At 40.3% G+C, this 115,343-nt stretch carries 100 protein-coding genes (1 of these 100 cut by a window edge); 59 read left to right on the forward strand and 41 right to left on the reverse strand.

From position 1 onward, the window contains the following. Positions 1–32, reverse strand: the 5' end (the start) of a protein-coding gene (pckA, locus tag U3A58_RS02450; RefSeq protein ID WP_323821796.1) for a phosphoenolpyruvate carboxykinase (ATP). It extends 1,573 nt beyond the left edge of the window; the window shows 32 of its 1,605 coding nt (coding positions 1–32); the start codon lies at positions 30–32; the stop codon falls past the left edge of the window. A 345-nt stretch (positions 33–377) separates the two neighbouring features. Here pckA and U3A58_RS02455 point away from each other — a divergent pair, with 345 nt between their 5' ends. Next, the gene (locus tag U3A58_RS02455) at positions 378–1,877 is read left to right on the forward strand and encodes a peptide MFS transporter (RefSeq protein ID WP_416377275.1); all 1,500 of its coding nucleotides are present in this window, start codon (positions 378–380) and stop codon (positions 1,875–1,877) included. A 61-nt stretch (positions 1,878–1,938) separates the two neighbouring features. On the opposite strand, the gene U3A58_RS02460 is transcribed toward U3A58_RS02455, so the two are convergent. From U3A58_RS02460 to U3A58_RS02475, 4 genes are all read right to left on the reverse strand, one after another. Then, positions 1,939–2,640 (reverse strand): TetR/AcrR family transcriptional regulator, encoded by a 702-nt coding sequence (locus tag U3A58_RS02460; RefSeq protein WP_323821798.1) that lies wholly within the window; start codon positions 2,638–2,640, stop codon positions 1,939–1,941. A 145-nt stretch (positions 2,641–2,785) separates the two neighbouring features. Further along, positions 2,786–4,078, reverse strand: coding sequence for a tyrosine--tRNA ligase (gene tyrS, locus U3A58_RS02465; protein WP_323821799.1), 1,293 nt, complete (start codon positions 4,076–4,078; stop codon positions 2,786–2,788). A gap of 221 nt (positions 4,079–4,299) precedes the next feature. Further along, positions 4,300–4,629: a BlaI/MecI/CopY family transcriptional regulator gene (locus U3A58_RS02470; protein WP_323821800.1), complete on the reverse strand. Its 330-nt coding sequence runs from the start codon at positions 4,627–4,629 to the stop codon at positions 4,300–4,302. A 163-nt stretch (positions 4,630–4,792) separates the two neighbouring features. Beyond that, a complete protein-coding gene (locus tag U3A58_RS02475) occupies positions 4,793–5,542 on the reverse strand; it encodes an acyl-CoA desaturase (protein WP_323821801.1) in 750 nt (249 codons plus the stop codon). Between the two features lie 142 nt (positions 5,543–5,684). Between U3A58_RS02475 and U3A58_RS02480 the strand changes: the two genes are divergently transcribed. From U3A58_RS02480 to U3A58_RS02510, 7 genes are all read left to right on the forward strand, one after another. Beyond that, positions 5,685–6,050 (forward strand): phage holin family protein, encoded by a 366-nt coding sequence (locus U3A58_RS02480; RefSeq protein WP_323821802.1) that lies wholly within the window; start codon positions 5,685–5,687, stop codon positions 6,048–6,050. Between the two features lie 371 nt (positions 6,051–6,421). Further along, positions 6,422–6,991: a hypothetical protein gene (locus U3A58_RS02485; RefSeq protein WP_323821803.1), complete on the forward strand. Its 570-nt coding sequence runs from the start codon at positions 6,422–6,424 to the stop codon at positions 6,989–6,991. Between the two features lie 127 nt (positions 6,992–7,118). Further along, a complete protein-coding gene (locus tag U3A58_RS02490; protein WP_323821804.1) occupies positions 7,119–7,376 on the forward strand; it encodes a hypothetical protein in 258 nt (85 codons plus the stop codon). Between the two features lie 42 nt (positions 7,377–7,418). Beyond that, complete coding sequence (locus U3A58_RS02495) at positions 7,419–7,622, forward strand: hypothetical protein (RefSeq protein ID WP_323821805.1); 204 nt, start codon at positions 7,419–7,421, stop codon at positions 7,620–7,622. Between the two features lie 89 nt (positions 7,623–7,711). Further along, complete coding sequence (locus U3A58_RS02500) at positions 7,712–8,320, forward strand: OmpH/Skp family outer membrane protein (protein WP_323821806.1); 609 nt, start codon at positions 7,712–7,714, stop codon at positions 8,318–8,320. Between the two features lie 98 nt (positions 8,321–8,418). After that, positions 8,419–9,390, forward strand: coding sequence for a deoxyhypusine synthase family protein (locus tag U3A58_RS02505; RefSeq protein ID WP_323821807.1), 972 nt, complete (start codon positions 8,419–8,421; stop codon positions 9,388–9,390). A gap of 3 nt (positions 9,391–9,393) precedes the next feature. Further along, on the forward strand, positions 9,394–11,019 hold the full coding sequence (locus U3A58_RS02510; protein WP_323821808.1) for an OmpA family protein: 1,626 nt from the start codon (positions 9,394–9,396) through the stop codon (positions 11,017–11,019). Positions 11,020–11,069: 50 nt separating this feature from the next. Here the strand turns inward: U3A58_RS02510 and U3A58_RS02515 are convergent, their stop codons facing one another. After that, positions 11,070–12,527 (reverse strand): Gfo/Idh/MocA family protein, encoded by a 1,458-nt coding sequence (locus U3A58_RS02515; RefSeq protein ID WP_323821809.1) that lies wholly within the window; start codon positions 12,525–12,527, stop codon positions 11,070–11,072. A 267-nt stretch (positions 12,528–12,794) separates the two neighbouring features. On the opposite strand from U3A58_RS02515, the gene U3A58_RS02520 reads away from it, so the two are divergent. The 3 genes from U3A58_RS02520 (at position 12,795) to U3A58_RS02530 (ending at position 17,176) form a co-directional block, all read left to right on the forward strand. Further along, the gene (locus tag U3A58_RS02520; RefSeq protein ID WP_323821810.1) at positions 12,795–14,393 is read left to right on the forward strand and encodes a family 20 glycosylhydrolase; all 1,599 of its coding nucleotides are present in this window, start codon (positions 12,795–12,797) and stop codon (positions 14,391–14,393) included. A 324-nt stretch (positions 14,394–14,717) separates the two neighbouring features. Continuing rightward, the gene (locus tag U3A58_RS02525; RefSeq protein WP_323821811.1) at positions 14,718–16,067 is read left to right on the forward strand and encodes an alanine/glycine:cation symporter family protein; all 1,350 of its coding nucleotides are present in this window, start codon (positions 14,718–14,720) and stop codon (positions 16,065–16,067) included. A 5-nt stretch (positions 16,068–16,072) separates the two neighbouring features. Next, a complete protein-coding gene (locus tag U3A58_RS02530; protein WP_323821812.1) occupies positions 16,073–17,176 on the forward strand; it encodes a glycerate kinase family protein in 1,104 nt (367 codons plus the stop codon). 1 nt (position 17,177) lies between these two features. Here U3A58_RS02530 and U3A58_RS02535 read toward each other — a convergent pair whose 3' ends face one another. The 5 genes from U3A58_RS02535 to U3A58_RS02555 all read right to left on the reverse strand — a co-directional run bounded on the left by U3A58_RS02535 (position 17,178) and on the right by U3A58_RS02555 (position 19,517). Then, a complete protein-coding gene (locus U3A58_RS02535) occupies positions 17,178–17,630 on the reverse strand; it encodes a DUF6526 family protein (RefSeq protein ID WP_323821813.1) in 453 nt (150 codons plus the stop codon). Positions 17,631–17,674: 44 nt separating this feature from the next. Beyond that, positions 17,675–17,824: a hypothetical protein gene (locus U3A58_RS02540; protein ID WP_283411818.1), complete on the reverse strand. Its 150-nt coding sequence runs from the start codon at positions 17,822–17,824 to the stop codon at positions 17,675–17,677. Between the two features lie 71 nt (positions 17,825–17,895). Then, the gene (locus U3A58_RS02545) at positions 17,896–18,081 is read right to left on the reverse strand and encodes a hypothetical protein (protein WP_323821814.1); all 186 of its coding nucleotides are present in this window, start codon (positions 18,079–18,081) and stop codon (positions 17,896–17,898) included. A gap of 285 nt (positions 18,082–18,366) precedes the next feature. Continuing rightward, positions 18,367–18,723 (reverse strand): response regulator, encoded by a 357-nt coding sequence (locus U3A58_RS02550; RefSeq protein ID WP_323821815.1) that lies wholly within the window; start codon positions 18,721–18,723, stop codon positions 18,367–18,369. A 212-nt stretch (positions 18,724–18,935) separates the two neighbouring features. Next, entirely contained in the window at positions 18,936–19,517 is a 582-nt protein-coding gene (locus U3A58_RS02555; protein WP_323821816.1) for a DUF4136 domain-containing protein, read from the reverse strand. 139 nt (positions 19,518–19,656) lie between these two features. Here U3A58_RS02555 and U3A58_RS02560 point away from each other — a divergent pair, with 139 nt between their 5' ends. Continuing rightward, positions 19,657–20,139: a deoxycytidylate deaminase gene (locus U3A58_RS02560; RefSeq protein WP_323821817.1), complete on the forward strand. Its 483-nt coding sequence runs from the start codon at positions 19,657–19,659 to the stop codon at positions 20,137–20,139. Here U3A58_RS02560 and murB read toward each other — a convergent pair. After that, positions 20,136–21,149: a UDP-N-acetylmuramate dehydrogenase gene (murB, locus tag U3A58_RS02565; protein ID WP_323821818.1), complete on the reverse strand. Its 1,014-nt coding sequence runs from the start codon at positions 21,147–21,149 to the stop codon at positions 20,136–20,138. The two genes, U3A58_RS02560 and murB, sit on opposite strands and share 4 nt — an antisense overlap. A gap of 78 nt (positions 21,150–21,227) precedes the next feature. On the opposite strand from murB, the gene U3A58_RS02570 reads away from it, so the two are divergent. The 4 genes from U3A58_RS02570 to U3A58_RS02585 are packed head-to-tail and all read left to right on the forward strand — an operon-like array spanning position 21,228 to position 24,476. Next, on the forward strand, positions 21,228–21,380 hold the full coding sequence (locus tag U3A58_RS02570) for a hypothetical protein (RefSeq protein WP_323821819.1): 153 nt from the start codon (positions 21,228–21,230) through the stop codon (positions 21,378–21,380). Next, entirely contained in the window at positions 21,377–22,321 is a 945-nt protein-coding gene (locus U3A58_RS02575; protein ID WP_323821820.1) for a succinylglutamate desuccinylase/aspartoacylase family protein, read from the forward strand. The genes U3A58_RS02570 and U3A58_RS02575 overlap by 4 nt, the downstream gene beginning before the upstream one ends. Positions 22,322–22,362: 41 nt before the next feature. Continuing rightward, complete coding sequence (gene egtB, locus U3A58_RS02580) at positions 22,363–23,508, forward strand: ergothioneine biosynthesis protein EgtB (protein WP_323821821.1); 1,146 nt, start codon at positions 22,363–22,365, stop codon at positions 23,506–23,508. A gap of 2 nt (positions 23,509–23,510) precedes the next feature. Then, the gene (locus U3A58_RS02585; RefSeq protein WP_323821822.1) at positions 23,511–24,476 is read left to right on the forward strand and encodes an L-histidine N(alpha)-methyltransferase; all 966 of its coding nucleotides are present in this window, start codon (positions 23,511–23,513) and stop codon (positions 24,474–24,476) included. Positions 24,477–24,495: 19 nt separating this feature from the next. Here the strand turns inward: U3A58_RS02585 and U3A58_RS02590 are convergent, their stop codons facing one another. Both U3A58_RS02590 and U3A58_RS02595 read right to left on the reverse strand, forming a co-directional pair. After that, positions 24,496–25,590, reverse strand: a complete 1,095-nt coding sequence (locus U3A58_RS02590) for a 6-bladed beta-propeller (protein ID WP_323821823.1) — start codon at positions 25,588–25,590, stop codon at positions 24,496–24,498. A 175-nt stretch (positions 25,591–25,765) separates the two neighbouring features. After that, complete coding sequence (locus U3A58_RS02595) at positions 25,766–27,496, reverse strand: phospho-sugar mutase (RefSeq protein WP_323821824.1); 1,731 nt, start codon at positions 27,494–27,496, stop codon at positions 25,766–25,768. 204 nt (positions 27,497–27,700) lie between these two features. On the opposite strand from U3A58_RS02595, the gene U3A58_RS02600 reads away from it, so the two are divergent. Then, positions 27,701–30,490, forward strand: a complete 2,790-nt coding sequence (locus tag U3A58_RS02600; RefSeq protein WP_323821825.1) for a glycoside hydrolase family 2 protein — start codon at positions 27,701–27,703, stop codon at positions 30,488–30,490. 70 nt (positions 30,491–30,560) lie between these two features. Here U3A58_RS02600 and U3A58_RS02605 read toward each other — a convergent pair whose 3' ends face one another. The 8 genes from U3A58_RS02605 to U3A58_RS02640 form a co-directional block, all read right to left on the reverse strand. Then, on the reverse strand, positions 30,561–31,565 hold the full coding sequence (locus U3A58_RS02605; protein WP_323821826.1) for a YihY/virulence factor BrkB family protein: 1,005 nt from the start codon (positions 31,563–31,565) through the stop codon (positions 30,561–30,563). Further along, positions 31,565–32,521 carry a mechanosensitive ion channel family protein gene (locus U3A58_RS02610; protein WP_323821827.1) on the reverse strand — a complete coding sequence of 319 codons (957 nt, stop codon included), beginning with the start codon at positions 32,519–32,521 and terminating at the stop codon, positions 31,565–31,567. Before U3A58_RS02610 ends, U3A58_RS02605 begins: the two co-directional genes overlap by 1 nt. Positions 32,522–32,589: 68 nt before the next feature. Beyond that, a complete protein-coding gene (locus U3A58_RS02615; protein ID WP_323821828.1) occupies positions 32,590–33,612 on the reverse strand; it encodes a DNA topoisomerase IB in 1,023 nt (340 codons plus the stop codon). 180 nt (positions 33,613–33,792) lie between these two features. Then, entirely contained in the window at positions 33,793–34,887 is a 1,095-nt protein-coding gene (hppD, locus tag U3A58_RS02620) for a 4-hydroxyphenylpyruvate dioxygenase (protein ID WP_323821829.1), read from the reverse strand. A gap of 75 nt (positions 34,888–34,962) precedes the next feature. Continuing rightward, positions 34,963–35,964 carry a 1-acyl-sn-glycerol-3-phosphate acyltransferase gene (locus U3A58_RS02625; protein WP_323821830.1) on the reverse strand — a complete coding sequence of 334 codons (1,002 nt, stop codon included), beginning with the start codon at positions 35,962–35,964 and terminating at the stop codon, positions 34,963–34,965. Positions 35,965–35,997: 33 nt separating this feature from the next. After that, positions 35,998–36,900, reverse strand: a complete 903-nt coding sequence (locus tag U3A58_RS02630; RefSeq protein WP_323821831.1) for a bile acid:sodium symporter family protein — start codon at positions 36,898–36,900, stop codon at positions 35,998–36,000. After that, positions 36,901–37,611, reverse strand: coding sequence for a DUF3307 domain-containing protein (locus U3A58_RS02635; RefSeq protein ID WP_323821832.1), 711 nt, complete (start codon positions 37,609–37,611; stop codon positions 36,901–36,903). Next, positions 37,611–38,252 (reverse strand): hypothetical protein, encoded by a 642-nt coding sequence (locus U3A58_RS02640; RefSeq protein ID WP_323821833.1) that lies wholly within the window; start codon positions 38,250–38,252, stop codon positions 37,611–37,613. The genes U3A58_RS02635 and U3A58_RS02640 overlap by 1 nt, the downstream gene beginning before the upstream one ends. Before the next feature lie 300 nt (positions 38,253–38,552). On the opposite strand from U3A58_RS02640, the gene U3A58_RS02645 reads away from it, so the two are divergent. The 5 genes from U3A58_RS02645 to U3A58_RS02665 all read left to right on the forward strand — a co-directional run bounded on the left by U3A58_RS02645 (position 38,553) and on the right by U3A58_RS02665 (position 43,726). Continuing rightward, complete coding sequence (locus tag U3A58_RS02645; RefSeq protein WP_323821834.1) at positions 38,553–39,923, forward strand: Gfo/Idh/MocA family protein; 1,371 nt, start codon at positions 38,553–38,555, stop codon at positions 39,921–39,923. A gap of 4 nt (positions 39,924–39,927) precedes the next feature. Then, positions 39,928–40,803, forward strand: coding sequence for a sugar phosphate isomerase/epimerase family protein (locus U3A58_RS02650; protein ID WP_323821835.1), 876 nt, complete (start codon positions 39,928–39,930; stop codon positions 40,801–40,803). 66 nt (positions 40,804–40,869) lie between these two features. Continuing rightward, complete coding sequence (locus tag U3A58_RS02655) at positions 40,870–41,955, forward strand: DUF6807 domain-containing protein (RefSeq protein ID WP_323821836.1); 1,086 nt, start codon at positions 40,870–40,872, stop codon at positions 41,953–41,955. Between the two features lie 24 nt (positions 41,956–41,979). Continuing rightward, positions 41,980–42,867, forward strand: coding sequence for a LamG-like jellyroll fold domain-containing protein (locus U3A58_RS02660; protein ID WP_323821837.1), 888 nt, complete (start codon positions 41,980–41,982; stop codon positions 42,865–42,867). A gap of 214 nt (positions 42,868–43,081) precedes the next feature. Beyond that, complete coding sequence (locus U3A58_RS02665) at positions 43,082–43,726, forward strand: NAD(P)-dependent oxidoreductase (protein WP_323821838.1); 645 nt, start codon at positions 43,082–43,084, stop codon at positions 43,724–43,726. Between the two features lie 46 nt (positions 43,727–43,772). Here U3A58_RS02665 and U3A58_RS02670 read toward each other — a convergent pair whose 3' ends face one another. Beyond that, positions 43,773–44,747 (reverse strand): aldose 1-epimerase family protein, encoded by a 975-nt coding sequence (locus U3A58_RS02670; RefSeq protein WP_323821839.1) that lies wholly within the window; start codon positions 44,745–44,747, stop codon positions 43,773–43,775. 174 nt (positions 44,748–44,921) lie between these two features. Here U3A58_RS02670 and U3A58_RS02675 point away from each other — a divergent pair, with 174 nt between their 5' ends. Further along, positions 44,922–45,941, forward strand: a complete 1,020-nt coding sequence (locus U3A58_RS02675; RefSeq protein ID WP_323821840.1) for an aldo/keto reductase — start codon at positions 44,922–44,924, stop codon at positions 45,939–45,941. Between the two features lie 109 nt (positions 45,942–46,050). Here U3A58_RS02675 and U3A58_RS02680 read toward each other — a convergent pair whose 3' ends face one another. Then, on the reverse strand, positions 46,051–46,665 hold the full coding sequence (locus tag U3A58_RS02680) for a DUF4230 domain-containing protein (RefSeq protein ID WP_323821841.1): 615 nt from the start codon (positions 46,663–46,665) through the stop codon (positions 46,051–46,053). 781 nt (positions 46,666–47,446) lie between these two features. Between U3A58_RS02680 and U3A58_RS02685 the strand changes: the two genes are divergently transcribed. The 5 genes from U3A58_RS02685 (at position 47,447) to U3A58_RS02705 (ending at position 59,829) form a co-directional block, all read left to right on the forward strand. Beyond that, positions 47,447–52,363, forward strand: coding sequence for a PAS domain S-box protein (locus tag U3A58_RS02685; RefSeq protein WP_323821842.1), 4,917 nt, complete (start codon positions 47,447–47,449; stop codon positions 52,361–52,363). Between the two features lie 90 nt (positions 52,364–52,453). Next, complete coding sequence (locus tag U3A58_RS02690; protein ID WP_323821843.1) at positions 52,454–52,882, forward strand: response regulator; 429 nt, start codon at positions 52,454–52,456, stop codon at positions 52,880–52,882. A gap of 686 nt (positions 52,883–53,568) precedes the next feature. Further along, positions 53,569–54,150 carry a Crp/Fnr family transcriptional regulator gene (locus U3A58_RS02695; RefSeq protein WP_323821844.1) on the forward strand — a complete coding sequence of 194 codons (582 nt, stop codon included), beginning with the start codon at positions 53,569–53,571 and terminating at the stop codon, positions 54,148–54,150. 210 nt (positions 54,151–54,360) lie between these two features. Continuing rightward, positions 54,361–55,554 (forward strand): MFS transporter, encoded by a 1,194-nt coding sequence (locus U3A58_RS02700; protein WP_323821845.1) that lies wholly within the window; start codon positions 54,361–54,363, stop codon positions 55,552–55,554. Between the two features lie 948 nt (positions 55,555–56,502). Then, on the forward strand, positions 56,503–59,829 hold the full coding sequence (locus U3A58_RS02705; RefSeq protein ID WP_323821846.1) for a ligand-binding sensor domain-containing protein: 3,327 nt from the start codon (positions 56,503–56,505) through the stop codon (positions 59,827–59,829). 183 nt (positions 59,830–60,012) lie between these two features. Here the strand turns inward: U3A58_RS02705 and U3A58_RS02710 are convergent, their stop codons facing one another. The 3 genes from U3A58_RS02710 to U3A58_RS02720 are packed head-to-tail and all read right to left on the reverse strand — an operon-like array spanning position 60,013 to position 62,332. Next, positions 60,013–60,858 carry a glycosyltransferase family 2 protein gene (locus U3A58_RS02710; RefSeq protein WP_323821847.1) on the reverse strand — a complete coding sequence of 282 codons (846 nt, stop codon included), beginning with the start codon at positions 60,856–60,858 and terminating at the stop codon, positions 60,013–60,015. Continuing rightward, positions 60,855–61,502, reverse strand: coding sequence for an acetyltransferase (locus U3A58_RS02715; RefSeq protein ID WP_323821848.1), 648 nt, complete (start codon positions 61,500–61,502; stop codon positions 60,855–60,857). The genes U3A58_RS02710 and U3A58_RS02715 overlap by 4 nt, the downstream gene beginning before the upstream one ends. After that, entirely contained in the window at positions 61,499–62,332 is an 834-nt protein-coding gene (locus U3A58_RS02720; RefSeq protein WP_323821849.1) for a beta-keto acid cleavage family enzyme, read from the reverse strand. The genes U3A58_RS02715 and U3A58_RS02720 overlap by 4 nt, the downstream gene beginning before the upstream one ends. Positions 62,333–62,785: 453 nt before the next feature. Here U3A58_RS02720 and U3A58_RS02725 point away from each other — a divergent pair, with 453 nt between their 5' ends. The 3 genes from U3A58_RS02725 (at position 62,786) to U3A58_RS02735 (ending at position 65,361) form a co-directional block, all read left to right on the forward strand. Next, complete coding sequence (locus tag U3A58_RS02725; RefSeq protein WP_323821850.1) at positions 62,786–64,402, forward strand: M28 family metallopeptidase; 1,617 nt, start codon at positions 62,786–62,788, stop codon at positions 64,400–64,402. 369 nt (positions 64,403–64,771) lie between these two features. Further along, on the forward strand, positions 64,772–64,993 hold the full coding sequence (locus U3A58_RS02730) for a hypothetical protein (RefSeq protein ID WP_323821851.1): 222 nt from the start codon (positions 64,772–64,774) through the stop codon (positions 64,991–64,993). Beyond that, positions 64,987–65,361: a P-type ATPase actuator domain-containing protein gene (locus U3A58_RS02735; protein WP_323821852.1), complete on the forward strand. Its 375-nt coding sequence runs from the start codon at positions 64,987–64,989 to the stop codon at positions 65,359–65,361. Before U3A58_RS02730 ends, U3A58_RS02735 begins: the two co-directional genes overlap by 7 nt. A 123-nt stretch (positions 65,362–65,484) precedes the next feature. Here U3A58_RS02735 and U3A58_RS02740 read toward each other — a convergent pair whose 3' ends face one another. The 4 genes from U3A58_RS02740 to U3A58_RS02755 form a co-directional block, all read right to left on the reverse strand. Further along, positions 65,485–67,584 carry an outer membrane protein assembly factor BamB family protein gene (locus U3A58_RS02740; protein WP_323821853.1) on the reverse strand — a complete coding sequence of 700 codons (2,100 nt, stop codon included), beginning with the start codon at positions 67,582–67,584 and terminating at the stop codon, positions 65,485–65,487. 241 nt (positions 67,585–67,825) lie between these two features. Continuing rightward, positions 67,826–68,335: a DUF2911 domain-containing protein gene (locus tag U3A58_RS02745; RefSeq protein WP_323821854.1), complete on the reverse strand. Its 510-nt coding sequence runs from the start codon at positions 68,333–68,335 to the stop codon at positions 67,826–67,828. 222 nt (positions 68,336–68,557) lie between these two features. Beyond that, positions 68,558–69,706, reverse strand: a complete 1,149-nt coding sequence (locus tag U3A58_RS02750; RefSeq protein ID WP_323821855.1) for a Gfo/Idh/MocA family protein — start codon at positions 69,704–69,706, stop codon at positions 68,558–68,560. 145 nt (positions 69,707–69,851) lie between these two features. After that, the gene (locus tag U3A58_RS02755) at positions 69,852–70,988 is read right to left on the reverse strand and encodes an MBL fold metallo-hydrolase (protein WP_323821856.1); all 1,137 of its coding nucleotides are present in this window, start codon (positions 70,986–70,988) and stop codon (positions 69,852–69,854) included. A 502-nt stretch (positions 70,989–71,490) separates the two neighbouring features. Here U3A58_RS02755 and U3A58_RS02760 point away from each other — a divergent pair. Both U3A58_RS02760 and U3A58_RS02765 read left to right on the forward strand, forming a co-directional pair. Further along, positions 71,491–71,949, forward strand: a complete 459-nt coding sequence (locus U3A58_RS02760; RefSeq protein WP_323821857.1) for a (2Fe-2S)-binding protein — start codon at positions 71,491–71,493, stop codon at positions 71,947–71,949. A gap of 2 nt (positions 71,950–71,951) precedes the next feature. Beyond that, on the forward strand, positions 71,952–74,117 hold the full coding sequence (locus U3A58_RS02765; protein WP_323821858.1) for a xanthine dehydrogenase family protein molybdopterin-binding subunit: 2,166 nt from the start codon (positions 71,952–71,954) through the stop codon (positions 74,115–74,117). A gap of 260 nt (positions 74,118–74,377) precedes the next feature. On the opposite strand, the gene U3A58_RS02770 is transcribed toward U3A58_RS02765, so the two are convergent. Further along, positions 74,378–74,722 (reverse strand): hypothetical protein, encoded by a 345-nt coding sequence (locus U3A58_RS02770; protein ID WP_323821859.1) that lies wholly within the window; start codon positions 74,720–74,722, stop codon positions 74,378–74,380. Positions 74,723–74,852: 130 nt separating this feature from the next. On the opposite strand from U3A58_RS02770, the gene U3A58_RS02775 reads away from it, so the two are divergent. Further along, complete coding sequence (locus tag U3A58_RS02775) at positions 74,853–75,992, forward strand: cysteine desulfurase family protein (protein WP_323821860.1); 1,140 nt, start codon at positions 74,853–74,855, stop codon at positions 75,990–75,992. 193 nt (positions 75,993–76,185) lie between these two features. Here U3A58_RS02775 and U3A58_RS02780 read toward each other — a convergent pair whose 3' ends face one another. The 3 genes from U3A58_RS02780 to U3A58_RS02790 all read right to left on the reverse strand — a co-directional run bounded on the left by U3A58_RS02780 (position 76,186) and on the right by U3A58_RS02790 (position 79,005). Continuing rightward, positions 76,186–76,716: a PRC-barrel domain-containing protein gene (locus U3A58_RS02780; protein WP_323821861.1), complete on the reverse strand. Its 531-nt coding sequence runs from the start codon at positions 76,714–76,716 to the stop codon at positions 76,186–76,188. Positions 76,717–77,216: 500 nt separating this feature from the next. After that, complete coding sequence (locus tag U3A58_RS02785; RefSeq protein WP_323821862.1) at positions 77,217–77,798, reverse strand: nucleotidyltransferase family protein; 582 nt, start codon at positions 77,796–77,798, stop codon at positions 77,217–77,219. Between the two features lie 88 nt (positions 77,799–77,886). Further along, complete coding sequence (locus U3A58_RS02790) at positions 77,887–79,005, reverse strand: XdhC family protein (RefSeq protein ID WP_323821863.1); 1,119 nt, start codon at positions 79,003–79,005, stop codon at positions 77,887–77,889. A gap of 107 nt (positions 79,006–79,112) precedes the next feature. Here U3A58_RS02790 and U3A58_RS02795 point away from each other — a divergent pair, with 107 nt between their 5' ends. From U3A58_RS02795 to U3A58_RS02810, 4 genes are all read left to right on the forward strand, one after another. Continuing rightward, the gene (locus tag U3A58_RS02795) at positions 79,113–79,586 is read left to right on the forward strand and encodes a hypothetical protein (protein ID WP_323821864.1); all 474 of its coding nucleotides are present in this window, start codon (positions 79,113–79,115) and stop codon (positions 79,584–79,586) included. A 181-nt stretch (positions 79,587–79,767) separates the two neighbouring features. Next, on the forward strand, positions 79,768–80,574 hold the full coding sequence (locus tag U3A58_RS02800) for a polysaccharide deacetylase family protein (protein WP_323821865.1): 807 nt from the start codon (positions 79,768–79,770) through the stop codon (positions 80,572–80,574). A gap of 146 nt (positions 80,575–80,720) precedes the next feature. Continuing rightward, positions 80,721–82,346: a glucuronyl esterase domain-containing protein gene (locus U3A58_RS02805; protein ID WP_323821866.1), complete on the forward strand. Its 1,626-nt coding sequence runs from the start codon at positions 80,721–80,723 to the stop codon at positions 82,344–82,346. An 89-nt stretch (positions 82,347–82,435) separates the two neighbouring features. Beyond that, on the forward strand, positions 82,436–83,293 hold the full coding sequence (locus U3A58_RS02810) for a sugar phosphate isomerase/epimerase family protein (RefSeq protein ID WP_323821867.1): 858 nt from the start codon (positions 82,436–82,438) through the stop codon (positions 83,291–83,293). Between the two features lie 5 nt (positions 83,294–83,298). On the opposite strand, the gene U3A58_RS02815 is transcribed toward U3A58_RS02810, so the two are convergent. Further along, on the reverse strand, positions 83,299–84,210 hold the full coding sequence (locus U3A58_RS02815; protein ID WP_323821868.1) for an oxidoreductase: 912 nt from the start codon (positions 84,208–84,210) through the stop codon (positions 83,299–83,301). Between the two features lie 166 nt (positions 84,211–84,376). Between U3A58_RS02815 and U3A58_RS02820 the strand changes: the two genes are divergently transcribed. The 6 genes from U3A58_RS02820 to U3A58_RS02845 all read left to right on the forward strand — a co-directional run bounded on the left by U3A58_RS02820 (position 84,377) and on the right by U3A58_RS02845 (position 88,626). Further along, positions 84,377–84,676: a M13-type metalloendopeptidase gene (locus U3A58_RS02820; RefSeq protein WP_323821869.1), complete on the forward strand. Its 300-nt coding sequence runs from the start codon at positions 84,377–84,379 to the stop codon at positions 84,674–84,676. A 278-nt stretch (positions 84,677–84,954) separates the two neighbouring features. Further along, on the forward strand, positions 84,955–85,971 hold the full coding sequence (locus U3A58_RS02825; RefSeq protein ID WP_323821870.1) for a phosphotriesterase family protein: 1,017 nt from the start codon (positions 84,955–84,957) through the stop codon (positions 85,969–85,971). Between the two features lie 274 nt (positions 85,972–86,245). Beyond that, complete coding sequence (locus U3A58_RS02830; protein ID WP_323821871.1) at positions 86,246–86,512, forward strand: hypothetical protein; 267 nt, start codon at positions 86,246–86,248, stop codon at positions 86,510–86,512. 499 nt (positions 86,513–87,011) lie between these two features. Next, the gene (locus U3A58_RS02835; protein WP_323821872.1) at positions 87,012–87,281 is read left to right on the forward strand and encodes a hypothetical protein; all 270 of its coding nucleotides are present in this window, start codon (positions 87,012–87,014) and stop codon (positions 87,279–87,281) included. A gap of 26 nt (positions 87,282–87,307) precedes the next feature. Further along, entirely contained in the window at positions 87,308–88,072 is a 765-nt protein-coding gene (locus tag U3A58_RS02840) for a tetratricopeptide repeat protein (protein ID WP_323821873.1), read from the forward strand. A 29-nt stretch (positions 88,073–88,101) separates the two neighbouring features. Then, complete coding sequence (locus U3A58_RS02845; RefSeq protein ID WP_323821874.1) at positions 88,102–88,626, forward strand: nuclear transport factor 2-like protein; 525 nt, start codon at positions 88,102–88,104, stop codon at positions 88,624–88,626. Between the two features lie 176 nt (positions 88,627–88,802). Here U3A58_RS02845 and U3A58_RS02850 read toward each other — a convergent pair whose 3' ends face one another. Continuing rightward, entirely contained in the window at positions 88,803–97,496 is an 8,694-nt protein-coding gene (locus tag U3A58_RS02850) for a GH36-type glycosyl hydrolase domain-containing protein (protein WP_323821875.1), read from the reverse strand. Between the two features lie 679 nt (positions 97,497–98,175). Between U3A58_RS02850 and U3A58_RS02855 the strand changes: the two genes are divergently transcribed. Beyond that, complete coding sequence (locus U3A58_RS02855) at positions 98,176–98,364, forward strand: hypothetical protein (RefSeq protein WP_323821876.1); 189 nt, start codon at positions 98,176–98,178, stop codon at positions 98,362–98,364. A 177-nt stretch (positions 98,365–98,541) separates the two neighbouring features. On the opposite strand, the gene serA is transcribed toward U3A58_RS02855, so the two are convergent. Next, on the reverse strand, positions 98,542–100,434 hold the full coding sequence (gene serA / locus U3A58_RS02860) for a phosphoglycerate dehydrogenase (protein WP_323821877.1): 1,893 nt from the start codon (positions 100,432–100,434) through the stop codon (positions 98,542–98,544). Between the two features lie 317 nt (positions 100,435–100,751). Between serA and U3A58_RS02865 the strand changes: the two genes are divergently transcribed. The 4 genes from U3A58_RS02865 (at position 100,752) to U3A58_RS02880 (ending at position 102,056) form a co-directional block, all read left to right on the forward strand. Continuing rightward, positions 100,752–100,874: a hypothetical protein gene (locus U3A58_RS02865; RefSeq protein ID WP_323821878.1), complete on the forward strand. Its 123-nt coding sequence runs from the start codon at positions 100,752–100,754 to the stop codon at positions 100,872–100,874. After that, a complete protein-coding gene (locus U3A58_RS02870; RefSeq protein ID WP_323821879.1) occupies positions 100,871–101,389 on the forward strand; it encodes a DUF4920 domain-containing protein in 519 nt (172 codons plus the stop codon). The genes U3A58_RS02865 and U3A58_RS02870 overlap by 4 nt, the downstream gene beginning before the upstream one ends. A 1-nt stretch (position 101,390) precedes the next feature. Continuing rightward, positions 101,391–101,597 carry a hypothetical protein gene (locus U3A58_RS02875; RefSeq protein ID WP_323821880.1) on the forward strand — a complete coding sequence of 69 codons (207 nt, stop codon included), beginning with the start codon at positions 101,391–101,393 and terminating at the stop codon, positions 101,595–101,597. 84 nt (positions 101,598–101,681) lie between these two features. Continuing rightward, the gene (locus U3A58_RS02880) at positions 101,682–102,056 is read left to right on the forward strand and encodes a DUF983 domain-containing protein (protein ID WP_323821881.1); all 375 of its coding nucleotides are present in this window, start codon (positions 101,682–101,684) and stop codon (positions 102,054–102,056) included. Here U3A58_RS02880 and U3A58_RS02885 read toward each other — a convergent pair. Beyond that, positions 102,050–103,588, reverse strand: coding sequence for a BCCT family transporter (locus tag U3A58_RS02885; RefSeq protein ID WP_323821882.1), 1,539 nt, complete (start codon positions 103,586–103,588; stop codon positions 102,050–102,052). The two genes, U3A58_RS02880 and U3A58_RS02885, sit on opposite strands and share 7 nt — an antisense overlap. A 53-nt stretch (positions 103,589–103,641) precedes the next feature. On the opposite strand from U3A58_RS02885, the gene U3A58_RS02890 reads away from it, so the two are divergent. The 6 genes from U3A58_RS02890 (at position 103,642) to U3A58_RS02915 (ending at position 109,603) form a co-directional block, all read left to right on the forward strand. Further along, positions 103,642–104,022, forward strand: a complete 381-nt coding sequence (locus tag U3A58_RS02890; protein ID WP_323821883.1) for a DoxX family protein — start codon at positions 103,642–103,644, stop codon at positions 104,020–104,022. 126 nt (positions 104,023–104,148) lie between these two features. After that, positions 104,149–104,826 (forward strand): TetR/AcrR family transcriptional regulator, encoded by a 678-nt coding sequence (locus U3A58_RS02895; RefSeq protein ID WP_323821884.1) that lies wholly within the window; start codon positions 104,149–104,151, stop codon positions 104,824–104,826. Beyond that, complete coding sequence (locus tag U3A58_RS02900; RefSeq protein ID WP_323821885.1) at positions 104,819–106,528, forward strand: peptidase domain-containing ABC transporter; 1,710 nt, start codon at positions 104,819–104,821, stop codon at positions 106,526–106,528. The genes U3A58_RS02895 and U3A58_RS02900 overlap by 8 nt, the downstream gene beginning before the upstream one ends. Positions 106,529–106,532: 4 nt before the next feature. Next, the gene (locus U3A58_RS02905) at positions 106,533–107,888 is read left to right on the forward strand and encodes an HlyD family secretion protein (protein ID WP_323821886.1); all 1,356 of its coding nucleotides are present in this window, start codon (positions 106,533–106,535) and stop codon (positions 107,886–107,888) included. Continuing rightward, positions 107,885–109,273, forward strand: coding sequence for a TolC family protein (locus tag U3A58_RS02910; RefSeq protein ID WP_323821887.1), 1,389 nt, complete (start codon positions 107,885–107,887; stop codon positions 109,271–109,273). The genes U3A58_RS02905 and U3A58_RS02910 overlap by 4 nt, the downstream gene beginning before the upstream one ends. A gap of 45 nt (positions 109,274–109,318) precedes the next feature. Further along, entirely contained in the window at positions 109,319–109,603 is a 285-nt protein-coding gene (locus U3A58_RS02915) for a DUF1330 domain-containing protein (protein WP_323821888.1), read from the forward strand. A gap of 67 nt (positions 109,604–109,670) precedes the next feature. On the opposite strand, the gene U3A58_RS02920 is transcribed toward U3A58_RS02915, so the two are convergent. Continuing rightward, a complete protein-coding gene (locus U3A58_RS02920) occupies positions 109,671–110,306 on the reverse strand; it encodes a peroxiredoxin (protein WP_323821889.1) in 636 nt (211 codons plus the stop codon). A 629-nt stretch (positions 110,307–110,935) separates the two neighbouring features. Here U3A58_RS02920 and U3A58_RS02925 point away from each other — a divergent pair. The 4 genes from U3A58_RS02925 (at position 110,936) to U3A58_RS02940 (ending at position 114,043) form a co-directional block, all read left to right on the forward strand. Further along, entirely contained in the window at positions 110,936–111,529 is a 594-nt protein-coding gene (locus tag U3A58_RS02925) for a TIGR04282 family arsenosugar biosynthesis glycosyltransferase (protein ID WP_323821890.1), read from the forward strand. 110 nt (positions 111,530–111,639) lie between these two features. Continuing rightward, a complete protein-coding gene (locus U3A58_RS02930) occupies positions 111,640–112,263 on the forward strand; it encodes a DUF6134 family protein (RefSeq protein ID WP_323821891.1) in 624 nt (207 codons plus the stop codon). Beyond that, the gene (locus tag U3A58_RS02935; RefSeq protein ID WP_323821892.1) at positions 112,256–112,981 is read left to right on the forward strand and encodes a TIGR04283 family arsenosugar biosynthesis glycosyltransferase; all 726 of its coding nucleotides are present in this window, start codon (positions 112,256–112,258) and stop codon (positions 112,979–112,981) included. The genes U3A58_RS02930 and U3A58_RS02935 overlap by 8 nt, the downstream gene beginning before the upstream one ends. Further along, positions 112,982–114,043 carry a VOC family protein gene (locus tag U3A58_RS02940; RefSeq protein WP_323821893.1) on the forward strand — a complete coding sequence of 354 codons (1,062 nt, stop codon included), beginning with the start codon at positions 112,982–112,984 and terminating at the stop codon, positions 114,041–114,043. It begins immediately after the preceding gene. A 124-nt stretch (positions 114,044–114,167) separates the two neighbouring features. Here the strand turns inward: U3A58_RS02940 and gap are convergent, their stop codons facing one another. Beyond that, positions 114,168–115,172: a type I glyceraldehyde-3-phosphate dehydrogenase gene (gap, locus tag U3A58_RS02945; protein ID WP_323821894.1), complete on the reverse strand. Its 1,005-nt coding sequence runs from the start codon at positions 115,170–115,172 to the stop codon at positions 114,168–114,170. Positions 115,173–115,343 lie beyond the last annotated feature (171 nt).

A 115,343-nucleotide genomic window follows, 5' to 3' on the forward strand; every position in this document is an offset into this window, starting at 1 on the left:
GAAGTCTGGCCTGCCAGATCTAGTGGCTGCATAAATATTTGGGGTTACAATCTGAAAATTGTCTTCACAAAACTAGTAAAATCCGTTTTATAAAAACTATTAAAAGTGCTTTATTTTTGATTACAATCGATTGCATTTAGAAAACAGATGTTTATTTGGGCGTACTTTTCTGTCTAATGTGAGCTGCTTTAAGCGTACGATTCCAATGGTGTAATACTTAGCCACGAGCCTATAATTCAGCTGCTTTAACTTTGGAAACAAGCACTAAAAAGGTTTATCATTGTAAAATTGATTTCACCCAAATAAAACTATCCTTGGAAAAACAACTTATTCCTGAATTTATAGGTCCTACTATTTTTGGTCATCCCAAAGGTCTGATGACATTATTTTTCACAGAAATGTGGGAACGTTTTAGTTATTATGGAATGCGGGCATTGCTCATACTGTTTATGACAATGTCTATCGCCGAAGGAGGCCTGGGGTTTGATGATCAGACTTCCGGGGCTATTTATGGTCTGTACACTATGGGAGTCTATTTGTTGGCTTTGCCAGGTGGCTGGCTTGCAGATAGACTTTTTGGTCTGAAAAAGTCCGTTTGGTATGGTGGGATTATCATCGCTATAGGCCATTTTACCATGGCAGTCCCGGGAGTCATTGCGTTAATTACGGGCGATTATTCGATCAAACCTGAATTAAGCACACTTGATACTAGCTCCTTCTTTCTAGGATTGATTTTAATTGTATTAGGTACTGGTCTTTTAAAACCAAATATTAGCTCGATTGTAGGTCAACTTTATCCAAAAGGAAGTACGAAGCGTGATGCTGGATTTTCTATTTTCTACATGGGGATTAACATCGGTGGGTTCATTGCGCCGATTGCCTGTGGTACCCTGGCGACTTATGATATGCACCTTGGGTTTGGACTTGCTGGTTTAGGGATGGTTTTTGGTTTAATTCAATACAAATTATCTGGAGGCCTACTGGCAGGTCATGGTGATCCACCTGTAGTAGAAACAGAAACAGAAGTTAGCAATCAAAAAAAGCTGAGATCATTGGTTACCTACCTGGGAATTGGTTTAGTAGCGATAGTTGGCGTACTATTTATGGGAGTGATACCTATCAATGTTTCTGCAATTGCTGGTGCTTCGGGGACGATTATTGCCTTGGTAGCGTTTGGATATTTGGGATATGTGATAGCTTTTGGCGGACTAAATAGGTCAGATAAAAATAAAGTAGGAGTGATTGCTATTTTATTCCTTTTCTCGGCAATGTTTTGGTCTGGATTTGAACAAGCGGGTTCTACTCTTAATCTGTTTGCTGACCGTTTTACAGATCGTACCATCTTGGGATGGGAGATTCCTACGAGTTATTTCCAGTCGGTGAACTCACTTTTCATTATTATTTTCGCGCCAGTTTTTGGTGCACTTTGGGTTTGGCTAGGGAGAAGAAATCTAGAGCCGAGTTCTCCTATGAAGTTTACCTTTGGCCTTTTGTTACTGGCGATTGGTTTTTTCGTAATGTATTTCGCTACTAAAATTGCTGCGTCGGGTGATTTGGCAGCACCAACTTGGTTGCTGCTGACTTATATGCTTCACACCTTTGGTGAATTGAGTTTGTCCCCAGTTGGATTGAGTTTGGTAACCAAACTAGCACCAAGAGGATACGCTGGACAAATGATGGGGATTTGGTTCTTGTCAATTGCGCTGGGTAATCTTATTGCTGGATTGATAGCTGGCGAAGCCAGTGGAGGCACGGATGAAGCATTAGCTCAGATGCCAGATCAATACATGTTGATCGTTTACACGGTCTTTGGCTCTGCGGCATTGCTATTCTTACTGAAGCCTGTGATCAGGAAGATGATGGGGGACGTACATTGACGTCTAGGCATAGTTTTGTTTGATTTTGTTTTTTACTTAGTTGGTACATGTCAATCTTCTTTTAGAATAGACTACCCTGTACGGTAGTTTTCTTAGTTGCTTGGATAGTACCTTTAAGCATATCCTGCATCAGTCGAAGAAATCCGGGTTCCCAATTTTCGGAGTGGATTTTCAGGTCTTTGCCTTCATATTCTATTGGACCTAGCATTTTTTCATAGCCTATGATCATACTCCATACGGTATAAAAGGTGATTTCCGGTTGTAGTTCTGCTCTGACACTTCCGTCTTTGATACCTTGACTCACCATCATTATGCCGATTTTGGCAGGCTCATGATGAATCTCCAGGAGCTTCTGAAAATGTGAAGATTCCAGCGTTTTTGGGTCAATTAACTTACGGGTTTCTAAGTTGTTATACGTTTTGAGAAGATCAAGAAAATTGAGAATTGAATCGTAATAGACTTGATTTGCTTTGGCAAAGGCTACGATTCTTACCAATAGTTCAGAAAGCATTTCTAAACCAGATTTCCCCTTGGTTCTATTTGACCATTCGTCTCGAAATTCATCTTTGAATTGATCGAAGGCTTTCTTAGTCAAAGCCATAAAAAGGTCTTCCTTATTTTTGTAATAGAAATAGGTGAGGCCTTTACTTATTCCTGCTGCTTTGGCTACGTCTTCCATTCGGGTGGCTAAATAGCCCTTGGATGTAAAAAGTGAAACTGCCGAATCTAAAATGATTTTTTCTTTATTTTTCTCTCCTGCCATGGTTTATTTCTTTTTCTAAAAATAGAATTCAAAGATATTAAACTTGGGTCAAAAACGGAGTTTTACGTCATTTTTATTTAGCGAAATGTATAGAAAAAAGGCTTTATCCAATTCTTAAAGCCTTTTTTTGGTGCGTATGATGGATTTACTTTACTTCTACGATGTAGTAATTTTTCTTGCCTTTTTGGACAAGCAGATACTTATCTTGAAGAAGAGTCAAGTTTATTGAAGCAGTTGGACCGGAGAGTTTTTCTTTATTAATGCTGACTCCACCGCCCTGGATCATTTTTCTAGCCTCACCTTTGGATGTAAATACGATTCCTTGTGTGATTTCACCAAATAGATCCAAAATTGAGGTTAATTCTGAATATTCTCCCTGACTAATTTGAACCTGTGGAACTCCTTCGAAAACCTGTAAGAAAGTACGCTCATCCAAAGCCGCCAAATCATCGATCGAAGACTTACCAAATAGAATATCAGAAGCCTTCACAGCCATCTCAAAATTTGATTCTCCATGAACCATACGAGTGATTTGTTTGGCTATCTCCTTTTGCAATAGGCGTAGGTGAGGAGTTTCTGCATGCTCAGCTTCAAGTTTTTCGATAGTTTCCTGATCCAAAATGGTGAAAATCCGGATGTACTTGGCAGCATCGTCATCAGATACATTGAGCCAAAACTGGTAGAAGGCATACGGCGAAGTTTTCTCAGGATCCAGCCATACCGAGCCGCCTTCAGTTTTACCGAATTTGGTTCCGTCAGCTTTAGTAATCAATGGAACTGTCAATGCATAAGCACTTCCTCCGCCCATTCTTCGGATCAATTCGGTGCCTGTTACTATATTTCCCCACTGATCTGATCCACCCAGTTGAATAGAGCAGTTTTCATTTTTCCACAAATGATAAAAATCATAACCCTGAATCAACTGGTAAGTGAATTCAGTGAACGAAAGGCCATTTCCATCTTCTAGCCGTCTTTTTACAGAGTCCTTGGACATCATGTAATTCACCGTGATATGCTTGCCTATGTCTCGAATAAAATCTAAAAAGCTAAATTCTGACATCCAATCGTAGTTGTTCACCAGCTCAGCTTTATTGGAAGTAGAGCCAGAGAAATCAAGAAACTTCGCGAGTTGAGTTTGAATGCAAGCTACATTATGATCTAGGGTGGTTTTATCCAAGAGATTTCTCTCAGCGGATTTGAATGAAGGATCTCCAATCATCCCCGTAGCACCACCGACTAAAGCATAGGGCTTGTGCCCAGCACGCTGGAAGTGCAGTAAGGTCATTACTCCCACCAAGTGGCCAATATGTAAGGAATCAGCTGTAGGGTCGAAGCCTAGATATGCTGAAGCCATTCCTTTAGTCAGGTGATCTTCGAGCTCGGGTGTCATATCCTGAAGCATACCTCTCCAGCGTAATTCTTCTATAAATGAATTCATCTTATGCGTGATTTTTCGAGGTGCAAATATAGCCTTGTCTTCCGAAGGAAGGAAGGAAACTTTTGATCCATTTCCAGGTATCAGGCAGTAAGATATGTTTTTGAAAAAATGGAAGAAAAGAGTTTACTACTACTGATCCGAATACCCTTTCTGAAAATTTGAAAAAAAAACCTGGTAGTTATACCAGGTTTTTTATGCTCATTGTACTTGTTCAAGTATGATTACTGATACGACTTGGTATTCAGTGTTTCATCATTTTTAAAAAAGTCAGTGAGTTTTCCGAAGGAATTTTCGAAATAACCTCCCAGCATTTTCTTGATAATGAATGAACGATATTCATCTTTCGAAACTATTGGAAAGTACTCGTGACTCTTGCCGTAGGACTTGTGACTGACAAATCCTTTGCGTTCCAATATCCTAACAATCGTCGAAACAGTATTGTATGCTGGTTTGGGTTCGGTCATGGGAGTAAGAATATCTTTGACAAATCCTTTTTCGATCTCCCAGAGGATCTGCATGATCTCCTCTTCTGCTCTTGTTAATGGTTTCATAAGTAAGGCGTTAAGTTTTAATATAAGAAAATTATTCGTTTAGTTTCACAATTGCAAAAAAAACTACCTTTACTTTTAATTTTTTTTTTCTTGAGAGTTTAATTGGCGGTATAATATTTCACCTATATCTAAGCAAAATGGCCTCATTTGAGGCCATTTTGTGTTATGAAGGTCTTAATTTTATAATCCGTGTCAGGTGTAGCAATTTAACGATTGGATACGTAGGGTCAAACTCGTACCATTTTACTGCGAAATTGGGTCTATTGGGTAGCCTATGATGGTTATTTTGAAACAATTCACCCAGCATCAACACATCAAGCAAAAGACTATTTTTCGAGTGATCGTTGTTGTCAAAATTTGCGTAGCCATACTTATGTCCACTCCAATTAACTATGGCACCGTGCATGGGACCCATCAGGAAGTGAATAGGAAGCAAGAAATACATCCACCAATGTGTCCCGGGTAAGTCAAAAACAGAAATACACAGCACATAAATAGCTACATACAATAATCCCCAGCTTACTCTTACAAGCATAGTATCTGCAAATTTGTCAAACCTATTCCAATCAGGAATGTCTTTGGAGAATCTTTCCTCCGGCTTTAAGCGGAAAGAAAAGTATTCATTATATATGTTTTTGGTCTTCCACATCATCGTGAACAAGTTTTCGGTATGGTGCGGACTATGTGGATCCTTTGGAGTATCGCTATAGGCATGATGCATTCTGTGCAGTATAGCATAAGCTCTAGGAGATAGATAGGAGCTGCCTTGCCACATCCAGGTAAAGAAGTAGAAGAATTTTTCCCAGTACTTGTTCATGGAGAACATCTGATGGGCAGCGTATCTGTGTAAGAAGAAGCTTTGGCAGAACAAAGAGAAATACCAGTGCAACAAGAAGAAGATAATAATTATCACTCGGCTAAGGATTTATGTTAAAGCTGTAAATATAATGCAACCTAATTGATCCAACGAATTTCAAGTCTGTTCCATTCCATTTTAAGAGATGATATTTATCAGTTTTTGAGAATTGTTAACCTGGTTTTGTATTTTTATTTTTATGGAAAACACGAACAGATCATTTAGTTTTTTAGTTAAAATTCTTTTAGGAGGGATAGCGGTACTGATCGCAGAATTCTTTTTGACGGGAATTCATATAGATACCATTGTGACAGGATTTATACTGGCAGCAGTTATCATTCTGATCAATATTACACTAAAGCCCTTGTTGATAATATTGACTTTGCCTATAACAGTGCTGACTCTTGGGCTATTTTTGCTGGTCATCAATGCATTGATGATTATGTTGGCAGATCGGATCATACCTGGTTTTCAGGTTGATAGTTTTTGGTGGGCAATTTTGTTCGCGATTTTACTTAGTGTGATCAATTCACTTTTTGGAAACAACTTGAATCAATCTGATTGATAGATTTGCTTTTAACTGATTGATAATCAGGAGTAAGATTAGAATTAATCCTGGGGTTCTTGCACTGAAAAATATAATAATTGAGTTAATTTTTTTTAGCCGTTCTTTTGTGGCTTCACATGGCCTGTTGATTAACCCTTAAAAAGGTGCTATTTGGCCTTTATTGCTATAATTCAGTAGATTACTACGCATTACTACTTCCATATCAGAACCTCATATCCCTTAGAATTACTCAATTTTATAGCAATTTCTTTATTAGACTTTGTGGTTTTGATAAAATTCGATTAGATTTTGATGTTATATTACTATGTGATTTAGTACTATTGGATTGCTAATTATTTAAAAGTTTATCTTCTTTAAAATTTTGACCCATGTCAATTACAAATCCAGGTTTTGATCCTACGCGCATTGAAGAGCTGAAGGAAGAGTTAGGGAAGCTCCAAAAACCGTTTAAAATCATTCCCGACGAAGAAAACTCTGGGGAGTTTGTGAATTTCTATTTTATTGGAATGTATCAAGGTAAAGAAGTCATTTACGATGCTGCACTATATACGCTGAGATTGCATCATGCAAGTGAAGTGTACGAACTTGCTGAGCATAAGGCAGCTCGGAAATTCCCGAACTTCAATGGCATATCTTATGAAGAAGATGAAAATGGAAATTTGAAGCCATTAACCAGTGAGGAGGAAGAGATAGGTTGGTTCATCACCGAGATCATTATGGAAATAGAGGAAGATGAAAGCGTGAAAGTGCAGGAATTCGTTGATGTAGATACTCACCATGACTATGGAATCGGTGTAGACGCTGCATTGAATATAGATCATATTGATGAGGTCGTAATTTCTAACTTTGTTAGGGAGTTTAATGATGACACGTTGAAGCTCGACGACACCATGTATGCATTTCAATCGGAAGAAGAAGAAGAAGATATTGAGGATTGAATTTATTGGAATTAGAATACCCTGACTGCGCTCACTAACCACGAGCGTTTTTTTATGTTAAAAATTGCCTTTTCACCTATATATAGTTATTAGTTGCCAGAAGGTCATAGATTTCCTATTGTGAAATATGAATTGCTACCAGGCCAATTGCTTCACGAAGGAATTGTTGAACCAGAGAATTTCTTCGTGCCAGAGAAACTGGAGGAAAGGCAATGGCACTGCACGTATTTTCGCTAAAAATCCTGATGTATTTACGTTCAGCATGTATGGAAAGAAGAATTACCCTATGCGCAAGGACGTCTCTGATTTGGATTGTGCCATAGCAGACAGCACTACAGATGATTTGATCTTGGGATTATTCAATCCCAACTTGAAATTATTTTAGAAAATTTTACACCTGATTTTATACTATACCAATCAGGAGTAGATGTATTGGAAAGTGATAACCTTGGGAAGGTTGGCGATGAGTATAGCGGGAGTAAAAAGCCGTGATGCTATTGTTTTAAATCTTGCTAAATCACTCAAATCGCCCATCATGTGCTATATGGGAAGGGGCTATTCTTCCAAAACATCACAAATTGTAGAAGCACATACCCAAGTTTATAGATTGGCTCAAGAGCTATATTTCTAAATGAAAATTGTCAAATTTATCCATAGATTGTAAGTCAATTCTTGTAAAATCAATACTTTCTTTATATTTGCGCCCTTGTAATCAATAACATGAACAAAGTGAAAAGAGGATTAAAACTAATCGGTGCATTGAGCCTTGCTGCAATGCTTTTGTACGGCTGCGATACGGCTGGAACTTCTACTACAACTGAAAAAAATGCTTCGAAAGAAGTTAAACAAGGTGATTTGAATATTGCTTTTGTTTACACAGATAGCGTGATCAATAAGTATGATTACTTCAAGTCCAAGTCTGAAGAGCTAACGGCAAAAGGCAAGAAATTTGAAGGAGACCTTCAAGGAAGAGCTAGCGGTTTTCAGCAAGAAGTTCAAACTTTCCAACAAACTGGCGGAAACATGACTGTAAACCAGCAGAGAGCCAAACAGGAAGAGTTAGCTAAAAAGGAGCAAAACCTAATGACTTATCGTGATAATTTGATGCAAGAATTATCAGCCGATGAGGCTGCTCTTTACAGCGAAGTTTACGATAGGGTGCAGAAATACCTTAAAACCTATGCTGAAAACAATGAGCTTACTATGATATTGAGCTACACCAGAGGAGGAGCAGTATGGTACGGAAATGATGCATTAGACCTTACTGAGTCAGTAATCGAAGGATTAAACAAAGCCTATACAGCTGCTCCGGCAGACACTGCAAAATAGGATAAAACCCGTACTCGAAAAATTGAAACCCAGCAAAGCCTGGGTTTTTTTGTGGGGAAAATTTGGGTATTTTTGACCCTCTAACGAAAATTTATAGAATGAAAATCACTGAATTTTTAAAGCACAATTACAGGCATTTCAATGCAGCTGCCTTGATCGATGCAGCTGAAGGTTATAAGAGCCATTTGGATCATGGTGGCAAGATGATGGTCACCCTTGCGGGCGCTATGTCCACTGCAGAGCTAGGTATTTCTCTTGCGGAGATGATCCGTCAGGACAAAATCCAAATAATCACCTGTACCGGAGCCAATTTGGAAGAGGATGTGTTCAATTTGGTTGCACATGATTATTATGAGAGAATTCCAAACTACCGCGAGCTTACTCCAGCACAAGAGCAGGATTTGGTAGAGCGACACATGAATCGTGTGACCGACACTTGTATTCCAGAAATGGAAGCGATGCGAAGAATTGAGCATGTGATTTTGGAAGAATGGGTAAAGGCAGATCAAGCCGGCGAAGCATTTTTTCCTCATGAGTTTTTCTATAAAATACTGCTTTCAGGCAAGTTGGAAGATTCATATCAAATTGATCCAAAGGATAGTTGGTTATTGGAAGCTGCTAAAAAGAACATTCCAATCATAGTGCCGGGATGGGAAGATTCTACTTTGGGAAATATGTTTGCAGGTCACGTTATTTCGGGTGATGTGAAGAATGTGCACACTGTTCGTAGCGGAATTGAGTACATGATGTACCTCGCAGAATGGTACACAAACACAGCTACGGATGAAAGTACTATCGGATTTTTCCAGATTGGCGGGGGAATTGCAGGAGACTTCCCTATATGTGTGGTGCCGATGTTGCATCAGGATTTACAAAGGGAAAATGTGCCTCTTTGGGGCTATTTCTGCCAGATCTCTGATTCGACCACTTCCTACGGTTCGTATTCTGGAGCTGTACCAAATGAGAAAATCACTTGGGGTAAATTAGGGATCAATACTCCGAAATTTATCATCGAATCTGATGCAACGATCGTAGCACCTTTGGTATTTGCCATTGTGCTGGATCAATAAATTATGATAAAATTCAAAAACGTATTTCACAAAGCAAGTGGCCTAATGCTACTTGCTTTTTGTTTTTCAATTAATCTTCAAGCTCAAAAAGTGGTGTCACTTTCAGGCGCAAACAGTCCTCAGGACGACATGAATCCTGTTTGGATAGGAGATAACGCCTTACTTTTTACCCGCGCTTTTCACCCCAATAATGTCGGCGGAATATCAGATCCTGGCGATATCTGGATGACAAAAAAGTCTGATTCTGGAGAATGGCTGGAAGCAGTACATCGAGCGGATCTCAGCACAGATGGATATGATTTTTCACTTGGACTAGAGGATTTTCTTACGCTTTTGGTGTATCACACCGGTGGGCAGCGATTCGGAATATATCAGTACTCCAAATTTGGTACTGATTGGAATTTTCTTCGTCAGGTAGCTATGGAGGGATTGGATGGACTTACTGGCCAAGTTAGCGGGCGTGTGGCATCTGGAGGTAAAGTGATTTTTCTTTCAGGAGAAGGAAAAGATTCCAAAGGAAATGAAGATATCTATGTAAGTGAGAAAATTGGTCCGATTGAGTGGACTAAACCTGTAAATATTGGTTCGGCAGTCAATACAATGGGGCAAGAGATGAGTCCTTTTTATGATTCTAAATCTGGGAAATTGTATTTCTCATCCAATATGCATGAAGGTGCAGAAGGAAAAGATATTTTCATTGCTAAGCGAACGGGAGAAGGTTGGAATACCTGGAGTAAGCCCGTAATTTGGGAACAAGTGAGTTCCCCTGGATCCGAAGTTTCAGTCACTTTTATCAATGACGAGGAAGCAGTGTGGACAAGTACCCAGAATAGTGATGGCTTCGCAGATTTATTGACTTTCGAAACTGTAGTTCCATTGGAGATTCCTGAGGAGTTCATTGCAGCAGCACCTGAGTCTTTAGCTACGAATGTAAATCCATCAGCGCCTAAAGTCATATCAATTGTACCAATTTACCCATCATCTTCAGTTGGTTTGCCTGAAGTAAAAGTGACTGAGCAAGTATCCGAAAGGGTAGAAAACCCTATTTCTTGGTTTGTGGTAGATGCTAAAAATAAAACTTTGGTTCCTTTCACTATCAGTTGGAAAGCAGGTGAGAAAACAATTTCCAAAACTGCAACTGATTCACTTACATTGTCTGAATTGGCAAGTGTACAAGTGAAAGAAATAAAAGTGAAATCTGAAGGTTATTTTCCAAGGTCAGTTTTGCTGAGTGAAGTAAAAACTGGTGAACCGACAGTAATACTGATGACAAAAGCAGAATCCGGTAGCATAGTACTATTGGATAATGTAAGTTTCAAAAGGGGAACTGCGGAATTGGAAGGAGAGGAGACTAAGGCGTCTTTGGCGGAATTGGCCGAATTCCTTATGCAAAATCCTGAGATGAAGCTTAGAATCCATGGTCACACCGACAGTGCTGGTGATCCGGGCTTGAATAAGGCACTGTCTTTGGAAAGAGCAGGAAGTGTAAGAGATTTCTTAATCGAGCAAGGAGTTCCATTTGAAAGCTTGAGAATCTCGGGATGGGGTGGCACGCGACCATTTGCTTCCAATGCTACAGAAGTTGGTCGGTCAAAAAACAGGAGAGTAGAGCTGGAGGTGGAGAAATAAATAAATAAAAAACGGCTTTGATTTTTTTTTTCAAAGCCGTTTTTTATTTGTTAAAGAGAGAAGTCTCCTCTATAATCCCGCTTCACAAATTGATTGGCAGGCTCGAAATTGGTGACCTTCATATTTGGTCCATCCCATAAGAGTTGGATTCCTCTTCCTGGGTAATCAAACTGATTCGCATTATTAGATTTAGGATTCCGATAATCATAGCTTCTGATAGCTAGATTACCCATCAGCACGGATTCTGTCAATGGGCCAGCGATTGAGAAAGGAGAACTCAAATTTCTGTACGCTTCAGAACCATGCCCTGCAATACAAGCTTCTACCCAGTTATTATAGTGACCAGAATCTCCGCCTGGCACTCTATATAGTGTCTCCGGTACATTGATGTCTTTGGTTTTTGAAGTTGGAAGTAGTTGAGGGTTGATGCCATAAGTAGAGCACATCATTTTACCCTTGGTTCCCTCGATGATGACCCCGTTTCCACCGTCACCCATTTGCTCATTTGGTGCCAATTCCTCTGGTCTATTTGGCTGAATCCCACCATCCATCCAGTGGAATTCAAGATCTTCTTTACCCGGTCTATCAAATCGCAATGTAATATGAGAGGAGGGAGGGCAACTTTCAGGGAAATAGCCTCTTTGGAACTCTCCTACATACACAGATCCTACCGAGCATTCGGCAGATTTTGGATAACCAAGGCCAAGAACTCGGAAGGGAGGCTCCATGATGTGACATGCCATATCGCCAAGCGCTCCAGTGCCATAATCCCACCAACCTCTCCAATTAAATGGTACAAGGTTGCCTACATAGTCTTTATAGGGAGCAGTACCTAACCATAGATTCCAGTCCAAATCAGCAGGTGGAGTCACAGGCTCAATTGGCCACTGGATTCCTTGAGGCCAGACTGGTCGATCAGTCCAGGAATAGACTTTGGTAGCCTCACCAATTAGCCCAGCTTCATACCATTCTACCATTTTACGAACGCCATCACCCGAAGAACCTTGGTTACCCATTTGGGTGACCACTTTATATTTTTCTGCTGCTTCCGTCAGCATTCTTGCCTCATAGATATCGTGGGCAAGAGGCTTCTGCACATAGACATGCTTACCCATCTTCATTGCAGCCATCGCAGCTACAGCATGGGTGTGATCGGGAGTTGAGACAGTGACTGCATCAATGTTCTTTCCCTCCTCATCCAGCATCTCTCTGTAATCCGTGTAATATTTAGCTTTCGGGTGCAATTCTCTACTCGCTTTGGCCCGAGTATCGTCCACATCGCACAAGGCAATAAAATCGACTTTTTCTGTTCGTGTCAGACCGCGCACGTCACTTCCCCCCATTCCTCCGACGCCAATACTTGCCACCCTAAGTTTATCACTTGGAGCTATAAAGCCTGGTCCACCTAAGACATTTCTTGGTACAATGTAAAATCCTGCTGCAGCTAATGCTGAGCCTTTAAGAAATTTTCTCCGGGAACTCCCAGAACCTGAGTTATTACTTTTCATTTGATTAATAGATATGTTAAAGAGGCTTAGTGGTAATTTTTAGCAGTTTATTGAATCAGCCTATCTTCAGACTCAGTGAACTTCTGCCTATGTTGAATCTGAAATTATCAAAAACAAGTCACAATATGGAGCCCATTCATATAAATTCTTGCGGTAATCCCCTCTTTATTTTCACTAAAAGCGAGTTTACTTGTTTTTCTATAAAATCAATTAGTACAAAAGGTCTTATTAGAAAAAATAGATTAAGTTTACTCAAACCTTTATTTTATGAAACATATCTTATGGACATTGGCAACACTTGCCATATTTTCTATTAGTTCTTGCCAAGTACCAAATTCAGCCAAGCTGGAGGATGCTGGAATTATCCCAATACCAAGCTCTATTTCATCCCAATCTGGAGTTTATGAATTGACCTCAAGTTCTTCCATTAAATTGAGTGGGAATAGTGAAGATTTATCAAGAGTTGCCGGTTTCCTAGCGGATAAATTACGACCAGCTACAGGGTTTGAAATACCGGTATCCAACGACAGTGGAGATTTGGTTTTGGAATTGACTGCTGGCCTTTCTTCTGAAAAATATAGTATTGAAATCACAAGTGATCAAGTGAAAATTTCATCAACTTCTGAAGCAGGTCTATACTATGGTACACAGACACTGATCAAGACATTACCTGTGGAAATTGAAAATACTACTAAAGTAGATAGGGATTGGATAATTGGGAATGGTAAGATAGAAGATGAGCCGGAGTTTGCTTATCGAGGAGCCATGCTGGATGTGGCGAGACATTTCATCAGTTTAGAGGATGTGAAACACTACATCGATCAGATGGGAAGTTTGAAATTCAACTATTTACACTTGCACTTATCAGATGATCAGGGTTGGAGAATTGAAATTAAATCTTGGCCCAAATTGACTGAAATAGGTGGAAAAACTGAAGTAGGAGGAACTGAAGGTGGTTTTTTTACCCAAGCAGATTATACTGAGATTGTTCAATACGCTGCTGATAGATTTATAACCGTAGTGCCTGAAATAGATATGCCAGGTCACACAAACGCCGCTCTGGCCGCATACGCGGAATTGAATCCAGGTGTGAATTTGCCGGATGGTGACTTTGCTACCATGAGGGAAGGTAAAATTGATTTTGACATTCTTGACGGGACACCTGAGCCAGCAGAGATTTACACTGGAATAGAAGTCGGCTTTAGCACATTCGCTACCAACAAGGAAATTACTTATACTTTCGTAGAAGATGTGATAAGAGAGCTGGTTGACCTTACACCTGGCCCATATATCCACATTGGAGGGGATGAGTCCCATGTCACAGAAAAAGATGATTACATCTATTTTGTAGAACGAGTTCAGGAAATTGTCGCCAAGTATGGTAAAAAGAGCATTGGTTGGGATGAAATAGCAACTGCTAATTTATTACCTGGTACAGTTGCTCAATTTTGGGCATTGGAAGAAAATGCAAAGCTAGCTACAGAACAAGGCAATCAAATCCTTATGTCACCAGCTAAACGTGCCTATCTCGACATGCAATATGACTCTACTTCTAGACTTGGCCTTCATTGGGCGGCTTATATAGAACTGGATGACTCTTATAATTGGGATCCGGCAACCTATGCAGACGGAATTAACAAATCAGATATTTTGGGAGTTGAAGCACCTCTATGGACTGAAACAATTACTAATCGTGCAGATATTGAGTACATGGCTTTCCCTCGATTAGCAGCACTTGCTGAAGTAGCTTGGTCATCCAATGAGAGGCGAAATTGGGAGGATTTCCAAAAGAGAATTGCTCAGCAAGGTAAACGATGGGATATCAATGGAATAGGATTCTATAGATCTCCAAAGGTAAATTGGTAAACAATACAGAAGAATTAGTAGACCCGGTATCCACCGGGTTTTTTGCTGCTTAGGAAATGATATTCTTTGAAATTCATTAAAATGAACCTAATATGGTTGTTAATATAACGCGCATTATGCATTAGCAATTCTATTGCGGTCTTTAATTCCTTCAAAATCAGCCACTAAGTTACTGTTTTCGACTTCACCATAGCGGTGCTATGCCTCAGTCTCCAAACAGCCTGATTTTCTTGCAATTACATGCCTCATTACGAAACCTAATACATGATCCGGGTTTAAAATCATACAATCACGTAATTTGATTGCCTTAACTCGAAAATATTAATGGGCGAATACATTATTTCCTTTGCTAACTGGATCTGGGGAACCCCAATGCTTGTCATTTTAATGGGAGGAGGAATGGTATTGTTGGTGCATTCTGGCTTTGTCCCATTTCGTAAGATAGGGCATGCAATAGGACTACTGAGAGGGAAGTATGACGATAGCTTTGCTCCTGGGCAGATCACCTCATTTCAGGCCTTATCAGCCGCAATTGCGGCTACTGTCGGCCTTGGGAATATTAGTGGAGTTGCAATTGCTATTAACATGGGGGGGCCAGGGGCTATTTTCTGGATGTGGGTTTCGGCCTTTGTTGGAATGGCTACCAAATTTTATACCTGTAGCCTTGCCATCATGTATAGAGGAAAAGATTCCGAAGGTCAGATTCAAGGTGGTCCGATGTATGTCATCGAGGAGGGCATGGGCAAGAAATGGAAATTCCTTTCTGTTATTTTTTGTGGAGCAGGTATTCTAGGTTTGCTGGCGATTTTCCAAGCAAATCAATTAACCGCTGTACTTAGGACTGTAATTTTAGAACCAGCCGGATTAGATGAGGGAGATAAGACAAGATGGATAATAGGGATCACCATGATGGTACTTGTGGCTATCGTTATTCTCGGAGGAATTAGGAGAATTGCAGCAGTAGCGTCAAAAATGGTCCCTTTCATGGTAGGACTTTATTTTGTTACGGTCATCATTATCGTGTACAAATACATCGGAGATGTACCCGATATGTTATTGAAAATTGTTACAGATGCATTCACTGGTGAAGCTGTGGCAGGAGGCGCAGTAGGAGCTGTGATTATCGTAGGGGCGAGGAGGGCAGCATTTTCTAATGAAGCAGGAATAGGGACTGCCCCGATGGTTCATGGAGCGTCCAAAAATAATGAGCCTATTCGGGAAGGCCTAATAGCGATGCTGGGGCCATTTATTGACACTATAGTAGTCTGTACACTCACAGCCCTGGTGATCATGCTGACTGGCGTGTGGGAATCAACTGAAAAGGATGGGGTGAGACTTACGCTTGCTGCATTTGATATGGCTCTTCCTTTTTATGGTAGATATCTATTGATGATCGCAGTACTGGTTTTTGCATTGTCCACGATGTTCACCTATTCATACTATGGTCATAAGTGCTTTGGGTACTTATTTGGAGCCAAAAGAGCAGATTACTACAACTATTTCTATTTGATCACCATTGTAGCTGGTGCTGTAGTATCACTTGATGTTGTCATAAGTTTGGTGGATGGAATGTATGCGATAATGGCAGTTCCTACGATGATATCCACTTTCTACTTAGCTCCTAAAGTACGTGTTGCTATGAAAGATTATTTTCAAAGAATGAAAAATGTCTAATTGATATGAATATCCTGATTTCCCCCAATGCTTTCAAAGGCACGATGAGCGCTCGTGAAGCAGGAGAAATTATTCGAAGTTTTATAAAAAGAAGATACCCTGACTGCAAGACTGAGCTGCTGCCCATAGCAGACGGTGGCGATGGGACTTGTGAATTGCTGACTGAGATGTTAGGCTTGGAGAAAAAACAAATCTGGTCTCTTGATCCTTATGGAAGACCTATTGCTTGTGCCTATGGCTGGGATATGCAGGCTAAAAAAGCCTATATAGACGTCTCAGCCGCTTCGGGGATTGCCTTATTAGGAAATGAGGTAATGAATCCATTTGTCGCCTCTAGCTTTGGCACAGGTCTATTGATATGCGATGCTATAGCGCTAGGAGCTGAAGAAATAGTAGTAGGTCTAGGTGGAAGCGCTACAGTAGATCTTGGAATTGGTATACTGGGCGCTTTAGGTATAGATTTTTTGGATGAAAATGGAAGAGAGTTAACCCAGTTTATCCCTAATTTCCTGTCCAAAATCAGACATATTCAGAAATCCCCACGAATTCCAAAAGTTAGGTTTACATGCCTCTGTGATGTGAAAAACACTTTTTTGGGCGATAAGGGAGCAATTCCGATATTTGGACCACAAAAGGGCATCAACCCGAGTGATTTTGATAATTATGAGTCTGTTTGTAAAGCCATAATCGGCCAGATATTTCGAAAGCAAAAAATAACCTTTGAGGATCAAACCGGCTTTGGAGCCGCAGGAGGAATTGCTTTGGGGCTATCAGCTTTTTTTGAAACAGAAATCAAATTTGGATCAAACTACTTTTTCGGCCAAGTAGAGCTAGCTGATAAGGTAAAATGGGCTGACTGGGTAATAACTGGAGAAGGCAGGTACGACAAGCAATCCATTGAAGGAAAGGCCTGTTATGAGTTGATGCAATTGACCCATACTTTATCTAAAAAAATAATGTTAATCACTTCAGGAAGCGAAAGTGACGTTGAGCAATTCGATGAAATTTTAACTTTGCCTGATCTTGATTTCGCAAATTCAGATTTTAAAGAAAAGTCCAGACAAAACCTTGAAAATCTGCTTAAGCTGGAATTTTCTCTGGACTGTTGAATTAGACTCTGTGGTAATCGGCCTTCCAGTTCTTGATACTTCTTTTGATTTCTTTTGGAGCTATATTTTCATTGATCGCCTGATCCATTAGGGCTAAGATCTCATCGTCTCCCGCAAACCTCAATGCAATCAATTGAGCTGAAGTAAGTTGGCTCTCCTTTTCGTGAAAAGAAGTACCAGTAAGATAGGAAAAGCGTTGCCTCATTTCTATCCTTATTATTCTATTCTGATTTTTGAGCGCATAGATTCGAGGGAGATAGGAGATCAATACGACAATAAATCCGAGTAATAGAAAATACATGCTATTAGACATAGCCTGGGAAGAACTGAAATCAATCCTTGCGACTGTCCATCCCAAGAAAAATAGCACCAAGGTTAAAATGAAAAAATGATGGAAGGGGTAATACTTTGCGTGATTTTGGAAATTCTGTGTTTTTGACATTTTATAAGACATAAAAAAAGGAGGTGTTAGCCTCCTTTTAAGTAAGATATAAGTGATTAATGATCAGCTTTTTTCTTCTTAGTGAAAGTGCTTCGTGTATCGATCGCAGTTATTCCGGCTCCAAGACCGATTAATACACATACAATCACTAGGAAGGTTTGGGCTCCTCCAGCAAGTGGAGAGGTAAAAACATCAAGTAGTATCATGATCAATTTATTGAATTTCTAAAGATTGCCCGAAGATAAATTCTTAACTCCAATTAACCAAAGAAATCTAGTTAATCAAACTGGTCATCATCGAAATCTTCGTCTTCCTCTTCATCATCGTCTTCGAAATCCATGATATTATCATCTACGAATTCATTTTCTTCGTCGAGATCATATTCATCTTCAAAATCATTGCCGAAATCTTCCTCATCATTGAAGTTGTCGTCATCTTCGAAATCGTCGTCAAAATCCTCCATAGTAGTTTAGATAGGGGTTTTTTTAATAGTTGAACGGTACGAATTAAAGTAAAAAATCATTTCGCAGTATACTGTTGATATATATATTTTCAACTTTTTTGGTGTATTCTATTTAAATAGTTTACCTATGCATTTTGGATCAAAAGGTCTGATTTCGAGGATGGCATGTGAAATGTAAAATAAAGTCAGTAAGGATAGTTATGAATCGCTCTTAGAATCGCTTTTAAGGGGTTCAATTAATTTTTGTTTGGATTCGTTAGCAAAAAAAATGACCCATGAGTCGGGTCAATTAAAAATTGATTTGATGTACTTTTTTATGAGTGGTTTAGACAGGTAGTCTTTGACTACACTATATCCGCTTGCTTTGTGAATGTCTCTTTCATCTACAGAACTACTCAGGATGTAGATTTGAGCCTCATTTTTATCAGTGTTAAAGCAATCCAAGAAATCCCAGCCCGTCATTTCTGGCATGTTGAGATCTAGAAACAAGTAATTGGGTTTAATGGAATAAATTTCCAGCAGTGCAGCTCTCGCACTCTGATACTTATAAAATTGACAAGGCTCCTTCACATTCCTGGAAATGAGTTTTTCAGTGACAAAAGTACTGATCGGATCGTCATCTATTAAGACAATTGTTAGCATTAAAGTGCAGAAATATGTGGCTGAAATACATTATACCTACTACAAAAGTAACGGGTAATTGATATTTTACAAATATTTTGCCAAATAAGACTGAAAAGAATTCATTTTTCTTGAGTAAGAACCCTAATATCTCGGGCAATTGAATAAAATTAGGATTTTAGGCTAGCAAGGTCTTCACAATCCACGCCTAGAAAAAAAACTTTTGTGGATGTTCATAGGATATTATTTACTTCATTGAGGAAATAGCCAATGATTTTGTCTGTAGTTTTTAGTACTTTTTTGCTTTTGGTCTTTGGACTGCCTACTTCAGTTACCCCTGTCAAAGTCATTAGTAATTTGTCCTCCTTCTGGTCAATAAAGTCAACAATTACCTGGACTAACTCATAGTTGGTCGTGCTTGAATTGTTGTTGCGGTTATTGTAGTATGGATTATACATCCACGGATCCCAAACCCGGTATCCCCAGTAAGGGTATGGATTGTAATGCTGAGTGGTTTCTCTTTTTCGGGGGTCTTCGTTTGAAGTATAACGAATCACCAATTCAGGTTCCATTTTATCATAAACCAATCCTTGTGCTTCTAGAGCTTCTTGCAGGTGTACTTGCACTAGTTCATCGATCAATTGAGAGGAGAAACTTCGCATCCCGACTTCTTGATTTATGATGACGAAGGACTTATATGGCTTGCGGATAGGGACTTCGGTATTTTCTTTGAAAATTTCAATAGCACTGCAAGAGCTGAGTCCAAGTATCAGCAGGGTGATATAGAAAATATGGCTTAAGCGAATCCTATTCATTGTTTTATGCTTTTCTTTTCAAAACGAGGAATGAAATAGAAGGTTAGAAATTGACCTTTAAAGAAAAATTTGCCGCTATTATTCCACTATTTTTGTTAGCCTTCCGTTGCAAGTACTACTTTTGCCGAAAGCACAAAAAATGATTAGACCTGATTTTGATGATATTTTTATGGAATTGGCGGTTAATTTGGCCAAGCGATCCCATTGTATCAAGAAGCACGTGGGAGCGGTTCTCACCAAAGACACACGTATTATTTCCATAGGTTATAATGGCCCGCCGGCAGGAACGCATAACTGTGATGTGGAATTTCCAGACCATGGTTGTGCCAGGGACAGTAAGGGGAGTTGCTCTTTAGCCCTGCATGCTGAGCAAAATGCCATTCTTTATGCGGTTAAGAACAATACTGCGGTGGAGGGATCTACACTTTTTGTAACACTATCTCCTTGTCTTGCCTGTTCCAGAATCATTTTCTCCATGGGGATTTCAAGAGTGATTTACCTCTTTTCTTATGCAGAATACAAAGGAATTGGTAGTGACGAAGGAGTAGATTTCCTAAGGAAGTTCGGCGTGCGGGTGGACAAGTATGAAAAAACACTAGAGGTCAACGACCAATTGGTTTAAAGAAAATTCACCTCGGGCTGTATGCTTATTTCAAACTTATCCAAAACGGATTTCTGAATTTTTGCAGCTAGGTTTTTAATGTCATTTCCATCACCATCCCCATAATTAACGAGAACCAAAGGCTGTTTGGCATGTACGCCAATTTCTCCAAATCGCTGACCTTTCCAGCCACATTGTTCGATAAGCCAAGCAGCAGGGACTTTCACTCCCTCGGCATTTGGATAGCCTGGGATAAATGGATACTTGTTTTTTAATGTATGAAAATGTTCGGTGGAGATAGTTGGGTTTTTGAAAAATGACCCTGAGTTTCCGATCACTTTTGGATCTGGGAGCTTGGATTGACGGATTTGAATGACCGCTTCCGAAATTGCTTTCAGGCTTAACTTCTTGATTCCGGATGCCGCCAAAGTCTCTTGGATTGCACCATATTCTACATGAAATTCAGGTACTTTTCTTAATCTAAAAATCACCAAACAAATCACATATTTCTCCTTTAATTCATGCTTGAAAATGCTTTCTCTATAGCCGAACTGACATTGCCCAGCATTGAATTCTTCTATCGCTAAGGTCTCTGTATTCAGAGCTTTAAGATGGGAAAACACATCTTTGATTTCCACTCCATAGGCACCGATATTCTGCATGGGCGCAGCGCCTACAGTACCGGGAATCAAGGATAAGTTCTCTACTCCAGCCCAGTTATTTTTGATAGCAGTCAGTACAAATTGGTGCCAGTTTACTCCTGCTCCTGCTTCTATCCAGTAAAATTCCTGATCCTCTAGAACTGCTTTGACACCCCCAATTTCAATTTTGATTACCAAAGTATCTTGGTTTTGAGTCAGTAGGATATTACTTCCTCCTCCTAGAATCAATGGTGTGACTTTCTGTGATTTAGCCCATTGCAATGCTTTCTTGAGCTCATCTATGGTTTTGATAACCACAAAAAACCGTGCGGTTTTGTCAATTCCGAAGGTATTAAATGCCTTAAGAGAGATGTTTTCTAGTATATTCATAAATAAGTGAGTGCCTTGCGAAATAAGCATGTTTTTGTCCCAATAAGAAATGAAATCACCCAAATTGAAGTTTATTGCATGAAATCGAGTATTGAGCAAGCGTCACCCATTGGGATGATTATCAACTATGCGAGATTCTCCCGATCCGCCGCGGCGGACGGGGCGGGCTATCCCGTTTCCTTCGTCACGGGACAGGTTATGACCTTTAAAAAACAAATTATAAACACATGAAAGAATTGGCCATAAATGGCATACGGATCAGATCCGGCCAATCGATGAATATAGAAATAGCCATTGCCAAACTTCCCACTCACACCTTAATTGATCTTCCTATTTTTATTCGCTCCTCCAGAGAAGATGGCCCGGTAGTGTTGATCAGTGGCGGAGTACATGGCGATGAAATCAATGGAGTGGTGACGGCGAAGAGACTTTTAGAGGAAATAGATGAAGGACTTGAGCTACTCAAAGGCACCCTGATTTTCATTCCACTCGTGAATATTTACGGCTTTCTTTCCAACAGCCGAACCTTTCCGGATGGGAGAGATTTGAATAGGAGTTTTCCCGGCAGTAAAAAGGGATCTTTAGCAGCTAGCATTGCATTTATTCTAAGTAATGAAATCATCCCGCAGATAGATTACGGAATAGACTTCCATACCGGCGGCCGTATGCTTACCAATTTTCCCCAAGTCCGGGTGGACTATAAGGATAAGGTGGCCGTGGAATTGGCTAAGGCCTTTGGGACGCACTTTGTGGTCAACTCTAAGTATATAGAAAAGTCTTTTAGAAAAGAGGCCTATAAAGCCAGAAAACACATTTTGGTGTTTGAAGGTGGGGAATCCATGCGCTTGGATGAATACGGAATAGAGGAAGGGGTAAATGGAACTAAGAGACTCTTGGCTAGCCTGGGCATGCTTGCTGATGCTCCTGCTCCTCAAGCAAGCATTTTTCTAAAAGAGAGCAATTGGGTGAGAGCAAAGGCTTCTGGTATTTTCAACTCCAGTGTGAAAGTAGGTGAATCAGTTAAAAAGGGTCAGATTTTGGCACGGATTTCGGATCCTTATGGCCAGATTAAAATCCCAGTAAAGTCACCAACAAACGGCCATATTATAGGTATGAACAATATGCCTGTGATTAATACCGGAGATGCACTGGTGCATATTGGCAAGGAATAATAGTTATAACACTTATCTTGTAGCTTATCTTTGAGACATTTATGAATTTATCAGAAGCTTTTCAGAGTGTAAGAAATCACTCCCTTCACCTTTGCGAAAATTTGATTACTGAGGATTTTAGCCTGCAAGCCTCAGAAGAAGTGAGCCCTCCAAAATGGCACCTGGCACATACTACTTGGTTCTTTGAGCAATTTATCCTGGTGCCAAACGACCCCAACTATGTGGTCAAGCATCCCCAGTTTAACTTCCTTTTCAACTCTTATTATAACACGCTGGGAGCAAGGACGGCTAGAAATCTGCGTGGGCTGATGTCTCGTCCGTCAGTGGATGAGGTGAAAACCTATCGTGCCTATGTGGATGGAGCGATGCAAAAGTTGATTGAAAAGAACAATCCTGAGATTAGCGAGTTAGTGATTTTAGGTATGAATCACGAGCAGCAGCACCAGGAATTATTAATCACGGATTTGAAGTTCAGCCTTTGGTTTAATCCACTGAATCCGAGTGTGATGGATATTAAGGAATACTCACCTGAACCAAAGTCAAAATGGATTGCTGTTGATTCAGGGATTTACGAAATAGGTCATAAGGACGATGGCTTTTGCTATGATAATGAGCTTAACTCTCACAAGGTTTACATCAATGATTTCGCAATTGACTCAGCTTTGGTGACTAATCAGGAATACTTGGAGTTTATGGAAGCTGGTGGGTATGATGAACCTGCATATTGGCATGATGAGGGATGGGCGTGGACCAAGGAGTTGGAAGTAAAGGCACCACTTTATTGGGAAAAGAAAGACCGAACTTGGTGCTATTATACATTGGATGGTTTGCAAGCAATTGATAAAGACGCAGCTGTTGCTCATGTGAGTTTCTATGAAGCATCAGCTTTTGCCAGTTGGAAAGGGCTGCGACTACCAACAGAATTTGAGTGGGAAGTAGCCCAAAATCATTTTGAATGGGGCAAAAGATGGGAGTGGACTAACTCCGCCTATTTGGCGTATCCAGGCTTTACAGTAGCCCCTGGAGCAATAGGGGAATACAATGGGAAATTCATGATCAATCAAATGGTGCTGCGCGGGGCTTCAGTTGCTACTTCTTCTGGGCATTCAAGACCTACGTATAGAAACTTTTTTCATCCAAAATTCAGATGGCAGTTTATGGGCATTCGCCTTGCCAAATCACTTTAATTATGAACGCAAAGAACACCGATTTCGGGACTTTTGCCCAAGATGTCATGCTTGGTCTTAATTCGATTCCGAAAACTTTACCTTCCAAGTATTTTTATGATGCCAAAGGAGATAAGCTGTTTCAGCAGATTATGGCTTCACCGGAATATTATCTCACACGCAAAGAATATGAAATATTAGCAGGGCAACACGCACAAATTTTAGCGAAAATACTTTTGCTAGACAAGCCATTTAATTTGGTAGAATTGGGAGCCGGTGATGGGATGAAAACCAAAATTCTGCTGAAATATCTGACTGAAAAGAAGGTGGAGTTTACGTACTATCCCATTGATTTCTCAGGCTCAGTGTTGGAGGAGCTAGAAGAAAGTCTGGAAATGGAACTTCCAGAATTATCAGTTAACCCTATTCAGGATTCGTATAGAGATTCGCTCAAAAAGCAAGTTTGGGAGGATGGAAAGCCTAATTTGATCTTATTTTTGGGTGCTAATCTTGGGAATTTTGGGGTAGAAGAGGCAAAGAACATCGTGGATCACTTGCGGGTAGGGACCAAAAGAGAAGATCTGGTTCTGTTGGGTTTTGACCTAAAAAAGAACCCTCAGATCATTCTAAATGCTTATCATGATAAGCAGGGAATTACTCGTGAGTTTAATATGAATCTGCTTGATAGAATCAATAGAGAATTGGATGCTAATTTTGACCGAGATTCATTTGTGCACTGGCCTACTTATGACCCTGTAAGCGGAGAGTGTCGTAGCTATCTAGTTTCTCAAAAAACACAGGACGTTACGATCGGTGCCTTGAACCAAACGTTTAATTTTGAGGCTTTTGAGTCTATTTTCACTGAGATATCTAAAAAGTATAGCTTGTCGGAAATTAGCTATCTTGCCTCTATGGGCGGTTTCGAAGTGAAGGAAAACTTCATGGATTCAGAAGGATATTTTGCAGATGTCTTGTGGGAGAAAAAGTGATTGTTGATCAATGAATCAACTATTCCCCACTTGCTTTCATGAGCATGCTCTCTTCTTTTGTTAAAGCATACACTACTATTTTAGGGTTTTTCTCTTCATCGCTATCCATATCTCTGATGAAAGCGTAGTAGACATCCGTATTAAAATGTTTTGGAAATACTTCATACGAGTAACTTTCCGAAGGAAGTTTCATTCTGAATTTCAGGGTTCTGCTTTCTAAATCAAGTATTAAATGATACGAATCTTTTTTGTAAGCTAAGAGTATGCTCGCATAACCATCATTAATTTCTGCAGACTCAATTCGTAATGTATCTGTCTTTCCAAAATCTCTGAAGTCAAGTTGATATTCAGGAACCAAGTGATCTTCATCCACTCGGTAAATGGTATCCTTCTGATCAGTCAACCCTTCGAACCGAACCCGAGGAAAGTAAAAGAGACTTATATTGTTTAGTTGGCCAAATGGTCTGAGGAAACTGTGGATCCTGTAGAATCGTGAAGTAAAGCTATACAATGGGGTTTCCTGTGATTTGAATTCCAGGGTAGTAGGCTCTATGGAGCTTACCAATACAGTTTGAGCACCCTCTCCATAAGATTCAATACCTTCTTGAATTACTAATACCTTATCATTTTCCATATAGAAAGAAATTGGGCGTCCTGGTAATTTTTTACTTGAAGCAATAAAGCTACCTTCTACATCATAGGAATTCACTACCATTTTTTCCCAATCTGATATCAGAGCTATGTTCTCTTTATCATTCAGATAAATTGCTGTGGGGATACTATATTCATCAGGGCCATCTCCTTTATTGCCAATAGCCTGAATATAGTTTCCTTCGTAATCAAATTTTAATAAGCCATGTTTTCTATCCAATAGAAAAATAAATTCCTTACCTAAAGCAACATCTTGGATTGCGGTAAGTGGGGGATTTCCTGGACCTTCTAAATCTATCGTATCTATTGCTTTAAACTTTAATTCATTTACTTCACTAAGCAAAAAATCCTTATTGATTTTAATTGTATGTATCGACTTTGTTACTTCTTCATCATTCTTTTGGTTACAATTCTGAAATAATGAAACGCATAAAAAAAGGAAAATCAATTTGGGATATTTCATGGCCGATTGGATGTTTCGATTTTACTATAATACAAGATATAGTTAATAATTAGTTTGTTACAGCTTTCGTATAAACATCCCAACAAATCATGGTTTTTGGATATACCCAGATTCTCAGAAATCAAAAAGAAAAGCACTGATTGCTCAGTGCTTTCATTATCTGATAATTTGACTTTTAGCTGAAATAATTCTTCAATCCTTCCAATCTTTCTACTAATTCGCCCTCTACCTTTCTATAGTCAGTTGTACTTGCTAGCGGTACATTTACCGAGAAGTAATATTTGATTTTTGGCTCTGTTCCAGAAGGTCTGGCAGATATTTTACTTCCATCTGCTAGATAAAACTGCATCACATTGGACTTATCCATATCGAGTTTTTCAGATTTGCCGGATTTCACATCTTTGACAGTACTTTCCTTTACATCCACGATCTTTACTACTTGAATACCATTCATCTCTGCAGGTGGATGATGACGGAAATCAGTCATCAGAGCTTGAATTTGTTCAGCGCCATCTTTGCCTTTTTTGGTGACAGATATGAGCGATTCCTTATAGAATCCGAACTGATTGTATATCTCCGCAAGCACATCAAAAACTGTCTTGCCCTGTGTTTTGTAATATGCGATAGCTTCTGCCACCATAGCACAGGCACTTACGCCGTCTTTGTCACGGACAAAGTCACCTATTAAGTATCCATAAGATTCTTCCCCGCCGCCGATAAAGGTTTTCTTGCCTTCGAGTTCTTTGATGATCGCGGCGATATTTTTAAATCCAGTTAATACGGAAAAGCATTTCACATCAAATCCTTCACAGATTTTATCAATTAATTCCGTGGTCACTATCGTATTGACCATAAACTGATTGCCATCCAGTTTACCAGCTTTTTTCCATTGACTTAACAGGTAATAGGTAAGTAAAGTACCCGTTTGATTACCGTTCAACAATTCAAATTCCCCAGAAGCATTGGGTACAGCAGCCGCATAGCGATCCCCATCTGGATCACAGGCCAAGACTAATTCGGCACTAACTTCTTTTCCGAGCTTCAGCGACAGCGTCAAGGCCTCAGCTTCCTCTGGATTGGGATATATAACTGTAGGGAAATTACCATCTGGCTCAGCCTGTTCCTTTACAATATTCACATTCTCAAAACCAAAAGCCTTGAGCGCAGCAGGAACCATTTTGCCAGAAGCTCCATGTATAGGAGAAAATACGATCGGCATATCTTTATGAGCCTTGATAGCGTCTGGAGCCAAGCTCAGGCCTTTGACAAGTTCCATGTAAATTTCGTCGAAGTCGTCTTCAATGTATTGAAATAGCGCATCATTTTTATCCCAATTCACATCATCGAAGGACGTAATCTTTTTCACCTCATCTATGATGTTTTTGTCGTGTGGAGCTACTACCTGCGCACCATCATCCCAATACGCTTTGTAGCCATTATATTCTTTTGGATTGTGCGAAGCAGTGATCATCACGCCGCTTTTGCAATCGTAATGCCTCACAGCGAAGGAAAGCATAGGAGTAGGGCGCATTTCTTTGAAGTACAACACATGAATCCCGTTCGCAGTCAAGACATTAGCTGTGGTCGTGGCAAATAAGGTGTTATTGATCCTACAATCGTGCGTGATTGCTACACGGATTGTTTCACCGGGAAAACATTTAATGAGGTAATTTGCAAGCCCCTGAGTAGCCATTCCGACTGTATATACATTCATTCTATTGGTTCCTACACCCATCAGACCTCTAAGGCCACCTGTACCAAATTCCAGATCCTGGTAAAATGAATCTGTTAACTCAGAAGGATTTTGATCAATAAGGGTGCGGATTTGGGCTTTCGAATCTTCATCGATATTGCCACTAAGCCAATAGTCTGCCTTGGCTAAGATATTAGGGTCTATGGTAGTCATGATATAAAAATTGTTTGAATTCTAAGATATATAAAAACACAAAATATGCCACCTGCTAATTATTTAGGTATTGAGAATGACTAATTTAATTTATAACCTCGCTTAGGAATAGGGACTTTCAAAAGTCAATTTTTAGCAAATATTTTCATTTTTTTAGCAAGCAGATTCATCTAATTTTAAAGTTTACACCTGTATAATCACTTTATGAGAATTTTCAGAATTTGGCTTTTCAGCCAATTTGCTTTTACATTTTTTATTTTTCAAAGTACCCTAGCTCAGTCCAACACTGAGTATCAGCGAGTTTATCTCAGCGGCAAAGATGCAGCTTCTCAAGTTTACTGGGACTTCAAGGTTTCTGATGGCAGAAAGAAGGGTCTATGGACCAAAATTCTAGTTCCTTCAAACTGGGAAATGCAGGGTTTCGGGTCTTTTAACTATGGCCATGATCACAAAAACCCTAATCAAAAAGTGGCCGAAGAAATAGGCTATTACCAACTCGAATTTGATGCTCCTTCTGCTTGGAAAAAGCAAGTTATCAACTTGGTTTTTGATGGAGCTATGACTGATACAGAGGTGAAAGTAAATGGAGAAATTGTCGGACCATTACACCAAGGTGGCTTCTATAGATTCTCTTATGATATCTCAGATTTTTTAGATTTTGGATCTAAAAATTTACTTGAAGTAAAAGTCAGCAAACGATCTTCAAATGAGTCGGTTAACAAAGCAGAAAGAGAAGCTGATTTTTGGATTTTTGGAGGAATATTCAGACCTGTTTTTTTGGAGATTTTGCCCAAAAATCATTTCACAAGGATTGCTGTAAATGCCAAGGCAGATGGGAGTTTTGAAGCTCTGGTCACCCTGAATGATATTCCTCGATCAGCTGAAATTCAGGTGCAATTAATAGAGCAAAAGACAGGACAAGTTCTAGGTGAGTTTGCTCAAGTGGTGGACTCTGATTCTGTATGGCTACATCATGTTTTTTCTGAAGGCAAATCCTGGAATCCGGAGACACCTGTCTTATACAATGCTCATTTTTCACTCCGCCGAAACAAGAAAATACTTTATCAAAAAACAGAGAAAATAGGTTTTCGAACGGTGGAGCTTCGTACCCAAAATGGAATTTATGTGAATGATGTCAAGGTTGTTCTCAAGGGCGTCAATCGGCATTCTTTCTATCCGACGACAGGTAGAGCGCTAAGTGAAGCAAATCATCTGGAGGATATCCTGCTGATGAAAGAAATGAATATGAATGCCGTGCGCATGTCACATTATAATCCTGACGAGCGTTTTTTGGAATTGGCAGATTCCCTTGGGCTTTTTGTATTGGATGAAGTAACTGGCTGGCAAGATGGCTACGATACAGTTGTGGGACCAAAGTTGATACAAGAAGCGGTGCTGAAAGACGCCAATCATCCTTCAGTAATTGCTTGGGATCATGGGAATGAAGGTGGCTGGAACTTCGAAAATGAGCCTTATTTCCATCAATTCGATATCCAACATCGGCCAATTGTGTATCCTTGGCTGACTAGAAATGGTTTGGACACTAAGCATTATCCAACCTATGATTCCCCGGAAGGGAGACTGGATAAAGGGGGTGACATCTTTATGCCCACCGAAATACTGCATGGATTGTACGACGGAGGGCTTGGTGCAGGCCTGGATGACTTCTGGAAAAAATATAGCAAAAACCCACTTTTTGCAGGAGCATTTCTCTGGGTGTTTTCAGACGAAGCAGTGAAGCGCGATGATAAGGGAGGTATTCTTGATTCCGATGGAAATCATGCTCCAGATGGTATTTTAGGCCCTTATCGAGAAAAGGAGGCGAGTTTTTACACGATTAAGGAAGTATGGTCACCTATCCAAATCGCGGATTTTGATCCAACGAAGGGGTTTGAAGGCAAAATCCAAGTGAGCAATCAATACCTCTATTCTGATCTAAGCAAGTGCCAACTGCACTGGTCTGTAGAGAATATTCATGCGTGGGATGAATCCAAAAGTCTTTATTCTGGAAGCATTTCTTTGCCAACTATCAAACGGGGCGAATCAAGTATGATCGATTTGGGGCTTCCGCCTAATTGGAGAGATGGAGATGTATTGAAAATTTCTGCAATCGGTATAAAAGGAGAAGTACTTTACACTTGGTCAGCAGCTATTAGCAAACCTAAGGAAGGGAATTCAAACTATTTTGACACAAGACCAGCATCAGACAATAAGGCTATCACAGTACGGGAATCCTCCATTGATATTCACGTCGCCGTAGGGGAGAAGCTATTTGTTTTTGGTAAGGCAAGAGGGAATCTTCAAGTGGTAAAAGTGGGGAGAAAGGTGGTCAATTTTAGCCAAGCGACAGATGTCGAAGGGATGAGTTCAGCTCTACTCAATGTAACTTGGAAGCAATTGAAAGATGGATCTATTCAGATTACATCTACTTATTCACCTTACCCTAAAACCCTCACTTGGACTGTTGTTGCTAGTGGTGAATTGAAGATGGAAGCTTCTTCCCCAGATTCTTTGGCAGACTTGCAGGGGATAGGGTTTAACTATGATGAGGAAAAAGTGATTCGAGCCAAATGGATAGGAAATGGGCCTTACAGAGTCTGGGCGAACAGATTAAAAGGCGTAGAGTTTGGGTTATGGGAAAAAGAGTATAACAATACGATGACGGGGTACAGTTTTGAACAATTAGTTTATCCTGAATTTAAAGGTTTTCATTCCGATTTTCATGCCTTGCTTTTAGAAACGGAAGAAGGGGCAATAGAAGTCAGAAGTGAAACTCCAAACTTGTTTTTAGGTTTATTCAAACCTGCATTCCCAAAGGGTTCTTCTGAAGGGACTAAGCCTGCTTTACCACAAGCTGACATAAGCTTTCTGTACAAAATCCCACCTATGGGAACTAAGTTTCATAAGGGATATGAGATGATGTCTCCTGTGGGTGAAAATACATTAGGTGAAGAAAGGGCTTCAGCCATGGTTCTATGGTTTAGATTTGATTGATTTTTTCATGGGAGTCAGCATTCAATTTTCTTATCACTATGCTTTCGTAAATACGTTCAAAAAACCAGTTTTATTCCTTTAAGTCATCCACTTGTCCCTCTGGTACTGGATCTTTCGGAGCAGGAGCAAAATCTCCCTTCAGGATTATTTCTTTTTTTTTCACTCTTGAATAATGATGCCTAGGGATAATACCATAGCCATATCTGATAGAGAAAACTTTGGTGAATTCTGCGCCATAAAAGAAAATCAAACAGGAGTACGAAACCCACAGCAAGACCAAAATAATGGATCCGGCTGCTCCATAAGTAGAGCCAGGTTCGGCTGCTCCAAAATACATGCCTAGCAGGAATGTAGAGATAGAAAAAAGGAATGAAGTGAGCAGTGCCCCCACCCAAACAGATTTCCATCTGATTATAGCATCAGGTAAATACTTGAATATTAATGCAAAAAGTACAGCTACTACAGCATAGGAAATTGTGAAATCCACGATAAAAGCAAATACCACTACAAATTCCGGTAATATGCTTCTGATGAAATCATTGAAGAATGAGAGTAAAGCTGTCAACAAAAAGCTGATAAGAAGTAAAAATCCAAGCACCAGAACGAATCCAAAACTGACTGCCCGATCCCACAGCGTAAAATACCACTTGACATCATCAGTTTGCTTTAGTCCCCATATCGCATTTATGGAGATTTTAAGGTGAAAGAATACGCCAGTAGCACCAAAAATCAAAACCCCAATACCTATAATAGAAGCGACCAAAGACTTATCGCTGTCCTGGGTCTGCTTTACCATATTAGTCAGAAATTCCGCAGTCTCCGGGCCCATTGCTGAATCCAGCTCATTATTTAGCTTTCCAGTCACTATATCTACTCCCCAGATAGCCCCGACGGTATTGATCACGATGACCATGAGAGCTGGGAGTGATAGTACCGCATAATAGGCTACCACTGCACTGAGTCTCCATGGATCTACCGCATTCCATTGCTTGAAGCTCTCTACCATCAGGCTGGGGATGTGTGTAAGTTTAAACCGCGAAGGGGTAAGATTTCCCATATTTTCTTTAGTTTCCATTAGCTTTCTTTTGAATTACTAGCTCCATTCTGTGGCGAAATAGATAGTCCAGAAAGTTGTTTATTCAGCTGAGTACCACCCTTGATTCCAAAGTCCAAAGTCCGGATTGGGAATGGTATCACAATATCATTTTTATTGAATGCCTTTTTGAGGGAAATAATCGCTTCATTTCTAACAGGTATAAAATCCAAATTGTTTTCGCTGAAGTTACACCAGATATTCAGTGTAAAAGTAATTGAGCTATCGCCAAATCCTGTCCAGAATAAGGTGGGCTCTTCTGACTCAAGTCTGCTTGATACATTTCTGGCGGACTCAAGAGCGATTTTTTCCACATGCTCTAGATCTTCACCATAGCTCACACCACATGCTATCTGCACTCTACGCTGCTTGAATTCTGTGAAATTCGTAAAGCACTCTTGGAATAAATAGCGATTTGGTACATAAACTATGGGGCCATTATAAGTTCTGATTTTGGTGACACGGAGATTAATGTCAACCACCGAGCCTTCATGTCCATCGTGAGTCTTGATGATATCTCCGATTTTGTAAGGCTGATTAAAAGTAATGTAAATCCCAGAAATGAAGTTGGCAGCAGTATCTTGAAATGCAAAACCCAAAGCTAATCCTATGATCCCAAGACCTGCTAGTATGGATGATACAGTCTTGGTAAGATCCATGACAGATAGTGCCAACATAATCCCAAATATCAAAATCCCCAGAAAAATCAATTGGCTTAAAAAACGACTAATCGTTTCATTTGTGCCGAGTTTGTGAATGTAGCTGGCTGATAATCGCTTTATGCTCTTTGCGATGAATATGGTAAAGACTATAAGTATAATAGCTAAGACAAGGTTTGGTAGATTCTCCACCATTGTGTCAAACCATGCACTTAATTTTTCTGTGATTTTTTCAAATATTTTTTTTGTGTCATACCCTAAAATTTCCGCTATACTCATATAAATTATATTCTTTTTTATCGCCGAAGGTAAGTCAAAAAAACATGCCAAGATGAATTCTTAGTGATTCAATGGAGTTTATTGCAGAGGATTTTCATCAGCTGAATTTCTTCAGGTTTGTATCCATCATGTGAAAAATCTTTTGGCAAACAGTCCTTTATCTTCTTTGCATTCAGGCATTGGGAGATAATTTCAGGATGCAAATAGGAACTTTTGCATACCGCTACTGTATGCCCCATTTTTTCAGCTACCAGTCTGATTAATGTAGTCTCAGGCTTTTTTCCTGTATTTTCACATAGTAGGAACACTTCACTGGTATGTTTGATACAAACGCAATTTGCTCCCCAAGTTCTAAAATATTTGGCCGTATAATAATCACCCTCTGGAGCTTCTAAGCTGATATATTCATTTAGCGAAGAAGAATCCGCTGTATGCCATTCGTCGTTTTTTTGGTACCTAAATAATTCGTACCCAGGAAGCTGAGAACAATCTTTTAACAATCTGATAAGCCTTTTATTAGTAAGAGAAACAGAGCGTTCTTTTCCACTCTTTGCCATGTAATTGATCAAGAGCTTACTTCCGTCTTCCTGGAGATGTTTTCGCCTGAGTGTAGTCAGTCCGTGGGTTTTGTTACTTTCAGTATAGAGCTTATTGCCTACGCGTAGATGTAATTCATCCAGAAGTGCCGTTGCCAATGCCAGAACTTTATCCTTGCTCCAGGTTTTCGCCCGTAAATCCTTTTGATATCGTTCTCGCAGATTGGGTAAATAATACCCAAATTTGAGCAAGTCATCATATTTGATTTTCTGTGAATAGTAAGACCACTTCGAGTGATAGAGGTATTGCTTTCTGCCTTTTTCGTCTATTCCTGTAGCCTGTAGATAGCTGTTCTTTTTTGGGCTAATCCACACATCCTTCCATGCAGGCGGAATTACTAGGTCTTTAATCCGCACTAATTGTGATTCATTGGTAAGCTTTTGATTGTCTTTGTCTAAAAAAATAAAACTGCGACCCCTTTTCTTTCTAAGTATTCCAGGCTGTGAGTCTCGTATGTATACAAGACCTTTTGGAAGTTCGGCTGCAGTGACCATATGTTCGTGATGTAAGGATTATTTATCTCAACATAACAAGACTCATGCACAAGCAGATTCGGTGGCTAATAGTTTTCCTCTTTGAATACTCTTTATAGGGTCTGTTTAAGCTAGTTTGCATTCAAAAAAAGTTAAAAACCAATAGCCGACTATAATGGTTGTCGGCTATTGGTTGATAAATCACAAGTTTCCTCTGAGACCTTGCTCTCGCTCTATGGCTTCGAAGAGTGCCTTGAAATTCCCCTTTCCAAAGGATTTGGCGCCTTTTCTCTGTATGATCTCAAAGAATAGCGTAGGCCTATCTTGTACAGGTTTAGTGAAAATCTGGAGTAAATATCCTTCATCATCCCGATCTACTAAGATATTCAGATCCTTCAGTGGTTGCAAATCCTCATCTATTTTCCCAACTCGATCAAGCAGATCATTATAGTAGGATGAAGGTACCTCCAGAAACTCCACGCCTCTTTTTCTTAGCTCAGATACAGTATGAATAATATCATCCGTCGCAAGTGCCATATGCTGTACGCCCGGTCCACGATAGAAGTCTAGGTATTCTTCGATCTGAGATTTCTTCTTTCCTTCCGCCGGCTCATTGATGGGGAACTTGACGTAGCCATTTCCATTGGATACTACTTTGGACATCAAAGCTGAATATTCTGTGGAAATATCCTCGTCGTCGAAAGTGATGAGCAATTTGAATCCCATGACATTTTCGTAAAATTCTACCCAACGGTTCATCTCACCTAAAGCCACATTGCCTACGCAGTGATCGATGTATTTCAAGCCAATTGGTTGAGGTGTATATGTACTTAATCTTGGTTGATACCCAGGAAGAAAAATACCCGTGTAGTCTTTGCGCTCTACAAATGTATGAATGGTTTCACCATAGGTCTTAATAGAAGAAACCACGACCTGACCGTGTTCATCACACATGGTTTTTGGCTCCAAAGCCGAAATGCCTCCTCTATTAGTTGTTTCTTTCCAGGATTGCGCCGCATCATCCACCCATAATGCGAGCACTTTCACTCCATCACCATGCTGCTGAATATGGGCGGCGATATCCCCGTCTGGATGTAAAGGGGAAGTAAGTACCAGTCTGATTTTGTCTTGCTTCAGCACATACGATGCACGATCCTTCACGCCTGTTTCTGGTCCAGCATAGGCAATCAATTCGTAACCAAAAGCATATTGGTAGTATAATGCAGATTGCTTGGCATTGCCTACGTACAATTCTACATAATCAGTCCCTTTCAAGGGTAGGAAGTCTTGACTCATGGTTAGTTATTTTTGGGTTTATTTCTTCTTCCAAAGTTATAAAATATCCCAAAGAATATTTGGTCAAGCCTCTCTTTATTCCTGAGGGTTCTTATTGCCGATCAATGAAATCCAAGCCATGATCAGGAAAGCCAAAGCCCAACTGCCAAGGGGAGTATCCATCGCTAGCCAGAGTAGGAATAGATAGTAAAAAGGAATTAATACAAAGCCTATCATAAATTTCCAGGTGGATGAGAACACAGGATCTTTTACACCTGGCTTTTTCCAAAGCCACAACCAATAGAGTGGAAAATGGAAAATCTTCATCAGTTTATTCTTCAAACCAGATACTTCCTCAACAGGGTTTGGAACTTCTCCTGTCTCCAAAAAAAGATCTACCTCTACTCTAGAAGTCAAATCCACTTGATGCTCGATCAGGTGCTCCAGATGTTGTTCATATCCTTCATTCGGTATCTCCACTACTAGGTCTTGCAAGGCTTTTTGTACTGATTTGGTCAGCAAACCAGATTTCGAGGCTGGCATGTCAACGGGAATAACTTTCCCGAAGGTGACTCTTGCGATGCTTCCGGATCGCTTATGTGCACTGTAATCCAATGCTACAGGTAGGACCACAGGAGTAGTTTCAGGATATTTCTCTTTAAGTCCAAAAGCTATTCTTGTAAACCCCTTACTCAATGGCCGAAGATTTCGGATGAGACTATGACTACCTTCTGCAAAAATGACCACTGCGCCATTTTCGTGAAGTACTTCATATGTTTGGTCAAAAGTGTTTTGATTTTGCTGGATAGTAGAAAACCCATCCCGCACGCGATAGACGGGAAGCATTTGGATGAAATTCAGCATTTTGGCGACCAATGACTTTTTGAAAACAGACGCACGAGTCAAATAGTAGGGTTTCAGCGTAGTATGTGTTCCCAAAAGCAAAGGATCAATCAATGCATTTTGGTGATTTGCTACCAAAAGAATGGGAGCATTTTTCGGGATATTTTCTGCACCCTCAATGATGATTTTCTTGAAATAGCCCTTCAACGTGATTTTAACTAGAAATCGAAGGAATTCATTGATTAAGTATTTCATTGATTTGTTAGTATTTCACAGACTGTAATCATTTCAAACCTTTGATTTCCATAGACTTGCGATAGTCATACCTGAGATTAGGTGCCAGATGCCCCACCAGGCCGTAATAATAGCCATTCCACCAAGGCCATCAAAATAAGTGAAAATCAAAACCAGCCCCAAACCTGAGTTTTGAATTCCTGTCTCGATCGTCATTGTCTTCACATCAGCCAGAGGTAACTTGAAGATTTTCCCAGTGATAAATCCTGAACCAAGAGCCACAAAATTATGCCCCAATACCCAGAGGAAAATCAAAGAAATATACTTGGTGAATAGATCGAAATTCCCAACAAAAGCTATCACCACAAAGGCCGCGAATATCAGAATGCTTAGCGGCTTGAGGATTTTGGATGCCTTTTCAGCAAATGCAGGAGCGTATTTATGCGTGATTATTCCAAGTATCAACGGAATGCCTAGAATCAATGCAACGGTAGTAAATACATCTGTATAATCAAGGCTGATCTTTCTTAGTAAATTTGAAGTGGGGGCATAGTAACTTGCCCAAAGTGCAAAATTCAATGGAGTACTGATGATGGATGCCATGCTGGAAAATCCAGTTAGACTTACGGAAAGAGCCGTATTTCCCTTGGCAAGGCTAGTCAGTAAATTGGAGACATTTCCTCCTGGACAAGCCGCTACCAGAAACATTCCCAGTGCCACTGAAGGAGGAGGCTTCATAATCAATACCAGACACCAAGTAAGAAATGGCAGAAGTATAAACTGTGAGAATACACCTAGGAAGAAACCCTTTGGGTTTTTTGCCAAGTATTTGAAATCCTCAAATCTCAAGTCCAGCGCTACACCATACATGATCAGTGCTAGCGCAAGGTTGAGAAGCAATAAATCGCTTGAAGAAAAATTGAGTTGGATTGAATCCAGTTCCGTGTTTTGGTTCATTTAATTGGATATAGATAAAAAGATGAACCCTGAGAGTATCGCTGTACCAAAGCTCAGTAAGGTTCCAATCAGGATGTATTCGGTAAGTTTTCTCTCTTTTGATTTTCGAAGATCACCAAAGCGGAAGACTGATTTTGCAGCGATCAGGAATCCCACGGCTTCCCAGTGCCCCGTTACGATAAAACCAAAAACAAAAAGGCGTTCTAGTATTCCTATGTATTTGCCTGCATTTTGTAGTGATTGTCCCGGCAGGGAAGGAATGGAATCAGCCCATTTTGTGAGTAAAGTCGAAAGGATAAGGGACGTCGGTTGTGTGAGAAAAAATATAATGGTAATCAGCCCTAGGGTCTTTGGGTTCTGAAAGAATCGTTGAATATCGATCTCTGCATGCGTGAAAATCACCCATACTGCAATTAAACTTGCTACATGCAATAGCTGATCAATGACAAACCATGTGGTTTTTGTTTTTTTCTTTTGCCCATAAAGCTTCGTCATATCAATGATCAGGTGAGCCCCCGACACACTGACGATGATGGGCCATTGACTTAGATCCCAAAGTAGCAGTAAGACGAGTATTCCGTGTATAAGGACATGGATGTATAGCTTTCGGGAATAGGCTTTTAGGCTTTCCTTTTGCTTTACCCAGGAAGTCGGTTGGAGCAGAAAATCTCCTATTAGATGGGCAAGTATGAGTTTGATTAGAATAAGCATTAGAGGAGCTGACTGAGTTTCTTTCTGAATAATTTTTCCAGTGCCAAAATATCTTCTCCATTTGCAGCCTTGTATCGCTTGCTCACTGAGTTTTGATTGATGCGAAGCACTTCTCCGATTTCCGCTTGCTTGCGATCCGGGTTGGAGAGCATTTCAGACATCAATTCACCGGAGGAAATCGACCAGCTGTCCATTTGAATTCCAGCCAGTTTCAGGTAAAGATTCATCTCATCATTCCATTCGGCCCATGGCGAGTTGATTGCCAGCGTGATCATCTCGCTCTTCAGTTGCTCAAATTTTTCTCCAGATCGTACAAATGCCTCACCATTGCTTTCGGAAATTCTTTTTGCATCATAGGTTTTTGTGCCAATTCCAATGGCCATACGCACATCGATGGGAGAGCTTCGTTTATTCTCCTCTGGATAATGAAGGCTTTTGATGAGAGCTTTTATTTGTAAAGCCGCCAGAAGACTTTCTTTGGGATCTGGAATTTCCAGTTGAAAACTATCACCACGGAATATTTCCCACTGCTTGGGAGTCTCACCCCAGTTGCCTAGCAATTTCTTAAATGGTTGGATCCAGAGATTCTGATCTTTCAGTTCTCTGGAATTGATAATATCTCCTGTAAGTAGTGCAATCATGAATCTAATATCACCGTAAATGGTGATAAATCAAAATATCACCGTAAATGGTGATAAAATAGAATATCACCGTAAATGGTGATAAAGTGCTCTTGGATTACTGCCTTGGGAGAAATCAACTGAAGAGAAAAAGCAATCGTTTGCGCAAGTAATTCAGGCATCCAAATAATTGCTATTGATTGGTAGGAAGAGAATGTTTAGATTAAAAATTCATAGGTGAACACCTGACTAAATATGTACAGGGTATTACCACCAACAAACAAACAACAACTACAACAAACCCTATAACCTTAAATCAAAATGGAGAAAAGAAGAGAATTCATAAAGAAAAGTCTCTTAGGCACGGCCGGAATAGCAGTGGCCGGCATGAGTATGAGTGCCAAATCATACGCTTCTATTATTGGGGCAAATGAGCGAATAAACATAGCAGTGGTCGGAATCCGCGGACAAGGTAGCAATCACATCAACCAGTGGTGTGCTTTGAAAGATAACCGCAATGTGAGATTGAAGACACTTTGTGATGCTGATGAGCAGTATTTCGAACCAAAGTCAAAAGTTGTTATTGAGAAAACGGGCATAACTCCAGTGACAGAATGGGATATGCGCAAGGTGCTGGAGGATAAAGAACTGGATGCAGTTTCATTTGCCGTACCAAATCACTGGCATGCGCTGGCGACAGTCTGGGCTTGTCAGGCAGGAAAGCATGTGTACGTAGAAAAACCTGCCAGTCACAATGTCTGGGAGGGAAGAAAAATGGTAGAAGCCGCTCGCAAATACGACCGTAGAGTGCAGGTAGGTTTCCAAAACCGCTCCATAGCCAATGTAATGGAAGCGATGGAATTCCTTCATGGAGGAGGAATCGGGGATGTGTATATGGCTCGTGGTACCTGCTACAAGCCGAGGGATTCTTTTGGCAAAGTGGCAGATAGCACGCCACCGGCTTCATTACATTACGATTACTGGAGAGGTCCGGCGGAAATGATTCCGTATAATGAGAAGAAAGTACACTACAACTGGCATTGGCACTGGGCCACAGGCAATGGCGATACCGGAAATCAAGGGCCTCATCAGTTTGACGTAGCCCGCTGGGGAATGAATAAGAATGAACATCCTGTTTCAGTTTATTCCGCAGGAGGAATCTACGGGATCGACCCAGACGAATGCTCTCAGGAAACTCCAAACACTCAAAGCTCAGTATTCAAGTATGCGGACGGAACCATCCTGGAATTTGAAACCCGAGGAAGATATACCAACGGAGAGTCTAGTTTAGGCATCCATATAGGAAATGTGTTTTACGGTACAAAAGGATATCTAGAACTAGACGGAGGGACTTGGAAAGCTTTCCGTGAGAAGGAAAAGGAGCCTTTTGCTCAATCTAAAAAAGAAGCAGCTCCGGCACCAAATAATCAAGTGCTAGCTGCGCCAGGTGGTGCGGAGCATTATGCGAATTTCTTGGATGCAATCCGAGCTGGAAACAACGAGACACTTCACTGTGACATTGAGGAAGGATTCAAGTCTTCAGTACTACCGCTGATCGCCAATGTATCGTATCTGACTGGCCGCGAATTAAGATTTGAGGGAAGTACAGAGAAGTTTGTCAAGGATAAAGAGGCAGATAAAATGCTGACCAGAGATTATCGAAATCCATACGCCATCCCAACTAAAGTTTAATATTATGAGTAATTCTAGAAGAGAGTTTATACAGAAAAGCGCAGCAGCAGGCTTAAGTCTGGCAGCTATGCAATTTCCTTTGGATGCTTTTTCCATGGCAAAATCAGGGATGAAATTCGGTTTGGTGACTTACCAATGGGGCAAGGATTGGGATCTTCCTACGCTTATTGCGAACTGTGAAAAATCAGGAGTGCTAGGAGTGGAGCTTCGTACCGGACATGCGCACGGAGTGGAAACAAGCCTAAATTCAGCAGAACGAGCCGAAGTAAAAAAGCGCTTTAAGGATAGCAAAGTGACTTGCTTGGGCTACGGAAGTAATTTTGAGTATCACAGCCCAGATCCCGCTGTTGTTAGAGAAAATATTGAGCAGACCAAAGAGTACATCAAGCTTTGCAAGGATATAGGTGCGACAGGAATTAAAGTAAAACCAAATAACCTCCCCGCCGATGTGCCTAAAGAAAAAACCATCGCTCAGATCGCAGCTTCTTTCAACGAGGTTGGAAAGTTCGCAGCTGAATATGGACAACTCGTGAGAGTGGAAGTACATGGGAACTTGACCCAGGAGCTTCCAAATATGAAAGCGATTTTTGATCAGGTAACTGAATCTGCTGTCAAGATATGCTGGAACTGTAATGCCGAGGATCTATTGTCGCCTGGTTTGGAAGCTAATTTCAATTCAGTGAAAAAGTGGTTTGGGGATACGGTACACGTACGAGAATTCAATGAAGGTGACTATCCTTACCCAGCTCTTTTCAAATTATTCAATGATATAAAATATGACGGTTGGATACTGATGGAAGCCCGCACTGAACCTGCTGATCGGGTGGCTGCTCTTAAGGAGCAATTGGCGTTATTCAATCAATTGAAAAAAAATAATTGACGAGATCGATTGAATTCATCAGCCTATTTTCATTCAACTTTTAACTATTAATCCAGAAATTATAAAATGCTAAATCATAAACAAATACTCCTTAATTACACAACTGTGATTGCCTTATCAGCAATGACTTTAGCCTGTGGATCTACTCAGGAAAAAACCGAAACTGAAAATGAATCCGGACAGATGAAAGACAGAATAGAACTGATCCGTGACGATGCTGCTAAGAAGGTAGATGTCATCATAGACGGGGAGTTTTTTACTTCCTACATCTACCCAGATTCACTGGAAAAGCCGGTTTTATATCCTATCAATACGGCAAATGGAACTGCTATTACCAGAGGCTGGCCAGTTACTCCCCGACCGGGAGAGCGTGTGGATCATCCGCATCATTTAGGGCTTTGGTTTAACTATGGTGATGTCAATGGTCTTGACTTTTGGAACAACTCTTCTGATATCAAAGACAAAACGAAGTACGGGCATATCGTGCATAAATCTATCAAATCTGTGAAAAGTGGAAATGAGGAAGGCGTACTGGAAGTGAGTTTGGATTGGATGAATGATAAAGATGAAGTGCTTTTGACCGAGAACACAACCTTTATTTTCCGAGGTAAGGACGATCAGAGAACTATAGATCGGATAGCTACGCTGACAGCTCCAAATGGAGAAGTGAAACTGACTGACAATAAAGAAGGAATGCTAGGCCTTCGTACCGCAAGACAACTGGAGCATCCGTCTGATAAACCTGAGATTTTCACCGATGCTTCAGGAAAAGCAACTGATGTGCCGACCATGAATAATGAGGGAATCACAGGAATGTATCTCAGCAGTGAAGGAGTGGAAGGCCATGATGTTTGGGGGACCAGAGGAGACTGGGTAAGTCTATCCGGCAAAATCAACAATGAGGATATCTCTGTTGCTATCCTGGATTTTCCTTCCAATCCAGGCTATCCTACGTACTGGCATGCAAGAGGCTATGGTTTGTTTGCAGCAAATCCTTTAGGTCAAAAAGCACTGAGTGATGGCAAGGATGAGCTTAACTTCAAATTGGAGAAAGGCGAATCAGCGACATTCAAGTATAGAATCATCGTTTATTCCAATGAAAGTATTCTTGATGGTCAAGTCAATCGGGATTACATCCAATGGACGAAGTAATTTGTCGTTTTAGCACACTATGAAATGATTAAACCACCGAACTTCTATGCATTCTTTGGAATATGTTTTTGCTTATTCACCTGTAGCATAGTTGCTTCTGGACAGCGAAACAGTCCAAATGAAGATTTAATCCAACGAATTGAAGCTACAGAAGGGATGGTGGCTTTCTGGAAATTTGAAGAAAGTGCGGGTGAACCAAGATTGGCTCAGGGCAAAGGAAAGTTTTCGTTAGTGGAGTTTCCTACTGAGGTCAAGCGTATGGCAGAGGGGCCGATTTCAGGGTATTCATCTTATTTTGATGGGACAAATTTCCTGAGTTTGCCCAGTGACCAAACAGCAGAACTCAATATTCATGGAAAAAATCAGGGAGTTACCGTCGTCGCGTGGGTGAAATGGTCAGGAGAGCAAACAGGTTTTGTTGGAGGTATGTGGAATGAATACCAAGAGGGAGGCAAAAGGCAGTACGGACTCTTCGTCTCTTTGGGCTATTATAATGGAGCAGACCAAGTTTGTGGTCATGTATCACAGTCTGGAAAAGCCACTCCACCTTTTCCATATTCCATTGATTATTCAGCAAGTAAACAGCTTGTTGCAAAAAATGAGTGGAGTTCTATTGCATTCACTTACGATGGAGAGTACATCAAATCCTTTGTGAATGGTGACTTTGAGTCCCGAAAGGAAGAGCTGATTAATCATACCCAAGGATTTGAAGGCTATCCAGAAGGGCTGGTACAATCGAAAAATCCCTATTATTTTCCCGATGGATTAGGTGATAATGGGTCTGACTTTACCGTTGGAGCTGTTTTATTGGCAAAGGGAATGGGAAATTTCTTTAAAGGCCAGATCGGTGGTCTTGTAGTTTTTGACCGGGCGCTAACTGATAGTGAAGTTAAAAAGCTGGCAAATTTCTAGACTATAATAAAAAATAGAAATAATAATTCTAATCCTGAGGTGATACCATCTCAGGATTTTCTTTTTTCGTTACCAATTTTAGCTTATGTTTAACCTATTAAAATCTCTTTATAAAATAGCTGAATGCCCCATCTGTTGCTAAAAGCAACGGAATCACATTTCCTTTCAGGGAAAATGTCAGGGTATATTTTTATCACATTTTATAAAAAATCCCATGAATGCAAATAAGAAAATAGCCGTAATTGGCGGAACCGGAAAAGCAGGAAATTTTCTTGTCAATGAACTCGTAAAAGCAGGTTTTCAAATAAAGATGCTTGTCAGAAATCCAGATCGAATACCCATATATAATCCTCAAATCGAAGTAATAATAGGTGATGTTCTGGATCAACCAACTGTCAATAAGCTGCTGGAAGATTGTGATGCAGTGATCAGTACTTTAGGCTGGGGCGTACCTCCTAGTAAACATACGATTTCCTCAGAAGGCACTTCGAATGTACTACAAGCGATGAAGCTGCATGGAATCACTAGATATGTGGTGGCATCAGGAATCAATGTAGATGTAAAAGGTGACAAAAAAGGAGCTTCTGTAAAAGCAGCTACAGAGTGGATGTATGCTAATTATCCCAATTCAACGGCTGATAAACAACTCGAATATGAACTACTCAATAGGAATGAGGTAGATTGGACTTTGGTGAGATTACCTTTAATAACTATGGATGAAGAGAATAGGTCGATCAATGTATCACTAGAAGATTGTCTGGGAGATCAAATCTCAGCGACAAGTTTGGCCAACTTCCTGATTGATCAATTGTCAAATAGGCAATTTATTAAACAAGCACCGTTTATAGCTAACCAGTAGAAAATAGGCAAAAGGGGAAGCACTTTCTACCTCTTTTGCCAAAATCTTATTTTTCTTTCAGGATAGTTATTGAGTATGTTTTCACTTCACTTTGGTGAGCTTCCAATTTCAGAAGTCCTTCTTTTTCTTCAAACTTCTGGTTTGAATCAACGCTATCGGCAATTCCCAGCCAAGGCTCAATACAAACAAAGGGTGCCCCAGGTTTTGCCCAGATTCCCAGATAATCGAAATCATCAAATTTTAAAGACAAGATTCCTCCTCTGTCTTCATGCATTAAAGTAACTTCACGGGATTTGAGATTTTTGAAAATCAACGCATCATTATCAAAAAGATGCTTGTGAAGGGATAGTTTCGAACTGTTTTCCAATATTGATTTGGTTTCTTTTCCTATAAGTCCGCTAGACTCTACGCTCCAAGTGGAGTCAGATTCAGGATATGTGAATTCGAGAAAATAGTCCTCATATTCTTGCCCTTCATTTACCGAACAATTGAATGCCGGGTGTCCACCTATACTGTACCACATCGTTTCTTCCCCTGGATTTACGATTCGATGGGCAATCTCAATTTTGCTACCTAATACGGTAAATTTGATTTCAAGCTCAAATTTGAATGGATACTGTTTCAAGCTTTCATCATCCCAAACCAAAGAAAATGACAATGAATTTTCCGTGGATTCCTTTAGGACAGGCTTAGACGAATTCCTTAGGATTCCATGCTTTGGAATGCTATAGTTTTGATTTTTATAGATCATAAAGCCATCTTTGAGTGCCCCGATAATGGGAAATAAAACAGGTGCCTGACCGCTCCAAATAGATGGGTTACCTTGCCAAAGGTACTCAGTATTTGTATTTAGGGATTTTATGGAGGAAAGCTCCATTCCGGTCTGGTTGATTTCAATGGATAACTCTGAAGAATTAATTCTATATTTCATATGTTTAAAATTTTTCTCTAAGGCCATATGGAATCTCGCATGCATTATAATCATCCCAGTGTGTGACTTTCTAGTCATGCTCGATTTCATCTGAAAATCTTCTTGTATTGATTTTTCAAAAATAATTCAAGAAGACGATTGACCTTGCCTCAAATTAAAAATGTTTGAGATTAACCGGAGAATTTTTCGCCCAAGGCAACTGTTTTTGCACAGCTTCTGTTTTAACCTCATTAATCAATATCCATAACTTAAGCTATTTTAATAATGAAGTACAATTCTATAGGAAACACAGGCTTGATTGTATCTGAACTATGCTTTGGCACCATGACCTTTGGAGGTCAGGATGCTGATATGTGGGCCAATATCGGACAGCTACAACAAGATGAAGTTAATGACATGTTGAGTGCTGTGGTAGAGTCAGGAATCAATTTTATAGATACTGCCAATGTGTATTCATTTGGGCAATCTGAGCAGTTGCTAGGTCAAGGATTACTGGATTTATCTGTTCCAAGAGACGAAGTGGTGATAGCTACCAAGCTTTTGGCAAAGATGAAAGACAAGCCAAATAGCGCTGGACTTTCCAGATACAATATTTTCAATTCTGTAGAAGCAAGTTTGAATAGGCTCCAAATGGATTATGTAGATATTCTCTACGTGCATGGGGTAGATCCGCTTACTTCACTGGAAGAAATCGTCCGCTCGCTGAATGACATCGTGGAATCAGGCAAGGTCCGATACATAGCCATTTGTAACTGGCCGGCTTGGATGGTGGCCAAAGCTCAGGCTATTGCGCATTTCAGAGGCTGGCACAAATTCATTGGTTTGCAATATTATTATGCTGCTGTCAGCCGAGATATTGAGCATGAGTTGGTACCGATGGCAGAAGATCATGACTTAGCGATTTTTCCTTGGAGTCCCCTAGCGGGTGGTTTTTTAACTGGCAAATTTACCAGAGAAGGAGCAGATGCAGATGCTAGAAGATCCAAATTTGATTTTCCTCCAATAGACAAGGAGAAAGCTTATGACTTGGTAGATGTCATGGGAGATTTGGCAAAAAATCACGATGCAAGTATCGCACAGGTAGCGTTGGCTTGGGTAAGACAGCAGAAAGGAATAACCAGTACAATTATTGGAGCGAAAACTTTGGAGCAATTGAGACTCAACATAGAATCTACTCAACTCATTTTGACGGAAGATGACTTGAAAAAAATAGATGAAGTAAGCCCACTTCCAATGCAATATCCAAGCTGGATGGTAGAGAGACAGGCGAACTATAGAAAGTAACTCATTATACTGCTATACTTTCCAACAAAGAGAAGCTCGTGAATATAGCAGCCCCAGAGAGTAAAATCTTACTTTTTGGGGCATTTTTATGAGCATTCGAAAGTACAGATTACCTTCTCAATTCTTTTAACTGTTCAGGATTTTGGATCACCACTTCATTATAAACTAGCGTCCAACTCATAGATTTGGTGAGAATAAAGATATTTAGGAGTTCGTTCATCAAGCGATCCTCTGCATCTTCTTTAAGTCCGGAATCATCTATTTTTTTACGAAATTGCGCCGTTATGCTGGTTTTGATCTTGTTATAATCTTTCCCCTCAAACTGGTTGAGATAGTCCTGAGTCACATCGTAATAATCAAACTCCGGATATACATTGATCACTGGATCGGGAATGCTCACGATGGTGACAGTCTTGTTTTCCTCATTGATTTTCGTCTCCATCTGCCTGAGATCATATTCTACGGTTGCCTTAGCCTTCGCTACGATCAAAGCTTTTTTATTCGCACTCACAAGGTTAAGGAAGAGCTTTTGGGAGTTATTGTAGGTAAAAACCTGAGAATAATACGCTTCAGTTACAATCAGTTTCCCCACCTGCTGGATCTGCTGCTGGATCATTGCTGAATTAGCTTGAAGCTCTGCCTCTTTGGCTCTGCTATCTGTAAAAAGCCAAATTCCCCCAAGTAATAATAGCGCTGCCAAAAATCCGATTAAAAATCTGTTCATTAGAATATGCTTAGAGGGTGTGGGTTAAAAGTACGTGAAAAGGGGAGAAAGGATACTGCCAATTGGCTTTAAGATATGAGTCAAAAGTAAAATATTGATATGTTATGGAATTTGAAAACCTTAAAAGCTTTGATCCCTCTGTATGCATTTCAGGGAAAATAATGAGACTTAACCGTATTACTGCCAACGTGTCCCGAAAGTACTTGATGCCGTATAAAATCACTGATAGCCAATTAAGTATGCTATTTGTTCTAATCAAAAAAGGAGGGTTAACCCAAAAGCAATTATCAAACATAGTTCAACTTGAAAAATCATCTCTTAATTGAAATTAAAAACGACTTTTTGATAAAAATCACCTATCTAGGAATGACTTCCCAACTATTCAAAGAACAAAAGAAATTGAACATGACCCAAGCGATACTTAGGAGAACGATTATTAAATCCTTCAGGTGTTTTTTCAAATTCCGCAGGCGTTTAACTAAGAAATCTAAATTATAAACAGATGAAATGAGTGAATTGTTAGGAGACGATGGTAAAATGGCTAGACCTTGTTCACAAAAGACTAATAATTTAAAACATGATGTTACAACTTGGATATATAGGACATTCAATTTAATTTATGTTGTTACTGTGCTGGTTATTGGACTCCTTATTTTTTAACATTCATATAATTTTTTCTTGGGAAAATTAAAAAGTTTACTTTAGTCTAGCATCTATTCTTTAATGATTCACGAAAATGTGTAGGGAAAATTAGGGTTTATTCTTCAAATAGAAATTCAAAATGTCCAAGCTTCAAGATTACAGTGCCTTATTCAATTATAGCCCACTATCGATGTGGGTTTATGATTTGGAGACTTTTGAGATTTTGGATGTCAATAATGCGGCAATAGATTTATATGGCTATAGCAAGGAAGAATTTATTTCCTTTACCATCATGGAGTTGAGACCTGAGGAAGAAATTCCCAATGTTTTGGCTGCCCATTCCAATATCAAGGAAAGCAAGGGAAATATTTATTTTGGGGTTTATACCCATAAGAAAAAGAATGGTGAGCGCATGCGCATGGAAATCAATGGGCATCAAGTAGATTTCCAAGGCAGGGAATGCATAATGGTTACCTGCCAGAATGTAACCCTGCGCGAAAAGCAGCTTTTGGATCTTGAAGAATCTGCCAGAAAACTACAGGCTGCATCAGATATCGCAAAATTAGGCTATTGGCACCTGGAATTGGATGCTAGTACCCTTATTTGGTCTGATAAAATCTATGAAATTTGGGGAAGAAACAAAGATGAGTTCGAGCTGAATTTCCAGAATTTTCGTCAGACAATTCATCCCAGTGACAGAGCCTTTTTTGATCAGGAGAACGAAGCTGCTTATTCAGGTGAAAAGGAGCTGGATTTTTCTCATAGAATTATCTTACCCCATGGAGAGGTAAAATGGGTTCATGAACTAGGAAGATTGAATAGAAATCAAGCGGGTGTTCCCATTTCTTTTGAAGGGACTGTTCAGGACATTACTTCTCAAAAGAATGAAGAACAGCATTTAAGACTTTTGGAAAGTGTCATAACCCACACCAATGATGCTGTTTTGATTACGGAAGCGGAACCATTTGATGAACCCGGGCAAAGAATCATTTATGTGAATGAGGCTTTCACCAAGATGACCGGATACGAGTCTCATGAGGTAATGGGCAAATCGCCACGACTCCTTCAAGGCCCTCGGTCTGACCGAAATGAATTGTCCAGATTGGGAAAGGCAATGCGAAGATGGGAGCCTTGCGAGATTACCACTGTAAATTATAAGAAAAACGGGGAGGAGTTTTGGATCAATTTTTCTGTATCACCTGTGGCAGACGAGAAAGGCTGGTTTACGCATTGGATAGCTATCGAACGTGATGTAACCGAGCAGAAAAATAAGGAACTGGAAAAGGACCTTATAAGCCAGATCAGTTTGAATTTTAATATTGAATCTGATTTTATTGAATCTGTAAAAAAATTATGCCATACGATAGGTGTCTTTGGTGCTTTTGATTTGGTGGAATTATGGACTCCCAATATTGAGAATTCTCTAATCCATTTGTTAGCCTTTGATGCTGGAGACTTGAAAGGGGTAAAGTTTCAAGAACTAGGAGACCAAGCAAAAATTTTCCATGAATCTAAGAGTTTGCCCGCTATGGTATGGAAAAAGGGCACACCATTACTATTGGAGCAAAAAGTAGAAAATAGAGATTTTAAAAGAATAGAAGCAGCTGGGATTATGGGAATAAAGGCCTTATTGGGATTTCCAATCCTCTACAATAAGCAAGTAGTGGGTGTACTACTAATGGGCACACAGAAAAAAGGTCATTATTTAAATAGATACATACAAGTTTTTGAGCGAATTAAGGGATTTGTCGGCACAGAAATCAATAGGAAAAAGCTGGAGAATGACCTTACTCACTTGTATGAAGCAATTCCAGATGTAATCTGTTTGGTGGATTTTAAAGGTAGAATTCTAAAAATAAATAAGGCAGGATATCAACTTTTAGGGTATACGGAGGAAGAAATTCTTTACCATAACTTCGAAGAATTTATTCATCCGGAAGACAAGTATTTATCGGCAAGAGAGTTGGAGAAATTGCAGGTGGGTGAGTCTTGTTTTCATTTTGAAAATCGAAACATAACCAAAAAAGGAGATGTAGTATGGTTAAGTTGGAAATGTAACTCCGAAGTAAGGGAAGGATTGATATATGCCTCCGCAAAGGATATTACCAATGAGAAAAAGCTCAGCATACTCAATGCTCAAGTCTCCTTTTTGGCAAAAGTAGGAAGTTGGGAAATAGATTTAGTCAGACAGAAAATATTCTGGACGGACATCGTATATGCACTTCATGAAACAGATCCCGATGTCTTTCCTCCAGATTTAGACACTGGAATTAATTTTTACAGGGAAGATTTCCGGGAAATGGTTCGAAATAATGTTGAAGACAGTATCAAAAATGGGAGTTCTTTTAATTTTGAAGCAGTTTTAGTAACTGCCAAAAATAACGAACGTTGGGTCAAAGCTATAGGTAGTGCAGAATTTCTGGAAGGAAAGTGTATCAGGATTTATGGGAGTCTGCAAGATATTCACGATAGAAAAGAGGCTGAAAACCGGTTATTGTCGCTTTCAGATAACCTTCCAGGATTGATGTTCCAATATCTAGTCAATCCTGACGGAACTGATACCTTGAAATATGTCAGTAAGGGTGCCCAAGAACTATGGGGCTATAGTCCCGAGGAATCCATGGCAAACATTCAACTCATTTGGGATAGGATAAAAGCAGGGGGAGATTTTGATGAAGTTCTGGCAAGTATTACGTATTCGATTCAAAACAAAAGCAAGTGGTCAAGTAAGTGGAGATATGTAATGCCAAATGGGGAAATTAGAAATCATAGTGGCAGTGGAACTCCAGAGTATTTGATAGATGGATCTGTCATCTTTAACTCATTAATTTTAGACATCACAGAAGAGAAAAAGACTGAGCAGCTCTTGAGTCAGGCTAGTTCAATGGCAAAAATAGGAAGTTGGGAGCTTGATATGACTGACGAAAAGGGGAATGCCATGTATTGGTCTCCAATGACTAGAAAAATTTTTGAAGTAGATGCGGGCTATAATCCTACCCTCACAGGCGGATTTGAATTTTATAAAGAGGAGAGTAAAGCTAGAATACAAAAAGCGGTGGATTTGCTGCTTGTCGATGGGCTGGAGTTTGATGAGGAGCTACTCATCAAAAAGGCCAAGGGTAAGTTTAAATGGATAAGATGTATTGGAAGGAGTGAACGGATAGGAGAAAAATCCCATAGAATATTTGGTAGTTTCCAGGATATCCATGATACAAAATCCTTACAGTTGCAAATTGAGGAAATTTTAGGGAGTATTTCCGATGCATTCTATGCGGTGGATAGAAACTGGGACTTTACTTATTTCAATAAAGAAGCAGAACAACTTTTGAATAAGAAATCGGATGAAGTATTGGGTAAAAATATATGGGAAGTATTATCTCCTGTAAGAGGAACTGTACTGGAGGAGGTATATAGGAGGGTGGCTGTTGCTAACGAGCCTGAAAGCTTTGAGTATTTTTATCCTGGAGATGGTTCTTGGTATGAGCTTAATGTCTATCCTTCTCATGGGGGGATTTCTTCCTACTTTAAAAATATCGATGAACGCATCAGAGCCAAGGAAGCGATCCAAAAGGCCTATGATGAAAAAAACAGGATATTAGAAAGTATCGGCGATGCTTTTTTTACGATGAACAGAGACTTTACTGTAACCTATTGGAATAATACAGCTGAGAAACTTATTGGAGTCAATAGGGAGGATTTAGTCGGCAAAAACCTCTGGGAGGTATTTCCCGACGCGGTGGAGCTTCCTTCTTTTACTAATTATCACAAGGTGTTGAAAAGTGGGGAGCCAGTCACATTTGAGGATTATTATGGGCTATGGTTGGAGGTAAGTGCTTATCCTTCCGAAGAGGGAATAAGCGTTTTTTTCAGGGATATTACGATTCAAAAGAAGGCAGAGAGAAAAATATTGGAAGCGAATGAACGCTTTGAAAAAGTAGCTCAAGCCACCACTGATGCCATTTGGGATTGGGATTTGCTGTCTGATACTTTTACCAGAAGTAATGGGTTTGAAGAGCTTTTCGGATATAAGGTTAGCAAAAACCTCACTAGCTCTGATTTTTGGGAAGACAGTTTCTTTCCTGAAGACATGCCTGGTATTCAGGAGAGTTTGAAAAGTTGTTTGAAAGATCCTGAAGCTGAATTTTGGCAGCATCAGTATAGAATAATCCATAGTGAAGGGGAGATAAAAACAGTAATTGATAAAGGAGTGATCATTCGAAATGAAGTGGGGGAGGTAGTCAGAATGGTAGGCGCCATCACTGATATCACTGATAGAATCAAGCATGAAGAGGAACTGAATAAACTCAATCAGATTTTAAGAGGGCATATCAAGGAATTGCAGACTACAAATGAACAGTTGGAGCAATTTGCATTCATTGCCTCCCATGATTTGCAGGAGCCTCTCAGGATGATATCCAGCTTTCTTAATCAATTGGAGCGGAAATACAAAGATCAATTGGATTCCAAAGCCCATCAATATATCTATTTCGCTACTGATGGGGCCAAGCGAATGAAACAGATTATTCTTGATCTTCTGGATTACTCAAAAGCCGGAAAAACCCAAGATGTTTTGGAAAGTATTGACTTAGGAGAATTGGTGGATGGGTATAAGCTCCTAAGAAGAAAAGTGATCAAGGAAAAATCAGCGGTGATCACAATGGAAGATTTACCGGTTTTGGATTGTTTTAAAGCAGCCTTGATCCAAACCCTTCATTGCCTGCTAGATAATGCCATCAAATATTCCCGACATGACTTGCCGCCCAAAATCACTATCGCGGCCTATCAGCAGGGAGATTATCATATCATACGCATTGAAGACAACGGGATTGGAATTGATCCTCAATTCTTTGATAAGATTTTCATTATCTTCCAAAGACTGCATAAGAGAGATCAATTCGATGGAACAGGGATTGGCCTTTCCATTGCTAAAAAACATGTGGAAGCCTGGGGTGGGGAAATCTGGCTTGAGTCTCAAGTTGGACAAGGAAGTGTGTTTTACTTTAGTATTCCAAAGGTGATTAACCTGGATAACTCTATCAGTGATTATCCCCAGTAATCCCCAAAACCAAATTTATTTAAGCAGTCTCTTATATTGCAGCTGATAAAACAAAGTAAAAAATAGTTGGAATTAGACATATAAATAACAATGAAAGAAGTTCATATTTTACTAATAGAGGATAATGAGGGAGATGTAATTTTGACCTTGGAGGCATTTGAGGAAAGTAGAATTAAAACCCGAATCAGTGTTGTCAAAACTGGAAAAGAAGCCCTGGATTTTCTTTTTAGAAATGGGGAATATGAGAATGCCGAAAGACCCGATCTAATTCTTTTGGACATTAACATCCCGGTTTATAACGGTCTTGAGGTGCTGCAAAAGGTCAAAGAAGATTCTATTTTGAAAAAGATACCAGTCATAATGTTGACTACATCTTCCAATCAAAAAGATATAAACACAGCATATGAATATCATGCCAATAGCTATGTGTCTAAACCCATGGAAATGGATGAATTTCTTAAAGCTATTTTAAAAATCGAGGAGTTTTGGCTACAGTTATCCAAGTTGGCTAAAGATTAGGGCTTTTCTTTATCTACTCACCGAACCCAAATTTTTGAATTTGAGAGTTCTGGTTTAGTATCCATATTTATGACAACTTGTATTTCATATGATTATAATTTAGATTTCTTAGTTAAACGCCTGCGGAATTCGAAGAAACACCTGAAGGATTTAATAATCGTTCTCTTAAGTATCGCTTGGGTCATGTTCAATTTCTTTTGTTCTTTTGCCTTGACGCAATGGGGATGGAGCGTGAATAAAATGTCCGGTGGACATTTTTAGCGAGAGGCCAGATTGCGGGTGGGAAAGTCAAGACGCCAGCAAAGCTTCACCCCGCAGGCCATCCGCCTGGCTCGCTGCTGCGACAGCCTTACGCGCCCTAAGAACAAGCATATCTGCTGTTGCGGTGTATGCTGGGAATAATCATCCCCCTCTGTGTGACGCTTGATTCATGCTCGATTTCACAAGATGGAAAATTGCCTTGGCTACCTGATCAATAAAATAGCTGAGTAGCCTTCATGGAATCAGGAAGGGGAGTAGGTCAAGCCCTTACTTATTGGTGCTTTCAGCTCATTTTAGTCTTTGGACCCGCAGAGAAGGTAACCTTCACTCAGTTCCAATACTGATGTGACCACTTCGAGTGTGGTTTTGAGGAGTTATTTGAAGGGTTGACTACAGGATTAACATAACCAAATTAGAACGCCGACATGATTCAGACTAAAGATAAAGAGGCATTCATCACCCATCTCAACCAAATAAGTCCCTTGTCAGATGAGGCTAAAAATGCCATTGTAAACTTATGTTCTACTTATCACATCAAAAAGAACAAAGACTTGCAATCCATTGGACAAACTTGCAAAACTATCTATTTTGTGGAGAAAGGAACAGCACGAATTTACTATTATAAGGAAGATAAAGACGTAACCGAGTACTTTGCTTTTAAACACGACCTGATCATTAGAGCGGAAAGCCTGTTCGCAGGGAAGCCGAGTCACAAAGCCATACAGGCAATAAATGATACTACATTTATTGCCATTCCAGCCCGGCAGCTTTTCGAACTCTTCGACAAATACCATGATGTGGAACGAATGTTTAGAAAGGTAGTAGAGCGTTCTTATGTCGATACCATCAACAGGCTAGAAAGTCTTCAGTTTCACCCAGCAGATGAGCGCTACACATCCTTATTACAAAAATCACCTGCAGTAGTAAGAGAAATTCCCTTAAAACATATTGCTTCCTATCTGGGCATTACACAAGTCAGTTTAAGTCGTATTAGAGCATCACGCTGATTATTTAACAAATGTAAAAAGAATTGATTCTGACAACTCCGTCCTTTGGTCAAAGCGAGCGTGAGTTTGTGTAATCTCTGCTAAAAAAGATCTCCAGTCCACCGGAAAACAACCTAAAGATTCTTTAAAAGAGCCTTTCGGGAGATTTTACAGACTTAACCCCGTTGATTTGGAAGCGGGAGCCAAGCGTTGTGCTGTATCATTATAGCTATGGAAGTTAAATTGGGACTTAAAGAAAACTGGCAGCAGTTTACGCTGTTGATAATCATCAATGCATTCGTAGGCGGCATGATCGGCCTGGAGCGGACTATTCTTCCTCAGATTGCCGAAGCAGACTTTGGTATGGCCGCCAATACAGCCATACTGTCATTCATCGTGTTTTTTGGTATTTCCAAAGCCATTACCAACTATTACACCGGGGCTTTTGCCAATAAAATAGGACGCAAAAATCTGCTTGTCATCGGTTGGTTAGTCGGCCTTCCTGTCCCGCTTATCCTAATTTATGCCACCAGCTGGAACTGGATTATTGTAGCTAACATCCTACTGGGAATCAATCAGGGACTTACCTGGTCTAGCACAGTAGTGATGAAAATAGACCTGGTAGGCAACAGAAACAGGGGGCTTGCTATGGGATTGAATGAGTCAGCAGGTTATCTGGCAGTTGGTATTGTGGCATTCCTCACCGCATGGATAGCTTCGGAATATGGCCTACGTCCTTATCCGTTTTATCTGGGAATAGGCTTTGCAATTATTGGATTATTTTCCAGCTACTTTCTGGTGAAGGATACGGCACATCATGTCCAGTCCGAAACGCAAGTAAGTAAGGTTAAAAAACTAAAGAATGTTTTTAAAGAAACCTCCTGGACGCACCCCACTCTTGGATCCATCACGCAAGCCGGACTAGTCAACAATCTGAACGATGGTATGATATGGGGACTTTTTCCAATCTTATTAGCCGGCAAAGGGTTTAACCTGTCTGAAATTGGGAAAATTGTAGCTATCTATCCGATAGTGTGGGGGTTAGGGCAATTGATCACAGGAAAACTGGCTGATCTTTGGGCCAATAAATCCATGCTTTTTTGGGGGATGCTCATACAGGGGGTTGTAATCATAGCCATGGTATTTGCCAATTCCTTTATTCAATTTACTGTATTAAGTACTTTGTTGGGAATAGGCACAGCAGTGGTTTATCCTACATTTCTAGCGGCCATTGCCAATTATACCCACCCGGTACAACGGGCGAAAAGTATCGGGGTGTTCAGGTTATGGCGTGACTTGGGTTATGCTATTGGGGCTATTTTAACTGGAATAACAGCAGATATTTTTGGGATCACGGCTTCTGTTGTATTGATCGGGGCAATTACACTGGTCTCGTCTCTAATAATAAAGCTGAGAATGGAGTAAGGAATCGGTCAATTACATCATCAAAATGCTGTTGGGAAGAAATGGGCGTCTGGTTCTATCCACTTGTAGTGACCAAAAGTGCTTATTTGAGTGGTGATAACTGATGTTTAGTAAGAAGTGAGATGAGTCCGACTCAGAGGCTATTCTCAGCACCTTCAAAGGAAATGATCTATTAAATCCCGCGCATTTCCAATTCGGAAACCTTGTTCTCACTTTTTTCAACACATCAACCACCGGGGGGGGGGGTAGAAGTCAAATTTTAGACTGACTTTGTTGAACAGTCAAGGATTTTCCTAGCTGAAAAATAGAACGAATAAAATGGTTCCTTGCAATACCCCAAGGTTTAAACCTTAGGGTATAAGTTCGATTCATCCTACTAAAAATAGCTTCATTCACTGATCGCTAACCTAGGCGTATTTAGCTGTTAAAAAATCATTCTGTCCACGCTTCATTCCTTCAATTTCTCCCTTCGAACCTTATCTACCGTATCCATTTTAAATCATCATTCACTCCCAGAAAACCCAATCTTTCGCAAGACTTAGCGATATAAAAGAATTATTTTGATAATATTTATTTTTTTTTTCTCCTGACAACTTGAAAAAAATGATTAAAAATTCTTAGTTAACCATTTGATTAACATCCCTTTGGAGGGATATTTATTTTCAGATATATGCAAAAAAATGTTTCTTGTTATCATCTTTTAGTTGCTCCTAATAAAACCTCCTGAAAATAAGGCATGGAAGAAATAGCGTATTGAACATTTTGGAGAAAAACCAGTGAATTTGAAAGCACATTTTTTAATTATAGCCAAGTCTAGACTGTTGGTTACCAAATTAATATACTTTACTTTCGCCTTTAAACTTGATTGTTAAGGGGAATTACGCTGGTGGTTTCAAATAGAAATCATCCCCACAATCACCCAAATATTACTCAAAAACCTACTTGAAAATGGAGTTTTTCAAGATTACTCATTTCGTGCCCAAAATGAACAAACTGTACTTCTCGACTTTGATTGTATTGGCAGTGATGTTTCTGCCCGTGACCAAGGTGCTGAGCCAAAAGTCAGAAGAAAAACCTGATCTCCAATTTCAACGGATCTTCGAAGGACTCCTCAACAACCGAGTCTCGACAATCTTCCAGGACAGTCGTGGTTACATGTGGATTGGAACCTACAGCGGCCTTCATCAATATGATGGTTTGGACTTCAAGGTCTATGCCAGCAGCACAGACTCCAGCACGATCAGTGACAACTATATAGGATCCATCTACGAGGACAGTCAAAATCAATTATGGGTGGGTACAGGTAATGGTGTGGCAAGGTACAATAGGGATAGGGATGATTTCACCAGATTCAAACTCCCCTCTGCTATTCTTGTACAAGGGGGGGAAAGCAATTTGGTCAATACCATTCTCGAAGATGCCCAGGGTACTCTTTGGGTGAGCAACCAATCTTTAGGATTATTTTTTTTCGATCGTAAGCAGCAACAATTGCTGCCCTACAAGGTCGATGAAGTTGTGAATATAAATGCCATGGTTGCTGGTGACGGTGATATATTATGGCTTGCGACTTTGAATAATGGGCTAATCAAGCTGCATACTTCTAGCGGGCAGACGGAATATTATCAGCATGACCCTACCGATCCTCATACCATCAGTTCGAATAATGTAAAAGCTGTCACCTTAGACCTTGAAGGAAATCTCTGGGCAGGAGCCAGAAGTAAAGGGCTCAACAGGATGGTTGTAGAGCAGGGAGAAGTTAGTTTTGTCCATTATCTCAATGAAGCGGGAAATCCAAATAGCCTTTTCAACAATATTATCTTTAAACTATACTTAGATCGGAAAGGTAACCTCTGGTCCTGTCATGAAAACGGGGGACTACATCTTTACAATAAGGAGAAGGATAATTTTTACCGCTACCTCCATGACCCGAAAGACCCCAATAGCCTCACCCACAATTCAATTTGGAGTGTTTTTCAGGACAATCAGGACAGGTACTGGATAGGCACCGCCCAATCGGGCATAAACCTGGCTGATCCTTACGCTTCCAAATTCGCCCATTATTACAAAAACCTCTTAAATACGGAAAGTCTGAATAATGATATCATCCGGGATTTTTCGGAAACTGAAAACGGAAATATTTGGGTAGCAACGGATGGCGGTGGGCTGAATTACTTTGATCGGTCACAGGGTACATTCAGAGCATATAGGCATGATCCTAAAAACCCGAAATCTCTAGGATCAGATGCCGTAATCAGCTTGAATGAAGACCAGGATGGGAATCTTTGGGTAGGCACTTGGTCTGGAGGTTTAAATATTTTGCTGGACGAGGAGAAAGGCATCTTTACCAGCTTTAATGAATGGATTAAAAATGATACCTATCCCATACAACATGTATTTGATGTACATTTTGACGAAAACTATATCTGGATAGCTGCCCTAGAGGAAGGATTGTATCGCTATGATCAAAGGGCAGCAGAGTTGAAGGTTTATAAAAACAACAAAAATGACCCCAACTCTATTTCCTCCAATTTTCCTCTACGGATAATAGAGGACAGTCAAAACAATCTCTGGATTGGAACTCATTCCGGGTTGAACCTGATGCAGGCAAAAGACAAGGACAAGGGAAAATTCAAAGTCTATCAGCCCTCCAATTTGGATCCCAACAGCATTCCCAGCACCTCTATTCGGCAGATCATAGAAGACCGGAATCAAAATATCTGGATTGCTACGGACAGGGGTCTCTCCCGATATATGCCAGAAGGGGACAATTTCATCACCTACACTCAAAAAGATGGATTACCTGTAAATGAAATCAATTCTATTGTGGAAGATGATAGTGGCTTTTTGTGGATTGGTACCAATAGGGGGATTTCCAAATTTGATCCGGTCAATCAAGAATTTACTAATTTTGGTAAGAATGACGGACTACAGGGAAATGAATTTTCAAGGTATGCCGTGCTCAAGACGCGGAAAGGAGAATTGCTTTTTGGGGGAATGAATGGTTTTAACCTGTTCCATCCAGATCATCTAATTTCCAATCCCTTTATTCCACAGGTTTACCTGACGGGTTTTAAATTATTCAACCAGCCAGTGGATTTTAAAGCACCCGATTCTCCTTTGCAAAAGCATATAGCGGCTACGGACACGCTGACCCTTTCCCACCGGGAAAATGTATTTACGTTTGATTTTATAGCCCTGAATTACACCCATCCAGACCAAAACCAATACGCTTATATTTTGGATGGATTTGAAAAAGAATGGAATTATGTGGGCTCGCAGCGAAATGCCACCTACACCAATCTCAATCCTGGTACCTACACATTCCGGGTCAAAGCTGCCAATAGTGATGGATTATGGAATGAAGCTGGCACGTCCGTAGTTCTGATCGTTGCGCCTCCATTTTGGAAGACTGCTTGGTTTATCACCCTTTCAGCTCTCCTGGCTATAGGTCTTTTAATCCTTGCATATAACCGGAGAGTTCGTAGCATTCATGAACAAAACAGGCAGCTTGAAAATACCGTGGAGGAACGCACTACTATGCTCAAACACGCCAACGGTAAATTGAAAAAACATATCAATGAAAAGGATAAGCTCCTTTCTATCATTGGTCATGACCTGAGAAATCCCTTTTTCTCGATTATTGGATATATGGAACTTTTAGAGGAAGAATTTGAAAACACCAAGAATTCAGAGCACTTGGAAAATATCCGATTTCTGTTGAATGTCTCCCGAAATACCCATAATCTCTTGGAAAATCTTTTGCAATGGGCCATTAAGGATACGAAGTTATTTGAGGTAAAACCCGAAGTGATTCCTATGAGTAAATTGGTGGAGACAGCAATAGGCATGGTTTCTTCCCAGGCTGATTATAAAAATATCAAACTAGGTCAGTCAGGTTCAGAAAATGCATTTATCCACGCTGATCAGAAAATGATTCTGACTGTCCTGCGAAACTTGATATCCAATGCCATCAAGTTTTCCGATCAAAATTCCAGAATAGAAATCCTTGTCCGTGAAAGATCAGGAAATGTCATCACTTCTGTGCGCGATCATGGCACAGGAATGAATGAAACTGTGCTCAACAAGCTCTTTTCAAGATCGAGTGAACAACAATCAGGTACTATGGGAGAGATGGGTACCGGTTTGGGATTGGTACTCTGTCAGGATCTTGTCCAGAAACATGGAGGTAAAATTTGGGCCGAAAGTAGCCCCGGCGAAGGCAGTACGTTCCACTTTTCCCTTTCGAGTTACGAACATGCTGACGTAGCAGTATAGCAACTAAGTGAAAAATAAATTTCAAGATGTCAGACTTGAATTTTAGCACTTTACACCAGTTTTGATAAAAAAATTAGGACCACATAGGCGAGGATAGAAGTGCAAGTCAGATGCAGCATCTAGAGAATGGCTTCAGCCATTTCTTTGTGAACCTTGGTGCCAAGCTAATCATAGTCTGTTAATTCAATTCTCTAAAATTGTTCTCAAATACTTTTTAATAAAATAGCCGGATCCACTGGTAAGGAAAGTATGAACACTGTAATGAATATATCTAAAAAAGTAATAATGTAAAATGGCAAAATCCCGTGCTGATTCTGCCTTTTTCTTTGATCGAAACATACCAGAAATATTGTATCTGTAAAAGGAAGAAGTAAAAGACTGCCCTGCTATTTTCCCTTTAATTTTGAAGTATGCAAATAGAACCATATCCATTGCAAAGGCTTTGTAGATAATAGGATTGGACAAAAGCGATTGAAGGTCATTCCTAAACATCCATGTCGAAACATGCCCTAGATAATGAATGGTTTTTACTTCTTCTGGCTCGAAGATTTTGTCTTTAACAGGCTCCACAACACTGCTAAGATCTATTTTTTGGTGTATATAGCTCGAATAGACTAAACTGACCTCAGGATTTTCATTTAAGAATTGAAATTGCTTTTGCAATTTCCGATCGTTAGTCCAATAGTCGTCACCATCACAGAGGCATATGTATTTCCCTCGTGCTGCCTTTAGGTTTTCAAGGAAGTTAAACCTTCCAGTTATTTTTCCTCGTATGGAAATCTTGTTTTTTGGATCTCTTTTGAACAAACGGATTTTATCCGGATGTTTTTTCGCATATAAATCACAGATTTCTCCTGTACGATCCGAACTGCCATCCTCACCAACTATAATTTCAAAGTCAAAATCTGTTTTTTGGATTAATAGGCTATCCAGACATTGAGCAATGAATTTTTCATGTTGATACGTCTGCACGCAGATGGATACCAAAGGAGAAGAAGTTAGTGTATTGGCTGAATCGTTTGAGGTCATTTTTGACGAACTATTTTGCAGGGATTACCGAATGCGATACAATTGGCAGGAATGTCTTTGGTCACGACACTACCAACTCCAATAGTTGTATTTGCACCTATGCTGATGTTATCTTTTAAAACCGCCCCAGATCCAATTAAACAACCTTCTCCTATGTTGATCATTCCAGAAAGAATTACTCCTGGGTTAATATCGGTATATCTCCCAATCGTATTGTGATGCCCAATCCTACAGCCACGCTTTAGAGATACTCCAAAATCAATTTGGCTCTGGGCGCTGATGATCACTCCGGGTTCTATTAATACACCATTTGAAATGGATGCAGAAGGAGCGACGTAGGCACTTGGGTGTACTAATTGAGTATATCTTGATTCTAAAATCCCATGAGAATTCCAGAAATCTTCAAAAATTGCCAATTTGTTTTCAGGACCTGTTGCACCAAAGAATAGTTCATCTTCCTCAGGCGGACAACTTCCAGCTTCTTTGATCTCAATAGAGTAGGTTTTAATAGGCATGAAGGGTTCTATACCGAAGTCCTTATTTGGATAAAACACAAATTCCTTTTGCAAATTTAATTCGGAAATAAGATCCAAAAAAATCGCTGCACTATCTTTTGAGATCCCAACAAAGCTTATCCTCTTCATTTTTTACGGTTATAAAAGCCTAGTTCTCCAAGATCCTTTGGGGCGAAGAGTTCTTTTGAATGTATCCTCATTAATTCATGTACCCGTAGTAATAAGTCTTTATTGGTAGCCAACTTTCCTCCTTTATGGTCAAACCAAATGTTGTCTTCCAAACCTACCCGTACTCCATATCCCATGGAAATTGAAGCTCCATTAATTGTAAGTTGGTTTGATCCTAATCCTGCCAAACTGATAAAATGATCAGTTGGGATTTCCTGAATAGCTGTTCCCATATGTAAAAAATTAGCTTGCATCCCGGCAATATTTCCAAACAACAGGTTCCAATAGAATGGCCCTTCAATCAATTTCTTTTTGATCAGGTACATGCCGAAATTAATCATTCCCATGTCAAAACATTCTAATTCAGGCACGACGCCATAGTCTTTCATCTTACTGGCCAGTCCTAGAATGGTGTCTGGTGCATTGGTAGAGGCTTGCCGTTGAAAATTCAGAGAGGAAAGAGTGAGAGAACACATATCTGGCTGGAGCTCAATAACCTCGGATCTTTTTTCCAATTCAGAAACATTTCTTCCTGAGCTGCTACCGCAAATGATCAAGTCTGGACAATGCTTCCTTAGGCCTTCAAAAATTTCCTGATAAACAGACTTTCTATAAGTTGGAACACTAGCTGCATCACGGGCATGAAGATGGGCAATGGTAATTCCTATTTCGTATGCCTGGTGCGTCTGTTCAATAATTTCCGAGGGACTAATAGGTACATGTGGAGTTTCTGATTTGGTAGGAACCATCCCCGTAGGGCAAAAATTAATTATTGTTTTATTAGAATTCATATGTGAAATAAGGCTGTAGAAATCAAAAGTTAAAAGTTCTTCCTAAAATGGTCTTCAGCTAGATTTATCACTAAAAACCCCATTTAGTTTTCCAAAAGGTTGGCAATTTATAAATAATGATGTACAAAAGTGCTTTTTCCTATATACAAAATGCACACTTGGTCAAATTTTGTGACTAGCGGGAGAAACGTCTAACCTACTGCTGTAGGCTTTAATTACATCATTTTGTGAATTATCATTTATATATCTCTTCTTCCTTTAATCGGCTTTATTGAATCACCTTATTGGGCACATGAGATGACTTTCAGCCTGATAGCTTTGGGATTTTGTTGCTGATTTTAAGTTGTTTACCGGTAAAAAATTGCTAACATTGATTTTTGAATATACGGCATAAAGCAAGAAAGAATTACGACTAAATAACTACCAAATACCAACTTATTAAAATTATTTTCTATGAATAATTACTTGAAATTTTTAGTCTTACTACTCTGTATTAGTTGTGAAAGCGACTCAAATGAATCTACAGAATTGGTTCAGGTGGACCAAGCAACCATTGCTACACATATAGCTCGTCTCGCTTCTGATGAGTTTCTTGGCAGAAAACCCTTTACTGAAGGAGAAGTCTTGACTGTGAATTATTTAAAGGAGGAGTTTGAAAAACTGGGACTTTTACCTGGAAATGGAGATAGCTTTTTTCAGGATGTGCCTATGGTAGAGATTGACGGAACTCCTTCTAAAACCATGGTTTTTTCCGGAGGAAATGGAAGTTTCGATCTAGATATAGTAAGGGATTTTGTAGCCACCACGAATAAAGTAGAACCGGAAGTTAGCCTCGAAAAATCCGAACTTGTTTTTGCAGGATATGGCATAGTGGCACCAGAATATGGTTGGAATGATTATGAAGGGATAGATTGGAAGGGGAAAACGGCAGTAGTTCTAATAAACGATCCAGGTTTTAAATCAAGGGATTCTACTTTGTTTAGGGGAAATGAAATGACCTACTACGGCCGCTGGACTTACAAATATGAGGAGGCAGCCAGGCAAGGTGCTGCTGGACTTATCATTATTCATGATACTGAGCCAGCCTCTTACGGTTGGAATGTAATTGAATCCGGTTGGACTGGTGCCCGATTAGTTATTGCAAGCGATTTACCTCTACTAAATGTCGAGTCTTGGGTAAGTGATGAAAGTGCGCAAAAAATACTCGATGCCTCAGCTATGAAAGGTCAGGATTATAAAGCTATTGCTAGGGATAAAAACTTTAAACCAATTCCATTAGATCTAGACGTATCCGTTTCCATTCACAACAAGATCAAAAAGGACGTATCAAAAAACGTAGTGGCAATGATTCCCGGTGCGGACAGAAAAGATGAAGTGATCATTTATTCTGCACATTGGGATCATTTGGGTGTTGGGAAAGCGATAGAGGGTGACTCCATCTACAATGGTGCAGTGGATAATGCTTCTGGTACTGCTGGGTTATTGGCTCTTGCGGAAGCTTTTAAGAAAGGTAAAGCCACTAAGCGTTCTATTGTTTTTATAGCCCTTACTGGAGAAGAACAAGGTTTATTAGGTTCAGCTTTTTATGCTGAAAATCCGATTTTTGACCCTAAAAAAACCGTAGCTAATATCAATATGGATGCACTGGATAGTCCCGGGAAAATGAAAGATCTAACAATTACGGGATATGGTCATTCAGAAATGGATGAATATGCCAAGGAAGCAGCTCTTGCCCAAGAGCGATATATTATCCCGGATCCAGAAGCTGAAAAAGGATATTTCTTCAGATCCGATCATTTTAACTTCGCCAAAATTGGGATTCCTGCTTTATATGCGAGTGGCGCTTATGAGGGATTCGATAAAAGTAAAGAGGAGATAAAAGCATATAATGATTCTTATCGCATCAATAAATACCATCAACCAGCTGATGGATATGATGCTGAAACAACAGAATTGAGTGGTGTGCAATTGGATTTGCAATTGTTTTTCAGTGTGGGATCGAAATTAGCTAATGAGGACTATTTCCCTAAATGGTATGATGGAAGTGAGTTTAAGGCTACTAGAAAGTAGATTAACTCCTGTCAGTCAATTGGTTGATTCCCTAGTCTGTTAGCTGCTACATTGGGTTTCTCAATTTTAGAAAAGGATGGATCTGGGTTCTTATCTTTGGTATGCTGAGCCTAAAGAGTAAGTAGGAGCAGGAAGAAGCAAAAGATTTTCCCACTACAGTCCAGAGATTTTCCCCCGCTTTCTGTAGCGCAAACCTGTTGGTGTTTTGTGAATAAAACGATCTTTAGGCATGCCAGCGAATAAGGTCGATATACAAGGTTTAAGTAATGAACAAGTAGCTTCTGTCCAGGAAAAATACGGGCAAAAAAACTTAACTACAAAAAGGAAAATGGCTTCTTAGATACCTTATAGAGCATTCTTAAGGAGCCAATGTCGATTATTTTATTGGTAGCCGCTTCTATCTACTTTATCTCTGGCAATACAGGAGATGGGATTTATCTTGTCGTTGCTATCATCTTCATCACCTCCATTTCACTATTCCAGGATTCTCGAAGTAAGAATGCATTGGAAAAGCTAAAGGACTTTTCTCAACCGGCTTGTAAAGTCATAAGGAATGGTATAGTCGAAGAAATAATAGCGGAAATTTGGTAGTTGGTGACAGCTTACTGGTGGAAGAAGGTACTTCAATTACTGCCGATGGTGTCATCGTTCATTCGAATGATTTTTCTGTAAATGAATCAATACTCACGGGGGAATCTTTTGCGGTTTTTAAGGATAAGTCTCTAGAAGATAATGTCATCTATAGTGGTACCACAGTTGCGAGTGGTTTGGCTATAGCGACGATTACAGGCATCGGTAAGGATACTAAACTCGGAAAAATAGGAACGAGTTTGGAAAGTATAACAGAGGAAAAAACACCACTGGAAAGGCAAATTGCAAACTTTGTAAAGAAGATGGCAATTGCTGGAGCTGCGGTTTTTTATCATTGTTTGGGCTATCAATTACTGGCAATCCCTTGAGCTATTGAATAGTTTGCTTCAGTCGCTCACACTTGCCATGAGTATTTGGCTTTATTTCTACTAGTTGGTTTGAACTCTTAAAGCTTGCTAAAAGAATAAGGCAAAGCTAGGCAGATGGTAGGTTTAATCTTCGAGGGAAAATGCTACATACTTATCACCAGATTTTGATTTCAGCTTTCCACCTCCGCAGGCGATGACAATATATTGCTTCCCATTGATTCTGTATGTACTGGGTGTAGCGTATCCCGCCGCTGGGAGTTCATGCTCCCATACTAATTCACCTGTAGATTTTTTAAATGCTCTGATTTTTTCGTCTGGTGTAGCGGCTATAAAAATAAGTCCTCCGGCTGTCACAAGTGGACCGCCATAATTATCGGTTCCGGTAGGGGATACTCCCTTTGCGGTGAGTTCCTTATATTCTCCTAAAGGAACTTGCCAGCGCCTTTGGCCCGTATTACCATCAATTGCAGTTAAGGTTCCCCAAGGGGGCGCATTTACTGGGTAACCATTCGTATCATACCATCGGTTGTATCCTGTGTGTTGATAAGCTGAGAAGTTATTTTGTTTAGCTTCTACTTCTTTGTCTACATCGAGATCTAGAAGAAAGTTGGCAATTGCATCCCTCTCAGACATAGAAATATGAGAAAATGAGGGCATCATACCTCTGCCGTTGCCCATCAAAGTGAGCAATTGATCGCGTGTGAGTCGTGTCTTGATATTTCTCAATCCCGGATAGGAACCATCGTGGCTGCCATTGAGATCTTTTCCATGGCAATTGGAGCAATAGAGATTATATAATGTATTTTCACTGGAAGCCAGCTGGTCGCTTTCATTCGACCTTAAAATCAAAGAGGTATAGACTGGTATTTCTTTGGCTGGTATATACAACACACCTGCTGGATCCGTAGCAGCTCCGCCCCATTGACCTCCTCCATCGGTACCAGGATAAATAATCGTCATTTTCTCGGTGATGGGAGTATAAGGAGACCCTGTGTTCGCCTGCACCAGAATATCGATTAGCGAATCCTTATTTGCCACAAAGGAATTGAAGTCATTTGAAGTAAAGGATTGCCTGGTAAAAGGTGCTGGTTTGGTTGGAATGGGTTGGGTAGGGCTTGGGTACTCACCTGATGCTGCCTCCTGCGGAAACGCAACTTCCTCAATAGGATAAATGTGTTTGCCGGTTACACGATCAAAAATGAACGTGTAACCTTGCTTGGTGATTACTGATACCACATCTATTTTCTTATCATCACGTGTGATTGTGAAGAGGTTAGGGGGAGCAGGTAAATCTCGATCCCATATATCATGGTGGACTACTTGGTAATGCCACAGCAGTTTACCGTCATTTGCATTAAGTGCAAGTAGGGAATTTGCATACAAATTATCTCCTTTACGGTTGCCACCATAGAAATCAAATGCAGCTGATCCGGTGGGTACATACACGATTCCTCTTTCTCTGTCTATAGCCATTCCCATCCAAGAGTTTGCTCCACCTAACCTTTGCCTTGGATTTGTGGGAAACCATGTTTCATACCCAGCTTCATCTTCTTCAGGTATTGTATGAAAGATCCAAGCCAAACTTCCATCACGCGCATCATATGCCCGAATGTCCCCGAGAAGGGCAGATTCGGATTCAGATACCCGGCTGCCGGTAATGATTAAGTCTTTGTAAATGGTATTTGGGGTGTTTGAGGTGACATAATTATCAGCACCTGGACGGTCTATTCCCACTTTGAGGTCTATGCGTCCTTGCTTCCCGAAAGTCTCAATCAATTTTCCGGTACCTGCGTCTAGCGCGTAAAGCCAGCGACCTGCTCCGAAGAAAATACGTTTGTCTCCTTCGTGAGACCAATAGGTTACGCCACGGCTAGTCGTGCCTTCATTTTCCTTAATATCTGTCTTCCAAAGTTCTTTTCCTGAATCCGATTCTATGGCAAAAGCCTCTGTAGCTGCCGAGACGCCATAGAGCACACCGTCTATGATGATGGGATTAGATTGTATTTGACTGCGATTGCGAATGGTATCCGCGCCACCAGAAGAGTAGGTCCAAGCAATCTTTAACTTAGAAACGTTGGAGGTATCGATCTGCTCAAGCATAGAGTAGTGGCTCCTGGCACCGTCGCCATAATACTCAGGCCAATCTGCATTTGTATGCCACGAACACTGTATAAAAAGTAGTGAGAGGGCTAATAAAAGAACGGATTTGATATATTTTATCATGCACCTTGATTATAAATTGTGAATATCTAGAACTGCATTATTCAAACCCAAGATAGTGATCGGGATGTAATTTCATCATTCAATCAATTAGAATTTATAATACAATATCTAAATTCAATTCACACTTGGTAGGGCAGAAAATCTTTCGCCTCTACATGTGCGTCCTCTATAGCTAAAACCCTTGATCAAAAAAAACCACGAGAGAGATCCCGTGGTTTTAAATTCATTTAGATTGTAAATCTTATGAGCCTAGCTTCGCTGAAGCCTTTCCATATTCCCATCTGATTTCAAAGCTGTCAGGTTTTACTTCATACACTAGACGCTCTTCCATTGTAGAGTTTTCCCCTGAAGGAACATCCACGCGTAATACATCTTCGCCTGAATCATAGTCAAATGCTCCCCATTGCTTGGCAACTTTGTTGAAAATGAATGTGGACTGCCCTGATTCGCTAGGAATGATGAAGAAACCATAGGTACCTGCAGGAAGTTTTTGTCCTTGCACTGTAATATCCTTAGTGGTAGTGAAGGTAGTTGCCTCATTGGCACCTGCTCTCCATACTTCATTAAATGGAACTAGGTCACCCCAGATCACGCGGCCTTTCACAGCTGGGCTGCTGTAATTAATTGTGATTTTAGCATCGCCTACCATTCCTTCTGTGGTTTTGGCTGGGCTGGCTTTCTCTTGTGCAATAGCAGCAAAGCCTACAAAAGCGAGTAGGGCAAAGGCTAAAAGGTTCTTTTTAAAGTTCATTGTTTTTGGTTTTAGATTTGCCATCAAAATACGACTTTTTATCAAAACAGAAAGTCTTGGAACTGACTTTAATAGAAATAGTGAGTACTATGATTTGGGACGGGCGAAAGTAAACCGAAGACTGAAGTTCCAGTGACCTTGCCTGATTTTGACTACTTCTGAAGTCAGCTCATGCGTTTACTTGCTGGCAGCATCTCTAGTCTTTCATATTCCGACTTTTCCCTAAATTTTCACCCAAGCTTCTTTTGTATCACTTTCTACAATCGCATCACCTATGATGAGCTCTCTCAAGCCGTCGGCAAAAGTTGGGAAAGAAGGAGACTCAGGCTGCTTGCCTAGTCTAATCGCTGCATATACCTCCTTGAAAAGCTGCTTGGAAGTATCTGGGAAGCCTTCTTGGTGACCTCCTGGGAAGCTAACCAACGAGCGTGCTCCCTCATCCACCAAAGCAGGGTCTTTCATCAAGATGGAATTGGCAGTATCTCTCTTTCCTATCCAAAGTTCGTTTGGCTTCTCAGCGTTGAACTCAAAATTGGCTTTTGAACCTGAAATCTCAATGTTCAGTCGGTTCTTACGTCCTGCATTTACTTGGCTCACGACGATAGAACCTGTACGGCCATTGTCAAAGCGAAGCATAATAGTTGCGTAATCTTCAGATGTTACTTCATATTCTTCGTAATCTGATGGATCAAGTTTTTTGCCGGAGAAGGATTCAACTGCTTTCAAGGGTTTCAGACGGGTAGGGTGAACTATAGAGAAATCAGCCATTACCGCAGTGACTTTAAGTCCAGTCACGTATTCAGTCATATCCAACAGGTGGGAACCAATATCCGCAACAACTCTTGATCCTCCGGATTGCTTAGGATCTAATCTCCAGCTGTAGTCCGTCTTGTGGATAAGCCAATCCTGCAGGTAGGAACCCATTACAGAATAAACATCTCCCAATTCACCTTTTTCACGCATCACTTTCATCTGGCGAACCATAGGATAGTAACGAAGATTGAAGTGGACGGCATTGATCAGGCCGGTTTCTTTGGCCAATGAAACAAGTTCTTCCGCTTCTTCTACAGAAATTGAAAGTGGCTTTTCACATACCACATGTTTGCCTGACAATAAACAAGCTTTTGCCTGTGGAAAATGTAGGAAGTTAGGCGTACAAATGTGTACTACATCGATGCTGTCATCCTTCAGCATATTTTCAAAAGTGTAGGCATTCGGGATGCCAAGCTCTTTGGCTTTGGCATCTGCTACTTCCTGATTTACTTCTACAAGGCCGGTAACCTCGATGTTAGGGATTCTTCTAAGTGCTTCTAAATGTGCTGGGCCGATAAATCCGGTTCCCACGATAGCAGCTTTGATAGTCTGAGCCATAGGTTTTTTAGGTTGTTTTAAATTAATTTTTAAAACCTCAAATTAGGAAAAATGCCTCAAAACATTCCCATTTATAAAAGTAGAATTCAATACAATCCATCTTCGGAAAAGGAAAGGGCGGTAATAATGCCTGAAGTTTTGATTTTTATTGTTTGGAAATCATTTGATTAGATGGCAATACTGGCTCTAGCCACCATTTACGCTCTGTCACAAGATTTTTATCCAACTCAATGAATTCTCCGATCTTAGGGACATAAATAGGCTGATCTATTTCCCTAGCTTTTGCCAACACTCTTTCTACCGGGTCTGTCCAAGAGTGCATGGCAAGTGTAAAAGCTGCCCAATGGATAGGCATGAAAGTTTTTGCCTGTACGTCTTGAGCAGCTTGTGCAGTTTCCTCAGGCACCATATGAATATCTGTCCAACGCTCATTGTATTGACCGCATTCCATCATAGCAAAGTTGAATGGGCCATATTTCTCACCGATCTGCTTAAAGTGTGGGCCATAGCCACTATCTCCACTGAAGAAGATATTGTCGCTCTTTCCTTGGATCACCCAAGAACCCCAAAGCGTGGAGAAGCGATTGTTTAAGCCACGTCCGGAAAAATGTCGGGCAGGAGTCAAAGCCAAGCGTAAGCCGTCTGCCTGGATCTCATCCCACCAGCCCAACTCATGGATTTTGGCAGAATCCACTCCCCAATCTTCGAAATGCGCTCCCATCCCCAGAGGCATGTAAAAAGCCTTCGTTTTCTCCTTCAATTTTTGAATAGATCCATAATCCAGATGATCGTAGTGATCATGTGACATAATTATCATGTCGATCTGAGGTAATTTCTCCACTTCAATCGGAAGTTCCTTGCTAAAGCGTTTTTTACCTAATAGCGGGTTGGGAGCCGGTACTTCTCCAAACATGGGATCGATAAGAATGGTCTTACCTTCAATTTGAAGTAGAAAAGTAGAGTGACCAAACCAAACCAAGCGAGTAGAATGATCCTTTTCTACCAACTCCAAAGAATCCCTATGCGCTACTGGCAACTTAAAATCTGGTCTTCGGGTGGGATCATTTTTAAAAAATTCGGGAAGCATTTTGATTGCTTCCGTAAAATCCATGTCCATATTGGTAGGCATGAGGTTACTGAATTTCCCATCTTCGAAATAGTCCAGTTTTTCGTACTGTAGGAGTTTTTCTTTGGATGGATTTGCACCAAATTGAGGACTCAGATTGACAAAGAGTGTGGCAATGATGGCTACGAGAAGTACAATTGAAATGATGGTGATCATTAGGATTTTGAATGTTTTGAAGAAAAACTTAAGCATACACAGCCTTAAAAGCGGGGAAATAAACTACTGGCTTTAACTCTAAAACAGATTAAAAGGTGCATGTCATGCCATTTTTTCTGAAATTTTATTAGTTAACCACAAAACACACGAAGTGACACAGGGGAAAAAGAAGGCTACATAGCTGAATCATCACATATCTGTCGCCACTGTTCGTGTCCCACAAACTGATTCTCCAATCATCCTATATGTCTAATTCACTAAATGCACGGAGGGTTTTTGCGTCGTTCCTATGTAGCGAGAGTCAGCTAAAAAGACTTTGATTGCAAATGAATAGTTAAAAAAAAAATGCCTCTTTGCGCTTTGGAGGGAGACTAGAGTTATTTGTTGGTGATTTTTTTTAGAATGAATTCAAATTGACATGCAGTTATCTAAATTTTTATAGTCGGTTTCGCTACTCATCTGATTTTTTTTAACTTAATCGGATAAACTTAAATAATAACCCATGGCACTTATAAACCTTAAAATCAACGGAAAGTCTCATTCGGTTGATGTAGAAGAAGATACCCCACTACTTTGGGTACTTCGGGATCATCTTGGATTAGTCGGAACAAAATACTCTTGCGGCATAGCTCAGTGCGGCGCATGCACCGTTCACAGAAATGGAGAAGCGATGTTCTCCTGCATTACTCCAGCGGCAAGTCTGACTGGCGATGAGATCACCACTATAGAAGGACTTTCAGACGAGGGTGATCATCCAGTTCAAAAAGCCTGGGCAGAAGTGGACGTAGCCCAATGTGGTTATTGTCAAGCTGGCCAGATTATGAATGCATCAGCATTTCTCAAAAAAAATCCGGCTCCATCAATGGATGAAATAGACGAGGCTATGAACAAAAATATCTGTAGATGTGGTACATATCATAAAATCAGAGAAGCCGTTGCGATGGCTGCAAACTCCAAATAATCATGGCAACACATACAAAAACTAACCGAAGAGACTTCCTGAAAATCGCCGGAACTACGGCAGGAGGTTTATTTATAGGCTTCAATTGGATGAGCTGCGACTCTCCCAGAATGGAAGTACTGAGTACTGAAGAGGTTTTGGCAAATGCCAAGAATTTCAATGCATTCCTAAGTATAGCACCGAGTGGTGATATTGTGATTTATTCACCGAATCCTGAGTTGGGACAAAATATAAAGACCTCATTTCCAATGGTCGTAGCCGAAGAACTGGATGCGGATTGGAATAGAGTACGTGTGCTTCAGGCCAATCTGGACACGGAAAAGTTTGAGCGTCAGCTTACTGGAGGATCCGGGGCCATGCCACATTCTTGGGAGCGGCTTCGCAAAGCAGGAGCTACGGCAAAGTATCTTTTGGTAGCTGCTGCTGCCAAGAAATGGGAAGTTTCTGCCGACGAATTGACCACTTCAGAGGGGATTATTTACCATAAAGCAAGTGGAAAGAAAATCGGATATGGTGAAGTTGCCAGCGATGCAGCCCTCTTGACTGCTCCTGAAGAGATTCCTTTGAAGGAAAAGAAGGACTTTAAGATCATCGGCACCCCTGTGAAGAATGTGGATAATGCCGCTATTTTCACTGGAGAGCCACTTTTTGGATTGGACTTTTATCGGGAAGGGATGCTTCATGCGATGATTCAGCGTGCCCCGTTTGGGATGAAAATCAAATCCATAGATGATGCTGCGGCCAGAAAGGTCTCCGGAGTGAAGGATGTAGTCACTTTTGAAAATAGTGTGGCAGTAGTAGGAACTTCTACCTGGCCATTGATGAAAGCCAAGAAGCTATTGAATGTGGAATATGAGCCTGATGGAAAAGTAGAGAGCTCGTCCGATCATGATCAGATTTTCAAAGATTTATTAGCCAATGGGAAAGCAGAAGTAAAGCGAGAAGATGGCAATGTGAATACGGCATTTAAAAATGCTGCGCAAGTAGTGACTGCTGAATACCAATGTCCTTTTCTCTCACATTCTCCTATGGAGCCAATGAATTTCTTTGCCCATGTAAAGGGAAATTCAGTTGAGTTAGTTGGCCCTACACAAACACCGGAAAGAGCCAGAGATACGGCAGCGGAAATACTTGGAATTCCGCCTGAGAATATCACGGTAGAAATCACTCGATTAGGAGGAGGTTTTGGTCGCAGGCTTCGTGCAGATTATGTGGCTGAAGCAGTTCATGTTTCCAAATTGATGAATGCACCGGTGAAATTAACCTGGAGTAGGGAAGATGATCTGACTGGTGGAGCTTACCGGCCTGCTGTACGCTATAGATTTGAAGCAGCCTTGGATGCCGAAGGCAATATGACCGGATACAAACTTCGGGGCGTAGGGATGAATGCCGGAAACAGCACTAGAGAGAATAACTTCCCAGCTGGTGCAGTAGATAATCTGCTGATTGAAAATGTGAATTACGAATCATCGATTACTACGAATGCATGGCGTGCACCTATCACAAATTTTCTAGCATATGCCGAGCAGTCATTTTTGGATGAAGTAGCTTTGGCTGCCAAAAAAGATCCAGTGGAATTCAGGCTGGAATTAATGGAAAAAGCTAAAGCAAATCCAGTAGGAGGCGAGCTTCAATACAATGTAGATCGTATGATCGGTGTCACCAAAATGGCAGCTGAGAAATCCAATTGGGGTAAAAACCCAAATGTAAAACAAGGCTTTTCCGTTTATTTCTCTCATAGAACATACGTAGCTCAAGTAGCTGATATTGAGATGGAAAACGGAAGTCCTACTTTGAAGAAAATCCATGTGATCACTGACTGCGGAATGGTCATAAATCCTACTGGAGCCAATCATCAGGTTCGTGGTGGGGTGGTAGATGGAATGGGACATGCGATGTATGGCAACCTTACTTTCGAAGCAGGATTACCTACTCAGACCAACTTCGATAAATACCGCCTGATACGAATGAAAGAAGTTCCAGCAGTGGATACTTATTACGTGGATAGCGGATATGATCCAACGGGTCTAGGCGAGCCGTGTCTTCCACCTACAGGAGGAGCTATCGCAAATGCTATCTTCAGTGCAACCGAAAGAAGGCTAAGAAGTCAGCCCTTTATTGAGCAAAAGGAATTCACTGATCTTAATCTTGGAATAAAGAGAGTATGATTGATTTCTAGTATCAAGTATTAAGACGTTAGACAAAAGAAGAGAGTCAAGATCTCAGATTTCAGAGCCAAGACTAAAATAAGAAAGCCTTTCAAAGTTAACTTTGAAAGGCTTTCTATTTATTGTCTTTTGTAGGCTTTTCCAACTTGGAATAAGGCAACAATCTACCTCTTGGTTCTTGTTTCTAGACTCTAGGTTCTAGTATTCATTAATCTTATATCTTGTGTCTAACATCTTGATACTTGCTACTTGCTTTTTTTTCAAATCTCATCCATCCCTCTTTCCGGCCAATAGGGGCCTTTGAGGGTCAGCTTATGGTCTTCAATCTCAAAGGTGATTTTTATCTGATCGCGCTTTTGCTCATGGATAGCAAGACAGGCATTGAAGTGTACCAGATCGAATTCTAATTCAAAATCTCCAGAACTTTGATCTTTCAAATTAATCTCAGAATGCAAATCCACTTTTTCCGTAAGCGCTCCTTCTTTTTTGAAATAGTAAGAAAGGAAAATCCCTAGCTCCTTCTTATTGTCTGTTAATGCCCGCTTAATTTGATCTGAAATGGATTGATCGGATTTAGGTAATGATATAGTCCAGGTTTCTTGCATGCTGAAAAGTTGCCGATATTTGATGTTAAAACAATAAGAATATTACGATTTTTCGTGGTTTAGGCTTTGATCAGTCACCGATCTTCTGATTAACTTAGTGAATCTCCCTAGCCACCATTTAAGTGATACCATGAATTACCCCATCTACCTAGATTATAACGCTACCACACCTTGCGCTCCAGAAGTCGTTGAAGCCATGATTCCTTGGCTTGGAGAGCATTTTGGAAATGCTGCCAGTAAGTCACACGCCTATGGATGGGTGGCGGAAAATGCAGTTGAGGAGGCCCGAGAGCAAATCGCAAACTTGATAGGTGCTCAAGCCAAAGAGCTTATTTTCACTTCAGGAGCTACCGAGGCTCTAAATCTTGCCATTAAAGGCACTTTTGACCTGTACAGAGGAGAAAAGCAGCATTACATCACCTGTACAACTGAGCATAAGGCAGTGCTAGACAGTATGAAAGTCCTAGAAGAACATGGGGCTGAGGTGACCTATTTGCCTGTGGATGCTGAAGGGAATATTGATACTGCATTGCTGAAATCTAACATACTCCCTTATACTAAAATGATTTGTCTGATGTGGGCAAATAATGAAACTGGTGTCATTCATCCCATTGAAGAAATCAAAGCTTTGGCAGAAGCGAAAAATATCATTTTCCTAAGTGATGCTGTACAAGCTGCTGGCAAAATTCCAATCTCTGTCAAGGGTGTACATTTAATGGCGATTTCTGCTCATAAACTCTATGGACCGAAGGGAATTGGAGCGCTGTATATTCGGCATAATCATTCTTTGCCCAAGCCACTAGCCCAAATCCATGGAGGAGGGCATGAGAAAGGTTTCCGAAGCGGAACACTTAATGTACCGGCCATTGTAGGTTTTGGGAAAGCTGCAGAACTTAGAATGACGACAATGAAGGAGGAGTCCATTCGCTTAGGTAACCTACGTAACTTTCTGGATAACAATCTCCTATCGTTATCAAGCACAAAGTTGAATGGGGATCAGAACCGTCTTTCGCATGTAAGTAATATTGCCTTTAGTGGAGTGGAAGGGGAGGAGTTACTTCGCAAAGTATGTCAAAAAGTAGCTGTGAGCTCAGGTTCTGCCTGTACTAGTATTTCACCTAAACCATCACATGTGCTACAGGCGATGGGTTTGGATGCTGATTTGGGAAGATCTTCGATTCGGTTTAGTTTAGGCAGGAATACCACTGAGCAGCAGGTAATGGATGTCGTAGATTGGGTGAAAAAGGTGGTAGCGGAGTTGAGGGGATAATTGTTTCTCTCGATGACGCAACGAGGTAGCTTAAGATTTGTCCCACATTGGCGCTAAGCCATTTTTTTTGGCAATAAATTATTAAACTAGACTATCCATAGTTATTCTAACTAGCTTTTTATCATTAGATCTTCAAGGCAAAAGGCTAACCCATTTACGGATTAGCCTTGCTTAGGATATAAAGGATCAACTATTATAAAAGTGGATCTCCACCTCTCCGATTGTCTGACTGTCTATCGCCTCGGTGGTCTGTTTCTAAAAATCCATCTCCAAATTCTGGATCTCGAATCCGGTCTGATGAGGCATCAAATCGATCCTCATCATTGTAAAAGGATTTGTTTTCGTGATCATATCGACCATATAGACTGCGGGTTTCCTCGCTATAAAAGGTGCGCATGTCGTGAATGAATTCGGCTTGTGGGCCAGAAGGCCAATCATTATCGTCAAATCCAGGAGCATTTTTCAAAGTTTCTTTGATTTCCTTGACTATGACTACATCTTCTTGCTCTGGATTGAATTCAAAGGATTCAAATGGTAAAGCAAGAAGTTTTGAACCAAGATTCAGGAATCCTTCATCTACTTTTAGTACTACATAATCAACCTTACCTGTTGAGGTGTTGATCACGATGTCTTTGATAGAACCGACAGATTCATCTCTCGCAGTTTTCACATTGCATGAGATAGTATCCGAGCAATTGATTTTGGCATTATTAGGAGTGTTCATGTTGATAGTTAGTTAGTTATTATTGTATGATTCACCTTACACCATATCTGTGCCACTGGATAATACTGTGATTAGAATCCATTTAAGCCATTTAATTAAATTCTAGATGCGAATGCCTTTCCCTTTTAGTGGAATTATATTCCACCGAATGGGCACATTTGGGTAGTTTGAAGTAGGGATTAGGATGGCGTCAAACAGAACACTAAATGAGGCTGTCTCATAACCCATAATAGTCACTTTGAGCAAAGTCGAAATGGGCTTAATTAGCACATTAAAGGCTTCGACTTCGCTCAGCCTGACAAGAAAATCTGATTATGCGACAGCCTCTTGAAAGTATGCTGAACTTAGAAGGAAAAGTTAGCTCATTTAGAAAAAAAGGTGATATGCTACAAAAAATGGTGTAGAGATACAGTTGTATGTTAGAAAGTAAAATAGAAAAGAATAGCGCTTTTGCGCCTCAGCGGGAGATATTCGTTGCGCCGCACCGAGAACTTTTGAACCTACAAATTCAAATCCCTCAAATCCTCTTCCGTATCAATATCTACTTTGCCTTTTGGAAAGGAAACCGTCGCCATATCATCTTCATTGGCAAGGACGATATTCTTTGCCCCTTCATCACCTGTAAGCTCCATTAATTGTTTAAAATAGGCCTTGCCAAAAAGAATAGGCACGCCAACCGTTTTGGAATACTCACAGGCAACGATTCCTTTTGATTCTTTCTTTTGAGTGGAGATAAGCTTATTAAGGATCTTCGCATCCACAAAAGGCTGATCACAAAGTATAATAATTACTTGGTCAGGTTTATCGAATTTGAGCATGTATTCGAGTCCCACTTTGATGCTGGAAGACATGCCTTTTTCGAAGTGCGAATTTGGGATATTCGGGATGCTAGCACCCGCAAACGTCTTCTTAATCTCATCTCGATTTGCGCCAAGAACTAAAACTCGCTTGTCGGCCTTTGATTCATTTGCAGCATCTATTGCCAGCTGAAGCAATGTTTTTTCCTTGTATTTAGCGATCTGCTTTGGGTAGCCAAGTCTAGTTGATTCTCCTGCAGCAAGTATGATTATTCCTGTTTTCATCTGTTTATATTTTGATTTTCAAAGGTCATAACCTGTCTCGCATGGTAGATAATCATCCCAGTGTGTGACGCTTGAGTCATGCTCGATTTCATCGATTTTCTTCGTGTATGGGGCCATTCTTTTCCCGCAGAAAGGTACCTTGTTTTTTTGCCATAACCGCCTTCATTTCCGCCAATATAGACAAAGCGATTTCTTCTGAGCCCTCCGCTCCTATATCCAAACCCATGGGAGAAAAGATAGAATTCTGATTTACAGGGATTCCCTGATTTTCTAAGCGATCCACCAGTTTCTCAGATTTTTTCTTTGGTCCCAAAATTCCAATATAATTCAAGCCCAAGGGCAAGAGGTCTTTTAATACCAATGCTTCATATTCAAAATTGTGAGTCATCAATAAAGCAGCCGTGTAAATGTCTGTTTCCAGTTGCCTTACTACCTCATCACCGGAGCCGGTAATTATTCGATGTGCTGTGGGAAAGCGCTGCGCAGTGGCAAGATTCTTTCTACCATCGATGACTATCACTTCCAAGCCCAATACATCGGCTATTTTTGTCAAGGGAATAGTATCACTCCCAGCTCCAAAGAGGAGTACTCTTATTCTGGGTTTGATGGCTTCAATGAAAACTTGCAGGTCATCAAGATCAGCGTATTTACGAATAATATGAGAAGCTGAGTCAACGGAATTCACTTCTTGCTGCACTCGGAGCCAAAGCTTATTTTTCAGACATTCCACATTCCCAAAAACCTGATTCTCTTTCAATAGCACTGTGGTACCAATCTGTTCCTGCTTGGAGTATTTAACCGAGAACACTGTGATTAATCGACAAAACACCCGTTCATGAATTGCAATTTTAAGCAGCTCAATAGGATTTATATTATTTTGATAATCAATTGGTTCTATCAATACATGAATAATTCCATTGCAGCCTAATCCAACTCCAAATTTCTGATCATCTTCATCGGTAGTATCATAGGTGACTAGCATTGATTTTTGCTGGAAGATTACGGTCTGAGCTTTGCGCAGCGCATCTCCTTCCAGACATCCTCCACTGATCGCCCCGGTAAGTTCTCCATCTTCGGAAACCAACATTCTAGCTCCAGGACGACGGTAGGCCGAGCCATCCACTTGGACTACCGTCGCAAGTGCTACTTTCTTGCCTTCTGTGTGGAAGGTTTCATATGCTTGGATAATCGATTGAATTTCTTTCATGGAAATATAGATCGCCTAATAAATATAAGTTCTCCAACTTATTCAAGAAGATTCATTTCGATGGTAAGGATTTTAGCAAAAACATAAGGCATGCTTTAACTTGCGGTATGAAAATCCCAAGTCTCGCTCAACTCAAAAAGGAACTCAGCTATCTCAATGAGAAGGAATTAATTGATTTGGTGACGGATTTGAGCAAATTCAGCAGGGACAACAAATCCTATCTATTTTTCAAGCTAAGCGAGAAGGATAATCCTGGTCTGTATCTTGAGATGGTGCGGGAGGAGCTGGAAACGGATTTTCTAGCGGCGAGAGGAGATCATTCTTATTATGCCAAGAAAGCCGCACAGAAGCTACGACGGAAAATGAACAAACTACTCAAACTGAGTAAAGTCAAAACTGATCAGATCGAAGTGCTACTGTTTTTTTGTGAAAAGCTGCGAGAATATGGTTTCCTCAGGCACAGAAATCAGGTTTTGGATAATCTGTACCAGATGCAGCTCAGCAAAGCTGTGAAATTGATTTCTGGCTTGCATGAAGACTTGCAGTTTGATTATGAGGGTAGAGTAGAGGAATTGACCTAAATGTTCTCTCTGAACGATTGAATTTTTAGAAAAGTGTTGGTCGGTTTGCATGGGAGTAAGGCAAAAGATACTTTGTGTCTGAATTGTTTTTAAGCTATGGTTAATCAAGAGGATGCTTGTTCAATTAGCTGTGAATTTGACCAAGGTTTAAACTCAACAAGCCCAACCTAAAACCTATTCTATGTATACAATTTTTAAGCTCCTATTTATAGGATTGTTCTGTGTTCCGTTGCACTGTTTTGCCCAAAATCCCACTACTTCTGAAAAGCTCTGGAATGGCAAACAAGCCGCAGTTGTACTAACCTACGATGATGCGCTGAATGTACATTTGGATGAGGTAGTTCCTGCCCTAGAAGCTCATAAACTCAAGGGTACATTCTACCTTTCAGCCTTTTTCCCAGGAAGTAAGAATCGAATAGAAGATTGGAAAAAAGCGGCAGACCTGGGTCATGAGCTGGGAAATCACACGCTTTATCATCCTTGTGATGCTTCGCTTCCAGGAAGATCATGGGTATCAGCTGATAATGATTTACATAATTACTCTACTGCACAGATCCTCAAAGAAATCCGAATGACGAATGTATTTCTTGAATCTTTGGATGGTAAGAAGGAACGGACTTTTGCCTATACCTGCGGTGACACAGCGACTGGTGAAGGGTCATTTATGGAGGTTATAAAGGACGATTTTGTGGCTTCAAGAGGTGTCAGAGGAGAATTGAACATAATTGGAAATATCAACCTTCTAAATGTAGATAGCTATGGAATCAATGGAGAATCAGGGTCAGCATTGATTCAGTTGGTAAAAGATGCGCAAGCGAAAAATGCTTTGATCACTTTTCTTTTTCATGGAGTTGGAGGGGAGCATAATCTGAATGTCTCTATAGAAGCGCATCAGGAACTGCTTGATTACTTAGCAGGAAATGAAGATGTAATCTGGATTACAACCATGATCGATGCTGCCAGGCATGTACAGAAACATCAAAAATAGCATGCTCAGTTTACCCAATAATTCATTATGAATCGAGCATGACGCAAGCGACACAGGTAGGGATAATTGTAAAACCTGCGAGATTCTCCCGATCCGCCGCGGCGGACGGGACAGGCTATGACTATTAAAAATCAAATTATAATCACATGAAATCGAGCATGTCGAAAACGACACCCAGAGCGATGATTTTGCACCGTGTGAGATTCCATGTGACCTCTAAAAACAATTATAAACACATGAAAAAGACAATTCTATTTTTGCTGCTCTTGGGAATTGGAAGCTTAGGCAGTGCACAAACTACCAAGCTAGAACTAAGCAAATATCCCACTCCAGTCAGCTTCACAAATGAGCAAGACCATGCCAATATGCAACAGCAGCTGGGGATACAAGTGCTCAGACCTGGACCAAGTGGCAATGAATCAGCGCCAAATGCTGCCAATTACGATGAAGCCAAAGCTAATCCTTGTCCTGAGTTACCGGAAATTCTGATTACTAATGATGGCAGAAAAGTGACTTCAGAAGAAATATGGTGGAAGGAGAGAAAACCGGAGCTAGTGGATGCATTGGAAAGAGAAGTCTATGGGAAGCTTCCACAGCATATCCCAAATGTAAAGTGGGAGGTGAAAATCACAGACCGGGAATTTGTCGCACGAACTCCTGTAATAGCTAAGCAGGTTATTGGGCATGTAGATAATAGTGCCTATCCGCTAATAGAGGTGAATATCAATATGATGCTGGTAGTGCCTGCGAATGCTAAAGGTCCGGTACCGGTTTTGATGATGTTCGGTCGTCCTTCTTTTCCGGCTCCAGCACAGCCTTCCGGCGATGATATGGAGACATTAAACACATCTTTCAAAGAAATGATGATCCAGAATGATCCTTCATTGAAAGCACTATTTGACAAGTATCCTGCTTATAATCCAGTGACCAGACTTCCTGGATCGAATTTCTTTGCGCCTCCAACGAACGGAGAATCTCCATCCACCGAGCAATTGCTTGCAGCCGGCTGGGGATATGTGACTTTAGATCCTAGTAGTATTCAAGCTGATAATCATGCGGGAATCACGCGCGGAATTATAGGTTTGGTGAATAAGGGCCAACCTCGCTCTCCAGAGGATTGGGGAGCACTTCGGGCTTGGGCATGGGGAGCTGCCAGAGCTTTAGATTATCTGGAGACAGACACTTTGGTCAATGCTAAAAAGGTGGGAATTGAGGGAGTTTCCCGATATGGAAAAGCTGCATTAGTTACGATGGCTTTCGAGCCTCGCTTTGCGACAGCATTGATAGGTTCTTCAGGAAAAGGTGGAACTACACTTCACCGTAGAATTTTTGGTGAGGCGGTAGAGAGTCTCACGGGTGGTGAAAACTACTGGATGGCTGGAAATTACATGAAGTATGGAGCAGAGAAATCAGATTTTGGAAGAATGAATGGCTGTGACCTGACGGTAGATTCACATGATATGTTGGCTTTGTGTGCTCCCAGGCCTGTTTTTGTGAGTTATGGAATTCCCGAGAAAGGCGACTCCAAATGGCTTGATCAAAAAGGAAGTTACATGGCAGTGGTTGCCGCAGGAGTAGCGTACAAACTATTAGGTGCTGATGATCTGGGTGTAAGCAATGACTACATGAAAGAAGAAATGCCGCCTTATAATACCGATATGCTGGATGGGGATTTAGCTTGGAGGCAGCATGATGGAGGTCATACTGACGCGCCTAATATGCAGCATTTTATTCCTTGGGCTAATAGGTCTCTGGGGCATGAGAAGTACTAGCCATTTAGAGAAAGAAACAATAAAAAACTTCTGAAATCACCAGTCCATCAAAAAGAGAATTATATTCAACAATACACAAGCCAATAACCATGTTTAATAAAATATTTAGCACAGGGATTTTATTCCTATTGATCAGCTTCAATGTACTTGCCCAAACCCAAGATTTACTTTTCCCGGAAATTCCGGGGATGGTTTCTTATACTTATAGAAACAGCCTTTCCAAAGATCTTCCTGCTACGCTCGATACGCTGCAGGCTATGGGAATTACCGATATGGAGTTTTCCAGTCTTTTCGGCCATACGGCGACAGCTATCAGGAAGGAGCTGGATAAGCGGGGCATGCATTGCTCGTCATTTGGCGTAGGGTACAAGGATTTGATGGAGAAGACATCGACAGTGGCCGAGAATGCCAAAACGTTGGGAGCAACGTACGTTCGAGTAGCCTGGGTTCCTCATCAGGGAGGATTTTCACTGGAAGATGCACAGCAAACTATTGCAGATTTCAATGCAGCGGGCAAGGTGCTCAAGGAGGATTATGACCTGACTTTCTGCTATCACAATCATGGCTATGAGTTTGTGCCACATGGAGACGGTACACTATTCGATCTGATCATGAAAGAGACTAATCCTGAATACGTTAGCTTTGAAATGGATATTCTATGGACATTTTTCCCAGGAGCCGACCCAGTTGCTTTACTCACAAAATATGGAGATCGATTCAAGCTTATGCATATGAAAGATCTGAAAAAAGGTGTAGTAGGCAATATGTCTGGAGGCACACCCACAGAGAATGATGTGACGTTAGGAACTGGACAACTTAATCTTCCGGCGATCATCAAAGCAGCCAAAAAGGCTGGGGTAAAACACTACTACTTAGAAGACGAAAGTCCAATTTATTATCAACAAGTCCCTCAAAGCATTGCCTATCTGCAAAGCTTGAAAAAATAGAGATTTTAAAGCTGAAAATCACAACCAGTCATTTCTTCAGAAACTGACCAAAGTTTAGCTGCTGCGCCCAAATCATGAGATTTGCTGCTTGACATTACCTGAACTGGGGAGCCTTTAATTTGGCGGAAGCCAGATGGGCCATAATATTCACCACCTTTTGCCTCTGGATCCAATGCTGCTCTTAAAGTCGGCAATGCACCATGCTTTGAATCTTGACCGATCAATGCGGTAAGAGGAGAAAATAAAGCCCTGCCAATAGCCGGTAGAAAAACACCCAAATTTGAATCTGAAAAACCAGGGTGGGCAGAAAGTGCCATGGCATGGATTCCTGCTGACTCAATGCGTCTTTGCAGCTCATATGCAAACATCATACAGGCCAATTTGCTTTGAGCATAGAATTTCCATCTTGAATAGCTCTTCTCTGCATTGAGATTACCAAAATCTAGTTCTCCGCTCTTATGTGCCATGCTTCCCAAAGTCACAATTCGTGCAAACTTGGTTTTCTTGATTATTGGAAAGAGCAAGTTAGTCAGATGAAAATGTGCTAAATAATTCACTCCGAATTGGCTTTCGAAACCGTCTTCTGTTTTGGTCAATGAGGGAATCATAATCCCGGCATTTTCAATCAATAAATCCAGACGATCATATTTTGCAGAAAATTCCATGGCAAATTTCTCAACAGATTTTAAACTAGTTAGATCTATCAATATAATTTCCAAGTCTGCATTTGGCACTAATTTTAGAATCTGATTCAGAGCCTGCTGGGCTTTCTTTAGATTTCTGGAAGCTAGTAGTACAGTGTTGCCTTTTTTGGCCAAGCCTAAGGCAGTTTCATAGCCTATTCCGCTATTTGCACCTGTGACAATAGCAATTTTTCCTTTTTGGGAAGGAGCAGTTTCCAATGTGAAAATTTTCATATAGTTGGTCTAATAGTAATATTGAAAAATGTGAAATAAGGAAGATGTTTTTTGCTGAGGATGAGTAATTTAGCGAAAACTAATCCAGAAAAAGGCAAGTGTTTCCAATAGAGTTTTTCCTGCGTACAGAAATGGTGTTTAAGCACTTCCAAAATTAATTTACCTTTTGAAGGCAATAAACAGTAGCTATGAGAAACTCACTTTTAGCTTTATTAACTCTTTTGATCTATTTGCGGATGATGCGAATAATTATGGAGGAATCGGAATTGGTCATGAATTGAGGCATGCTTTTGATGATCAAGGAGCCCAGTATGACAAATATGGAAATGTTAAAACCTGGTGGACGGATGCTGATTATGAGAAATTTAAGGTTCAAGCCCAGCAGTTGATTGACCCCTATGACAGCTTCACCATATTGTATTCTGTACATGTGAAAGGTGCCATGACCATAGGTGAAAACTGCTGATAACGGAGGGATTTATATAGCCTACGATGCCTTCAAAATGACTGAGTAAGGACAGGATACTACCAAGATCAGCGATTCTGCTTATTCTATAGCCAGAATTTGGAGAGTTAAAACCCGTGATGAGTTATGTTAATACCAATTCGCATTCCCCAGCCATGTGACGTGTTAATGATCCACTGATGAATTTTGAGCCATTTTATACAGCCTTCAATATTCAGCCAGGTGATCAAAACTTCAAAACCGAGGAGGAAAGAATTAAGATTTGGTAGATTTAAGGTATGGAAAGATTAACATTTCAGATCATATTTGTTTTGGCACTTCTTAGCTCACTGGTAGTACTAAAAAGTCATGGTCAGTCTATTCAGCAAAAAATAGAAACGGTTTCTGGAGCTATATCACCTGAAGATCTTGGGTTTACACTCATTCATGAGCATATCATGTCAAATTTCGGCGCAGAACCTAGTGATGCTGAATCTTACGACGAAGACAAACTATTCCAACAAATCATTCCTTATTTAAAAAATCTCAAAGAAAGTGGAGTAGAGACAATAGTTGATTGTACTACAGCATATTTCGGAAGACGAGTGGATTTGCTGAAAACCATCTCGGAGGCTTCAGGTATCAAAATCATCACTAATACAGGCTTCTATGGCGCGGCGGCAGATAAATATGTTCCAGAATTTGCATATACAGCTAGCCCAACTGAGCTGGCACAGCTATGGATCGATGAATATGAAGATGGAATAAGTGGAACCGGAATTAAACCGGGATTCATCAAATTAGCATTTGACGCCGGGGATCCAAGTGAGTTAGATTTAAAGCTTTTCGAGGCAGGAATCATTACGCATCTAGCTACAGGATTAACGATAGCTGTTCATACTGGCGATAATCAGAAAGCCGTAAAAGCTCAACTTGATTTATTGCATAAACATAATGTAGATCCTTCTGCCTGGATATGGGTGCATGCAAGTCAATCCTCCGATATAGCTTACCTAATAGAGATTGCTTCTCAGGGCGCATGGATATCATTAGATGATGTCAATAAAGAGAATATTTCATCTTATTTAGAAATGTTGAAAATCTTTAAATCCGAAAAGCTTCTAGAAAAAGTATTACTGTCACATGATGGAAATGGCTTTCCAAGAGGAGGCGAGATTAGACCCTTTGATTCAATTACCAATTCCCTTATTCCTGCTTTACTCGAGAATGGTTTTACTGAAAGTGAAATCAATCAACTACTGGTAATTAATCCTAGAAATGCTTTCACTAATAGGGTTAGTCAAGGACAACCATAACGCCAATATAAATCTGACATTTACAAGAGAATAGAATCTCAAGCTAACGAACCAGATACCATTGCTTATTACAAAAAAGCTGAAAACGATTTATGAAAAAGCTGGGTATACTTTCTCAGAATGAACTCGACCAAGTTAAACTTGGCTTGATGAAAGTTTTAGATTTGATAGCATAAATATCAGAATAAAATGGGATTCAAGTCCGTAAAAGCCCATTTTTGGTGTTTGGAATTTAGCAGCATTTTCCTGAGCATTTTAAGTATATACTCCCCACATGTTTGAAGGACCTGATTATCCCAAATATATCAACGAAGAACTTTTTGAATCCTGGCTGGCTGAAGGTAGAGCTAGTAAGATCAGTTATCATTTTTTGCTGATAGTCTGGAATGTGTGTGAAGGAAATTACACGCCTGTCTATGCTGAAAACCGAGAGCAAATAACAGATTATGAATTGTATCCGGATGCTAAAGGTTCAGAAGCTTTGATTGCCATATATGATTTATATTCGGAGAGTAGGATAGCATTCACCCGAAAAATCTAATGGTAAATAAGGCGTTTTTTGGAATAGGTGCTTTGCGGTGGACCAAATTATAAATTGAATTAAGAACCTACTTCCTGACTTTTACTAGGAGACCTAGCGTGACTATTCGTCATGATTTTGGGATCACTGATTCCATTGCATTCGGTGTCAGAGACCAGTACCTACCATGAAAGATGTAGAAAAAATCGTGTCCAGGCTGGCAGTCCAGTTATTTTTGATTGTGAAAAAGCCATTTTAGTTTTGGATGAATGGTTGCAAAAAAGCGGATATACATTTTAAAAAAAACAGAAGGATCCAAACTCTCATACTAAGAAAACTACGCCAAAGTTTAAAACCTTGAAAACCAGAATTCTATAGTTTCAAAAAAGCTCGAAAAGTTTTTAAGCCATTTGGGACAGGATTTGGATCAATTCGTCCTACCTATCTTTTTTTAAGCCTTTGCCCTTGACAAATTAGTAAGAAATATCCCAAGTTTAGTATGAGAACTCTTTTTAAATCATTGGCAAAGGTATCTTTTGTGGTCGCCATGAGAGGGTATTGGTACAGCTGGTTGACCATGGGTCCCGAAAATCCAGACTACCACTACGTGATTCCCTTCAAAAACTTTGCAGAAATGGATATTGTGAAAGATGGAGTTTGGGACATTTATGAAAAAGAACATGGAAAAGCGAAACGAGATTCGCTTCAGACAAACTTCAGATTATCAGTTGAAAATACCTGGGTGTATCAGTACAAATTAAACACGGACATGAGCCGTCCAATCAAATAATCTTTACACTTATCAACCAAAATACTATGAAAAAGCTAATTCTTTTCGCCATCCTCATCTTTGCCATCAGCACGCTACAGGCACAGGATTATTTCTTACCTGTTTCTACCACTTCGGCACAGGCCAAGCAAGCTTATCAAGATGCTGTACTGTCCACACAGCACGCTAACCTAACAGCCTACCGGGATTTAATGATGAAAGCCCTAGAAAGTGACCCCGAATTCTTTATGGCTTTAGCACATCGGGGATTAGGAAGCCTGAATGCAAGTAACTCTGATTTTCCAAAAGAAAACATCACTAAGGCTTTGGCTGTGCCTGAAAACAAACTGACCGGTTCTGAAAAGATCCTGAGAAAGGCTCTGGTAATGCTGGATAAGGATCTGAAATCCGATATCTCCGGAGTGATTAAGGAGCTTCAGGTAGCCTATCCTTCTACTGCCCAAGCTTATGATATGGGTCTTTTTGTGAATTATTTCTACAAAAAGGACTATGCAGAAGCTGTGAAAAACGGTGAAATGCTGGTGAAACTTGCACCAAATCATGGCGGTGGATACAATATGCTAGGCTATGCCAATATGGAAGCTGGCAACATGAAGGAAGCTAAGAAATCCTTTGAAAAGTACATCAAGAAATTTCCTGAAGAAGCTAATCCATACGACTCAATGGGCGAATATTATATGAATGTGCAAGACTATAAAAACTCGGCAAAATATTATCAAATGGCCGCAGATAAGGGGTTGGAGACTTCTAAAGAACTTGCCGAAAAGGCAAAAAGTATGATTGTCAATTAGAGTTTCTTAGAAATAGAAAAACTAAAATCATGAAAAAATTCATTCTAATCAGTGGAATTGCAGCAGTGCTATTCGCGTGTGAAGGCAAACAGCGGTACACCCAGCAATCTGCAGAAATCGAAGTAATTAAATCAATCATTGGCAACTACATCAACGGAGAATGGGATGCTTATCAAGCCAATTATGCTGAGGGAGCTCAGATATTCTTCAATACTACCGAAAAAAATCCTGCGACTATTCAGGAAATCATAGCCCAACAGAAAATGGAAGTGGAGGGAATGTCATCTTATACAATTGACCGCGCTGGAGAAGCTTTGGAGATGGTATTGGATGATAAAGGTGAGACTTGGGTGAACTATTGGAGCGTATGGAAGGGAACCATGGCAGCTAATGGTAAAAGCTACGAAACCCCAATTCACATCACTTCGCAGTTTGTGGATGGTAAAATCGTAAAAGCATTTGGATACTGGGATAATGCTCCCATCCAATTAGATGGCATGGCCTTGCAGATGGCCGCCGAAAAAGCAGCATTAGAAGCAGAGAAAGAGAAATAATGAATCAACTTTTTCAATTACCGGGAAGGGCTCAAATTAGGTATTGAGTACTCTTCCCGGTTTTCTTATATTAAAAATCAATTTATTTTAGATGTAATTCTAAATCTGTCTCCAATCTAGGGTAGTACGTCCAGCATTTCAAAATTTTTATCAATTCCTCCTCTACATACAAATTATTATTTCTTTACGATTTTCAGGAAAATTTCATGTTTCTGTTTATCTCTTTTAAGGGGTAGGAGTGCAGGGGAATTTTCGAAATGTACGTTTTCACCATCAATGGTACCTTCAAGCAAGCCAGACTGCAGTCCGTTTGGATTGTCAATTTGAATGTAGTAAGTGGTTTCCTCGTCGTCTAACCGCAGGTTTATGCTGTATCCTTTCCAGCTTTCTGAAATAGCAGGTTTCAGCATAATCGAGTCCCCATTCAATCGTAAACCGAGTACAGACTCTAAGGACACTCTATACATCCATCCGGCAGAACCTGTGTACCAAGACCAGCCACCCTGTCCTGTGAGGGACTTTTCTCCATAGATATCTGCGGTTACCACAAAAGGCTCCACCTTATAGGTATTGGCAGCTTGTTGGTTTAGCGCATGGTTTATGGGATTGACCATATTCAGATAGTTAACGGCCTTTTCTCCCATTCCCATTTCTGCAAAGGCTTTTATAGTCCAAAGTGCGGCATGAGTATATTGTCCGCCATTTTCTCTTACACCAGGGATATAACCTTTAATGTAGCCCGGATCTTTAGGGGTTTTGTCAAAGGGCGGTGTAAGTAGCCGAATGATCCTGTCTTTTTCAGAAACCAGATGTTCTTCCACAGCACTTAATACCTGCAGACTTCGCTCCTCGGAAGCAACTCCCGAGAAAATTGACCAGGCTTGGGATATGGCATCTATTCTGCATTCTCCATTTTTGGAAGATCCGAGAGGGGTTCCGTCGTCATAAAAGGCTCTTAGATACCATTTTCCATCCCAGCCTTCAGTATTCAATCTTTGTTTGAGTGTACCTGCAACCGACAGGTAGTTATTAGCGCGGGTTGTTTCATTCATTTTCCGGCAGATCTTTTCAAATCGGGTAAGAACATGGTAGATGAAGAAGCCTAACCAGACACTTTCACCCTTTCCGTTTTCACCTACACGGTTCATTCCGTCGTTCCAGTCACCTCCGCCGATAAGCGGTAAACCATGAATTCCGAATTTTAGCGAAATATCTATTGCCTTACAGCAATGTTCGTAAATCGTTCCCTTTTCCTGCAAGATATGTGGATGCAAGTATGCTTCGTGTTCAAAAGTTTCGAGATTTCTCGAGGATATATAGGGCACTTTTTCATGTAAGATGGATTCGTCACCGGTAGATTGCAAATAAAATTCGACCACATAAGGAAGCCAAAGACGGTCATCGGTAATTTTGGAGCGTATCCCTCTTCCTGTAGGCATGTGCCACCAATGCAAGACGTCGCCTTCTTGAAATTGCTTTTCGGCGTGCAATAAAATCTGATTCCGACATATCTTCGAATCCACATATAAAGCCGCTGTTGCATCCTGCAATTGATCCCGGAATCCATACGCGCCACCTGCTTGATAAAAGGCCGTACGAGCCCACATTCGGCTGGATAAATTCTGATACATCAACCAGCCGTTTACCATAATATCCAGCGATCTATCGGGGGTGGAAATCGTAACCTTGGTCAGTGTTTTTTTCCAAAACTCTTGAACATTATGAAGTTCAGCATCGGTTTGGACGCTATCCGAAAGGCGTTTGATGAGCAAATCTACTTCATTTCTGTTGTTGCATTCTCCTTCCAAAAAGATAAGTGATACGCTTTGGCCGGGTGCCAGATCAAATATAGTCTGGATAACCGAACAAGGATCCCCACCTGTAATCACCTTATTGTCAAGCAATCTATCAGTGGTGACAGCCAGAGGTTTGCATAAGGAGCGATTTCGCCCGATAAAATGTTTCCTGTCGGTAGTGTGTCGAAATTGCGCATTCTCCATAGGATTGATGACAGAAGAAAAGACGATACGACCTGCAAACTCATTATTGTAATTATTTTTCGCATACAAAGTCCTTCCATCCGCAGATATTTCCTGATTTATGAATCTGGAAGAAGTAGTTCTTTCTACACCCAAAACTCTCTCTAAATACCTAAATACAGAAAGTCTTTGGATTTCTTCTCCTCTGTTTTGCAAAGTGAGCTTTGAGATTTTAACAGGTTCATTTTGCGGAACAAACTGTATGAGTTTTTGGTCCAGACCATTTGAGAAATGTTCAAAACTGGTAAATCCAAAGCCGTGAATCACTCGATAAAATCCTGAACTAATTACAGGCCCGGGGGTGGGCGACCAGTACTTTCTTTTTATTTCGTCTCGAATGTAAAAAGCTTCAGAGTGTGTATCTTTTATAGGGTCATTTGACCATGAAGTGAGTTTGTTTTCACGGCTGTTTTCACTCCAGGTATATCCTGCACCCCGCTCTGAGACTGTAAATCCGAATTTGGCATTGGCGATCACATTAATCCACGGAGCGGGTGGAAATATAGGGAAACCGGTTTCTGAATCTTTTTTTATTAAAACATGGTATTCATTCCCTTCTGCAGAGAACCCTCCATATCCATTGAAGAATTGCAAGTTAGACTGTTTCTGCCTATGCGATTCATCCACATCAACCCCTCGTTCTTTTAATGGTAGATAATTCGCTGTCTCACCCCCTTTATACCACGAGGTTGTTTCTGTAGGTAAATTAACTCTAGATAAATCTGGTAGTTTTTTGTTGAAGATAGCGTGTGCCACGCTCAATAATAGCGTTAAATCTTCTTGTTGAATTTTATCAACCCTACATATAAAAATGCCGCCTTTTTTATTCAGGATATCTCGCTCGAGTGAAGACTCAATCGCTACCTGAATAGCTTCTTGAATTTCGTCTATATACCCCGGGGCATGTTCATTGATGATGAGCAATTCAGATTCAATGCCCCTGAAACGCCAGAAGGTATGTGCTTTGATTAAAATCTTAAGCTGCTTGAGTTGACTGGTTTCATTAATCCGGAAGATGATTAAAGGAAAATCACCTGATATTCCATATGCCCACAAGTCCTGCTGTTTTTTATGATTGAGCAGAAGGCGTTGTTTATCTGTTCGATATGTTGAATCTGCATAATAAAGGTAAGAGGCAAGTTTTTGGAAGTAATGGGCTTGTCTGGTTTTAATCGCGAGGTGGTTTAACTCCACGGAACCATAAATGGAAGCAAGGTCAAAAGCCCTGTTTACTGCAAGTTGATTGTCATATGTGTCTGCCATTTGAATGGCGGCTTCCCTGGATTCGGCAAAACCGAGCCCAAAACTAATTTGGACTTTCTCTCCCGGATTGAGCGTGATTGGTTTTCTAAAGCTGACAATTGGATCCGATACATTCCCCTGAAATCCCTTGAGTATGTTCCCTTCATCCATCGCTTCTGGATTACTAAGAGACCTGCTTTTGCCGATAAAATTAGTTCGCTCAGTTTCAAAATAGAGTGGTGCGGTTGGATTGTCCTGGAAGTTTCCTGCAAAGGTATGAACCATCCAGGTTGGGCTTACATTTTCACTTCGTGGCCTGCGCTTAGCGATAATAGAATGATGCGCTTCCAGGTATTCGGTTTCTATAAATAGTTTAGAAAATGCAGGGTGGGCGTTATGGTCAACTAGCCTATTCAATACCACTTCAGCATAACTGGAGACCTCCAGTGTACGTTTTCGATCAGCATAATTGGTAAAGGTAAGTTTTCTAAGTTCGATTTGATGATCGGGCGAGACGCAAATTTCAGTAGTGGTTTCAATCCAATCGTCCACCCGCGAGCACACTACTTTTCCGTTGTGAAACCAAGTATCATATCTGTCGGGTTTGCTCTTAACCGGCTGGTGCATGGCAGACCAAAATTTTCCGCTTTCAGTGTCTTTGATATAAAAGAATAAACCAAGGGGATCAATGGTGGAATCGGGTTGCCAGGCGTTCAATACAATCCCTTTAAAATTCGAATAACCTGTGCCTGCATGCGTGATCATCGCTGAGAAATTCCCATTAGAAAGAGTATGCAGCCTCGGGGGACTCGCATCGAGTTCATTTATTCCAATATGTTCTGCTACATAGTGGGCAGAGGATTTGAATGCAGGCTCAAGTTCAGCATCAATTGGGTGAGGTTCTTTGATAGGTGCCCCTCGTGGGATTCGTTCTTGTAGTAAAAGTTCACAACTTTTTATACGGCGATCAGCGTGGAAATTGTTACTTATTGTACAACCATTCAGGAAATTATCAAGTGCAATCAAACTCATGCCATGATGGTGAACCATATAGGTTTTAACTAGTTTAAATGGCACATCCTCAGTGAGGTGAGATTGGGTGTAATCAATAGCGTCATAGAATCCAAAAAGGCCTAAGCCGCCTAGCTTTTCAATAGCTTTCAGATTATGGATTGAAATTTTCGATTTCACCATGAGTGCAAGAATAGTTGCATAGGGGGCAACCACATATTCGTCTGCCAAGCCACGCTTTAAACCCAGCCCCGGGACACCAAATGTCCGGTATTGATAGTGCAAATCGATATTTAGAAAATAATACGCACTTTCAGAAAAACCCCACAGACGACCCCGATTATCCCCGTACTGTTTTTGCCAATTAATCACATTATGATAAGTGTGAGTCATTATGGTGTCGGGATAATATTTAAAAAAGAGCAAGGGCATCAAATACTCGAACATAGTACCTCCCCATGAAAGCAAAATTTCTTCATGATTAATTCTGGTAAGCCTTCTGCTTAGACGAAACCAATGTTCGACAGGCACATCACCTTTTGAAATGGCAACGTAAGAGGCAATCCTTGCTTCACTCGCCAAAAGATCATAAGTGCTTTTATCGAACTGTGCTGAGTCCAAATTATATCCAATACTGAACAAACCTCTCTTTTTTTGATAGAGAAAAGAGAAATCCATTTCATCTATCATTTTTTCAGAAAGAAATATAATTTCTTCAGCTTGGTTCAGCCATTTTTCTATTAAATGATTACATGAATGATCTTTGTATTTATCCTTGAGCAAAACATTCAATTCCTCAGGTGAATAAAAATTGATATCCAACTTATCGGGAAGGGTCAAACATTTATATTCATCAATTGCCCTCTCGATATGCTTTAGGGGACTTTCTATCCAAAAAAGTAAGTCTTTTCTTTTCCGATCATCAAAATAGCTACCTAGTGGTAACAGGTCGATAGCGCTCAGATTAACTGCATCTACTTTCAAATCCCTTAATAATTCCAGATTTACAGATTGGCTCTGAGCTCCTGCAGTATTAAGTTTGGTGAGCATCAAATTTGTATGATCCAGAATTTGATTAAAGGCTGATTTAAAAAACACCTCATTATTCTTGTATTCGTTAAAAATTTCCTTAATAGTCAAGAGGGTATCCTGTAATCCGATTATAAAATTTTTGTTAACCCCTTTTGAGCTCATTACCTGAATGATGGCTTCTTTCGTCACCATTAAACTAGCGGCGAGGTTTCCTGAATCTACTGTTGAAATATATTTGGGATACAAAGCCTTTCCTAGTCGCGTTTCGTACCAGTTAAAGAGATGGCCATTGTATTTTTCCAAGTCTCGAAGTGCCTGTAGAGATTCCTGTTGCCGTTCCAGTAATGCGCCCATGGTGATATATCCCATATTGTAGGCGACCTGATTGGACACTAGTGCCAATCCAATATTTGTAGGAGATGTCCTTTCTGCTACGGGTAGCGGAGGGTCTTCTTGGTAATTGTCAGGTGGAAGCCAATAATGTTCTTCATTTACAAATCGCTCAAAATAGAACCACGTGCGTCTTGCATACATGCGAAGTTTCAATCGCTCTTCTTCTGAGACAGTTACCGGACTTTTTTTAGTAGGCTGGCTGATGTACCACATATATAGGGGTGAACCTGACCATAACAGGAAAACCGGGATTGCAATCCACAAATATTGCGGAGCAATAACCATAGCAGTCACGAAAATGAAGACTCCCAGTAAAACTGGGACAATCATTAGCCGAAAGTAGACACTCAATGAATTGGGACTGAGTTTCTCTGCGTGGGAAGCCGTTGTCCATTCGAGTAGCCACTTTTTTAAAAAGAATAAGCGGTACAACGTTCGAAATGCAGCATCAAGTTGAATAAATGTCTGATGTGGGACGATGATTATGGTGGATATAGCCTGAGCCGTATTTATTTTCAGATTGTCTCGGACTTTCTCCATATAAAGTTTCCACCTAACCCTTGCCGGTCTGTTTAGGAGGTCGCTTGACAGACTTACATAAGTAGGAAATGCCAAAATTCCCAACGCCGCAGCAGTCCAAATCCATCCTGATCCGGGAAGCCAAAACAGACCCGCGATGAAGAAAATTGTCAGGAATGAAAAATTCAAGGACCGGCGTAGGTTATCGAAAATTTTCCATTTTGATAAAAGGCTAATCTGATTGCGGATTTTCCCGTCTGGTCCGGGGACCTGTTGAAAAAGCCAAGAAGCAATTTGCCAATCGCCTCGTGTCCAACGATGATTCCTTTTGGCGAAACTCAAATAAGTGCTGGGGTAGTCGTCAAACAATTCAATATCAGTAGCAAGCCCTGTCCTCAAATAGGCACTTTCGATGAGGTCATGGGAGAGAATTCTATTTTCTGGAAATTTGTTATTTAAAACCAAGTGAAAGGCTCTTAAATCGTAAATCCCCTTGCCAGTAAAAATAGCTTCGCCTATTAAGTCCTGATAAATGTCAGAGACTGCTGCTGAATAGGGATCTATTCCTACATTCCCGGAGAATATCCGTGCAAACCAGGTTTTTTTTGCGGATTCAGGAAAAAATGAAATGCGTGGCTGGATGATAGCATAGCCTTTTGTTATTCTTTTTTTAACATTATCAAACTGGGCTCTATTTAGTGGATGAGCAATGGTGCTGATTAGTTTTGTTGCAGATCCAGGTGGCAGTTTCGTGTCAGCATCAAGGGTGATGATATACTGTATTGGAGCGGAATTCAAAGAATCAAAAAAATCACCTGCGAAAAAGTGATAGGATGTTATCGAAGTTGGATCACAAATTAAGTTATTTAATTCTTCGAGTTTACCTCGTTTCCTTTCCCAGCCCATCCATGCATTTTCAGATTTATTCCATTGACGCTCACGATGGAGCATAAAAAACTTATCTCCATAGCATGATGAATACTTTTTATTGAGCTCTTTGATTGCATTTTCAGCGGTGCTGAGGATGGCTTTATCACCCTCCAGATTCTTTTCATTTGCATCCCTAAAGTCGGAAAGTATTGCAAACTGAAGTCCCGGATCAGGATTGGCTAAAGCATGAATTTCTATGTTTTCAATCTGATTTAATGCGTCTTCAGAGGAAGACAACAGGGTGGGGACTACAATAAGTGTTCGAGAAGCGTAGGGAATATTCTCTTTGTAATCCATCTTGGGAAGGACACGAGGAGGTAGGAAAAAAGAAAAAAACCGATTTACTGTTATAATAGATAGCTCGAGAGCCGGGAAAAATGCAATAAGGATTACAGCTATTACTACTTCAGGAGAATAACTAATAGCATCAATCGCGATCAACAAAATTCCTACAAAAAAAAGAGAAAATAGAAAGATGGTGAGCAGATACAAATAAAAATTTGACTCAAAGGCCCGGTAGATCCGTTCTGTAAATGGAGTTGAGTATCCAACTTTCTTTATAAGGTCACTATATCCATCTCCAACAAGAAAATATCCAATATGCTGTTTTACTTTATTTTGGTCAAACATCAAATCATCTCGATTTTCAGCTACTTTCTTTGCCTGTTCTTTGGCCAATCCCAAGGCAATATTAGATACCTCTGTCTCTGAATAATTTGAATGTCTACTAACTTTCTCTATTATTCTCCGGTAGCTGTCTCTTGTGTGAAAATCCATCATTGTATAATGTCCTGAAGGATCTTGCTTAAGATAATCATCGATGACGGAGCAATCCTCTACAAAATCCGACCATTCCGTTTCTGTAATCTCCCGTAAAGAGATCACCGCATTTTGAATATTTACCTGAAGTCGTGATTGTTTTTGCGCCTCTCGACGCATGGCCTCTTCCAGCGTTATTTCATATTGATTAATTTGATAACTGAACCAGCGCTTTTGCTCCTCATGAATCACACCGGCTGACTGGAGCTGATTGTATAACTCTAATAGATATAATAGACCCGATTTTTTCGAATGATCTTTAGCCCAGCCGGAAATAGCGTGTGAAAAGGCTCCGGGTTCTTGCAAATCTTCCTTTTCAATTTCTTTTACAAATTTTTCAACCTCCCTTTTTATGACCCTTTGCTCTAAAATCCTGGATGCTTTTTCTGCCAAAATTTGTATGAGAAACAAGCGGATCATAATAGGTATGGCCCAAAGTTCACCTAGTTGAAGCGTTTCCTCTTCCTGATAACTTCGGATATATTCTAGAAGAACTTCACTGTCTAAGACATTATCTGTGTGTGTAAGCATATTGAGTACTATCTCATATACTCTTGGAAAACCTTTATGCTCGCCTATTGCCAGTATGGGTATATTTTTTTGAAACGTTTTTGGAAAATCAATGCCAATTTGTACAATCTGTTCTTGAATAATATAGAAATTGTCCATCAGCCATTCCGAGGCGGGAGAAATCTCTTTTTCGGATTTCACTATTTTGGAGAGCGTCCGGTAGGTATCTGTGAGTATCTGTTTGGAATCTTCCAGAATTGGTGTAATCGGTTTCAAATTATTGAAAGTAGATGAAACCTTATGGATCTTTGCCAAACTAATGGCACTGTCCTTCAAAAAGTTTATGTTGAATGATACGGTTAGTTGTCCCTTCATGATCTTGAGTTTATCTTCTATAATCTATATAACAAATAGAAATTACTCTTCTCGTTTCTTGAATCGTATGATTCAACTCTAGACCAGGTATTCCGAAAAACAAAAATTTGAGCTCGGAAATCGGGACGTTAACTGTTCATAACCCCATGGGAAATCTATTTTTCTGAATATAGGCCAATTATTTAACATTTTTTCACCCAGAAGCCTACACTTGTATTTACACAGATTGTATCTAGAAATATTGAATAGTTCGGATTTGAGAAACTTCAGCAGAAATAGCCGGATCGGATAAATTTTTAAATTATTTGAAATGAGGTCGTGTAACGGCTATAGCCCTAAACCTTCGGTAGTTTTTCCAAACGCCCTAAACAGTAGTATATCCTGTTTTGCTAGTTTAAATTAAGTCGTGCAGGAACTTGAATTTTTGCAAACTAAAATTCCGAACAAAACCTACTAATCCAAGCCAATGCACGATTGATATTAAATCGAATTTCGACAAAGTTTATCATACTTTCAAATCACTTAATCTCTCCGTTTTCGATTTATCCGTAATCTTTCTAAGCTCGGTCTAAGATCATAAAATTTTGATTAATAGGTACTTGTACTTTCGATGCTCGCCTAATTGTTGTCCTACGACAATGAAAACTTCCGGTCTGACGATTGGGAATTATTTTCAAATATGATACTCCCTGAAATTCAGACCAGAGGTTTGATCTTCCTCATATATATGGGAGGATGTGTGGTTTATATCCTATGGATTCTCTATTTCTTAAAGCGGAGAATAGAGCTGGATTACATGCTGCTTGCTCAGCTCAGCCAGCAGCAAAGTACTGTGATCGAGCTGATTGGGTATTCTGGACAATACTGACCCCAGTTCTGGTAGACTTTTCGCGTGTACTCAGAAGTCATATTTTACTAAAATTCAGCAAAAATGGTGTAGATGCCTAGATCCTAGTGAAGTATAGATTTCGATCACGGCCTAAGCCAACAAAAAAAGTCCCGCTTAGACGGGACTTTTTTTGTTGGCTATAAAGGAACTTATTTCTTAATAAAGAACTCTAAAGCGGATGGTGCCAGGAATATGTTTCAATGCATCAATAGCTTCAGTGGAATAGGCTTTATCTATATCGGTAATTACATATCCGATTTTCTCGTTTGTCTTGAGGTATTGCCCCACAATATTGATTTCGAAGTTCGCCAAGATCTGATTGATTTTTGCCAACACACCGGGCTCGTTCATGTGAATATGGATAAGCCTATGCGCATTTTGTAGGAAAGGCAACTGGATGTTCGGGAAGTTTACCGAGTTGTAGGTATTGCCTGTGTTGATATACTCCATGATTTTCCCGGGTACAAACCGAGCAATGTTCTCTTGTGCTTCCAACGTACTACCACCTATATGAGGAGTTAAGATTGTATTTGGTAAGCCTATCAACTCAGATACAAATGGCTCTTTGTTATTTTTTGGCTCTTCAGGAAAGACGTCAACAGCACATCCGGCCAAGCGGCCGGAAAGGATCGCATCCCGGAGCGCCGGAATCTCTACCACATGTCCACGGCTAAGATTCACCAAATAGGAACCGGGCTTCATCAATTCTATTTTCTCTCTGCTCAGGATATTTTTATTCTCCTTTCGTCCATCTACATGTAGAGAAATAATATCACAGGTGCTAAGCAATTCTTCCAAAGAATCAACCTTAGTGGCGTTTCCTAAGGCTAATTTCTCAATCACATCATAATAGAACACATTCAATCCCATATTTTCTGCAAGGACTGAAAGCTGCGCTCCTATATTTCCATAACCTACTATACCTAGTTTTTTGCCTCTGATTTCGAAACTTCCAGAAGCAGATTTGTCCCACTTACCCTTGTGCATAGAGGTAGTTTTATCTACAAAATTCCTCATCAGGAAAATGATTTCTGCTATGGCCATTTCCACCACCGATCTGGTATTGCTGAATGGAGCATTGAATACTGCGATTCCTTTTTCCTGGCATGTTTCCAGATCGATCTGATTAGTTCCGATACAAAATGCACCTACTGCCAGCAGTCTATTGGCATTTTCTAATACCTTTTTGGTGACATTGGTCTTAGAACGAATACCTAGAATAGAGACAGTTTTGATTTTTTCGCAGAGTTCTTCTTCTGACATGGCAGAGCTGACAACTTCTACTTCGTAGCCTTCTTCGTTGAGTAAATCGACACCGATTTGGTGGACATTTTCAAGGAGCAATACCTTGATTCTGCTTTTTGGGTAAGAGAATTTCGTGTTCAAATTATTGACGTATAAGATTTCATCTAGACTTGGCGCTATGTGATCTGCCTCTTTGGTTACTTTAGGACGGTTTACATTTTCAGTAAATGCATAAAACTTATTGGCCAGGCCAGATTTTTTGATTTCATAATCGGTGTAACCATCACCGATCACATAGATTTCACCTTCAAGATTGATTTTTTTGATGGTTTCTGCTTTTCCATTATTCTGCGAAAGCGGGTTGTCACGGTTGAAATCTACGATATTATCCGATTCATCATAGACGAATTCATTGGCGAACACATTGTCTTGGTGTATGCCATAATCTGCCACTATAGGAATGATAAAATCTTTGAAGCCATTGGAAACGATGTAGATGTTGTCTGAATTATCCTGAAGGAATTCCTTATTTCGCTCAAAAGACTTGGAAACCTTTTTCTTCAACGCAGCGATCAAATCTGTTATTTGTGACTTGCTGGCTTTGAGTATGTCGATTCTTTGTATCAGACTGTCGCGAAAGGTCACATTGCCCTCCATGCCTTTATCAGTGATGTCCTTAATGGCTTTTAGTTTTACTTCTCGATCTGGGTCGTTTAGAAGGCTTATTTCTCCTAGAATATCCAGGGCTTCTACTTGAGTAAATGTACTGTCAAAATCAATAATGAACTTTGTCGGATGAGGCATGTGTAGGGGCAATAGGTTAATTTGAATGCAAAATTACAGGATTGTTAAAAAAATTGAAGTTTTATTGAAAAAATTGTTTCAAATCTTTTTCGCAATCGATCTTTTCGTAATAAATAGAGCAGATAGGCAGGAATTTTGAATTAGCATAAGTTTGCCAAACATTCGCGCTTTGCTTTTTCTCTCCGATTCTTAAGCGTATTTTTGGGCATTAATATAAATAATGCTATGAAATCGAGCATGTCGAAGAACAACATTTAGAGGGATAATTATAAAACCTGCGAGATTCCATGTTGCAAATTAAAATTAATTATAAACTCATGAAATCGAGCATGACTCAAGCCTCACACACTGGGATGATCAAATATGCGAGATTCTCCCGATCCGCCGCGGCGGACGGGACAGGCTGTGTGACCTTTAAAAAACAAATTATAAACACATGAAAATTTCTCATTTAGTTGTACTCGCATTTGGTATGGCACTTAGCACTGCCTGTCAAAATCAGAAGTCTGGGACATTGCTGGAAGAAATGGGGACAGAGGTTGTTGCTGCTGACACAATTCCTGGAAATTATGGTGCTGATATGGTAGTAGCAGGAGTAGTTTCCCCTTCTCATATGATTTCAGTTGTGGAAAAGGATGGAAACTTCGAAGGGAAAATAGCTGGTGAGATCAAGGAGGTTTGTACAAAGAAAGGTTGCTGGCTTACCATGGATCTTCCTAATGGAGAAAGCATGCGAGTGACCTTTAAGGATTATGGATTTTTTGTCCCAACTACTTCTCAAGGATATCCTGTCATTCTGGAAGGAGTGGCAGTCTTGACAGAAACTGACGTAAAGACACTGAGACATTATGCCGAAGATGGCGGCATGAGCAAAGCGGAAGTAGAAGCGATCACTGAGCCAAAGCGAGAGATTACCTTTGAAGCAGTTGGCGTGGTGATTAAAGATAAAGCCTAATATGCCTATAGCGCTTGATAATCTGCGAGTCGGTAGAAAATATCAACTTGTAAACATGGGGGAAGTAAGACAAGTCGAGATTGTTGCCCGGTTGCAGGGTACAAATTTCAAAGTGAAGGATCTTGATACATTAGAATTCTATACAATTGAGGAACTCCTTCAATGGGGCGTAGGTAAGGATTATGATATTGATGAGATCTTTCGATAGAAATTAGTACAGAGTTTCCTTCCCATTTCCAAATCCTTTCCCATGATGGCAAGGCATCCAAATCATTTCTTTTTCTAATCAGATATGAGTAAAAAAAGCACTATCAAAGCTATTGCGGGGGCTAAATGTCCCCAATGTCACGAAGGTAATTTATTTTCTGTTCCAGTGTATAGCTTCCGGAAATTGTCTGAGGTCAATAAGTCTTGTTCTGTTTGCGGAGCTAACTTTCATGCTGAACCTGATTTTTTCTACGGTGCGATGTATGTAAGTTATGGCTTCTCAGTGTCACTGGTGATTATTACCATGGTGGTGTTGAATCTGCTGATGGTCAGGCCTGAGCTTTGGATGTATCTTACTACAGTGGCTGTGTCTAATCTGATTCTGATGCCGTTGATGTTACGCTATTCTAAGGTACTTTACCTTTATAATGTGGGTAAATTGAAATACAGAGGTTATTGATTGGGTAGGTATTTTTTGGGTGAAATAAGAATCATCAAAAGGCATACTGAAACAAGCAATAAGAAAAAAAGGGCTGGAAGTCCACCGATGACCGATAATATTCTCACGCCATCGATTCCTGAATAAGTGATCATCACCCAGGATAGAAATCCGATCAACACCCCCCAAATCACCTTTAGATTTGTATCTGACCGGAATGGATCTCCATCTTGTTTTTCCATACTTATGCTGGCAAGTGCATCCGTGCTAGAATCTGCTGCAGTCACATTGGATATGAAAATGCCAAGAATGAACAGCTGGGCAAAGATTTTGAAATACCCCATATCATCAAATACTCTGTAGATGATAGATTCAGGGCCTGAATTTTGGTAAAGATCTTTATAGATTTCTGGATTATTGGAAGCAAAATCTACAGTGGTTCCTCCAAAAATCCCCATCCAGATCAGGCAAAATAGAGCAGGTAAAAACCAGTTTACCATTAGAAATTCACGGACAGTTCTGCCAACTGCTATTTTCCCGAGAAATAAAGCGGTCATGGGAGCCCAAGCCATCCACATAGCAAAATTAAAGGTGGACCAATCGTAAGTCCAGTTGTTTCCCGCTCCACTTAGTTGCAGACTTAAGTCAGTGAAATTTGAAAAGTAGTGTGTGAACCCCGTCAGAATGGAGTTTAAAATTTTACCTTTTTTTCCTAAAATCACAAATAGAAATGTGATCAGAAAAAAGAAGCCCAGATTGAATAAGGAGAGGTTCTTTATCCCTTTTTCAATGCCCGTAGATGCGGAGACAATAAATGTAACCAAGATCGCAAGTGTGATGAACCCGGTAAGAAATGTGGGATCGAACTCAGGAAAAAATGCCAGAAAACCACCGGAAAGACTTAGTATTCCAGCTCCAAGTGCTGCAGCCATTCCAGTCACTAAAGCGAAGAGACTGAACATATCCAGGCCAGTTTCCCAGAATCGATGAGGTGAATTGCCAATCATCGGCCTGAGCATGATACTAAGACTAAATCGGCTGTTACCAGAATAATACATCAAGGCAAACACCAAAGCAGGTACAGCGTAAATAGCGTAAGGAGTAAAACCCCAGTGAAAGTACAAGGCTCCTAATGCGAAAGACTTAGCTTCTTCTGAATTTGGTTCAAACCCTTTGAAGTCCGGTGGAAAAAGAAAGTGGGAGAGTGGCTCAGCACTTCCCCAAAATAAGATACCAACCGCGATGGTTGTACAGAGGACAATCGCAAACCAGCTAATCTTATTCAATCTCGGAACTGCTGATTTTCCTCCGATTTTGTAATGTCCCAACGGAGAAAAGAGGACGGCAATGGCCAGTAAGGTCATACCAAATGAAATCCAGCTAAAACCCAGTGAAAAGTGGGCGAGAATGCCTAGCTGAATCCTTCTGACAACATTAATAAATGAATCGGAAAATAAAATGCTACTGAATACTGCTACTATCAAAAGTATAAAAGGAGGCCAAAATACCCAAGGGCGCACTTTGAATCTGAAAAAAGAGGTGTTTTTTGCCATGGAAGGGGTAAGTTACCAGAATTCGATGTTTCATAAAAATCAATTATAAACACATGAAAAAACTCAAAATCATAGCTCTTTATGTAATGTCAATTTTTTATATACTAGCTGGCGCCAACCATTTTGTCAATCCCTCTGGCTATCTCAGATTGATTCCCGAATATCTTCCAAGTCATTCTTTGCTCAATTTAATCGCTGGAATAAGCGAAGTTGGGTTTGGATTAGCATTACTTTTTCCTTCCACTAGGAAATGGGCTGCATGGGGCATTATCCTGATGTTACTTGCTTTTATTCCAGCTCATGTTTACTTTATTCAGCTAAATTCATGTATTGAAAATGGGATTTGTTTGCCGCCATGGACAGGATGGTTTAGGCTGATTATCATTCATCCGCTGTTGATTGCATGGGCACACGCCTACAGTCATAAAATATAATTTGCAGATTAGGTAGGAATGCAAAATCGAATTAAAAATACAAAAAGTATGTAATACTTACTTATTGGAAGTTTTGTTAACTTTTTCTTGAAAAAGGCGTTTCCACTGTAGTTACCAAACGTTTCTATGGAGAATTTATTAAATAATATGAAGATGCAGGTGCATGACAACCTTTATCTGAAGGAACCATTCAGCTCAGAGTTAGGTAGTTCGATAGTTCAACAGGGAGCTATTCTCATACAGAATCTGGGAATGGAGCATTTCACTTTCAAGAAGCTGGCAGTTCAAATTGGAGTCACTGAGGCGGCAGTTTACCGATATTTTGAGAATAAACATATGTTGCTTCTGTATCTTACAGCTTGGTATTGGGCTTGGATGGAAGTGAATTATGTGTATGCTACTGCAAATCTGGATAGCAGTAAGTCCCGCTTGTCCATAGCTATGAAACTTATCGTCAATGGGCCGGTCTTTACAAAAAACATTCACATAAATCCTGAGGATTTGCGTCGTATAGTGGTCAATGAATCACTCAAAGGGTATTTGACCAAAACCGTAGATGCGGAGCACGAAAGTGGGATATTTGCTCAAGTTTATAATTTCGGTGAGCGTATTTCCGAATTGATTTTTGAAATAAACCCAACCTATCCTTTTCCTAAAACCTTGGCATATACGATCATGGAGTCTAGCTTACTTCATGCATTTAATTCCAAGCATTTACCAGGTATGACAGAGCAGTCCTTAGATTCAGAAAACCGTCTGGTCTTTTTTGAAGATTTACTATTAAAGGCAATTTCAAATGAATAGCACAAAGGCAATTACTCCAATGAAGCGATTTTTCAATCTGCTGAAAGAGGAAAAAGATCAAGTGTATTCCATATACTTTTATGCCATTTTAAACGGTTTGGTGGCACTATCTCTCCCGTTGGGAATTCAGGCAATTTTGAATTTTGTGTTGGGAGGAAGGATCACTACTTCTTGGGTAATCTTGGTACTAATAGTAGCAGCAGGTATAGCTTTTGGCGGATTTCTACAGATTTCCCAATTGCAGATTACGGAGAAACTGCAGCAAAGAATTTTTGCTAAATCCGGACTTTCTTTGGCGTATAGACTTCCAAAGATAAAATCGGAATTATTTCATGGCACTTATGCTCCAGAAATTGTGAATCGGTTCTTCGATACCGTTAACCTTCAAAAAGGAGTATCAAAGATTTTGGTTGAGTATTCTACATCCCTCATACAAGTGTTTTTCGGGCTAATATTATTATCGTTTTATCATGCCACCTTTATTTTATTTGGGATAGTTCTAGTAATAATATTATTGACCATTTTCTATTTCACCAGTCCAAAGGGGATGTCAACAGCTTTGAAAGAGTCAACTTATAAATATGAGACAGCCTATTGGCTAGAAGAAATTGGGAGGACACTTAATACGTTTAAGTTGGTAGGAGGTAATTCCAAGTTGCCCATTCTGCGTGTTGACAAGCTTCTAAAGCGCTATGTGGAGTTTAGAACCCATCACTTTTCTGTGTTGATTTTTCAATACAAAGCGCTTATTGCATTCAAGGTTTTGATTGTGACAAGTCTTTTGGTGGCCGGTAGTTTATTGTTGATTAATGAGCAAATCAGTATAGGTCAGTTTGTTGCAGCAGAAGTTATTATAGTCATGGTGGTCAATGCTGTGGAGAAATTGATTATTTCTTTAGAGACAGTATATGACACTCTCGTGGCCTCTGAGAAACTTGGTCAGATCATGGATATGGAGCTTGAGGGGCATAATGAAGCCGAAAAGGATATCACTGCTCAAGCCCAAGGAATTAAATTGGCGATGGAAAATGTGATTTTTCACCCCAGAGACGTAAGCAAGCCTATTTTGAAAGGCGTGACCCTCACTGTCGAATCTGGATCAAAGGCAGTAATTACAGGGAAAAGCGGAAGTGGCAAAAGTGCTATGCTTGCGCTTTTTTCGGGGCTTTATGAAAGCTATCAAGGTAAAATAAAAGTAAATGACCTCTCTTTGGAGATGATTAATTTGGACAAATACAGGACAGTGGTCGGTGATTGTATGGAATTGCAGCAGATTTTTCATGGCACTATAGCCGAAAATATTTTGGTTGGACGCGACATAGATCAAAAGCAATTGGCATTTCTAATTGATTTGGTGGGCCTTCGGGAATTCATCTATCAACTACCAGATGATATGGAAACCATACTTCTCCCAGAAGCAAGGGGAATATCCAGGAAGATGGCGCAGGCTATTATTTTGACTAGAGCCCTTGTGGGTGAGCCACAAGCCATGATACTGGAAAATGCACTACAACACTTCGATATGGACGTAAAAGCACGTGTGATGGCTCATTTGTTTGGAGGTGATTGGACGCTGGTGATGGTCACCCAAGATGAAGAGGTGATCAGGCAAGCAAGTCAGGTAATAGTAATGGAGGAGGGTAATATTACCTATCAAGGGAATCAGCATGGATATCAACATTTTCTAACCCTGAACTCATAAGATTATGTTAAATATCTCTGAAAATAAAATCAAAGATAGAAGGCCATTTGAGCATTCAGAAAGCCTCAAAATGACCATGGCAAGTGAGGAAAAGAGGAGAAGAGTGAGAGTCCTTTTTGTGTCTTGTTGTGTGGTGTTTCTTATGCTTTTTCTTCCATGGACTCAGTATATCCGCTCAAAAGGCTATGTGACTATGCTACAACCTGAGCATCGAGCGCAGACGATTCACTCGGTGATAGCAGGTAGGATAGATAAGTGGTATGTAAACGAAGGGGTTTTTGTGAATAAGGGAGATACTATCATCAGCATTACTGAAGTGAAAGATGAGTATTTCGATTCCTTGCTTCTACCTAGAACTCAGCTTCAATTGAATGCCAAGAACCTTTCCGCATTATCTTACAAAGAAAAAGTAAAAGCGCTAGACAGTCAGATCGCAGCATTGAAGCGAAATAATATTTTGAGAAAAGAACAAGCAAGGAATAAGCTGGATATGGCTGCATTACAAGTAAAGTCTGATAGCATCCGTTATGAGCAGGCCAAAGTCAATTATGAAATAGGGATAAGACAACTTGGAAGAGCAGAGAAACTCTATGAGGAAGGCTTAAGGTCACTCACTGATTTAGAAACACGTAGATTGAAATTTCAGGAAGTACAGGCTTCTGTTATTGGTGCAGAAAATAGTTTGCTGAGCAGTAATAATTCCTTTATATCAGCTCAATTGGAGTTAGAGGCGATAGACAATGATTTCAAAGACAAGCTGGCAAAAGCAGAATCGGACATGTACACTGCCCAGTCTAGCCAATACGATGCGGAAGGCTCTGCTTCCAAACTTGAAAATCAATATTCTAACTATGAAGCCCGAACTGGCTTTAGACATATTTTAGCACCGCAGGATGGCTACATCGCCGAGGCAATTCAAGTAGGATTGGGGGAAACAATCAAGGAAGGAGACCAAATAGTCAATATTGTGCCGTCAAATGGTGAGCTGGCAGTAGAGATGTATGTCTCTCCGGTGGATTTACCTTTAATGGTGGTAGGCAAAAAAGTACGCTTCATCTTTGACGGTTGGCCAGCAATCGTTTTTGCAGGTTGGCCTAAGCTATCCAATGGTACATTTGGTGGTGTCATCGTGGCGATAGATAAATTTGCCGGAACAAGCAATCAATTCAGAGTACTGGTAGCTGAGGATCCAGAAGAGCAAGCATGGCCAGAAGTACTGCGTGTAGGCTCAGGAGCAGATGGCATCGCATTGCTTAACGATGTGCCAGTGTGGTATGAACTCTGGCGTCAGCTTAATGGATTTCCGGCAGATTATTACACTCGCAAGCAGAAGGAACTACTAGAGAGCGGAAAGAAATGAAAAGGATACTCATTACTTTCTTAGTATTAATTAGTAGTATACAGCTTCATGCTCAAGGCACTGATACCTTAGCATTTGAGACTTTCCTGGACTGGGTGAAATCAAATCACCCACTTTCAGCGCAAGCTGACATAATGCTTACGATGGGGGATATGGAAGTCCGAACTGCTAGAGGCGGTTTTGATCCCTTGCTGTACGGTAATCTGGATAATAAGAGCTACGATGAAAAGACCTATTATGAAAAAAGAGAAGCAGGTATTTCTATCCCTACTTGGGCTGGTATTGAGCTCAATGGGGTATTTGAACAGAATTCAGGACAATATCTAAATCCTGAATATTCTGTACCCGCAGGAGGATTGCTTGCAGCAGGGGCATCTGTAAACCTTGGCCAAGGTTTGATTTTGGATGATCGAAGAGCAAGCTTACGCAAGGCACAGATATACCAACAATCCACAGAATCTGAGCGAAAAAGACTGCTGAATGAATTGTATCTGCAAGCAACAGGAGCCTATTGGAGTTGGTCGCTGGCCCATGCAAATAGAGCCTTGCAAGCAGAAGGTGTAGAGCTCGCCAAAACAAGATTTAGCGGAGTGAAGTTTAGCTATGAGCAAGGTGATTTTCCGGCGATAGATACAGTGGAAGCCGCGACACAACTGCTCACTAGAGAATTTAATCTTCAGAAAGCTGAAAATGAGTTATTTGTACGGACTCAAGAGCTGAATAATTTTCTTTGGGATGATTCTGGAAACCCCATTTCCTTAGATTTGCAGATTATACCGGAGAGGTTACGTGCAGACCATCCCCTTATTTTGAATGAAGAAGAACTTCGAATACTCCTAGCAAATCATCCGGAGCTAATGCTTGTAGATTATGAATTGGCGAGCCTGAATGTAGATAGGCGACTCAAAGCCCAGCAGATACTTCCGGTTGTCAAGCTCAAGTATAATTTTCTCACAGAAAACTTAAGTCAATTTGATCAAGCTGCTTTTTTTGAAAATAATTACAAATGGGGACTTACAGTCTATACGCCCTTGATGTGGAGAAAGGCTAGGGGTGGAATGCGTCTAGCGGAGGCTAAAATAGATTTCAAGCAAAATGACAGGGATTTGAAGGAGCTTCAGCTTCGCACAAAACTGGAAAATGAGCTCAATGGCTGGAGCGTAGTCAATTCCCAAATCAATACCTACACACGAAATGTCGCAGCATTGGAAATGTTGCTTCAAGGAGAATTGAGGAGGTTTGAGATGGGCGAAAGCAGTTTGTTTTTGGTGAATAGCAGGGAAGTTTCAGTTTTCAATTCCAAGGTTGTATTAAACGAATTGCTAACTAAGCGGAAGATTTCCTATGCCAAAACGAGATTTGCAGCCGGTGTAGGGTTTGAATGATGCCGATAATTGAAGTAAATTTGCCTATAACCAAAATTTGATCTTATGCCTGCCTTTGTCATAGTTGAAGTAGATATCACAGATCCTGAAAAGTATAATGAATATAAGCAACTCACCCCAGCAACAGTTTCAGCTTATGGAGGGAAGTTCGTCCTTCGTGGTAATCCTGTGACAGTGCTAGAAGGAGAATGGAACCATGAGCGATTGGTAATGCTAAAGTTTCCTACGAAGGAGAAAGCTGAAGCTTGGTACAATTCTGAAGGTTACCAACATGCTAAATCGGTGAGAGCGGGTGCAGCTAGAGCAAAATTCCTGTTAGTTGAATCGTAAAGATAGCTAAGGATAAAATCAAAAAAGGCTTTCAAGTGAAAGCCTTTTTTGATTGAAAACCAGATAATTATAAATCTGGTTGTGGGGTTGTTCTTAGATATGGTTTGATCACTTTATGACCTTTAGGGAACTTGGCAGGAATATCTTCATCCTTGATCGCAGGAGCGATCACCACATCCTCACCTTGCTTCCAGTTGGCTGGGGTGGCTACTGAATAATTTGCTGTCAATTGTAGCGAATCTATGACGCGGAGTAATTCTTCAAAGTTCCTTCCTGTGCTGGCTGGATAGGTGATCATCAATTTGATTTTCTTATCTGCGCCGATCACGAATACCGATCTTACAGTGAAATTCTCATTGGAATTCGGGTGAATCATGTCATAAAGATCCGCGATCTTGCGGTTAGAATCTGCGATGATCGGAAAATTCACCGTGGTGCCCTGAGTTTCATTGATATCCGAAATCCAGCCTTGGTGGCTGTCGAGTCCATCCACACTAAGCGCCATTACTTTGGTGTTTCGCTTAGCGAATTCGTCTTTAAGTTTGGCTACCGCACCTAATTCCGTCGTGCATACAGGAGTATAATCGGCAGGGTGGGAGAATAGAATTCCCCATCCATCCCCCAAGTACTCATAAAAATCAATTGTTCCTTCTGTAGTGCCGGCCGTAAAATTTGGAGCCGTGTCGCCTAGTCGTAATGCCATGTTGTTAGTTGTTTAAAAGTTCCTTTTTAATTAATGAATAGAACGTTCAGCCATATTTTCAGTTCAGGTTTTCCTCAATCTTTGTGAAAAAATAATGTATCCTAAACCCATTTTGTAAAATCTGGGTTGTAAGTCCAACTAATACTTTTAATTCGTACTTATATAGAAATCAAAACACCCATGAAATCGAGCATATCGCAGGCGACATACACTGGGATGATTATCTACCTTGCGAGATTCTCCCGATCCGCCGCGGCGGACGGGACAGGCTATCCCGTTTCCTTTGTCACGGGATAAGTTATGACCAATTAAAAACTATTATAAACATATGAAATACCCATGAGGAGCGGACGACACACAGGGGGATGAATTATATCCCAGCATACACCGCAACAGCAGATATGCTTGTTCTTAGGGCGCGTAAGGCTGTCGCAGCAGCGAGCCAGGCGGCTGGCCTGCGGGGTGAAGCTTTGCTGGCGTCTTGACTTTTTGGTTCTTTTGCGTCAAGGCAAAAGAACAAAAGAAATCGAGCATGACGCAAGCAATACTTAAGAGAACGATTATTAAATCCTTCAGGTGTTTTTTCGAATTCCGCAGGCGTTTAACTAAGAAATCTAAATTATGATCAGATGAAAGAAGGAATAGTGATTTTCCAGAAGAATGCGGAACTAGGCAAGGTAAAAACGAGGCTTTCTGCGACTATAGGAGATCAAAAAGCCTTTGAAGCATATCAACTTTTGGTCAATGTCACCCACAAAATAGCTTCACAATGTCCGGCTCAGAAGATCCTATTTTTCTCAAATCATCTTGAAGTAGACAGTTCTGTCTATCCAGAAAATTATAGGTTTGAATTGCAGTCAGGTCAGGATTTGGGTGATAAAATGAGCCATGCACTTCAGAGGCTTTTCCAGGAGAATTTTGATAGATTGGTAATAATTGGTACAGACTGTCCCGAGATTACTCCGAAACTTATTTCAAAAGCATTTGAAGAGCTAGAAGAAAGTGAAGTGGTCATAGGTCCTGCGACAGATGGGGGGTATTACTTACTTGGTATGACCACATTTATTTCTGGGTTATTTGAAGGAATACCGTGGAGTACAGACCAAGTGGCAGCATTGACGATAGAATATTTGAAAAAGAATGAGATTACCTTTGCATTGCTGCCCACCCTTTCGGATGTGGATTTTGAAGCGGACTGGAATAGGTTTAAGGATAAACTTTAACTTTGATGTTTCTTCATCATTTGGGTTAACTAATCGGAAAGTCCATCTTATTTTTGAGGTTGTACGTTGAAAAAATATAGAATAAATTCTTCACCTCTTGATAGAGATATATGTTGCTAAAAAGCTATAAGCTAATAAGTTTTGTAATCATCTTACTTTTCCTACTGCTTGGAGTCGGAATAAATTGCTTCAGCCAAACCAAAATAAACAGGTATGATATTGTGCTTGCTGGATTTACAATTGGCAGTATGCAAGCAGATAAAACCACCTCTCCAAAGGGGGAAGATTATCAGATTCACAGTAAAGTAGAATTTTGGTTTTTTGGCAAAATCCATGTGGAATTTCTGCAGAAAGCCCACTATGAAAATGGTCAACTCATGAAAGCAACTACAAATTCGGATTCCAATAGGGGGAATTTTTTGACCTCAGTTACCTGGAATAAGGATCATTACGATGTAGATGCGAATTCATATAAATTCCATAATGAGGACCCTATTAATCAGGTCATTCATGCAAGTACAGCAACTTTATATTTTCATGAGCCTAAGGCTGGGGATATTTTGATCTCGGAAAACTTTGGTATGCTTACCACGGTACGAGAGATAGAGAAAGGGGTTTACGAGATTGAGGTGAACGGTAGCATGAATCGTTTTTACTACGAAGGAGGAGTTTTGCAGAAAGTAGTATTGGAAAACAACATTAAGAATTATTCGATAAAGCGAAGGGTTGACTGAAGCAAATAGGATTTCTGTAATTATCCCCTGTCTAAATGAGGACGCGAATCTAGTAGAATTGATCCCTTACCTTCAACAAAATGGAGGTGTGATGATTCGTGAAATTATAGTTGTGGATGGAGGTTCTAAAGACAGTTCCATCACCGTTGCTGAGTTGCTCGGCGCATTAGTAGTGCATTCGCCTACATGCTCCAGGGCTGCGCAATTGAATCTAGGAGCCAAACATGCAAAAGGCGACGTTTTTTACTTTGTGCATGCCGATACCAGGCCTGTGGAGAATTATCCAGAAGCTATTTTGGAAAGTATTTCTCTGGGGAAAGAAGTGGGGTGTTTTTGCTACCGATTTGATAGAGAAAGTAGGCTGCTGAAATTAAATTCCCGGTTTACGCAGTTTAACGGCCTTTTATCCGGAGGAGGAGACCAATCTCTATTTATCAAAAAATCACTTTTTGAAGCATTGGGTGGTTATGACGAAACCTTTTGCATTATGGAAGACATTGAGATGGTAAGTAGAATTCGCCAAAAATCTAATTTTCATGTCCTTTCAAATGAAATGACAGTGTCTGCTCGTAAATACAGTGAAAATAGTTGGCTGATAGTACAGCTGGCTAATTTGATGGCTTTCTCTCTTTTTTTGTTAAAAGTTAAGCCAGCTACAATCAAAAGTTTATATTTAAATTTTTTAAACCATAAGAACAAAAAGTATAACAGTAGTTGAATGAATCAAGCGACAATCAATGGAATCCAGCAAGTTGGGATAGGAGTAAATGATGCAAACCAGGCATGGGCTTGGTACAGGAAAGCATTTAAGATGGATGTGCCGATCTTTCAGGATAGTGCTGAAGCAAAATTAATGACCCGTTACACTTCTGGTAAGGTGGAAAGCAGGCATGCGATCTTGGCCATGAATATGCAGGGCGGAGGAGGCTTTGAGATTTGGCAATACACCTCCAAGGAACCGCAAGCATCTGAGCAGGAGCTTACGTGGAAAGATTTAGGGATTTTGGCAGTGAAAATGCGTTGTCACGATATACAAAAAACCTATGCTCACCTTAAAAGTGTAGGAGCTGTGGTGCTGGGTGAGCCTGTGAAAAACCCAATAGGTGTATGGCATTTTTATGTAAAAGACCCTTATGGAAATACATTCGAACTGATTGAAAACGGCTCTTGGTTTAGTAAAAATAAGGATCTTACAGGAGGTGTTTTAGGTGTGGTTATTGGCGTGTCGTCTGTTGATGATGCTTTGCCTATTTATCAAAAACATTTAATGCAAACTGAAATCCTTTGCGACAAAACAGGTAAGTGGAAAGATTTTGCTCAAGTAGGTGAAGGCGATGCCAACTATCGAAGAGCCATTCTTCAGGGTTCATCAGTGATGACGGGAGCTTTTGGTAAGCTATTTTGTCAAACCCAGATTGAATTATTGGAGACAAAAAATCAACCTAGGAATAAAGCTTTTGAAAATAGAAACTGGGGTGATTTAGGATTTATCCACGTGTGCTTTGATGTCAATGGCATGAGTACTATCAAGGAAAAACTTGCCCAAGAAGGCATTGAACTTACCGTAGATAGTCAGAATGAATTCGACATGGGAAAAGCAGCTGGTAGATTCTCCTATTTGGAAGACCCAGATGGCACGCTGATCGAAATGGTAGAGACGTTTAAGGTTCCTATCATGGAGAAGATTGGCTGGTATCTTAATTTGGGAGAACGAAAAAAGAAAGGAAACTTACCAAATTTTGTTGTCAAGCTTCTTTCACTGAATCGCGTAAAAGCTTAAAATCAATATAATTTCATCTGTTTATAATTGATTTTTATTGGTCATAACCTGTCCCGAACTCGATTCGGGAGAATCTCGCAGGTTATAATCATCCCTCGGTGTGTCGCTTGCGTCATGCCCGATTTCATGAGATTAAACGGGCTAGATCGACTAAACGGTTGGCGTAGCCCGCTTCATTGTCATACCAGCCTACAAGCTTTATCATTTTGCCCTTTGCAGAAGTGAGAGCAGAATCAATAATGCAGGAATGCGAATTTCCTATAATGTCAATAGATACAATAGGAGAGTCCTCTACTTCAAGAAATCCTTTTAAATAACCTGTACTCGCCTCACGGAAAGCTGCATTTATCTGATCCTCGGTGGCTGCTTCTTTCAGTTCCACGATCATATCAGTTAATGAACCATCCGGTACAGGTACTCTCATTGCGGAAGCCTCTATTCTACCTGCCAGCTCTGGCAATACTTCATCCAATGCTTTTCCTGCATTAGTAGTGGTGGGGATAATGGAATAGGCAGCTGCTCTAGCTCTTCTGAGATCCCGATGCGGGGCGTCATGCAGGTTCTGATCATTCGTATAAGAATGGACAGTGGAAGCGAAACCTTTGACTACTCCGAAATTATCATCCAGCACTTTCACCATGGGAGCTAAGCAATTCGTGGTGCAGGAAGCATTTGAAACGATTTTTTCATCACCAGTCAAAATGGAATCATTCACACCCAAAACCACCATTTTGATAGATGGATCTAAGGAAGGAGCAGAGACAATTACTTTTTTTGCGCCTGCGGACAAATGCTTTTCAGCACCATTCCTATCCGTAAACCTCCCTGTACATTCGATTACTATATCAATAGCTAAGCTTTCCCATGGGAGTTTTGCTGGATCAGCATGCTCAAAAAGTTGAATTTCATTTTCATTTACCTTCAGAATCGAGTCTTGAAGCTCAATTTTATTTTTAGATTTACCATGAATGGAATCGTATTTTAGCAAATGAACGATGGCAGTTTGATCAGCCAAATCGTTAATAGCGACCAGGTTAAATTCTTTTTTTTCTAGGAGTAATTTTGCTGTATATCTGCCTATACGTCCAAAACCGTTTATAGCAATTCTGATTTGTTTGGTTGATTTCATTGGTAGCTTTCTAATTGGAAATCAAAAGTAGGAAAATCAACTGCAAACCTTTCTAAGAAAATCTTATTCCTTTTGGATCAGCTTTTTAGCCTAAATCAAAAGAAATTTTTGAAGCCAAATTGGTTTTAAAAACATAAGCCTCTATATTTGCACAACCATTTGAAAAAGCAA

Origin of the sequence: Algoriphagus persicinus, assembly GCF_035156415.1 — a bacterium.
In the GTDB taxonomy this organism is placed as follows: domain Bacteria; phylum Bacteroidota; class Bacteroidia; order Cytophagales; family Cyclobacteriaceae; genus Algoriphagus; species Algoriphagus persicinus.

Bases quoted from the DNA above. Each gene is read 5' to 3' on its own strand.
- U3A58_RS02910 (WP_323821887.1), top strand. From the start codon at position 107,885: ATGAAAAGGATACTCATTACTTTCTTAGTATTAATTAGTAGTATACAG.
- U3A58_RS02685 (WP_323821842.1), top strand. From the start codon at position 47,447: ATGTCCAAGCTTCAAGATTACAGTGCCTTATTCAATTATAGCCCACTA.
- U3A58_RS02460 (WP_323821798.1), bottom strand. From the start codon at position 2,640: ATGGCAGGAGAGAAAAATAAAGAAAAAATCATTTTAGATTCGGCAGTT.
- U3A58_RS02720 (WP_323821849.1), bottom strand. From the start codon at position 62,332: ATGAATTCTAATAAAACAATAATTAATTTTTGCCCTACGGGGATGGTT.
- U3A58_RS02750 (WP_323821855.1), bottom strand. From the start codon at position 69,706: ATGGCTCAGACTATCAAAGCTGCTATCGTGGGAACCGGATTTATCGGC.
- U3A58_RS02880 (WP_323821881.1), top strand. From the start codon at position 101,682: ATGAGTAAAAAAAGCACTATCAAAGCTATTGCGGGGGCTAAATGTCCC.
- U3A58_RS02615 (WP_323821828.1), bottom strand. From the start codon at position 33,612: ATGGTCACTGCAGCCGAACTTCCAAAAGGTCTTGTATACATACGAGAC.
- U3A58_RS02680 (WP_323821841.1), bottom strand. From the start codon at position 46,665: ATGAACAGATTTTTAATCGGATTTTTGGCAGCGCTATTATTACTTGGG.
- U3A58_RS02510 (WP_323821808.1), top strand. From the start codon at position 9,394: ATGATAAAATTCAAAAACGTATTTCACAAAGCAAGTGGCCTAATGCTA.
- U3A58_RS02900 (WP_323821885.1), top strand. From the start codon at position 104,819: ATGAATAGCACAAAGGCAATTACTCCAATGAAGCGATTTTTCAATCTG.
- U3A58_RS02540 (WP_283411818.1), bottom strand. From the start codon at position 17,824: ATGATACTACTTGATGTTTTTACCTCTCCACTTGCTGGAGGAGCCCAA.
- U3A58_RS02840 (WP_323821873.1), top strand. From the start codon at position 87,308: ATGAAAAAGCTAATTCTTTTCGCCATCCTCATCTTTGCCATCAGCACG.
- U3A58_RS02905 (WP_323821886.1), top strand. From the start codon at position 106,533: ATGTTAAATATCTCTGAAAATAAAATCAAAGATAGAAGGCCATTTGAG.
- serA (WP_323821877.1), bottom strand. From the start codon at position 100,434: ATGCCTCATCCGACAAAGTTCATTATTGATTTTGACAGTACATTTACT.
- U3A58_RS02650 (WP_323821835.1), top strand. From the start codon at position 39,928: ATGAGTAATTCTAGAAGAGAGTTTATACAGAAAAGCGCAGCAGCAGGC.
- U3A58_RS02455 (WP_416377275.1), top strand. From the start codon at position 378: ATGACATTATTTTTCACAGAAATGTGGGAACGTTTTAGTTATTATGGA.
- U3A58_RS02930 (WP_323821891.1), top strand. From the start codon at position 111,640: ATGTTGCTAAAAAGCTATAAGCTAATAAGTTTTGTAATCATCTTACTT.
- U3A58_RS02830 (WP_323821871.1), top strand. From the start codon at position 86,246: ATGTTTGAAGGACCTGATTATCCCAAATATATCAACGAAGAACTTTTT.
- U3A58_RS02635 (WP_323821832.1), bottom strand. From the start codon at position 37,611: ATGCTTATTCTAATCAAACTCATACTTGCCCATCTAATAGGAGATTTT.
- U3A58_RS02850 (WP_323821875.1), bottom strand. From the start codon at position 97,496: ATGAAGGGACAACTAACCGTATCATTCAACATAAACTTTTTGAAGGAC.
- U3A58_RS02500 (WP_323821806.1), top strand. From the start codon at position 7,712: ATGAACAAAGTGAAAAGAGGATTAAAACTAATCGGTGCATTGAGCCTT.
- U3A58_RS02890 (WP_323821883.1), top strand. From the start codon at position 103,642: ATGAAAAAACTCAAAATCATAGCTCTTTATGTAATGTCAATTTTTTAT.
- U3A58_RS02925 (WP_323821890.1), top strand. From the start codon at position 110,936: ATGAAAGAAGGAATAGTGATTTTCCAGAAGAATGCGGAACTAGGCAAG.
- U3A58_RS02485 (WP_323821803.1), top strand. From the start codon at position 6,422: ATGTCAATTACAAATCCAGGTTTTGATCCTACGCGCATTGAAGAGCTG.
- U3A58_RS02555 (WP_323821816.1), bottom strand. From the start codon at position 19,517: ATGAATAGGATTCGCTTAAGCCATATTTTCTATATCACCCTGCTGATA.
- egtB (WP_323821821.1), top strand. From the start codon at position 22,363: ATGAATTTATCAGAAGCTTTTCAGAGTGTAAGAAATCACTCCCTTCAC.
- U3A58_RS02585 (WP_323821822.1), top strand. From the start codon at position 23,511: ATGAACGCAAAGAACACCGATTTCGGGACTTTTGCCCAAGATGTCATG.
- U3A58_RS02845 (WP_323821874.1), top strand. From the start codon at position 88,102: ATGAAAAAATTCATTCTAATCAGTGGAATTGCAGCAGTGCTATTCGCG.
- U3A58_RS02795 (WP_323821864.1), top strand. From the start codon at position 79,113: ATGAAAATCCCAAGTCTCGCTCAACTCAAAAAGGAACTCAGCTATCTC.
- U3A58_RS02625 (WP_323821830.1), bottom strand. From the start codon at position 35,964: ATGAAATACTTAATCAATGAATTCCTTCGATTTCTAGTTAAAATCACG.
- U3A58_RS02560 (WP_323821817.1), top strand. From the start codon at position 19,657: ATGATTAGACCTGATTTTGATGATATTTTTATGGAATTGGCGGTTAAT.
- U3A58_RS02920 (WP_323821889.1), bottom strand. From the start codon at position 110,306: ATGGCATTACGACTAGGCGACACGGCTCCAAATTTTACGGCCGGCACT.
- U3A58_RS02590 (WP_323821823.1), bottom strand. From the start codon at position 25,590: ATGAAATATCCCAAATTGATTTTCCTTTTTTTATGCGTTTCATTATTT.
- U3A58_RS02940 (WP_323821893.1), top strand. From the start codon at position 112,982: ATGAATCAAGCGACAATCAATGGAATCCAGCAAGTTGGGATAGGAGTA.
- U3A58_RS02770 (WP_323821859.1), bottom strand. From the start codon at position 74,722: ATGCAAGAAACCTGGACTATATCATTACCTAAATCCGATCAATCCATT.
- U3A58_RS02570 (WP_323821819.1), top strand. From the start codon at position 21,228: ATGAAATCGAGTATTGAGCAAGCGTCACCCATTGGGATGATTATCAAC.
- U3A58_RS02815 (WP_323821868.1), bottom strand. From the start codon at position 84,210: ATGAAAATTTTCACATTGGAAACTGCTCCTTCCCAAAAAGGAAAAATT.
- U3A58_RS02470 (WP_323821800.1), bottom strand. From the start codon at position 4,629: ATGAAACCATTAACAAGAGCAGAAGAGGAGATCATGCAGATCCTCTGG.
- U3A58_RS02855 (WP_323821876.1), top strand. From the start codon at position 98,176: ATGATACTCCCTGAAATTCAGACCAGAGGTTTGATCTTCCTCATATAT.
- U3A58_RS02715 (WP_323821848.1), bottom strand. From the start codon at position 61,502: ATGAAGAGGATAAGCTTTGTTGGGATCTCAAAAGATAGTGCAGCGATT.
- U3A58_RS02575 (WP_323821820.1), top strand. From the start codon at position 21,377: ATGAAAGAATTGGCCATAAATGGCATACGGATCAGATCCGGCCAATCG.
- U3A58_RS02755 (WP_323821856.1), bottom strand. From the start codon at position 70,988: ATGATCACCATCATTTCAATTGTACTTCTCGTAGCCATCATTGCCACA.
- U3A58_RS02695 (WP_323821844.1), top strand. From the start codon at position 53,569: ATGATTCAGACTAAAGATAAAGAGGCATTCATCACCCATCTCAACCAA.
- U3A58_RS02730 (WP_323821851.1), top strand. From the start codon at position 64,772: ATGTCGATTATTTTATTGGTAGCCGCTTCTATCTACTTTATCTCTGGC.
- U3A58_RS02875 (WP_323821880.1), top strand. From the start codon at position 101,391: ATGCCTATAGCGCTTGATAATCTGCGAGTCGGTAGAAAATATCAACTT.
- U3A58_RS02895 (WP_323821884.1), top strand. From the start codon at position 104,149: ATGGAGAATTTATTAAATAATATGAAGATGCAGGTGCATGACAACCTT.
- U3A58_RS02530 (WP_323821812.1), top strand. From the start codon at position 16,073: ATGAATATCCTGATTTCCCCCAATGCTTTCAAAGGCACGATGAGCGCT.
- U3A58_RS02630 (WP_323821831.1), bottom strand. From the start codon at position 36,900: ATGAACCAAAACACGGAACTGGATTCAATCCAACTCAATTTTTCTTCA.
- U3A58_RS02515 (WP_323821809.1), bottom strand. From the start codon at position 12,527: ATGAAAAGTAATAACTCAGGTTCTGGGAGTTCCCGGAGAAAATTTCTT.
- U3A58_RS02535 (WP_323821813.1), bottom strand. From the start codon at position 17,630: ATGTCTTATAAAATGTCAAAAACACAGAATTTCCAAAATCACGCAAAG.
- U3A58_RS02700 (WP_323821845.1), top strand. From the start codon at position 54,361: ATGGAAGTTAAATTGGGACTTAAAGAAAACTGGCAGCAGTTTACGCTG.
- U3A58_RS02915 (WP_323821888.1), top strand. From the start codon at position 109,319: ATGCCTGCCTTTGTCATAGTTGAAGTAGATATCACAGATCCTGAAAAG.
- U3A58_RS02505 (WP_323821807.1), top strand. From the start codon at position 8,419: ATGAAAATCACTGAATTTTTAAAGCACAATTACAGGCATTTCAATGCA.
- U3A58_RS02865 (WP_323821878.1), top strand. From the start codon at position 100,752: ATGAAATCGAGCATGACTCAAGCCTCACACACTGGGATGATCAAATAT.
- murB (WP_323821818.1), bottom strand. From the start codon at position 21,149: ATGAATATACTAGAAAACATCTCTCTTAAGGCATTTAATACCTTCGGA.
- U3A58_RS02760 (WP_323821857.1), top strand. From the start codon at position 71,491: ATGGCACTTATAAACCTTAAAATCAACGGAAAGTCTCATTCGGTTGAT.
- U3A58_RS02725 (WP_323821850.1), top strand. From the start codon at position 62,786: ATGAATAATTACTTGAAATTTTTAGTCTTACTACTCTGTATTAGTTGT.
- U3A58_RS02800 (WP_323821865.1), top strand. From the start codon at position 79,768: ATGTATACAATTTTTAAGCTCCTATTTATAGGATTGTTCTGTGTTCCG.
- U3A58_RS02655 (WP_323821836.1), top strand. From the start codon at position 40,870: ATGCTAAATCATAAACAAATACTCCTTAATTACACAACTGTGATTGCC.
- U3A58_RS02610 (WP_323821827.1), bottom strand. From the start codon at position 32,521: ATGAGTATAGCGGAAATTTTAGGGTATGACACAAAAAAAATATTTGAA.
- U3A58_RS02870 (WP_323821879.1), top strand. From the start codon at position 100,871: ATGAAAATTTCTCATTTAGTTGTACTCGCATTTGGTATGGCACTTAGC.
- U3A58_RS02765 (WP_323821858.1), top strand. From the start codon at position 71,952: ATGGCAACACATACAAAAACTAACCGAAGAGACTTCCTGAAAATCGCC.
- tyrS (WP_323821799.1), bottom strand. From the start codon at position 4,078: ATGAATTCATTTATAGAAGAATTACGCTGGAGAGGTATGCTTCAGGAT.
- gap (WP_323821894.1), bottom strand. From the start codon at position 115,172: ATGAAATCAACCAAACAAATCAGAATTGCTATAAACGGTTTTGGACGT.
- U3A58_RS02665 (WP_323821838.1), top strand. From the start codon at position 43,082: ATGAATGCAAATAAGAAAATAGCCGTAATTGGCGGAACCGGAAAAGCA.
- U3A58_RS02640 (WP_323821833.1), bottom strand. From the start codon at position 38,252: ATGATTGCACTACTTACAGGAGATATTATCAATTCCAGAGAACTGAAA.
- U3A58_RS02600 (WP_323821825.1), top strand. From the start codon at position 27,701: ATGAGAATTTTCAGAATTTGGCTTTTCAGCCAATTTGCTTTTACATTT.
- U3A58_RS02745 (WP_323821854.1), bottom strand. From the start codon at position 68,335: ATGAACTTTAAAAAGAACCTTTTAGCCTTTGCCCTACTCGCTTTTGTA.
- U3A58_RS02490 (WP_323821804.1), top strand. From the start codon at position 7,119: ATGAATTGCTACCAGGCCAATTGCTTCACGAAGGAATTGTTGAACCAG.
- U3A58_RS02780 (WP_323821861.1), bottom strand. From the start codon at position 76,716: ATGAACACTCCTAATAATGCCAAAATCAATTGCTCGGATACTATCTCA.
- U3A58_RS02495 (WP_323821805.1), top strand. From the start codon at position 7,419: ATGTATTGGAAAGTGATAACCTTGGGAAGGTTGGCGATGAGTATAGCG.
- U3A58_RS02675 (WP_323821840.1), top strand. From the start codon at position 44,922: ATGAAGTACAATTCTATAGGAAACACAGGCTTGATTGTATCTGAACTA.
- U3A58_RS02785 (WP_323821862.1), bottom strand. From the start codon at position 77,798: ATGAAAACAGGAATAATCATACTTGCTGCAGGAGAATCAACTAGACTT.
- U3A58_RS02550 (WP_323821815.1), bottom strand. From the start codon at position 18,723: ATGCTAACAATTGTCTTAATAGATGACGATCCGATCAGTACTTTTGTC.
- U3A58_RS02670 (WP_323821839.1), bottom strand. From the start codon at position 44,747: ATGAAATCGAGCATGACTAGAAAGTCACACACTGGGATGATTATAATG.
- U3A58_RS02525 (WP_323821811.1), top strand. From the start codon at position 14,718: ATGGGCGAATACATTATTTCCTTTGCTAACTGGATCTGGGGAACCCCA.
- U3A58_RS02545 (WP_323821814.1), bottom strand. From the start codon at position 18,081: ATGGAGGATTTTGACGACGATTTCGAAGATGACGACAACTTCAATGAT.
- U3A58_RS02740 (WP_323821853.1), bottom strand. From the start codon at position 67,584: ATGATAAAATATATCAAATCCGTTCTTTTATTAGCCCTCTCACTACTT.
- U3A58_RS02690 (WP_323821843.1), top strand. From the start codon at position 52,454: ATGAAAGAAGTTCATATTTTACTAATAGAGGATAATGAGGGAGATGTA.
- hppD (WP_323821829.1), bottom strand. From the start codon at position 34,887: ATGAGTCAAGACTTCCTACCCTTGAAAGGGACTGATTATGTAGAATTG.
- U3A58_RS02705 (WP_323821846.1), top strand. From the start codon at position 56,503: ATGGAGTTTTTCAAGATTACTCATTTCGTGCCCAAAATGAACAAACTG.
- U3A58_RS02520 (WP_323821810.1), top strand. From the start codon at position 12,795: ATGAAACATATCTTATGGACATTGGCAACACTTGCCATATTTTCTATT.
- U3A58_RS02825 (WP_323821870.1), top strand. From the start codon at position 84,955: ATGGAAAGATTAACATTTCAGATCATATTTGTTTTGGCACTTCTTAGC.
- U3A58_RS02645 (WP_323821834.1), top strand. From the start codon at position 38,553: ATGGAGAAAAGAAGAGAATTCATAAAGAAAAGTCTCTTAGGCACGGCC.
- U3A58_RS02595 (WP_323821824.1), bottom strand. From the start codon at position 27,496: ATGACTACCATAGACCCTAATATCTTAGCCAAGGCAGACTATTGGCTT.
- U3A58_RS02885 (WP_323821882.1), bottom strand. From the start codon at position 103,588: ATGGCAAAAAACACCTCTTTTTTCAGATTCAAAGTGCGCCCTTGGGTA.
- U3A58_RS02805 (WP_323821866.1), top strand. From the start codon at position 80,721: ATGAAATCGAGCATGTCGAAAACGACACCCAGAGCGATGATTTTGCAC.
- U3A58_RS02605 (WP_323821826.1), bottom strand. From the start codon at position 31,565: ATGGAAACTAAAGAAAATATGGGAAATCTTACCCCTTCGCGGTTTAAA.
- U3A58_RS02790 (WP_323821863.1), bottom strand. From the start codon at position 79,005: ATGAAAGAAATTCAATCGATTATCCAAGCATATGAAACCTTCCACACA.
- U3A58_RS02660 (WP_323821837.1), top strand. From the start codon at position 41,980: ATGATTAAACCACCGAACTTCTATGCATTCTTTGGAATATGTTTTTGC.
- U3A58_RS02775 (WP_323821860.1), top strand. From the start codon at position 74,853: ATGAATTACCCCATCTACCTAGATTATAACGCTACCACACCTTGCGCT.
- U3A58_RS02810 (WP_323821867.1), top strand. From the start codon at position 82,436: ATGTTTAATAAAATATTTAGCACAGGGATTTTATTCCTATTGATCAGC.
- U3A58_RS02480 (WP_323821802.1), top strand. From the start codon at position 5,685: ATGGAAAACACGAACAGATCATTTAGTTTTTTAGTTAAAATTCTTTTA.
- U3A58_RS02710 (WP_323821847.1), bottom strand. From the start codon at position 60,858: ATGACCTCAAACGATTCAGCCAATACACTAACTTCTTCTCCTTTGGTA.